At 67.3% G+C, this 113,171-nt stretch carries 99 protein-coding genes, 2 pseudogenes and 1 riboswitch (2 of these 102 only partly in view); of the genes and pseudogenes, 57 read left to right on the top strand and 44 right to left on the bottom strand.

Annotated features, from left to right (window positions below; genetic code table 11):
• From V5F68_RS21365 to V5F68_RS21340, 6 genes are all read left to right on the top strand, one after another.
• A protein-coding gene (locus V5F68_RS21365; RefSeq protein ID WP_394015534.1) for a branched-chain amino acid ABC transporter permease crosses the window boundary here: on the top strand, positions 1 to 690 show its 3' portion. Its footprint begins 198 nt before the window's first position; only the last 690 of its 888 coding nucleotides appear in the window; its start codon lies off the left edge, out of view; its stop codon occupies positions 688 to 690.
• The gene (locus tag V5F68_RS21360; protein ID WP_394015391.1) at positions 687 to 1,730 is read left to right on the top strand and encodes a branched-chain amino acid ABC transporter permease; all 1,044 of its coding nucleotides are present in this window, start codon (positions 687 to 689) and stop codon (positions 1,728 to 1,730) included. The genes V5F68_RS21365 and V5F68_RS21360 overlap by 4 nt, the downstream gene beginning before the upstream one ends.
• A gap of 20 nt (positions 1,731 to 1,750) precedes the next feature.
• On the top strand, positions 1,751 to 3,058 hold the full coding sequence (hisD, locus tag V5F68_RS21355; RefSeq protein WP_394015392.1) for a histidinol dehydrogenase: 1,308 nt from the start codon (positions 1,751 to 1,753) through the stop codon (positions 3,056 to 3,058).
• A 112-nt stretch (positions 3,059 to 3,170) separates the two neighbouring features.
• Positions 3,171 to 4,187, top strand: coding sequence for a LacI family DNA-binding transcriptional regulator (locus V5F68_RS21350; protein WP_348845719.1), 1,017 nt, complete (start codon positions 3,171 to 3,173; stop codon positions 4,185 to 4,187).
• 108 nt (positions 4,188 to 4,295) lie between these two features.
• Entirely contained in the window at positions 4,296 to 5,510 is a 1,215-nt protein-coding gene (locus V5F68_RS21345; RefSeq protein ID WP_394015393.1) for an ABC transporter substrate-binding protein, read from the top strand.
• A 125-nt stretch (positions 5,511 to 5,635) separates the two neighbouring features.
• The gene (locus V5F68_RS21340) at positions 5,636 to 6,385 is read left to right on the top strand and encodes an SDR family NAD(P)-dependent oxidoreductase (RefSeq protein WP_394015394.1); all 750 of its coding nucleotides are present in this window, start codon (positions 5,636 to 5,638) and stop codon (positions 6,383 to 6,385) included.
• A 66-nt stretch (positions 6,386 to 6,451) separates the two neighbouring features.
• Here V5F68_RS21340 and pap read toward each other — a convergent pair whose 3' ends face one another.
• Positions 6,452 to 7,954, bottom strand: a complete 1,503-nt coding sequence (gene pap, locus V5F68_RS21335) for a polyphosphate:AMP phosphotransferase (protein ID WP_394015395.1) — start codon at positions 7,952 to 7,954, stop codon at positions 6,452 to 6,454.
• Positions 7,955 to 8,274: 320 nt separating this feature from the next.
• Between pap and V5F68_RS21330 the strand changes: the two genes are divergently transcribed.
• The 15 genes and pseudogenes from V5F68_RS21330 (at position 8,275) to V5F68_RS21260 (ending at position 25,514) form a co-directional block, all read left to right on the top strand.
• A complete protein-coding gene (locus V5F68_RS21330; RefSeq protein WP_394015396.1) occupies positions 8,275 to 10,785 on the top strand; it encodes a glycoside hydrolase family 18 protein in 2,511 nt (836 codons plus the stop codon).
• Positions 10,786 to 10,968: 183 nt separating this feature from the next.
• A riboswitch (guanidine-I (ykkC/yxkD leader) is annotated at positions 10,969 to 11,079 on the top strand.
• Between the two features lie 76 nt (positions 11,080 to 11,155).
• Positions 11,156 to 12,226 (top strand): putative urea ABC transporter substrate-binding protein, encoded by a 1,071-nt coding sequence (locus V5F68_RS21325; protein WP_394015397.1) that lies wholly within the window; start codon positions 11,156 to 11,158, stop codon positions 12,224 to 12,226.
• A gap of 40 nt (positions 12,227 to 12,266) precedes the next feature.
• On the top strand, positions 12,267 to 13,079 hold the full coding sequence (locus V5F68_RS21320) for an ABC transporter permease (RefSeq protein WP_394015398.1): 813 nt from the start codon (positions 12,267 to 12,269) through the stop codon (positions 13,077 to 13,079).
• Positions 13,076 to 13,894 (top strand): ATP-binding cassette domain-containing protein, encoded by an 819-nt coding sequence (locus tag V5F68_RS21315; protein ID WP_394015399.1) that lies wholly within the window; start codon positions 13,076 to 13,078, stop codon positions 13,892 to 13,894. The genes V5F68_RS21320 and V5F68_RS21315 overlap by 4 nt, the downstream gene beginning before the upstream one ends.
• Positions 13,895 to 13,910: 16 nt before the next feature.
• Positions 13,911 to 14,714: an urea amidolyase associated protein UAAP1 gene (locus V5F68_RS21310; protein WP_394015535.1), complete on the top strand. Its 804-nt coding sequence runs from the start codon at positions 13,911 to 13,913 to the stop codon at positions 14,712 to 14,714.
• Between the two features lie 12 nt (positions 14,715 to 14,726).
• Positions 14,727 to 15,383: an urea amidolyase associated protein UAAP2 gene (locus V5F68_RS21305; protein ID WP_394015400.1), complete on the top strand. Its 657-nt coding sequence runs from the start codon at positions 14,727 to 14,729 to the stop codon at positions 15,381 to 15,383.
• A 3-nt stretch (positions 15,384 to 15,386) separates the two neighbouring features.
• Entirely contained in the window at positions 15,387 to 18,929 is a 3,543-nt protein-coding gene (uca, locus tag V5F68_RS21300) for an urea carboxylase (RefSeq protein ID WP_394015401.1), read from the top strand.
• Positions 18,890 to 19,381 (top strand): annotated as a pseudogene (locus V5F68_RS21295) (allophanate hydrolase-related protein); the annotation flags it as partial. The gene uca and the pseudogene V5F68_RS21295, both read left to right, overlap by 40 nt.
• A gap of 182 nt (positions 19,382 to 19,563) precedes the next feature.
• On the top strand, positions 19,564 to 20,760 hold the full coding sequence (locus V5F68_RS21290) for a LacI family DNA-binding transcriptional regulator (RefSeq protein WP_394015402.1): 1,197 nt from the start codon (positions 19,564 to 19,566) through the stop codon (positions 20,758 to 20,760).
• On the top strand, positions 20,757 to 21,431 hold the full coding sequence (locus tag V5F68_RS21285) for an amino acid ABC transporter permease (RefSeq protein ID WP_394015403.1): 675 nt from the start codon (positions 20,757 to 20,759) through the stop codon (positions 21,429 to 21,431). Before V5F68_RS21290 ends, V5F68_RS21285 begins: the two co-directional genes overlap by 4 nt.
• Before the next feature lie 10 nt (positions 21,432 to 21,441).
• On the top strand, positions 21,442 to 22,095 hold the full coding sequence (locus tag V5F68_RS21280; protein ID WP_394015404.1) for an amino acid ABC transporter permease: 654 nt from the start codon (positions 21,442 to 21,444) through the stop codon (positions 22,093 to 22,095).
• Positions 22,096 to 22,181: 86 nt separating this feature from the next.
• A complete protein-coding gene (locus V5F68_RS21275; protein WP_394015405.1) occupies positions 22,182 to 22,997 on the top strand; it encodes a transporter substrate-binding domain-containing protein in 816 nt (271 codons plus the stop codon).
• Positions 22,998 to 23,161: 164 nt separating this feature from the next.
• Entirely contained in the window at positions 23,162 to 23,890 is a 729-nt protein-coding gene (locus V5F68_RS21270) for an amino acid ABC transporter ATP-binding protein (protein WP_394015536.1), read from the top strand.
• Between the two features lie 56 nt (positions 23,891 to 23,946).
• Entirely contained in the window at positions 23,947 to 24,861 is a 915-nt protein-coding gene (locus V5F68_RS21265) for a 2-dehydro-3-deoxygalactonokinase (protein WP_394015406.1), read from the top strand.
• 23 nt (positions 24,862 to 24,884) lie between these two features.
• Positions 24,885 to 25,514 carry a 2-dehydro-3-deoxy-6-phosphogalactonate aldolase gene (locus tag V5F68_RS21260; protein ID WP_394015407.1) on the top strand — a complete coding sequence of 210 codons (630 nt, stop codon included), beginning with the start codon at positions 24,885 to 24,887 and terminating at the stop codon, positions 25,512 to 25,514.
• Positions 25,515 to 25,524: 10 nt separating this feature from the next.
• Here V5F68_RS21260 and V5F68_RS21255 read toward each other — a convergent pair whose 3' ends face one another.
• From V5F68_RS21255 to V5F68_RS21185, 15 genes are all read right to left on the bottom strand, one after another.
• Positions 25,525 to 27,849 (bottom strand): putative bifunctional diguanylate cyclase/phosphodiesterase, encoded by a 2,325-nt coding sequence (locus V5F68_RS21255; protein ID WP_394015408.1) that lies wholly within the window; start codon positions 27,847 to 27,849, stop codon positions 25,525 to 25,527.
• Between the two features lie 79 nt (positions 27,850 to 27,928).
• On the bottom strand, positions 27,929 to 28,678 hold the full coding sequence (locus V5F68_RS21250; RefSeq protein ID WP_394015409.1) for an SDR family oxidoreductase: 750 nt from the start codon (positions 28,676 to 28,678) through the stop codon (positions 27,929 to 27,931).
• Positions 28,679 to 28,742: 64 nt separating this feature from the next.
• A complete protein-coding gene (locus tag V5F68_RS21245) occupies positions 28,743 to 29,894 on the bottom strand; it encodes an MFS transporter (protein ID WP_394015410.1) in 1,152 nt (383 codons plus the stop codon).
• Positions 29,891 to 30,076 (bottom strand): cbb3-type cytochrome oxidase assembly protein CcoS, encoded by a 186-nt coding sequence (gene ccoS, locus V5F68_RS21240; protein WP_394015411.1) that lies wholly within the window; start codon positions 30,074 to 30,076, stop codon positions 29,891 to 29,893. The genes V5F68_RS21245 and ccoS overlap by 4 nt, the downstream gene beginning before the upstream one ends.
• A complete protein-coding gene (locus V5F68_RS21235) occupies positions 30,073 to 32,274 on the bottom strand; it encodes a heavy metal translocating P-type ATPase (RefSeq protein ID WP_394015412.1) in 2,202 nt (733 codons plus the stop codon). The genes ccoS and V5F68_RS21235 overlap by 4 nt, the downstream gene beginning before the upstream one ends.
• A gap of 58 nt (positions 32,275 to 32,332) precedes the next feature.
• Positions 32,333 to 32,836, bottom strand: a complete 504-nt coding sequence (locus V5F68_RS21230) for a FixH family protein (protein ID WP_394015413.1) — start codon at positions 32,834 to 32,836, stop codon at positions 32,333 to 32,335.
• Positions 32,837 to 32,847: 11 nt separating this feature from the next.
• The gene (gene ccoG / locus V5F68_RS21225; protein WP_394015414.1) at positions 32,848 to 34,329 is read right to left on the bottom strand and encodes a cytochrome c oxidase accessory protein CcoG; all 1,482 of its coding nucleotides are present in this window, start codon (positions 34,327 to 34,329) and stop codon (positions 32,848 to 32,850) included.
• Positions 34,330 to 34,447: 118 nt separating this feature from the next.
• Positions 34,448 to 35,329 (bottom strand): cytochrome-c oxidase, cbb3-type subunit III, encoded by an 882-nt coding sequence (ccoP, locus tag V5F68_RS21220; protein ID WP_394015415.1) that lies wholly within the window; start codon positions 35,327 to 35,329, stop codon positions 34,448 to 34,450.
• Positions 35,330 to 35,333: 4 nt separating this feature from the next.
• Positions 35,334 to 35,495, bottom strand: a complete 162-nt coding sequence (locus tag V5F68_RS21215; protein ID WP_348845743.1) for a cbb3-type cytochrome c oxidase subunit 3 — start codon at positions 35,493 to 35,495, stop codon at positions 35,334 to 35,336.
• A gap of 3 nt (positions 35,496 to 35,498) precedes the next feature.
• Complete coding sequence (gene ccoO / locus V5F68_RS21210) at positions 35,499 to 36,248, bottom strand: cytochrome-c oxidase, cbb3-type subunit II (RefSeq protein WP_394015416.1); 750 nt, start codon at positions 36,246 to 36,248, stop codon at positions 35,499 to 35,501.
• Between the two features lie 11 nt (positions 36,249 to 36,259).
• The gene (gene ccoN / locus V5F68_RS21205; RefSeq protein WP_394015417.1) at positions 36,260 to 37,918 is read right to left on the bottom strand and encodes a cytochrome-c oxidase, cbb3-type subunit I; all 1,659 of its coding nucleotides are present in this window, start codon (positions 37,916 to 37,918) and stop codon (positions 36,260 to 36,262) included.
• A gap of 149 nt (positions 37,919 to 38,067) precedes the next feature.
• Entirely contained in the window at positions 38,068 to 39,195 is a 1,128-nt protein-coding gene (locus V5F68_RS21200; protein ID WP_394015418.1) for an ABC transporter permease, read from the bottom strand.
• Positions 39,192 to 40,127, bottom strand: coding sequence for an ABC transporter ATP-binding protein (locus V5F68_RS21195; protein ID WP_394015537.1), 936 nt, complete (start codon positions 40,125 to 40,127; stop codon positions 39,192 to 39,194). Before V5F68_RS21195 ends, V5F68_RS21200 begins: the two co-directional genes overlap by 4 nt.
• 62 nt (positions 40,128 to 40,189) lie before the next feature.
• A complete protein-coding gene (locus tag V5F68_RS21190) occupies positions 40,190 to 41,155 on the bottom strand; it encodes an HlyD family secretion protein (protein ID WP_394015419.1) in 966 nt (321 codons plus the stop codon).
• Positions 41,152 to 41,817, bottom strand: a complete 666-nt coding sequence (locus V5F68_RS21185; protein ID WP_394015420.1) for a TetR/AcrR family transcriptional regulator — start codon at positions 41,815 to 41,817, stop codon at positions 41,152 to 41,154. Before V5F68_RS21185 ends, V5F68_RS21190 begins: the two co-directional genes overlap by 4 nt.
• Before the next feature lie 231 nt (positions 41,818 to 42,048).
• On the opposite strand from V5F68_RS21185, the gene V5F68_RS21180 reads away from it, so the two are divergent.
• From V5F68_RS21180 to croR, 4 genes are all read left to right on the top strand, one after another.
• Positions 42,049 to 43,371 (top strand): HD-GYP domain-containing protein, encoded by a 1,323-nt coding sequence (locus V5F68_RS21180; RefSeq protein WP_394015538.1) that lies wholly within the window; start codon positions 42,049 to 42,051, stop codon positions 43,369 to 43,371.
• Between the two features lie 161 nt (positions 43,372 to 43,532).
• Positions 43,533 to 43,952: a cysteine rich repeat-containing protein gene (locus tag V5F68_RS21175; RefSeq protein WP_394015421.1), complete on the top strand. Its 420-nt coding sequence runs from the start codon at positions 43,533 to 43,535 to the stop codon at positions 43,950 to 43,952.
• Between the two features lie 42 nt (positions 43,953 to 43,994).
• On the top strand, positions 43,995 to 44,585 hold the full coding sequence (locus V5F68_RS21170) for an OmpA family protein (protein WP_394015422.1): 591 nt from the start codon (positions 43,995 to 43,997) through the stop codon (positions 44,583 to 44,585).
• Positions 44,586 to 44,762: 177 nt separating this feature from the next.
• Positions 44,763 to 45,230 carry a 3-hydroxybutyryl-CoA dehydratase gene (croR, locus tag V5F68_RS21165; protein ID WP_394015423.1) on the top strand — a complete coding sequence of 156 codons (468 nt, stop codon included), beginning with the start codon at positions 44,763 to 44,765 and terminating at the stop codon, positions 45,228 to 45,230.
• A 25-nt stretch (positions 45,231 to 45,255) separates the two neighbouring features.
• Here croR and V5F68_RS21160 read toward each other — a convergent pair whose 3' ends face one another.
• From V5F68_RS21160 to V5F68_RS21150, 3 genes are read right to left on the bottom strand one after another with little or no spacing between them, the layout of a single operon-like run.
• Positions 45,256 to 45,840, bottom strand: a complete 585-nt coding sequence (locus V5F68_RS21160) for a cob(I)yrinic acid a,c-diamide adenosyltransferase (RefSeq protein WP_394015424.1) — start codon at positions 45,838 to 45,840, stop codon at positions 45,256 to 45,258.
• 12 nt (positions 45,841 to 45,852) lie between these two features.
• Positions 45,853 to 46,047, bottom strand: a complete 195-nt coding sequence (locus tag V5F68_RS21155) for a twin transmembrane helix small protein (RefSeq protein ID WP_348845754.1) — start codon at positions 46,045 to 46,047, stop codon at positions 45,853 to 45,855.
• A 58-nt stretch (positions 46,048 to 46,105) separates the two neighbouring features.
• Positions 46,106 to 46,609 (bottom strand): TspO/MBR family protein, encoded by a 504-nt coding sequence (locus V5F68_RS21150; RefSeq protein WP_394015425.1) that lies wholly within the window; start codon positions 46,607 to 46,609, stop codon positions 46,106 to 46,108.
• A gap of 260 nt (positions 46,610 to 46,869) precedes the next feature.
• Between V5F68_RS21150 and V5F68_RS21145 the strand changes: the two genes are divergently transcribed.
• The gene (locus V5F68_RS21145) at positions 46,870 to 48,204 is read left to right on the top strand and encodes an MFS transporter (RefSeq protein WP_394015426.1); all 1,335 of its coding nucleotides are present in this window, start codon (positions 46,870 to 46,872) and stop codon (positions 48,202 to 48,204) included.
• A gap of 75 nt (positions 48,205 to 48,279) precedes the next feature.
• On the opposite strand, the gene V5F68_RS21140 is transcribed toward V5F68_RS21145, so the two are convergent.
• A complete protein-coding gene (locus V5F68_RS21140; protein WP_394015427.1) occupies positions 48,280 to 49,968 on the bottom strand; it encodes an acyl-CoA dehydrogenase family protein in 1,689 nt (562 codons plus the stop codon).
• 131 nt (positions 49,969 to 50,099) lie between these two features.
• The gene (locus tag V5F68_RS21135) at positions 50,100 to 51,155 is read right to left on the bottom strand and encodes an FUSC family protein (RefSeq protein WP_394015428.1); all 1,056 of its coding nucleotides are present in this window, start codon (positions 51,153 to 51,155) and stop codon (positions 50,100 to 50,102) included.
• 137 nt (positions 51,156 to 51,292) lie between these two features.
• On the opposite strand from V5F68_RS21135, the gene V5F68_RS21130 reads away from it, so the two are divergent.
• Positions 51,293 to 52,177: a YihY/virulence factor BrkB family protein gene (locus V5F68_RS21130; RefSeq protein ID WP_394015429.1), complete on the top strand. Its 885-nt coding sequence runs from the start codon at positions 51,293 to 51,295 to the stop codon at positions 52,175 to 52,177.
• The gene (locus V5F68_RS21125) at positions 52,174 to 52,665 is read left to right on the top strand and encodes an MmcB family DNA repair protein (RefSeq protein WP_394015430.1); all 492 of its coding nucleotides are present in this window, start codon (positions 52,174 to 52,176) and stop codon (positions 52,663 to 52,665) included. Before V5F68_RS21130 ends, V5F68_RS21125 begins: the two co-directional genes overlap by 4 nt.
• A 19-nt stretch (positions 52,666 to 52,684) precedes the next feature.
• On the opposite strand, the gene V5F68_RS21120 is transcribed toward V5F68_RS21125, so the two are convergent.
• The 3 genes from V5F68_RS21120 to V5F68_RS21110 all read right to left on the bottom strand — a co-directional run bounded on the left by V5F68_RS21120 (position 52,685) and on the right by V5F68_RS21110 (position 55,210).
• Positions 52,685 to 53,164 (bottom strand): DUF4174 domain-containing protein, encoded by a 480-nt coding sequence (locus V5F68_RS21120; RefSeq protein WP_394015431.1) that lies wholly within the window; start codon positions 53,162 to 53,164, stop codon positions 52,685 to 52,687.
• Between the two features lie 58 nt (positions 53,165 to 53,222).
• Positions 53,223 to 53,777: an ActR/PrrA/RegA family redox response regulator transcription factor gene (locus V5F68_RS21115; RefSeq protein ID WP_348845945.1), complete on the bottom strand. Its 555-nt coding sequence runs from the start codon at positions 53,775 to 53,777 to the stop codon at positions 53,223 to 53,225.
• 74 nt (positions 53,778 to 53,851) lie between these two features.
• Positions 53,852 to 55,210: an ActS/PrrB/RegB family redox-sensitive histidine kinase gene (locus V5F68_RS21110; protein WP_394015432.1), complete on the bottom strand. Its 1,359-nt coding sequence runs from the start codon at positions 55,208 to 55,210 to the stop codon at positions 53,852 to 53,854.
• Positions 55,211 to 55,367: 157 nt separating this feature from the next.
• Between V5F68_RS21110 and V5F68_RS21105 the strand changes: the two genes are divergently transcribed.
• Both V5F68_RS21105 and V5F68_RS21100 read left to right on the top strand, forming a co-directional pair.
• Entirely contained in the window at positions 55,368 to 56,708 is a 1,341-nt protein-coding gene (locus V5F68_RS21105) for a polyhydroxyalkanoate depolymerase (protein WP_394015433.1), read from the top strand.
• 138 nt (positions 56,709 to 56,846) lie between these two features.
• A complete protein-coding gene (locus V5F68_RS21100; RefSeq protein ID WP_394015434.1) occupies positions 56,847 to 57,608 on the top strand; it encodes a M48 family metallopeptidase in 762 nt (253 codons plus the stop codon).
• Positions 57,609 to 57,627: 19 nt separating this feature from the next.
• Here V5F68_RS21100 and V5F68_RS21095 read toward each other — a convergent pair whose 3' ends face one another.
• The 3 genes from V5F68_RS21095 to V5F68_RS21085 form a co-directional block, all read right to left on the bottom strand.
• On the bottom strand, positions 57,628 to 58,035 hold the full coding sequence (locus tag V5F68_RS21095) for a DoxX family protein (RefSeq protein WP_394015435.1): 408 nt from the start codon (positions 58,033 to 58,035) through the stop codon (positions 57,628 to 57,630).
• Positions 58,036 to 58,138: 103 nt separating this feature from the next.
• Positions 58,139 to 59,203 carry an AbrB family protein gene (locus tag V5F68_RS21090; RefSeq protein ID WP_394015436.1) on the bottom strand — a complete coding sequence of 355 codons (1,065 nt, stop codon included), beginning with the start codon at positions 59,201 to 59,203 and terminating at the stop codon, positions 58,139 to 58,141.
• A 19-nt stretch (positions 59,204 to 59,222) separates the two neighbouring features.
• The gene (locus tag V5F68_RS21085) at positions 59,223 to 60,449 is read right to left on the bottom strand and encodes a pyridoxal phosphate-dependent aminotransferase (RefSeq protein WP_394015437.1); all 1,227 of its coding nucleotides are present in this window, start codon (positions 60,447 to 60,449) and stop codon (positions 59,223 to 59,225) included.
• 241 nt (positions 60,450 to 60,690) lie between these two features.
• Here V5F68_RS21085 and V5F68_RS21080 point away from each other — a divergent pair, with 241 nt between their 5' ends.
• Positions 60,691 to 61,281, top strand: coding sequence for a malonic semialdehyde reductase (locus V5F68_RS21080; protein ID WP_394015438.1), 591 nt, complete (start codon positions 60,691 to 60,693; stop codon positions 61,279 to 61,281).
• A 283-nt stretch (positions 61,282 to 61,564) separates the two neighbouring features.
• On the opposite strand, the gene V5F68_RS21075 is transcribed toward V5F68_RS21080, so the two are convergent.
• The gene (locus V5F68_RS21075; protein ID WP_394015439.1) at positions 61,565 to 62,098 is read right to left on the bottom strand and encodes a D-glycero-alpha-D-manno-heptose-1,7-bisphosphate 7-phosphatase; all 534 of its coding nucleotides are present in this window, start codon (positions 62,096 to 62,098) and stop codon (positions 61,565 to 61,567) included.
• Positions 62,099 to 62,100: 2 nt separating this feature from the next.
• The gene (locus V5F68_RS21070; RefSeq protein ID WP_348845769.1) at positions 62,101 to 62,535 is read right to left on the bottom strand and encodes a GlcG/HbpS family heme-binding protein; all 435 of its coding nucleotides are present in this window, start codon (positions 62,533 to 62,535) and stop codon (positions 62,101 to 62,103) included.
• 167 nt (positions 62,536 to 62,702) lie between these two features.
• Between V5F68_RS21070 and V5F68_RS21065 the strand changes: the two genes are divergently transcribed.
• Positions 62,703 to 63,218 carry a universal stress protein gene (locus V5F68_RS21065; protein ID WP_394015440.1) on the top strand — a complete coding sequence of 172 codons (516 nt, stop codon included), beginning with the start codon at positions 62,703 to 62,705 and terminating at the stop codon, positions 63,216 to 63,218.
• Positions 63,219 to 63,329: 111 nt separating this feature from the next.
• Positions 63,330 to 65,285 carry a SpoIIE family protein phosphatase gene (locus V5F68_RS21060; RefSeq protein ID WP_394015441.1) on the top strand — a complete coding sequence of 652 codons (1,956 nt, stop codon included), beginning with the start codon at positions 63,330 to 63,332 and terminating at the stop codon, positions 65,283 to 65,285.
• A 31-nt stretch (positions 65,286 to 65,316) separates the two neighbouring features.
• On the opposite strand, the gene V5F68_RS21055 is transcribed toward V5F68_RS21060, so the two are convergent.
• From V5F68_RS21055 to V5F68_RS21045, 3 genes are all read right to left on the bottom strand, one after another.
• A complete protein-coding gene (locus V5F68_RS21055) occupies positions 65,317 to 66,225 on the bottom strand; it encodes a Rossmann-fold NAD(P)-binding domain-containing protein (protein WP_394100492.1) in 909 nt (302 codons plus the stop codon).
• 59 nt (positions 66,226 to 66,284) lie between these two features.
• Positions 66,285 to 67,478 (bottom strand): tRNA epoxyqueuosine(34) reductase QueG, encoded by a 1,194-nt coding sequence (gene queG, locus V5F68_RS21050; RefSeq protein ID WP_394015443.1) that lies wholly within the window; start codon positions 67,476 to 67,478, stop codon positions 66,285 to 66,287.
• A gap of 67 nt (positions 67,479 to 67,545) precedes the next feature.
• Complete coding sequence (locus V5F68_RS21045) at positions 67,546 to 68,235, bottom strand: glutathione S-transferase family protein (RefSeq protein WP_394015444.1); 690 nt, start codon at positions 68,233 to 68,235, stop codon at positions 67,546 to 67,548.
• A gap of 243 nt (positions 68,236 to 68,478) precedes the next feature.
• Between V5F68_RS21045 and V5F68_RS21040 the strand changes: the two genes are divergently transcribed.
• Positions 68,479 to 69,285 (top strand): undecaprenyl-diphosphate phosphatase, encoded by an 807-nt coding sequence (locus tag V5F68_RS21040; protein WP_348845774.1) that lies wholly within the window; start codon positions 68,479 to 68,481, stop codon positions 69,283 to 69,285.
• Between the two features lie 26 nt (positions 69,286 to 69,311).
• On the opposite strand, the gene V5F68_RS21035 is transcribed toward V5F68_RS21040, so the two are convergent.
• Positions 69,312 to 69,521, bottom strand: coding sequence for a DUF1674 domain-containing protein (locus V5F68_RS21035; RefSeq protein WP_394015445.1), 210 nt, complete (start codon positions 69,519 to 69,521; stop codon positions 69,312 to 69,314).
• A 132-nt stretch (positions 69,522 to 69,653) separates the two neighbouring features.
• Between V5F68_RS21035 and secB the strand changes: the two genes are divergently transcribed.
• On the top strand, positions 69,654 to 70,136 hold the full coding sequence (secB, locus tag V5F68_RS21030) for a protein-export chaperone SecB (protein WP_348845776.1): 483 nt from the start codon (positions 69,654 to 69,656) through the stop codon (positions 70,134 to 70,136).
• A gap of 118 nt (positions 70,137 to 70,254) precedes the next feature.
• Here the strand turns inward: secB and dnaQ are convergent, their stop codons facing one another.
• The 5 genes from dnaQ to V5F68_RS21005 are packed head-to-tail and all read right to left on the bottom strand — an operon-like array spanning position 70,255 to position 73,943.
• Positions 70,255 to 70,989 (bottom strand): DNA polymerase III subunit epsilon, encoded by a 735-nt coding sequence (gene dnaQ, locus V5F68_RS21025; protein ID WP_394015446.1) that lies wholly within the window; start codon positions 70,987 to 70,989, stop codon positions 70,255 to 70,257.
• A gap of 12 nt (positions 70,990 to 71,001) precedes the next feature.
• A complete protein-coding gene (gene coaE, locus V5F68_RS21020; RefSeq protein ID WP_394015447.1) occupies positions 71,002 to 71,610 on the bottom strand; it encodes a dephospho-CoA kinase in 609 nt (202 codons plus the stop codon).
• Between the two features lie 3 nt (positions 71,611 to 71,613).
• A complete protein-coding gene (locus tag V5F68_RS21015; protein WP_394015448.1) occupies positions 71,614 to 72,462 on the bottom strand; it encodes a shikimate dehydrogenase in 849 nt (282 codons plus the stop codon).
• Positions 72,459 to 73,073 (bottom strand): Maf family protein, encoded by a 615-nt coding sequence (locus V5F68_RS21010; RefSeq protein WP_394015449.1) that lies wholly within the window; start codon positions 73,071 to 73,073, stop codon positions 72,459 to 72,461. Before V5F68_RS21010 ends, V5F68_RS21015 begins: the two co-directional genes overlap by 4 nt.
• A 15-nt stretch (positions 73,074 to 73,088) precedes the next feature.
• Positions 73,089 to 73,943, bottom strand: coding sequence for a pyruvate, water dikinase regulatory protein (locus tag V5F68_RS21005; RefSeq protein WP_394015450.1), 855 nt, complete (start codon positions 73,941 to 73,943; stop codon positions 73,089 to 73,091).
• A 340-nt stretch (positions 73,944 to 74,283) separates the two neighbouring features.
• Here V5F68_RS21005 and hemE point away from each other — a divergent pair, with 340 nt between their 5' ends.
• The 4 genes from hemE to V5F68_RS20985 all read left to right on the top strand — a co-directional run bounded on the left by hemE (position 74,284) and on the right by V5F68_RS20985 (position 78,980).
• Positions 74,284 to 75,330, top strand: a complete 1,047-nt coding sequence (gene hemE / locus V5F68_RS21000; protein WP_394015451.1) for a uroporphyrinogen decarboxylase — start codon at positions 74,284 to 74,286, stop codon at positions 75,328 to 75,330.
• Between the two features lie 45 nt (positions 75,331 to 75,375).
• The gene (hemJ, locus tag V5F68_RS20995) at positions 75,376 to 75,801 is read left to right on the top strand and encodes a protoporphyrinogen oxidase HemJ (RefSeq protein ID WP_394015452.1); all 426 of its coding nucleotides are present in this window, start codon (positions 75,376 to 75,378) and stop codon (positions 75,799 to 75,801) included.
• A 246-nt stretch (positions 75,802 to 76,047) separates the two neighbouring features.
• The gene (rho, locus tag V5F68_RS20990) at positions 76,048 to 77,313 is read left to right on the top strand and encodes a transcription termination factor Rho (RefSeq protein ID WP_348845784.1); all 1,266 of its coding nucleotides are present in this window, start codon (positions 76,048 to 76,050) and stop codon (positions 77,311 to 77,313) included.
• 179 nt (positions 77,314 to 77,492) lie between these two features.
• On the top strand, positions 77,493 to 78,980 hold the full coding sequence (locus V5F68_RS20985) for a glycosyltransferase (protein ID WP_394015453.1): 1,488 nt from the start codon (positions 77,493 to 77,495) through the stop codon (positions 78,978 to 78,980).
• A 183-nt stretch (positions 78,981 to 79,163) separates the two neighbouring features.
• On the opposite strand, the pseudogene V5F68_RS20980 reads toward V5F68_RS20985, so the two are convergent.
• Positions 79,164 to 81,212, bottom strand: a pseudogene (locus V5F68_RS20980) (thioredoxin domain-containing protein); the annotation flags it as partial.
• Between V5F68_RS20980 and mnmE the strand changes: the two are divergent.
• The 7 genes from mnmE to mutS all read left to right on the top strand — a co-directional run bounded on the left by mnmE (position 81,212) and on the right by mutS (position 92,970).
• Positions 81,212 to 82,534, top strand: a complete 1,323-nt coding sequence (mnmE, locus tag V5F68_RS20975) for a tRNA uridine-5-carboxymethylaminomethyl(34) synthesis GTPase MnmE (RefSeq protein WP_394015455.1) — start codon at positions 81,212 to 81,214, stop codon at positions 82,532 to 82,534. The pseudogene V5F68_RS20980 and the gene mnmE sit on opposite strands and share 1 nt — an antisense overlap.
• Before the next feature lie 1,070 nt (positions 82,535 to 83,604).
• A complete protein-coding gene (gene mnmG / locus V5F68_RS20970; RefSeq protein WP_394015456.1) occupies positions 83,605 to 85,542 on the top strand; it encodes a tRNA uridine-5-carboxymethylaminomethyl(34) synthesis enzyme MnmG in 1,938 nt (645 codons plus the stop codon).
• A gap of 232 nt (positions 85,543 to 85,774) precedes the next feature.
• A complete protein-coding gene (gene rsmG / locus V5F68_RS20965) occupies positions 85,775 to 86,464 on the top strand; it encodes a 16S rRNA (guanine(527)-N(7))-methyltransferase RsmG (protein WP_394015457.1) in 690 nt (229 codons plus the stop codon).
• Positions 86,457 to 87,299, top strand: a complete 843-nt coding sequence (locus tag V5F68_RS20960) for a ParA family protein (protein ID WP_394015458.1) — start codon at positions 86,457 to 86,459, stop codon at positions 87,297 to 87,299. Before rsmG ends, V5F68_RS20960 begins: the two co-directional genes overlap by 8 nt.
• Before the next feature lie 29 nt (positions 87,300 to 87,328).
• A complete protein-coding gene (locus V5F68_RS20955; RefSeq protein WP_394015539.1) occupies positions 87,329 to 88,213 on the top strand; it encodes a ParB/RepB/Spo0J family partition protein in 885 nt (294 codons plus the stop codon).
• 150 nt (positions 88,214 to 88,363) lie between these two features.
• Positions 88,364 to 90,004, top strand: a complete 1,641-nt coding sequence (locus V5F68_RS20950) for an inorganic phosphate transporter (protein ID WP_394015459.1) — start codon at positions 88,364 to 88,366, stop codon at positions 90,002 to 90,004.
• Positions 90,005 to 90,171: 167 nt separating this feature from the next.
• Positions 90,172 to 92,970 carry a DNA mismatch repair protein MutS gene (gene mutS, locus V5F68_RS20945; protein ID WP_394015460.1) on the top strand — a complete coding sequence of 933 codons (2,799 nt, stop codon included), beginning with the start codon at positions 90,172 to 90,174 and terminating at the stop codon, positions 92,968 to 92,970.
• 28 nt (positions 92,971 to 92,998) lie between these two features.
• Here mutS and V5F68_RS20940 read toward each other — a convergent pair whose 3' ends face one another.
• From V5F68_RS20940 to ppc, 3 genes are all read right to left on the bottom strand, one after another.
• Positions 92,999 to 94,408 carry a hypothetical protein gene (locus V5F68_RS20940; RefSeq protein ID WP_394015461.1) on the bottom strand — a complete coding sequence of 470 codons (1,410 nt, stop codon included), beginning with the start codon at positions 94,406 to 94,408 and terminating at the stop codon, positions 92,999 to 93,001.
• 37 nt (positions 94,409 to 94,445) lie between these two features.
• A complete protein-coding gene (locus tag V5F68_RS20935) occupies positions 94,446 to 95,738 on the bottom strand; it encodes an adenylosuccinate synthase (RefSeq protein WP_394015462.1) in 1,293 nt (430 codons plus the stop codon).
• Between the two features lie 189 nt (positions 95,739 to 95,927).
• The gene (gene ppc, locus V5F68_RS20930) at positions 95,928 to 98,720 is read right to left on the bottom strand and encodes a phosphoenolpyruvate carboxylase (protein WP_394015463.1); all 2,793 of its coding nucleotides are present in this window, start codon (positions 98,718 to 98,720) and stop codon (positions 95,928 to 95,930) included.
• A gap of 276 nt (positions 98,721 to 98,996) precedes the next feature.
• On the opposite strand from ppc, the gene V5F68_RS20925 reads away from it, so the two are divergent.
• The 6 genes from V5F68_RS20925 to V5F68_RS20900 all read left to right on the top strand — a co-directional run bounded on the left by V5F68_RS20925 (position 98,997) and on the right by V5F68_RS20900 (position 106,516).
• On the top strand, positions 98,997 to 100,766 hold the full coding sequence (locus V5F68_RS20925) for a type I secretion system permease/ATPase (RefSeq protein ID WP_394015464.1): 1,770 nt from the start codon (positions 98,997 to 98,999) through the stop codon (positions 100,764 to 100,766).
• Between the two features lie 10 nt (positions 100,767 to 100,776).
• Positions 100,777 to 102,303 carry an HlyD family type I secretion periplasmic adaptor subunit gene (locus tag V5F68_RS20920; protein ID WP_394015465.1) on the top strand — a complete coding sequence of 509 codons (1,527 nt, stop codon included), beginning with the start codon at positions 100,777 to 100,779 and terminating at the stop codon, positions 102,301 to 102,303.
• Positions 102,304 to 102,478: 175 nt separating this feature from the next.
• Entirely contained in the window at positions 102,479 to 103,228 is a 750-nt protein-coding gene (locus V5F68_RS20915) for an electron transfer flavoprotein subunit beta/FixA family protein (protein ID WP_394015466.1), read from the top strand.
• The gene (locus tag V5F68_RS20910; RefSeq protein WP_394015467.1) at positions 103,228 to 104,172 is read left to right on the top strand and encodes an electron transfer flavoprotein subunit alpha/FixB family protein; all 945 of its coding nucleotides are present in this window, start codon (positions 103,228 to 103,230) and stop codon (positions 104,170 to 104,172) included. The genes V5F68_RS20915 and V5F68_RS20910 overlap by 1 nt, the downstream gene beginning before the upstream one ends.
• Positions 104,173 to 104,285: 113 nt before the next feature.
• Positions 104,286 to 105,167: a 3-hydroxybutyryl-CoA dehydrogenase gene (locus V5F68_RS20905; RefSeq protein ID WP_394015468.1), complete on the top strand. Its 882-nt coding sequence runs from the start codon at positions 104,286 to 104,288 to the stop codon at positions 105,165 to 105,167.
• 137 nt (positions 105,168 to 105,304) lie between these two features.
• A complete protein-coding gene (locus V5F68_RS20900; protein WP_394015469.1) occupies positions 105,305 to 106,516 on the top strand; it encodes a serine hydrolase domain-containing protein in 1,212 nt (403 codons plus the stop codon).
• 47 nt (positions 106,517 to 106,563) lie between these two features.
• Here V5F68_RS20900 and tlpA read toward each other — a convergent pair whose 3' ends face one another.
• On the bottom strand, positions 106,564 to 107,337 hold the full coding sequence (gene tlpA, locus V5F68_RS20895) for a thiol:disulfide interchange protein TlpA (protein WP_394015470.1): 774 nt from the start codon (positions 107,335 to 107,337) through the stop codon (positions 106,564 to 106,566).
• 15 nt (positions 107,338 to 107,352) lie between these two features.
• Here tlpA and argH point away from each other — a divergent pair, with 15 nt between their 5' ends.
• The 5 genes from argH (at position 107,353) to V5F68_RS20870 (ending at position 111,807) form a co-directional block, all read left to right on the top strand.
• Positions 107,353 to 108,750, top strand: a complete 1,398-nt coding sequence (gene argH / locus V5F68_RS20890; protein ID WP_394015471.1) for an argininosuccinate lyase — start codon at positions 107,353 to 107,355, stop codon at positions 108,748 to 108,750.
• Positions 108,751 to 108,813: 63 nt separating this feature from the next.
• The gene (gene bluB, locus V5F68_RS20885; protein ID WP_394015472.1) at positions 108,814 to 109,485 is read left to right on the top strand and encodes a 5,6-dimethylbenzimidazole synthase; all 672 of its coding nucleotides are present in this window, start codon (positions 108,814 to 108,816) and stop codon (positions 109,483 to 109,485) included.
• 154 nt (positions 109,486 to 109,639) lie between these two features.
• The gene (gene lptM / locus V5F68_RS20880) at positions 109,640 to 110,041 is read left to right on the top strand and encodes an LPS translocon maturation chaperone LptM (RefSeq protein WP_394015473.1); all 402 of its coding nucleotides are present in this window, start codon (positions 109,640 to 109,642) and stop codon (positions 110,039 to 110,041) included.
• A gap of 16 nt (positions 110,042 to 110,057) precedes the next feature.
• Positions 110,058 to 111,326 carry a diaminopimelate decarboxylase gene (gene lysA, locus V5F68_RS20875; RefSeq protein WP_394015474.1) on the top strand — a complete coding sequence of 423 codons (1,269 nt, stop codon included), beginning with the start codon at positions 110,058 to 110,060 and terminating at the stop codon, positions 111,324 to 111,326.
• Positions 111,327 to 111,390: 64 nt separating this feature from the next.
• The gene (locus V5F68_RS20870) at positions 111,391 to 111,807 is read left to right on the top strand and encodes a hypothetical protein (protein WP_394015475.1); all 417 of its coding nucleotides are present in this window, start codon (positions 111,391 to 111,393) and stop codon (positions 111,805 to 111,807) included.
• A gap of 39 nt (positions 111,808 to 111,846) precedes the next feature.
• Here V5F68_RS20870 and V5F68_RS20865 read toward each other — a convergent pair whose 3' ends face one another.
• Positions 111,847 to 113,171, bottom strand: partial view of a bifunctional acetate--CoA ligase family protein/GNAT family N-acetyltransferase gene (locus V5F68_RS20865; protein ID WP_394015476.1) — the end only. It continues 1,345 nt past the right edge of the window; 1,325 of the gene's 2,670 nt are visible here — the last part of the coding sequence; its start codon lies off the right edge, out of view; it ends in the stop codon at positions 111,847 to 111,849.

Here is a 113,171-nt window from a genome sequence, read left to right as displayed (position 1 = left end):
ATCAATTATTGGGTCTCGCTGCTGCTGGCGCCCTTCATCGTCGGCGCGTTCGGGCTGCTGCTGGAGCGTTTCGTGCTGCGGCGGGTCTATGCGCTCGATCCCGCCTACGGCCTGCTGCTGACCTTCGGCATCGCCCTGCTGCTGGAAGGCAGCTTCCGCCAGAAGCTCGGCTCCTCTGGGCAGCCTTATGCCATCCCCACGGAGCTGCGCGGGGGATGGGACCTCGGCTTCATGTACATGCCCACCTATCGGGCCTGGGTGCTCGTCGCCTCCATCACCATCTGCTTCGCGGTCTGGTACGTGTTCGAGCGCACCCGCCTCGGCTCCTATCTGCGCGCAGCGACGGAAAAGCCCCAATTGGTGCGCGCCTTCGGCATCGACGTGTCGAAGATGATCAACCTCACCTATGGGCTTGGCGTCGCGCTCGCCGCGGTGGCGGGCGTGCTCGCGGCGCCGATCTACCAGGTGAGCCCGCTCATGGGCTCCAACATCATCATCGTGGTGTTCGCGGTGGTGGTGATCGGCGGCCTCGGCTCCATGTCGGGCGCGATCGTCTCCGGCTTCCTGGTGGGGTTCGTGGAGGGATTGACCAAGGTGTTCTATCCCGCCGCGTCCAGCACCGTCGTGTTTGTCCTCATGGCCTGCGTCCTGCTGGTGAAGCCGGCCGGCCTGTTCGGAAGGAGGGCATGACCATGCTCATGGCAAGTCCCGTCAAGACCCCCGTCGCCGCCAAGGCCGCTGACGCGCGCCGGCGCCAGATTCTCGCCTGGGGGCTCGGCATCGCGGCGCTCGCGGTGTTCCCCTTCGTGGTCTATCCGCTGTTCGCCATGAAGGTGCTGTGCTTCGCTTTGTTCGCCTGCTCCTTCAACCTGCTGTTCGGCTTCGCCGGTCTGCTCTCGTTCGGCCATGCCGCCTATTTCGGCATCGCATCGTACGTGACGGCGGAATCGGCGAAATACTGGGGCCTCACCCCGGAACTCTCGATCCTCGCCGGCACCGCCGTCGCGATCGTGCTGGGGGCGGCGTTCGGCTGGCTGGCGATCCGCAGGCAGGGGATCTATTTCTCCATGATCACCCTGGCCCTGGCGCAGATGGTGTTCTTCTTCTGCCTGCAGGCGGAATTCACCGGCGGCGAGGACGGCATCCAGAGCGTGCCGCGCGGCGATCTGTTCGGGCTGATCCCGCTCGGCAGCCACATGGCGATGTATTATTTCGTCATGGTGGTGTTCCTGATCGGCTTCCTCATCATCTACCGCACCATCAATTCCCCCTTCGGCCAAGTGCTGCGGGCGGTGCGGGACAATGACATCAAGGCCACCTCGCTCGGCATCAAGACGCGCCACGTGAAGCTGGCCGCCTTCGTCATCTCCGCCGGCGTGGCGGGGCTCGGCGGCGCCACCAAGGCGCTGGTGTTCCAGCTCGCCTCGCTCACGGACGTGAGCTGGCAGGCCTCGGGCGAAGCGGTGCTGATGACCGTGCTCGGCGGCGCGGGAACGCTGACCGGGCCCGTCATGGGCGCGCTTATCGTCACCGGCATGCAGCAATATCTCGCCCAGTTCGGCTCCTGGGTGACCATCATCCAAGGCGCGATCTTCGTGGTCTGCGTTCTGGCTTTCCGCCGAGGGATCGTGGGCGAGCTCGATCGCATCGCCCATCTTCCCGCCGTGTGGCGGCGGCGACGGGCCGAACGCCGGTTCACCCCGGCGCCGCGCCCCACCACGGATTTCTGAGCATTTTCAACGGAGTTCCCATGGCCTACAAACTCAAAACGGGCCGCGACCAGCAGCTCGTCGCGGATGACGACAAGAAGATCCGCGCCACCGTGGAAGCGATCCTCGCCGACATCGAAAGCCGGGGCGATGCCGCCGTGCGCGAATTGTCCGCCAAGTTCGACGGCTGGGAACGCGACGACTACCGCCTGAGCGACCAGGAGATCGAGGGGTGCCTCGCCCAATTGTCCAAGCGCGACATCGAGGACATCCAGTTCGCCCAGGCCCAGGTCCGCAACTTCGCCCAGCACCAGCGCGCCGCCTTGCAAGACATCGAGGTGGAAACGCTGCCAGGCGTGGTGTTGGGGCACAAGAACATCCCGGTGAATTCGGTGGGCTGCTATGTGCCCGGCGGCAAATATCCGCTGCTCGCCTCGGCCCATATGTCGGTGGTGACGGCCAAGGTGGCGGGCGTTTCCCGCATCGTCACCTGCGCCCCGCCGTTCCATGGCAAGCCGGCGCCCGCCATCGTCGCGGCCCAGCATCTGGCTGGGGCCGACGAGATCTATTGCCTGGGCGGCATCCAGGCCGTGGGCGGCATGGCGCTGGGCACGCAGACCATCGCGCCGGTGGACATGCTGGTAGGGCCGGGCAATGCATTCGTCGCCGAGGCCAAGCGGCAATTGTTCGGCCGCGTGGGCATCGACCTGTTTGCCGGCCCGACGGAAACGCTGGTGATCGCCGACGAGACGGTGGACGGCGAACTCTGCGCCACCGACCTGCTGGGCCAGGCGGAGCATGGGCCCAATTCTCCGGCGATCCTCCTCACCACCTCCGAGAAGCTCGCCCGCGAGACCATGGCGGAAGTCGAGCGCCTGCTCGGCATCCTGCCGACGGCGGCGGTGGCGCGCCAGTCCTGGGAGGATTATGGCGAGGTCATCATCTGCGAGGACGAGGCGGAGATGGTGAGGGAAGCCGACCGGATCGCCTCGGAGCACGTGCAGGTGATGACCCGCGACCCGGATTATTTCCTCGCCAACATGACCAATTACGGCGCGCTTTTCCTCGGCCCGCGCACCAACGTCTCGTTCGGCGACAAGGTAATCGGCACCAACCACACCCTGCCCACCAAGAAGGCGGCCAAATACACGGGCGGGCTGTGGGTCGGCAAATTCATCAAGACCGTTACCTATCAGCGCGTGCTGACGGACGCCGCCTCGGCGATGATCGGGGAATATTGCTCGCGCCTGTGCATGCTGGAGGGCTTCGCCGGCCATGCAGAGCAGGCCAACATCCGCGTGCGGCGGTATGGCGGACGCAACATTCCCTACGCCACGGCGGCGGAATAGGCGGGAGGCGACGGCGGCCCCCTCTGCGGCCATGTTGCCGCAGATGGAAGGGCCGCCAAAGACCGGGCTATAAGGTGGCTGCGCGCATGCGCCGGACCATGGCGGAGGATGGATGAGCAAGATTACCTCGCGCGACGTGGCGCGCGCCGCGGGCGTGTCGCAATCCACGGTCTCGCGGGCACTTGCCGGCGATGCCCGCATTTCGAGCGATACGCGCGAGCGCATCCTCTCGGCGGCGCAAAGCATCGGCTATACGCCCAACGAGCTGGCGCGCAGCCTCCTGAGCAACAAGTCGAACATCGTCGGGCTGGTGATGGGGGATCTGCTGAACCCCTTCTATCCCACGGTGCTGAACGGCTTCGTTGCGGCGCTGCAGGAGCTCGGCAAGAGGGTTCTGCTGTTCACCGTGCCGCCGGGCGGGGAAGTGGACGACGTGCTGCCGTTCCTCCTGCAATATCAGGTGGAAGGGGTGATCATCACGTCCTCGGCCTTGTCCAGCAAGATGGCCAATGCGTGCGAGCGCAACAAGACCCCGGTCGTGCTCTTCAACCGTGCCACCTACAAGGAGGCGGTCTGCTCGGTGTGCTGCGCCAATGTGCAGGCGTCCTTCGACCTCGCGGAACGCCTGATCGAGGCGGAGCACGACCGCTTCGCCATCATCGGCGGGCGGGCCGATACCTCGACCCATATCGAGCGCAAGCAGGGCCTGGAGGAGGCGCTCGCGCGCCATGGATTGTCACTGGTGGGCGACGAGATGGGCGACAACACCTATGAGGGAGGCTTTGCTGCCGCCCTGCGCCTGCTGCGCTTCCGCAGGCGGCCCAATGCCATCGTGTGCGTGAGCGACGTGATGGCCATGGGGGCGCTCGACGCGGCGCGGTTCGAACTCGGCCTGCGCGTGCCGCAGGACCTCTCCATCGTCGGCTTCGACGATATCCCCTCGGCCTCCTGGCCGAGCTACCAGCTCACCACGGTGCGCCAGCCGATCGCCGCCATGATCGAGCGCTCCCTGGCGCTGCTGTTCGACCCGGAGCGAAAGACCAAGCGCAAGGCGATCACCGAGCGGCTGCCCGGTGAATTGATCGTGCGCTCTTCCGCGCTGATCACCTCGAAATACCCGGCGGAATAACCCCGCGCGCGCCGGGAAACGACCATTGACACGCGCGTGCGCCTGTGAATGCATACGTATGCACAGGCGCTAGACCTGAAAAACAAAACGTAAGGGGAGATGCCCAAAATGAAGAAACTGTTCTCGCTTCCCGCGCTCGCGGTGGCCCTCGCGGCCGCCCTGCCGCTCGGCACGGCCCACGCCGCAGACGGCGTGAAGATCGGCGTGCTGACCGACATGTCCGGCCTGTTCTCGGACATTTCCGGCCAGGGCTCCGTGACCGCCGTGCAGATGGCCATCGATGATTTCGGCGGCAAGGTGCTCGGCCAGCCCATCGGCCTCGTCTATGCCGATACGCAGAACAAGGCCGACATCGGCGCCGGCATCGCCCGCCAATGGTACGAGACCGATAATGTCGACATGATCACCGACATTTCCAACTCCGCCGTGGCCATCGCGGTGGTGGATATCGCCGCGTCGCTCAAGAAGATCGCCATCGTTGTCGGCGCCGCCACCTCGCGCATTTCCAACGACAAGTGCACGCCCTATTCCATCCATTACGCGTTCGACACGATTTCCTGGGCCAACGTCACCGGCAAGGCGATCCTGAAGGATGGCGGCGACAGCTGGTTCTTCCTCACCACCGACTATGCCTTCGGCCTGGCGCTGGAGAAGGACACCGCGCAGATCGTCAAGGATGCGGGCGGCAAAGTGGTCGGCTCGGTGAAGACGCCGCTCAACACACCGGACTTCTCCGCCTTCCTGCTCAGCGCCAAATCCTCCGGCGCCAAGGTGATCGCGCTCGCCAATTCGGGCGGCGACACCATCAATGCGGTGAAGCAGGCCGAGGAGTTCAAGATCACCAAGGACGGCAAGCAGCGTCTTGCCGTGCTGGGCGGCTACATCACCGACATGCACTCCATCGGCCTGAAGACCGCCCAGGGCCTGCTCTACACCGAAGGCTTCTACTGGGATCTCAATGACGAGACCCGCGCCTGGTCCAAGCGCTTCTACGAGAAGATCGGCCGCATGCCCACCGTCACCCAGGCGGCGGATTATTCCTCGGTGCTGCATTATCTCAAGGCGGTCGCCGCCGTCGGGTCCAAGGACAGCGACAAGGTGATGGCGGAGATGCGCAAGACTCCGGTGAACGACATGTTCGCAAAGAACGGCATCATCCGCGCCGACGGCCGCATGGTCCACGACATGTACCTGCTCCAGGTGAAGAAGCCGGAAGAGTCCAAGTATCCGTGGGACGACATGATCGTCAAAGCCGTGGTGCCGGGCGACGAGGCGTTCCAGTCGATGGAAAAGGGCTCCTGCCCGCTGGTCAAGCGCGGCTGAGGACCGAGAAGCCGGTGCCTCGCCTGCCGCCCGCTCCGCGCCCGTTCGCAGCCTGACAGCGAACACGGGCGCGGAACGCCGGCTGCGGGCGGGGCACCGGCCCCCAACAATCAAGGGACACCATCATGTTGCTGGAAGGAAAGGTCGTGGTCGTCACCGGCGCGGCCACCCCGCGCGGGATCGGCTTCGCCACAGCGACCCGCTTCGCCCGCGAAGGCGCCCGCATCGCCATCCTCGATCTGGACGGCAAGGCGGCCGCCGATGCGGCGGCACGCCTTGGAACCGCACACGTCGGGCTCGCTTGCAACGTCACCGATCCGGCGCAGTGCGCCCACGCCATCGGCGCCGTGCTCGCCCATTTCGGCGCGCTCGACATCATCGTCAACAATGCCGGCGTCAGTCAGCCCACCCGCCTCATGGATGTGGACCGCGCCAATTACGATCTGGTGATGGACGCGAGCCTGCGCGGCACGTTCAACATGAGCCAGGCGATCGTGCCGCATTTCCGCGAACAGCATGCCGGCGTCATCGTCTGCATCGGCTCGCTCGCGGCCCTGCGCGGCGGCGGCGTGTTCGGCGGCCCCCATTATGCCGCCGCGAAAGGGGGCGTGCACAGCCTTGCCAAATCCATGGCGCGCGAGCTTGCCGCCGACGGCATCCGCGTCAATGCGATCGCGCCCGGCCTGGTCGATACGGACATTTTCCAGGGCCAGCTCACGCCGGAGCGGCGCCGGGCAGTGGAAGAGGCCGTGCCCATGGGCCGCCTCGCCCGCGCCGACGAGATCGCCGATGCCTGCCTGTTCCTCGCGAGCGATCTGTCCAGCTATGTCACGGGCGCCGTGCTGGACGTGAACGGCGGGCTGCACATGCATTGAGGCCGGCGCGCCGCCGCGTCGCACGGCCGAGGCCGCCGGGATGACACCCGGCAGGCCCCGCCGGCCTCAGCCCAGCGCCTCTTCCAGGCGGTCGGCAATGGTGCGCAGCACCTTCACGCGGGCGAAGTGCTTGTTCTCCGCCTCCACCAGCGTCCAGGGGGCGTAATAGGTGCTGGTGCGGTCCACCATGTCGGTCACGGCCTGCTCATAGAGCGGCCATTTCGCCCGATTGCGCCAGTCCTCGGGTGTCAGCTTGAAGCGCTTGTAGGCGACGCGCTCCCGCTCGGCGAAACGGCGGGCCTGCTCGTCCGGGCTGATGGCGAGCCAGAATTTCGCCAGCACATAGCCGCCATCGTACAGCTGGCGTTCGAAATCATTGATCTCGCCATAGGCCCGCGTCCAATCCTCCTGCGGGGTCAGTTTCTCCACCCGCTCCACCAGCACCCGGCCATACCAGGAGCGGTCGAACACGGCGGTGGAGCCACGCGCGGGAATGCGCCGCCAGAAACGCCAGAGATAGGGCCGCGCGCTTTCCTCATCGCTCGGCGCGGAGATGGGATGAACGCGGAAATGGCGCGGGTCCAGCGCCTCCCGCAGGCGCATGATGGTGCTGCTCTTGCCGGCCGCGTCGCTGCCCTCGAACGCGCACACAAGGCCCCGCTTGGCGAATGCGCGGGAATTGGTGAGGTGGGTGATGCGCTGCTGCTCCGCATCCAGCTGCGTGCGATAGCTCGCCTCGTCGAGCTTATGGCTGAAATCCAGAGTGGAGAGAATGCTGACCGCCGGCAGCGCCGCCGGACTTGGATGGTGGGCCGGCGCGTTCGCCGGAACGGGCGCCGCGCATGCGGCGGGCGGCAGCTCGGTCGCGTGCGTGAGAACCTCCATCAGGGCGTTCCCCACCGCGATGGCGCAATAATGAGGATCGGCGGCCGGCACGATGGTCCAGGGCGCGATGCCCGTGGAGGTCTGCCGGAATGCCTCCGCGGCGCTCGCCTCCAGCCGACGACGGGTCTTCTTGCTGGAAATGCCCGACCATTCCCGCACCACCGGCCGGTCGTAGGGGCCCTCGTCCAGCGCCTTCAGCCGCGCCTTGGCGTCCTCGGGGTCGAGATAGAGCCACAATTTCAGCAGCAGCACGCCCTCGGCGTGGAGCATCGCCTCGAAATGGTTGATCGCGTCCAATGCCTGGGTGAGATCCGCGCCGTCGGGCCCACCGAGTGCATGGGTCTTGATGGGCGCGTGATACCAGGAGCCAAGGATGATGCCGATTTCCCCGTGGGCCGGCATATCGCGCCAATATTTCCACACCGCCGGCCGCGCGCGTTCCTCGTCGGTCGGCGCTTCATAGGTGAGGGTCGTGAGCTTGCGCGCGTCCAGCCAGCCGTACAGCTGGTTGAGGATCGCCCCCTTGCCCACGCCATCCGCGCCATTGATGAGAATGAGGATGGTGCATCGCTTCTGCGCGATCAGCTCGGACTGGAGATCAAGCAACCCCTCGCGCAGGCCGGGTTCCAGGGCCTTGAAGCTCGCCTTGTCGAGGCTGCGCTCGATCTTCATGGAATCGAACATGAAATTCCTGTCTGCTGCCGAACGTCAATCTCCGGCCGCGCGGACAGAGCGTCAAGTGGGGCGCGCAGATCCTCCGGCACCGGCGAAAATACGATGCTACCTCCTTCAACTCAGCGTTTTCAGTCGGGGCGCGGCCTTCCTTTACTGTCACGTCAGAAATACTGTTTGGTTTATTTTCCCTGAATGAACCAATTGGTTGAGAAAATGGCTTGTAAAAGTCGCTCGACAATCCCCACTCGCTTCCGCCATGCTGGCGTCACCCGGATGCGTTAATGATTCAGATCACAATGCATTAGTTGGTCATCGGGCAGGAGGCGGGCATGTCGAGCGGGAACACTGGGACCGTGCTGGGCGCGCTGACTGATGACCAAGGGGACGCGGATGCGCAACGCCTACAGGGCGATCCCGGCGTCGTCTCGGCCCTGACCTGGGCGTGGGGCACGAATACGGTGCTCGACTTCGATCCCACACGCGATACGCTGGATTTCGGCTGGTTCACCGCCGACACGTTCACGGTGACGGAAGTTGCCGGCTCGGTGGTTATCTCTATCCCGTCCAGTGCCGAAACCTATACGTTGCGCGGAGTCACCCTGGCAGAGCTTTCGCTCGCCAATATCTCCGCGCTGAACGCCTCGGCGCTCGTCGCCTGGAGCCGCATCCTCGATCCCGGCGATGGCGCCTTCGGCGACTATGCGGGCCTCGGCAAGGAGGTGGACATCACTTGGGGCTGGGCGACCCACCAGTCCATCGCCTTCGACCCCTCCCACGACATGCTGGATTTCGGCTGGATCGGCGCCGCCAATTTCACCCTGTCGGAGATCGACGGCTCGACCGTCATCGCGCTTCCCGCCACCGACCAGACCTATACGCTCGCCGGCGTCGGGCTGGCCGACCTCTCCTTGTCCAACATCACGGCCGATGACGCCTCCACGCTGATGGCGTGGAACACCGCGCTCACCGCGGCCCACGGCGCCGCGCCAACGGTCCCCCTGGACGATTCCGCCACAACCAGCGCCGAGGCACCGGCGGAAACCCCGGCGGAGCCAGTCTCGTCCGCTCCGGTCGTCATCGATACACCCGTGGCCGAAACACCCGTGGCCGAAGCGCCGGTCGCCCAGCCGCCGGTGGTCGAAACGCCCGTTGTGGAAACACCGGTGGTGGAGACATCGCCCGTCGCGGAAGCGCCGGTTGAGACACCGTCGAGCACGCCCGTGGAAACGCCCGCCGCGACGAAAGGGCCGATCCTCGCCGGCTATTATGCCGACTGGACGGTCTACGACCACAATTACACGATCTCGGACGTTCCCGCCGACCAGCTCACCAATCTCATCTATGCCTCGGCCAATATCGATGCCAGCGGCCACATGGTGCTGGTGGATCCCTATAGCGACACGCAGATGCTGTTCTCCGCAGCCGACAGCGTGGACGGTATCGCGGATAAGGCCGGCCAGGGATTGGCGGGCAGCTTCAACCAGATCGTGGAACTGAAGGCCGAGCATCCCGACCTGAAGGTCTCGATGATGATCGGCGGCTGGACCCTCTCCGCCAATTTCAGCGACACCGCCGCAACCGCCGAAGGGCGGGACACGTTCGCCCAGTCGGTGGTGGATTTCCTCAAGACCTATCCCATGTTCGACGGCGTGGACCTCGATTGGGAGTTTCCCGGCGGCGAGGGTGCGGCGGGCAATTCGGTGCGCCCGGACGACGGCGCCAATTACGCACTGCTGGTCGCGGACCTGCGCCATGCCCTCGACGGACTGGAGGCCGAGACGGGGCGCGACTACACCATCTCCGTGGCCTCTCCGGTGGGCGCGACCAAGATCGCCAATTTCAATCTCGCCGGCCTCGATCCCTATGTGGATTGGTTCAATGTGATGGCCTACGACTTCCACGGCACGTGGGAAACCACCACCGGCCACCTCGCGCCGCTGGTGGATTCCGCCGACGGCACAGGCATCGAGAGCGCGGTCGCGCAATATCTCGCCATCGGCATCGACCCCGGCAAGATGGTGCTCGGCGCGCCGCTCTATACCGCCGCCTGGAGCGGAGTGGCGGACGGCGGGGATGGTGGGCTCGATGCCGCCAGCACGGGATTTCCCGTCGGCTCCTCGGTCGGCCATTACGATTATGCCGACATCCTCGGCAAGCTTGAGGATCCGAACAGCGGCTGGTCGCTCTATTGGGACGACAATGCCCAGGCGGCCTATGTCTATAACGCCCAGCTCGGCATCTTCTCCTCGGTGGAGACCCCCGCCTCGGTGGCGATGAAGGCGGAATGGGCCCAGTCCCAGGGGCTCGGCGGCATGATGTTCTACGATCTCTCGGGCGACGCGACCGGCAACTCGGAGAGCCTCGTCAAGGCGGCCTATGAAAGCTGGGTGCAGGGCAAGTCGTTCTCGGACATTGCCAATGCCTCCAGCCTGACGCCGGACCACATCATCGGCGGCAACGGCGTGCTCGACAGCGTGGTCTCCGCGGCGCCGGTCGCCCACGCGCCGGAAACCATCGACATCACCTGGAACTGGGGCAAGCAGGAGGTGATCACCGATTTCCAGCCCGCCACCGACGTGCTGAATTTCGGCTGGGTCTCAGCGGACAGCGTGGTGCTGAGCGAAGTCAACGGGTCGACGGTGATCGCCCTGCCGGAAAACCTGCGCACCTATACGCTGAAGGGCGTGGCGCTGGACCAGCTGAGCCTCGCCAATGTCACCGGCTATGATTCCAGCATCATCGACGAATGGGCCGCCGCCCTCGACACGGCTCATAAGGCGGCGGATGCGCAGGCCGCTCTTCTCGGCGTGTCCACCGATACCCACACCCTGACGGGCTGAGCGGAACGGCGCCGAAAGGCTGGAGCCGGCTGCGCTTTGCATGCATGGGGCGCCACAGAGGCGGACTTTGCCTATTTTTCACCCACAATGCTCTCCATGCGTGCATCCGGCCGTGCGGGATGCGGCGGAAACCCTTGAATCTGCGTCCGCCGCATCTGGCACGTGATTTGCTCCAGAGAGGGCAGAGTTGGCGGCTAGGGTTCCGGCATCGCGTTGCGGTGTGCTGGTCCGAGAGCTGCCACCGGTCCGGGAGACATCCGGCCGGGTGCACGGCGGGATAAAAGCCCGGGAGACCTCGGTGGCCAAGGAATTGGCGGCACTGGAGTCTCGCCAATTCCTCATCGTTTGACCTAACGAAGGGGAATAGAATATGCGCTCTCGCTTCTCGAAATTCTTGGGCCTTGCCTGTGCCGCCGCGCTGATCGCCGGCGCATCCCCGGCGCTCGCCGCGCCGAAGAAGGAATTCAAGGTCGCCTGGTCGATCTATGTGGGCTGGATGCCCTGGGGCTATGCCGCCGAGACCGGCATCGTCAAGAAATGGGCCGACAAATACGGCATCAAGATCGACGTCACCCAGTTCAACGACTATGTCGAATCCATCAACCAGTACACGGCCGGCGCCTTCGACGCCTTGACCGTGACCAACATGGACACCCTCTCCGTGCCCGCCGCCGGCGGCGTGGACACCACCGCCGTGATCGTCGGCGATTTCTCCAACGGCAATGACGCCGTGATCCTGAAGAACAAGACCGACCTTGCCGCCATCAAGGGGCAGAAGGTCAATCTGGTCGAATTCTCTGTCTCTCACTACCTGCTCGCCCGCGCGCTCGAATCCATCAAGATGAGCGAGCGCGACGTGAAGGTGACCAATACTTCCGACGCCGACATGGTCGCCGCCTACAAGACCAAGGCGGTCACCGCCGTCGTCACCTGGAACCCGCTGGTCGCCGAGATCCTGGCCGACAAGAACGCCCACAACGTGTTCGACAGCTCCAAGATCCCCGGCGAGATCATGGACCTGCTGGTCGCCAACACCGCGACGCTCAAGGACAATCCGGACTTCGGCAAGGCGCTGGTCGGCATCTGGTACGAGACCATGGCGCTCACCACCGCCAAGACGGAAGCCGGCATCGCCGCCCGCACCGCCATGGCCAAGGCCTCGGGCACCGACCTCGCCGGCTTTGAAAGCCAGCTCGCCGCCACCAAGCTGTTCGACAAGGCCTCCGACGCCGTGGCGTTCGTGAAGTCGCCGGCGGTGGGCACCACCATGGACCGGGTGCGCAAGTTCCTGTTCGAGAAGAAGCTGCTCGGCAACGACGCCAAGTCCGCCGACGCGGTGGGCATTGAGCTTGCCGACGGCAAGATCCTCGGCGATGCGAAGAACGTGAAGTTCCGCTTCACGGACACCTACATGGCGGCCGCCGCGGACGGCAAGCTCTGACGCGCCGCTGAACCGCGACGGCAGATCGGAGATCCCCTCCATGCGTCTCATCAACCGCAGACCGGACCGCACGGCGGGGCTCCTGCTCGCGATCCTGCCGTTCGCCCTCGTGCTGCTCGCCTATGTGCTCGGCTCGGCCGAGCGCCTGGCGGAAAACCCGGCGGACAAGCTGCTGCCGAGCCTTGCGACCATCGGCGACGCCATCGCCCGCGTCGCCTTCATCCCCGATGCCCGCACCGGGGATTACATCCTGTGGTCGGACACGCTGGCGAGCCTGGAGCGGCTGGCCAGCGCCCTCGCGCTCTCGACGATCATCGCGCTCGTCGCGGGCATGCTCATCGGCCTGCTGCCGGGCGTGCGGGCGCTGCTCGCCTCGTTCGTCGGCATGGTCTCCATGGTGCCGCCGCTCGCCTTGCTGCCGATCCTGTTCATCGTGCTGGGGCTTGGCGAAGCCTCGAAGATCGCCCTGATCGTCATCGGCGTGACGCCGTTCCTCATCCGCGACCTCGCCATGCGGGTGCAGGAACTGCCGCGCGAGCAGATTATCAAGGCCGAGACGCTCGGCGCCTCCACCTGGCTGATCGCGCTGCGCATCGTGCTGCCGCAGATCCTGCCGCGCCTCATCGACGGCGTGCGGCTCTCGCTCGGCCCGGCCTTCCTATTCCTGATCGCCGCCGAGGCCATCGCGGCGGATTCCGGGCTGGGCTATCGCATCTTCCTGGTGCGCCGCTATCTCTCCATGGATGTGATCCTGCCCTATGTGGCGTGGATCACGCTGCTCTCCGTGCTCATGGATTTCGCCCTCGCCAAGCTGCGCGACGCCGCCTTCCCCTGGTTCGGAGGTGCGAAATGACCGCGATTCGGGTCGAGCACCTCTGGAAGGAATATGGCGAGCAGATCGTGCTGGAGAATATCTCGCTCGATTTCGCGCCCCGCTCCTTCGTTGCCCTGGTCGGTCCCTCCGGCTGCGGCAAGACCACCTTCCTGCGCATCCTGCTCAGCGAGGAGAAGGCGACGCGCGGCCGCGTCCTGATCGACGGCAAGCCGCTCGCCGGGGAACCGGGCGCCGACCGCGGCGTGGTGTTCCAGCGCTACAGCGTGTTCCCGCACCTGACCGTGCTGGGCAATGTGCTGCTCTCCGCCGAGATTGCCGGCGCGCCCCTCACCGGCCGCCTGTTCGGCACCGCCCGGCGGCGGGCGGAGGAGGAGGCCCGCGCCCTCATCGCCGAAGTGGGGCTCGCGGGCGCGGAGGGGAAATATCCCGCCGCCTTGTCCGGCGGGATGCAGCAGCGCCTTGCGCTCGCCCAGGCCATCATGCGCAAGCCGAAGATCCTGCTGCTGGACGAGCCGTTCGGCGCGCTCGACCCCGGCATCCGCGGCGACATCCACGCGCTCATGCTCAAGCTCTGGCATAGCTGCGAGATGAGCGTGGTGATGGTGACCCACGACCTGCGCGAAGCCTTCACGCTCGCCACCCGCGTCATCGCCTTCGAGCGCAAGCGCAACCGCAGCGAAGAGCGCGAGCGGTTCGGGGCCACCATCGCCCACGACATTGAGGTCTGGCCGAAGCGCATCGCCGGCCGGCCGCCCCTTCCATCCTCCGATCGGGACGGCCCGATCTCCCCCGAGGACACCGGCCGGGACGACCCGGCGCTTCTGTCGGTCTGAGGAGAGACGCATGACGATGAACGACGAGACACGCGCCCTCATCGAGGCGAACAAGCGCCGCTATGAGGAATTGAAGGCCGCCGGCCAGGACCATGCGCCCAGCGCCCTGCCCCCGCCCACCGCGCGCTGGAGCGTCATGCTCCCGCCTGGGCCGCTGCATCGGGAAACCATTCCCGGCGGCTGGTATTGGACCGTGAAGGTGCTGGCGGGCGAAGCGCTGCGCCTCTCGCTTCCCGAAGGGCCTTCCGCCGTTTCCATGATCGCCTGGAACGCCGCCGATACCTCCGAGCGGCTGAACTATGCCGACACGGTGAAGGTCCAATGGACCGCGGCGCTGGGCAAGGGCCGGGTGATCTTCTCCGACATGGGCAAGGTCATGTTCTCCATCGTCGAGGACACGACAGGTGTCCACGATGCCTTGATGGGCGGCTCCACTCCCGCCTCAAACCGCGCCCGCCACGGGAACGCCGTGCTGCGCAACACGCGGGACAATTTCATCCTGGCCGCCGGCAAGCTCGGCCTGGACCGGCGCGACATCCCGCCCTGCATCACCTTCTTCGCGCCCGTGCGCACCAATGAGGCCGGCGGCTTCGTGTGGCTGGAGGACAAGCGCCAGCAGGGAGATTTCGTCGACCTGCGCGCGGAGATGGACCTGCTCGTCGCATTCTCCAACTGTCCCCATCCGCTCGATCCGAACCCGGCCTACGACCCCAAGCCCGTGGAAGTGGTGCGCTTCCAGGCGCCCACCCCCGCCGCCGACGATCTCTGCCGCACCGCCACCCAGGAAGCCGTGCGCGGCTTCGACAATCTCGCGCGCTGAGGGAGAGCGATCATGAACAGCACCCCATTCTTCGCCGCCCCCGTGCACGATCCCGCCAAGGCCCTGCAGGTGCACGACATCCCCGCCCAGGCGCCCTGGTCCGGCCTCGTCAAGCGCGGGCAGTCCATCCGCATCATCGATCTGGAAGGCCAGCAGGCGGTGGACACCCTGTTCTACCGCGCCGACGACTTTGCCGAGCGCTATTCCTCGCAAGACACGCTGCGGGTGCAAGGCTCGGCCTATGTCTCCACCGGCACGCGGCTGATCTCCAACGAGGGGCATCTGATGCTCACCGTCACCGCCGACACCTGCGGACGGCACGACACCTCGGCGGGCGCGTGCTCGTGCGAGGCGAATACGGTGCGGTTCGGCCATCACACGAAGTACCTGCACGCATGTCGCGAGAACTTCGTCGTAGAAGTGGCGAAACACGGCATGTCGAAGCGCGACATCGTGCCGAACATCAATTTCTTCATGAATGTTCCGGTGGAACCCTCGGGCGAGCTGGCGATCGTGGATGGCGTCTCCAAGCCGGGCGATTACGTGGAGCTGAAGGCGGAGATGGATGTCTTGTGCGTCATCTCAAATTGTCCGCAGATCAACAATCCCTGCAACGGCTTCAATCCGACGCCGATCCGCGTCCTCATCTTCGCCGCGACAGAGGGCTGAGCTTTGTTCACCAAGGTCCTCATCGCGAACCGGGGCGAAATCGCCGGCCGGATCATCAAGACATTGCGGCGGATGGGCATTTCCTCCGTCGCGATCCATTCCGACGCGGACCGATTCACGCGGCCCGTGTTGGACGCGGACGAAGCCGTCCGTGTCGGCCCCGCCCCCGCCAGCGAGAGCTATCTGGACGTGGAGGCCGTGATCGCCGCCTGCGTGGCGACGGGCGCTGAGGCGGTGCACCCGGGCTACGGCTTCCTTTCGGAAAATGTCGCATTCGCGCAGAGGCTTGCGGAAGCGGGCGTCGTGTTCATCGGCCCCCGGCCGGAGCATCTCACCGCCTTCGGCCTCAAGCACACGGCCCGCGAGCTCGCGCAGAAAAGCGGCGTGCCGCTGCTGCCCGGCACCGGACTGCTTGAGGACGTGGAAGAAGCGCTGCAGGCCGCCGAGACCATCACCTATCCCGTCATGCTCAAGAGCACGGCCGGCGGCGGCGGCATCGGCATGCAGCTGTGCCACACGCCGCAGGAGCTGAAGGAGACGTTCGAGCGCGTCCAGCGCACCGCCCGTGCCTCCTTCGGCGATGCCCGTGTTTATCTGGAGCGTTTCGTCTCCGAGGCGCGCCATGTGGAAGTGCAGATCTTCGGCGACGGCAAGGGTAAGGTGATCGCGCTCGGCGAACGCGACTGCTCGCTCCAGCGCCGCAACCAGAAGGTCGTCGAGGAAACGCCGGCCCCTTTGCTTTCCGAGCAAACCCGCGCACGCCTGCACGACGCGGCGGTGAAGCTTGGAAAAAGCGTATCTTATGCTTCAGCAGGAACGGTGGAATTCATCTACGACCCGGCACGGGAGGATTTCTACTTCCTTGAGGTGAACACCCGCCTGCAGGTGGAACATCCCGTCACCGAGGCGGTGTTCGGCATCGACTTGGTAGAATGGATGATCCGCCAGGCGGCCGGCGAAGACATCATTCCCGCCGCCCCCCTCGTGCCCAAGGGCGTGGCCATGGAGGTGCGGGTCTATGCGGAAATCCCCCATGCCAATTTCCAGCCCAGCGCCGGCCTGCTGACGCAGGTGAAATTCGACCCCCGGGCGCGGGTCGATACCTGGGTGGAGACCGGCACCGAGGTGACGCCCTTTTACGATCCCATGCTGGCCAAGGTGATCGTCTCCGGCGCCGACCGCCCGGCCGCGCTCGCCGCCCTGCGGGCGGCTCTGGAAGAGACCGCCATCAGCGGCATCGAGACCAATCTTGCCTACCTGCGCGCGATTGCGGCCTCCGATCTGCTGGCCTCCGGCAAGGTGGCGACCACCGCGCTGAGGGATTTCGCCTTCCGCCCGGAAAGCATCGAGGTGCTCAGCCCCGGCGCGCAATCGAGCCTCCAGGAACTGCCGGGCCGCCTGCATCTGTGGCACGTGGGTGTGCCTCCGAGCGGGCCCATGGACGCGCGCTCGTTCGCCCGCGCCAATGCGCTGGTGGGGAATAAGGAAACCGCAGTCGCGCTGGAAATGACGGTGAACGGCCCGACCCTGCGCTTCCACACCGACGCCGACGTCGCCATCTCCGGCGCCCACATGCCGGCGACGCTGGTCGGCGTGGTGATGCCCCACGATACGGCCTTCGCCGTGAAGGCAGGCCAGTTGCTGGCGATCGGCGCCATTTCCGGCCCCGGCCAGCGCGCCTATCTCGCCGTGCGCGGGGCGTTCGCGGCGCCGGAGGTGCTGGGTTCGCGCGCCACCTTCGCCCTCGGCCTATTCGGCGGCCATGCCACCGGCACGCTCAAAGGCGGGGACGTGCTTCACCTCAATCCGCCGGCGACCCGACCGGCGCTGCCGAAAACGGTGTCGGCGGAGCCTGCGCCGCTGACGCGCGCGTGGGAAATCGGCGTCGTCTACGGCCCCCACGGCGCGCCGGATTTCTTCCAGGATGTGGATATCGCCGACCTGTTCGCCGCCACCTACGAGGTGCATTTCAACAGCGCCCGCACCGGCGTGCGGCTGATGGGCCCGACGCCCCGCTGGGCCCGCACGGACGGCGGGGAGGCGGGCCTCCACCCCTCCAATCTGCACGACAATGCCTATGCGGTGGGCGCCATCGATTTCACCGGCGACATGCCCATCATCCTCGGTCCGGACGGTCCTTCTCTCGGCGGCTTTGTCTGCCCGGCGGTGATCGCACGGGACGAGCAATGGAAGATGGGCCAGCTGAAGCCCGGCGACAAAGTGCGCTTCCACCCCCTGGCCCGGCCGCACGACCCGGTCGCGGGACCGGCGGTGAAGAGCGTGCCCGAGGCCGCATCCCCCATCCTTAAGCGGCGCGACGACGGGCCGGTGCGGGTGGTCTATCGCCGGCAGGGCGACGATAACCTGCTGGTCGAATTCGGCGACATGACGCTGGACATTGCCCTGCGCCTGCGGGCCCATCTGCTGGCGGCGGCGGTGGAAGAGGCCAAGATCCCCGGCCTTATCGACCTCACCCCCGGCATCCGCTCGCTCCAGCTTCATTATGACGGCACGCAGGTCTCGCGCGGAAAGCTGCTCGGCTTGCTGGATGAGATCGAGCGGTCCCTGCCTGCGGCCGAGGACGTGGTGGTGCCGAGCCGCATCGTCCATCTGCCGCTGTCGTGGAACGACGAGGATGCGCAGCTCGCCATGCGCAAATACCAGGAGCTGGTGCGCCCCAACGCGCCCTGGTGCCCTTCGAACATCGAGTTCATCCGCCGCATCAACGGGCTGAAGGACGAGCAGGCGGTGCGCGACGTGGTGTTCGATGCGCGCTATCTCGTGCTCGGGCTCGGCGACGTCTATCTCGGTGCGCCGGTGGCCACCCCCATGGACCCGCGCCATCGCCTGGTGACCACCAAATACAATCCGGCCCGCACGTGGACGCCGGAAAACGCAGTGGGCATCGGCGGCGCCTATATGTGCATCTACGGTATGGAAGGGCCGGGCGGCTACCAGCTCTTCGGCCGCACCATCCAGGTGTGGAACACTTGGCGCACCACGCCCGTGTTCAAGCCCGGCACGCCCTGGCTGCTGCGCTTCTTCGATCAGATCCGCTTCTTCCCGGTGAGCCACGCCGAGTTGATGGAGGCGCGCGCCGCCTTTCCCCACGGCGCCTATCCACTGCGCATCGAGGAGACCCAATTCTCCTATGCGGACTATGCGGCGGACCTCGCCCGCAATGCCGGCGAGATCAATGCCTTCAAGGCGCGCCAGCAGGCGGCCTTCGATGCCGAGCGCGCCCATTGGAAGGCGCAAGGGCTCGACAGCTTCGTCGCCGACGAGGGCATCGCGGGCGGCGAGGAGGAAGCCATTCCCGAAGGCTGCTTCGGCGTCAGCGCCAATGTTCCGGGCAATGTCTGGAAGGTGCTGGTGGAAGAGAATGTCGAGGTGGCGGCGGGCGAAACCATCGCCATCATCGAATCCATGAAGATGGAAATCTCCATCACCGCCCATGCGGCTGGGCGCGTGCGCGCCGTGCGCATGGTGCCCGGCCGCACGGTGCGCACCGGAGACGTGGTGGCAGTTCTGGAGGCGATATCGTGACCAGCAAATCTCGCGAGATCCCGCTCAGCGGACTCGATGCTTCTTCGCCCGCCCGCGGGCAGGTGCCGATCGCGGTGGTCGGGGCCCACCTCTCGGGCATGCCGCTCAACGGCGAACTGACGGGCGCGGGCGGCGCGCTGGTGAAGCGCTGCCGTACCGCCCCGGACTATCGTCTGTTCGTGCTGCCGGACACCACGCCCGCCAAGCCCGGCGTGGTGCGCGAGCCGGGCTTTTCCGGGCCGGGGCTGGATGTGGAAGTGTGGGCGCTGGATGCGGCGGCGTTCGGCCATTTCGTCGCCCGCATCCCGGCGCCGCTGGGGATCGGCAAGCTGACCCTGGACGACGGCTCGCAGGTGCCCGGCTTCCTGTGCGAAGCCCATGCGGTGGAGGGCGCCCAGGAGATCACCGCGCTCGGCGGATGGCGCGCCTATATCGCATCGCGGCAGAGCTGAACCCTTGCACCGGAGGCGCAGCGGCGCGCGCCCTGCGCCTCCAATCCCTTGGCCCATGCTGCGCCGCAACCGCAACGAAAGAAGGATTTAGATCGATCTAATTTTTCGTTGACCGGCGGTTTTGCCTCCCCTAGAGAACCCTGGCCGAACGCCGCAAAGACGTCGGCGGGGGAGAACGCCGCATGGATGTGAGGAAAGGCAAAGGCGCGTCCGCGCCCGGTCGCGCCCCGACCGAAACCGCCCCCGGCGGCACTGCCCTTCCGCTTGCCCATCGCGTCACGTTGAACGACATCGCCGCCCATGCCGGCGTCTCGCGCGCCACGGTTTCCCTGGTGCTGCGCAAGAGCCCGCTGGTAAAGGAAGACACCCGCCAGCGTGTCGACCGGGCGATGACCGACCTCGGCTATGTCTACAATCGCCGCGCCGCCAACCTCCGCTCGGGCGCGTCCCGCACCATCGGCCTCGTGCTGTGCGAGATCATCACGCCCAACTATTCCCAGTTCACCGCCGGCATCGACGATGTATTGGACGCGGAAAGCTATGTGGGCTTCATCACCAATACGGCGGAGGACGCCACCCGCCAGAAGCGCGTGCTGGTGCGCATGCAGGAGCACGGCGTCGACGGTATCGTGCTTGTGCCCGCCGAGGAAACCCGCGCCGACGCGCTGGAGGAGGCACATTGCGCCGGCCTGCCCTGCGTGCTCGCCCAGCGCCGGGTGGAAGGCTTCGCCGCCGATTATGTGGGGCCGGACTATGCCGCCGGCATGGAACTCGTCACCGAGCATCTGATCGGCCTCGGTCACCGGCACATCGGCTTCATCGGCGGCGTGCGACGCATCGCGCCGCTCAGCGAGCGCCTCGCCGGCTTCCGCCGGGCTCTGCGCCGGCACAAGCTGAAGATCGGTCCCATTGTGCCCTGCCCGGTGCTCGACAGATCGTCCGGTTATGCCGCCGCGCGCGACCTGTTCGCGGAGGAAAATCCGCCCACCGCCCTGGTCTGCTACAACGACATCGTCGCCTTCGGCGTGATGCTGGCACTCACCGAGCGCGGGCTCGAGCCGGGCCGGGACGTCGCGGTGGTGGGCTGCGACGATGTCGCCGAGGCGGGCCTTCACCGCCCCGGGCTGACCACCTTCACCACCGATCCGCGCGTGGTCGGACGGGAAGCCGCGCGGCTGCTGCTGCGGCGGATCGAGAATCCGAGCCGGCCGCCAGAGCAGATCATCGTGCCGCCGCGCCTCATCATCCGCCAATCCTGCGGCAGCGCGGGACCGGGGCGCACGCTCGCCCACAAGGGCGGGCACGCACCCATCGCAGCCGAGGCGCCGAAGGCCCGCCGCTCCTCACCTCAAGCCCTCAAGGGAAGCGCAGGGACATGAACTACGTCTTCCAGTTCGGAGAAGTCTTCAACGCCTGGCAGGACCTGCTCTATGGTGCTTGGCTGACAATCCAGCTCTCGGCCATGGCCATGGTGCTCGGCCTGATCGTGGCGGTGGCCGGCGCGCTCGGCAAGACCGCCGGGCCGCGTCCGGTCCGCTGGCTGGTGGACACCTATGTGGAGATCATCCGCAACACGCCGTTCCTGGTGCAGATCTTCCTGATCTTCTTCGGCCTGCCACGTGCCGGCGTGCGACTCGACGCCAATGAAGCGGCGCTCCTTGCCATGGTGGTGAACGTGGGCGCCTATGCCACGGAAATCGTGCGCGCGGGCATCGAGACCATCCACAAGGGCCAGATCGAGGCGGGCAAGGCGCTCGGCCTCAAGCCCATGCAGGTGTTCTCCTATATCGTCATCTTTCCCGCGCTGAAGGCGATCTACCCGGCGCTCACCAGCCAGTTCATTCTGCTGATGCTCACCTCCAGCGTGGTCTCGGCCATTTCGGCGGAAGAACTGACCGCGATCGCGAACAATCTGCAATCCCAGACCTTCCGCTCGTTCGAGATCTACTTGGTGGTCACCGCCATGTATCTCGCCATGTCGCTGATGTTCTCAGGCGTTTTCGCGCTCATCTATAAGGTGGTCTTCGCGCCCACCGATGTGGCCCGCTGAGGAGGATGCCATGATCCGTCAATTTACCTCCGCGGAGCTGCTCTTCCTCATCTCGTCCGTGCGCTGGACGCTGCTGCTCTCGCTGATCGCCTTCATCGGCGGGGCGACCGGCGGGCTTCTGGTGGCGTTCGCGCGCACCTCCACTTGGCCCTGGCTGCGGGCGACCGCTGCCGGCTATATCCAGATCTTCCAGGGCACGCCGCTGCTAATGCAGCTGTTCCTGGTGTTCTTCGGCGCCACCTTCCTGGGGCTCAATATCGATCCCCTGGCCGCCGCCGCCATCGGCCTCACGCTGAACGGCGCGGCGTTCCTGGGCGAGATCTGGCGCGGCTGCATCCAGGCTATTCCCAAGGGCCAGTGGGAAGCATCCACGGCGCTCGGCCTGCATTATTTCACCCGCATGAAGGAAATCATCCTGCCCCAGGCGGCGAAGATCGCGGTGGCGCCCACGGTCGGTTTCCTGGTGCTGCTGGTGAAGAGCACGTCGCTGGCCTCCATCATCGGCTTCGTCGAGCTCACGCGCGCCGGGCAGATCGTGAACAACGCCACCTTCCGCCCGTTCCTGGTGTTCGGCGTGGTGGCGGTCATCTATTTCATCCTGTGCTGGCCGCTCTCGCTCTATTCGCGCCATCTGGAGAAGAAGTTCGGAACCGTCTCGCGCTGAGGAGCGGGACGCATATGGATCGATCCAATCCGCGCCGCCCCTCATCGGCGCGCCTGCCCCGCCAGGGGCCAATCGGAGGAAAGCACATGTCCCTGATGTCCGTTCTGACCACCACGCGACGCGCCTTCGCCGCCATCGGCCTTACGGCGCTTGCCGCGACCGCTTTGCCCCATGGCGCCTCGGCCCAGAGCATTGACGATATCCTCTCCAAGAAGAAGCTCCAGGTCGGCATGCTGGTGGACCTGCCGCCGTTCGGCCTGCTCAACACCGAAGGCAAGCCTGAGGGCTACGATGCCGACGTCGCCAAGCTCATGGGCAAGTATCTCGGCGTCGAGGTCGAGATCGTGCCCGTCACCGGGCCGAACCGCATTCCCTATCTGCTGACCAGCAAGGTCGACGTGCTGGTGGCGACCTTCGGCATCACGCCCGAGCGTGCCAAGCAGGTCCAGTTCTCGATCCCCTATTCGGCGATCGAGATCCAGCTGATCGGGCCGAAGAAGCTGGACATCAAGAGTCTCGACCAGACCGTGGGCAAGAAGATCGCGGTGGCCCGCGCCTCCACCCAGGATACCGCGCTGACGGCGGCAGTTCCCAAGGGTGCCACCATCATGCGCTTCGACGACGACGCCACCGCCGCCCAGGCCTTCGTTTCCGGCCAGACCGATCTGCTCGGCGCCAACAACCTCATCGGCACCCAGCTCGCCGAAGCGAACCCGGACATGGGCATCGAGCGCAAGATCACGCTGCGCAGCCAGTACAACGGCATCACGGTGCGCCGCGGCTCGGCTGACTTCCTCCAGTGGATCAATACGTTCCTGTATTTCGTGAAGAACAATGGCGAGCTCGACGCCATCAACCAGAAGTGGTTCAAGACCCCCCTTCCGGTGATGCCGACCTTCTGATCGCCGCAACGCGGGCCGCGGGCGCAGGCGTCCGTGGCCCATCGCCAGACCCGACCGCATCCTTCGGAGACTTCGTCATGAACACCGCCCATGAAGGCCAAAGCCAAGGCCAGAGCCCAGACCTCGGCGCCGTGGCCGCGCCCTCCAAGCAGAGCGGGCCGGTGATGATCCGCATGGAAGCCGTCGAGAAGCATTACGGCACCTATCACGCGCTGAAGAACGTGAACCTCACCGTCACCCACGGCGAGCGGATCGTCATCTGCGGCCCGTCCGGCTCGGGCAAATCCACCCTCATCCGCTGCATTAACGCGCTGGAGCACCACCAGAGCGGGCGCATCGAAGTGGATGGGGTGGAAGTCGGCACCTCCTCCCGCAACCTCGATAAGGTCCGCGCCGAGGTGGGCATGGTGTTCCAGTCGTTCAATCTGTTCCCGCACCTCACCGTGCTACAGAACTGCACGCTCGCGCCACGCAAGGTGCGCGGCCTCGCGCCCAAGGAGGCCGAGGCGATCGCCATGAAATATCTGGAGCGCGTGCGCATTCCCGAGCAGGCGAACAAATATCCCGGCCAGCTCTCCGGCGGCCAGCAGCAGCGCGTGGCCATCGCCCGCGCGCTGTGCATGAGCCCCAAGATCATGCTGTTCGACGAGCCCACCTCCGCGCTCGATCCGGAAATGGTCAAGGAAGTGCTCGACACCATGACCTCGCTCGCGCAGGACGGCATGACCATGATCTGCGTGACCCATGAAATGGGCTTCGCCCGGCAGGTCGCTGATCGGGTGATCTTCATGGACAAGGGTGAGATCGTGGAGGAAGGCCCGCCCGAGGAATTCTTCGCCCATCCCAAGAGCGAGCGCACCCGCACCTTCCTCGGCCAGATCCTGCATCACTGATCCGGGCGCCTTTTCACCCGAGCCCGCGCCACCCCAAGCAGAAGCGAGATCCGCCCGTGAGCCGCGCGTCCCTCATCGCCCTGGACTGGGGCACGTCTTCATTGCGCGCCTATCTCCTGGATGCGCAGGGTGCCATCCTGGCGCGCTGCGAAACCGCAGAAGGGCTGATGGCGGTGCAGGATCGCGCCTTCGCACCCGTGCTCTCGCGCGTCGCCGGCCCCTGGGCGGCCGCGCACGGCCCGCTGCCGATCCTATTGTCCGGCATGATCGGCAGCCGCCAGGGCTGGGCCGAAGTGCCTTACGTGACGTGTCCCGCCGGGCTTGGCGACCTCGCCGCCGGCCTGATGGCGCTGCCCGTGGAGGATCGCGCCCTCGGCCCGGTCCATATCGTGCCCGGCTTGCTGGTGGACGATCCCAAGACGCCGGACGTGATCCGCGGCGAGGAGACCGAGGTGTTCGGCGCCCTCGCCTTGCTGGGCCGCACCGAGGGGCTGTTCGTCCTGCCGGGAACCCATTCCAAATGGGTGCTGGTGGAAGGCGGCCGCGTCACCGGCTTTGCCACCTTCATGACCGGCGAAATCTTCGCGGCCCTGAAAGGCCATACCATTCTCGGCCGCATGATGGGGCAGGGCGCGCCTTCGCCCGCCGGCTTCCGCGCCGGGGTCGCCGCCTCGCGCGATCTGCACGGCCCCGGCGCGCTGCTATCGCGCCTGTTCACGATCCGCGCCCTCGGCCTCACCGGGCGCCTCGCCGATGGCGACAGCGCGGACTTTCTCTCCGGCCTGCTGATCAGCGCGGAACTGACCAGCGTCACCGACGGCCGCGAGCCGTTCACGCTCATCGCCAATGCCGCCCTGACGCAGCATTATTCCACCGCCGCCGAGCTGCTCGCCCTGCCGCACGACCGCGCTCCGCCCGACTGCGCAGCCGCCGGGCTATCCGCGATCGCCCGCACCGCCGGCCTCCTCTGACCGCCGATACCGGAACACGTTTCATGACACTCACCTTCACCCAAGCCATGGCGCGCTGTCCGCTCGTCGCCATCCTGCGCGGCCTCAAGCCGGAGGAGGCGCTGGACGTGGGCGCCGCGCTGGTTGACGCCGGCATCGCCATCATTGAAGTGCCGCTGAATTCTCCTGATCCGCTGCGCTCGATCGCGCTGCTGGCGGAGCGCTTCGGCACCGATACGCTGATCGGCGCGGGCACCGTCATGTCGCCAGCGGACGTCGCGGATGTGGCGCAGGCCGGCGGCCGGCTGATCGTCATGCCGCATTCGGATGGCGAGGTGATCCGCGCCGCGAAGGCCGCCGGCCTCATCTGCACGCCCGGCGTCGCCACGCCGACGGAAGCCTTCGCCGCCCTGCGCGCCGGCGCCGACGCGCTCAAGCTGTTCCCGGCCGAGGGCCTCCCGCCCCAGGTGCTGAAAGCCTGGCGCGCGGTGATGGTGGGCGCGACGCTGCTTCCGGTCGGCGGCATCGATGCCGGCAACATGGCCGCCTACCGCGCCGCCGGGGCCGACGGCTTCGGGCTCGGCTCGGCGCTCTATAAGCCCGGCAAGCCGCTCGAGGATATTGCAAGCGACGCCGCCGCGCTCGTGGCGTGCGCCCGCGGCTTGTTCCACTGAGCGCCCGCGCTCACCGTCCCCACAAATCGCACACGCGGGTGGCGGCGGTGTCGCGGGTCTCGCCGGCGAGGAATTCGGCCGTCGCGCCGGCGGGCATCGGCCGGGCATAGAGAAAGCCCTGGGCCACCTCGCACCCGCGCTCGCGCAGGAAGCGCGCCTGGCCCACAGTCTCCACGCCCTCGGCCACCACGCACATGCCGAGGTTCTTCCCCAGCTCGATCACCGTGCAGACGATGGCGGCATCGAAGGAATCGCTCTCCGTATCCTGGACGAAGCTGCGATCGATCTTGATGGTGTCGATGGGCAATTGCTTGAGATGGGTCAGCGCCGCATAGCCGGTGCCGAAATCGTCCAGTGCCAGGTTCATGCCCGCGTCGTGCAGCTGGCCGAGGATCGGCGCGACGAAATCCGAATTGCGGCCGAGAAAAACGGTTTCGGTGATCTCGACGTCGAAATGGCTCGGCGTCACGCCCTCCTGCTGGAGCAGATCCAGGATCTGATTGGCCAGGTCGCGATGGGTGAACTGGGCCGGCGACAGATTCACCGCCACCCGCCCCACGGGATAGCCCTGGTCCAGCCACCCACGCACGTCGCGCGCCACCTGCCGCAGCATGGTTTCCCCCATGAGAAGCGCGAGCTCGGGGTCCTCGAAGGCGGTGAGGAAGCTGTGGGGCTGCAGGACCTGGGTGGTGGAGCGCTTCCAGCGCATCAGCGCCTCGAAGCCCATCAGCTGGCCGGTGATGAGCGAGACCTTGGGCTGGTAATAGGGCGTGATCTCATTGCCCGCGACCGCATTGACCAGGGAGCGGTTGAGCGAGATGCGCTCGTTCATGGCCCGCCGCATGGCCGGGGCGTAGAGCACGGCGCGGTTGCGGCCTTCCTGCTTGGCGGCATAGAGCGCGAGGTCCGCGTCCTTCATCAGCTCGCCGGGGGCGTAATCGGCGTTCGGACAGGCGGCAAGGCCGATGCTCGCCTTCGTGGAGAGCGAACGGTCCTGATAGACCAGGGGATGGCGGAAATCGGCGATGATCGCCTGGGACAGGGCCTGTGCCTCCTCCAGCGAGATGGCGCCGCGCAGAAGGATGACGAATTCGTCGCCGCCGAGCCGCGCCACGAGGGCGCGATCCCCCGCGAGCCGCTCCAGGCGCCGGGCCGTCTCCACCAGCAGGGCATCGCCCGCCGCATGGCCGAGCGTATCGTTCACGTCCTTCAGCCCATCGAGATCGACAAGCAGCAGGAAGATCGCGCCGGGCCGGGTGCGCGCCTCGCGGATCGTGGCATCGAGCTGGGCCTGGAAGGCGGCGCGGTTGGTCAATCCCGTAAGGGCGTCGTGGCTGGCGGCATAGCGGATCTTCTGCTCGGCGGCGAGACGGTCGGTGATGTCGATGACGCCGGAGACGAGGCAGGCCTCGCCGTCGATCTCGATGAAGGTCGCCGCCACCAGGACGCTGCGCAGCTCGCCATGGCCGAGGCGGATCTTGGTCTCGAAATTGGTGACCGAGCCGTCGCGGATCAGACGCTCCAGGAACACCCGGCGCGCACCGAGGTCGGCATAGATCTGCCACACCGACTGGACGCCGAACTCATGCGGCTCGCCGCCGAAATAGCTCACCCCGGCGGCGTTGTAGCGAACGATGCGCCCGCTCTCCAATTCCGTGATGAGCAACGGGATGGGCACCGCCATGAAGGTGCGCTCCAGCAGGCGCTCGCTTTGCGAAAGCACCTCGCGGGCGGCCTTCTGGTCCTGCGTCGCGACCCATTCGAGCCGGCTCTGACGGTTGTTGCGCACCAGAACGAGGATCAGCGCGGCGTTCAGCATCACCACCGCCAGGGCGAGCCCGAGCGCCGTGTCCGATTGCGGCGGCAGGCCGAGATAGCCCACCAGCATCAGCACGCTGCAGAGCACGCCGCTCGCAACCGACCAGCGGAACGACACCGGCACCACGAGATAATAGATCGCGGGCAGCAGCAGCACGACGAACAGGGCGATGTCGCTGCGCGAGTTCACCAGCACCGCCACGCCAACGGCCGTGATCCATTGCCAGATGACGATGATCCGCTGCACGGCGCGGAAACTCAGGGCGCGGTTGACGATGGCCGCGCAGACCAGGGACACGAGGATCACCCCGCACCTGGCGTAGACCGCCTCGAAGAAATGCGACTGGCCTTCAAATCGCCAATCGCTGAACAGGAACAGCGCATTGAGGACGGACGAGAGGAGAAAAAGCACGCGGCTATGCCGCACCAGCTCACCGAAACGCTGGCTCCGGAAGACCTGTTCGCGGATCGGCTCGACGAATTCCCCCGTCAAGGAGTTGAGTCGTCCGTCATCCATCGTCGATCCTGCCGCCTCCCCTTTTCGCTGAATTTATCTCTCAAACGCGACGTAGGGATAGTGCACCCGAAGCGGGCGCCTAGAAATGCGCGAGGTATCCGCCGTCCACAACTAGGACATGCCCTGTGACATAACTTGCGGCCGGCGATGCAAGGAATACCGCCGCGCCGGCGATTTCTTGCGGTTGCCCCCATCGTCCCAGGGATGTGCGGCGCGAAAGCCAGTCGCCGACGGCGGGGTCTGACGCCATGGCGGCGTTCGCGTCGGTGGCGAAATAGCCGGGCGCGATGGCATTGACCGTGACGCCGTTTGACCCGAACTCCGCCGCCAGCGCGCGCGTCAGCGCCTCCAGCCCGCCCTTGGCGGCGGTATAGGCGGCATCGCCCGAGCGCGCGATCGGCCCGGCAATGGACGTGATGTTGATGATGCGGCCCTCGCCCCGGGCCGCCATGCCGCCCGCCACCGCCCGCATGAGGCGCGCGGGGGCGATCAGGTCCACGTCCAGCAGGTGATGGAAGGCTGCGTCGTCCAGCTCGAAGAAGGGGCGGCGGTCGCGCGCTCCGGCATTGTTCACGAGGATGTCGACCGGGGGCGCGTCCTCCAGCGCGTGGGCGACTGTGGCGGCATCGGAAATATCGAACGGCAGCAGGCTCACCTTGCCGAAATCGGCGAGGTGGGCGGCGGCGGCGACCAGGCGGGTCCGATCCCGCCCGTTCAGCAGCACATGCGCGCCGGCCTGGGCCATGCCCTTGGCGATTTCAAACCCCAGGCCCGCCGCGCTTCCCGTCACGAGAGCCGTGCGCCCGGCAAGCGAAAAAAGCTGAGACATGCCGCGCTCCCGACGCACCGTGACAGGAGCCTTGGCAGATCCCTCCCGCGATCACAAGACGGCGCTAGAGCAATCGGCCCGCGAGCAGGGCGCCAAGAATGGCGGAGAGGAACAGGGCACCGTCGTGCAGGGCGAGGCCGAGGCGGGAGGGCACGCCCTTCTGGTAGATCCAGCCGGTGCAGCCGATGGTGGCGAGCGACCAGCCGGCACCGACCAGGATCAAAGCCAAGGTCCAGCCCCAGGTTTCCGCCGATTTCAGCGCCGGCAGCAACGGGCCCGCGGCGGGCAGGGCGAGCGCCAGCGCGACGAGCCCCAGGCCGGCAAGGGCCAGCGGGCGCGGGGCGATACGCGTGCCGAAATAGGCCAAAGGCGCGGCCGGCGCATACATGGCCGCCACGTGCAGGGCGATGAAGCCGAACACCGCCCCTTCGCCGATGCCGCAGCCGAGCAGCGCCAGGGGCGCCTGCGCCATCAGCAGGCTCATGCCGAGCCAGGCCAGCGCGCCGCACAGCGTGGGCACGGCGATGGCCGCCAGCGGCAGGGTCAGCTTTTCGCGGAACCGCGGCGCGGCATCCGGCGCCATCAGCACCGCGACGGCGAGCGACAGCGTGTGGGCGAGCGCGGCCAGCACCGCCGAGCCGACCAGGAAGAAGGGCGAGAACAGCCATTCCGCGCCCATCGCCAGCATCGGGCCGGCGAAGGCCGCGAGCAGTCCTCCGGTGAGCACGCCGGCGGCGGCGGCAACCGGCCGCCCGGCGGTCGCCGCCGCCTCGTGCCGGTAAAAGAAAGAAAAGCCCTGGGCCATGCCGAGCCAGAGCGCCCCAAGGCAGACCCAGGCGAACTGCATCTGCAGCAGGCCGACCGCCAGCAGTGCCCCGCCGCCGACGCCGAGCGAGGCGCCGAGGGCAAAACCGGTGCGCCGCCCGAAGGCATCGCCTAGGAACGAGGCGGGGAAGGAAGCCAGCGCCGCGCCCACCAGCATGGCGGCGAACGGCACGGTTGCATAATGAGGATCGCGCGCCAGCGCCGCGCCCGCCAGGGGCAGGATGCCGCTCGCGAGCGTCTGCGCGAGCACGGCGAAGGCGAACCCCAGTGCCAGCGCGAACGGCGGCGCCCGCCGCGCGGCGTTGTCATTGGCCGGCGGGTCGAACTGCGGGTCGCAAATGCACACCAGCATGCCGGCGCGCGGTCCCGGCAGGGGCGTCGCGGGCTTCATGGGCGCGAGTCCCGCTTGGCCGGAGCGTGGGGTGCGGTCGGCAGGTCGTCGTCGCTCAGCACGCGGAAGGCGGCGCCGTCCAGATCCTCATACTGGCCGCTCTTGAGGCTCCACAGGAAGGCGAACAGGCCGATCAGCCCCAGCCCGAGCGCGATCGGCACCAGATAGAGCAGGACCGTCATGCGCGCACCTCCTCCCCCATCGCCACCGGCTCCTGCCCGGCCGCCGGCTTGGCGGCGCGCAGGGCGTTGAGCGTGACCAGGATGGACGACCCGGACATGGCCAGGGCCGCGACCAGGGGCGTCACATATCCGGCCACCGCCAGTGGCACCGCGATGAAATTATAGCAGATCGCGAGACCGAGATTCTCCCGCATCAGCCGGCCGGCGGTGCGCGCGCCGTCGAGGGCCGCGAGCACCGGGGAAAGGCGCTGGCCGATGAAGACGGCATCGGCCTGGGCCTGCGTCACCGCCGCCCCGCTGGCGGGGGAGAGGGAGACGTCCGCGGCAGCCAGGGCGGGCGCATCGTTCAGCCCGTCGCCCACCATGCACACGCGATGCCTCTCGGCCTTCAGCTGACCGAGGACAGCGATCTTGTCGGCCGGGCGCAGGCCGCCGGCATAATCGGCGATGCCGAGCTGGGCCGCCACCGGCGCGACCGCTTCCGCCCGGTCGCCCGAGAGGATGCGCACGGCGATCCCGCGCGCCTTGAGCGCGTCCACCACGGCGCGGGCATCGGGCCGCACTTGCTGGGCGATGCCGATGACGAGCCGCGCGTCGCCGAGCCGGAACGCGATCAGCGAGCAGTCCGCCGGCAGGTCCGCCGGCATTTGCGCCTCGCAGAACTCCAGGCTGCCAAGCCGGGCTTCGCCCTCCGGCAAACGAGTCATGACCCCCGCGCCGGCCACTTCCTCCACCTCGGCAAAGGCCGGGCCCTGCGCCGAGCGGGCGAGCGCGGTGGCGAGCGGATGGCGGCTCGACAGGGCGAGGCGCGCGGCAAGGGCGAGCAGGCGCGGATCTGCGCCTTGCGGCAGGCGCAGCACGGCCTCGGGCAGGGTCAAGGTGCCGGTCTTGTCGAACACAACCGTGTCCACGGGGGCGAGGCGCTCCAGCATGTCGCCGGCATTCACCAGCAGCCCGGCGCGGAACAGGCGCCCGGTCGCCACCACCTGCACCACCGGCACCGCCAGCGCCAGCGCGCAGGGGCAGGTGATGATGAGCACGGCAACCGCGATCATCACCGCATCATGCACGCTCGCGCCCAGCACCAGCCAGCCGATGGCCGAGGCCAGCGCGGTCAGATGCACCATCGGCGCATAGAGGCGCGCCACTCGGTCGGCGAGCCGCACATAGGCGCCGCGCGCGCTCAAGGCGCCATCCAGCAGGCGCTGCACGTCGTCGATCAGCGTGCCCTCGCCGCCAGCGGTGACGCGCACGGTGAGCGCACCCGAACCGTTGAGGCTGCCGGCGTAGAGGGTGGCGCCGGGGCCCACCAGGCGGGGCAGCGTCTCGCCGGTAATCAGCGCCTCGTCCACCGCCGAGGCACCGGAGACCACTTCGCCGTCCGCGCCCACGCGCTCGCCCGACGCCACCAGGATCAGGTCGCCCGCGGCCAGCGCCTGCACCGGAACCAGCACTGGAACTCCGTCGGCCCCCAGGCGATGCGCCATCTCCCCGCGCAAAGCCGCGATGTTGCCGGCAACCGCACGGGTGCGCCGGCGGGCCTCATGGTCGAGATAACGGCCCGCCAGAAGGAAGAACAGCAGCATCACCGCGCTGTCGAAATAGGCATGTTCCTTGTGCAGCGCAGTTTCCACCACGGACATGCCGAGCGCCAGGATCACGCCAAGCGAGATCGGCACATCCATGTTCAGCTTGCGGGTGCGCACCGCGCGCAGCGCGCTCTGAAAGAAGGGTTGGCCGGCATAGGCGGCCGCGGGCAGGGCGATCAAGGCGGAGAGCCAGTGGAAGAAATCGCGCGTCTCGGGCGTGATGTCGGTGACGTTGCCGGACCAGACCGAAACCGACAGCAGCATCACGTTCATGGCGGCAAAGCCGGCGACGCCCATGCAGCGCAGCAGCCAGCGGGCGCGGCGCGCCTCTTCCTCTTCCACCCGGCCCGCGAACGGGTGGGCGCGATAGCCGAGCGATTCCAGGCGCTGCACCACCTCAGCGGGCGCGCCCTCGCCGCTCCAGGCGACGGTCAGGCGGTGGGTGGTATAGTTGAGCCGGGCATGCACCACGCCGGGCAGGGATTTGACGCCGTTCTCGATGTCGCTGATGCAGGCGGCGCAATCCACGCCGTCCACGGCGAGGCTCACTTCGGCGCGGCCCTCCGCGTCACGGGCGAGAAAGATGGAATAATCGACGGCCTCGGCCATGTGCGCAGCACCCGGAAATCACGCGACCCCCGCACCGGCGCCCCTAAGCCGGGCACGGCTAGTGCAGTTGAACCCGGTTCTTGGACCGAAACAGGCGCTGCCCGCCTTGCGCAAGATCAAGCATCAGGTCCCATTGGCCGGAATGGGCCGTGGCGGCACCCTTGTAGCGGCCGTTGCCGAGGTCCGCGAGCGCGAGGATCACATCGCCGCGCGCGTCGGTAGGATGGAACAGGCGCGCCGTCACCTCGAGCCCGCTCAAGGGCTTGCCCGCCGCGTCGCGCACGATCAGCACGATGTGGCGTTCCGCGCCCTGGCTCTCGACATCCGCTTCCACATTCCAGCCGCGTGTTGCCTGCTGGGCCGCCGCCTCTTCCTCGCTGCGGAAGGCGAGCCCGGCCTTGTAGGAGCTTTCGGTTTCCACGCCGCCGAAAGTGGTGACGGCGAACCGGGCCATGACCACATTCACGCTCACCACCACGCCGAAGAAGGCGAGGGTGATGAGCAGCACCATGCGGCCGGTGAGTTCCCGCGGCGGCTTCTGAGCAAGGCCGAGCTGTGCCATCGTTTAGTCCCCTACGGCGCGATGAAATGATCGCTGGCACGGGCGGCGACGCCGGTCGCCGTGTCGCGGATCTCGAAGGTCACCGGCAGGGATGCGCCGGCGGCGAGCTTGTCCTTGGTGGTCACCAGCACGCGCACCTCGCGGGTCGTATCGGGGCCGACGAGGAGATCGTCATGTTCCGATCCGGCATCGGTGCCGACCACAGTCAGGCTGGCGCCCGGCACGCCCGACACCGAGAGCGCGAACGTGCGGTCATACAGCTTCTTGTTGATCAGCCGCAGGGTATAGGCGTTGCGCAGCGCGCCGTCGGACAGGCGCACGAACACCGGGTTGCGATCATGGATGGCGGCAAGCCCCTCGCTGGAGCGGTTGACCAGCGTCGCCAGCATCAGCCCGCCGATGCCGCAGATGAGCGCGGCATAAAGGATGGTGCGCATGCGCACGATGCGGCGCACCGGCGCCTCGCCGCGCGCCCGCGCCTCCAGATTGGCTTCGGATTCATAGGTGATCAGCCCGCGCGGGCGGTGGATCTTGTCCATCACGGTATCGCAGGCATCGATGCACAGGCCGCACTGGATGCAGTCCAGCTGCAATCCCTTGCGGATGTCCACGCCGGTGGGACAGACGTTGACGCACTGGTTGCAGTCGATGCAATCGCCCGCCGGCTTCCCCTCGGCCCGCAGCTGCGCGACCTTCTTCAGCGAGCCGCGCGGCTCGCCCCGGTCGTAGAGATAGGTAACGTTGAGCGCGTATTCGTCGGTCAGCGCCGCCTGGATGCGGGGCCAGGGGCACATATAGGTGCACACCTGCTCGCGCATGTGCCCGGCCAGCACATAGGTCGTGAAGGTGAGCACCGCGATGGAGGTATAGGCGGTCGCCGAGGCCTGGAAGGTCGCCAGCTCGCGCACCAGGGTCGGCGCATCGTCGAAATAGAGCACCCAGGCGCCGCCGGTCCACCAGGCGATGAGCAGCCACAGCGAATGCTTGAGGGTCTTGTGGGCGATCTTGTCGATGGTCCAGGGCGCGTTGTCGGCGGCGATGCGCTCGCGCCGGTCGCCCTCGATCATCCGCTCCACGGCCATGAACAGGTCGGTCCACACGGTCTGGGGGCACAGATAGCCGCACCAGACGCGTCCGGCGACCGCATTCATCAGGAACAGGATGAGCGCCGCGAGGATCAGCAGGCCGGCGACATAATAGAATTCCTGCGGCCAGATCTCGATGAAGAAGAAATAGAAGCGCCGGGCGGGGAAGTCGATCAGCACCGCCTGATTAGGCGCGTCTGGCCCGCGATCCCAGCGCACGAACGGCAGGAAGTAATAGATGCCGAGCGTGACGATGAGCACGATCCACTTGATGCGCCGGAAGGTGCCATGAACGCTCTGGGGATAGATGGCGCGACGTGCCGCATACAAAGGCGCGTCGTCGGCGCTGAGGTCAGGCGCCGGGGCAGCCTTGCGGACGGCATTGGTCTTCGCGGCGGGAACGGTCATCACATCACTGATCTTTTGCCCGCCCCCGTGGGGAAAGGCGTGGAAAAGGAGGGCGGCACGCCCTCGCAGGCGAGGCCCTCCGCCGGCGCGTCGCCGCGCGGCGGAGGGGTCGGCTTTCCTATTGGCCGCCGCCCAGCGTGTGCACGTAGACGGTGAGGGCCTTGATGGTGGTGGGCGACAGGCGCGCCCCCCAGGCCGGCATCACGCCGCCCCGGCCGTAGGTAATGGTCTGGACGATGGTCGCCTTGTCGCTGCCGTAGAGCCAGATGCCGTCGGTCAGGTTCTTGGAGCCAAGCTCCTGGTTGCCCTTGGCATTTTCACCATGGCAGACGGCGCAGTTGGCCTTGAACACCGCCGCGCCCTTCTGCACGCTCGGCGTATCCGCCGGCACCAGGCCGGTCAGCGAGCGCACGAAATCCGCCACGTCGGAGATTTCGGCCTTGGAGAGCACGGCGCCAAACGGCGTCATGTTGCCCTGGTGGCCGGCATCGTCGCCGGAGCGGATGCCGTGGGTGATGGTGGCCTCGATCTGCTCCAGCGTGCCGCCCCACAGCCAATCGTCGTCATTGAGGTTCGGGAAGCCCTTGGCCCCGCCGCCGCCCGCCCCGTGGCAGGGCGCGCAATTGTCGGCGAAGGCGACCCGGCCCTCGGCGCGCGCCAGCGAGAGCAGCTCTGGGCTCTTCTCGATCTCCTGGAGCGAGGCGGTGGCGAGGCGCTCGGATGTCGCCGCCCGCAAAGCCCGCAGGTCCGCGAGCTGGCCCTGCACCGCGGCGCGGGAATTCCAGCCGAGCACGCCCGTCGTATAGCCGGAAACCAGCGGCCAGGCAGGGAAGGCGATCCAATAGCAGACCGCCCAGAAGATGCAGGCGTAGAAGGTCCACAGCCACCAGCGCGGCAGCGGATTGTTGAGTTCGCGGATGCCGTCCCATTCGTGGCCGGTGGTGGCGGTCCCGCTCGCGGCGTCCACGTGTGCGTCATGGCTCTCGTGTGCGGTGCTCACGGGATCAATCCTCCTTCAGCGGAATTTGGGCGGCCTCGTCGAAGTTCTTCTGCATCTTCTTCGAAGGCCAGAAGGCGTAGACAATCACACCGACGAAACCGAGGAAGAACAGCATCAGTCCCCAGGTCTGCGCGAATGACGCCAAGAACATGTAGATGTCACGCATGGGTCACCTCACATTCGCCTTGTCGTCGTAGAGCTTGAAGTCCACGAGCGTGCCGAGCATCTGGAGGTAGGCGATCAGGGCGTCCGCTTCCGTCAGCTCGCCCGGATTGCTGTCGAAATCACGCACCTGCGCCTTGGGATAGCGCTTCTGGAGCGCGTCCATGTCGTCGGCATCGGTGGTGGACTGGGTCTTCAGGTCGGCCTGCGCATTGGCGATCATCTCGTCGGTGTAGGGCACGCCCTCCACACGCAGGACCTTCATGTCGTCGGCGATATGCTTGGCGTCGAGCTTGTTGTGCGCGAGCCAGGGATAGCTCGGCATGATCGAGGCCGGCACCACCGAGCGCGGGTTGTTCAGGTGCTCAAGCTGCCAAAGGTCCGAATACTTGCCGCCGACGCGGGCGATATCCGGCCCCGTACGCTTGGACCCCCATTGGAACGGGTGGTCGTACATGCTTTCCGCCGCCAGCGAATAATGGCCGTAGCGCTCCACTTCGTCGCGCAGCGGACGGATCATCTGGCTGTGGCAGTTGTAGCAACCCTCGCGCAGGTAGATGTTGCGCCCCGCCAGTTCCAGCGGCGTGTAGGGGCGAATGCCATCCACCTTCTCGATGGTGCTCTTGAGGTAGAACAGAGGCACGATTTCCACGAGGCCGCCGATGGAGATCACCACCAGCACCCCAAGGAGCAGGATCAGCGAGTGCTTCTCGAAGATCGCGTGCTTGCTCCAGATCGAAGCGGTCTTGGTCGACATTTATGTCTCCGTCATTCGGCGGGAGCGAGCGCGGCGTCGGCGGTCTCGGCCACCGTCTCCGGCGAGCGGATGGTCATGATCACGTTCCAGGCCATGATCAGCGCGCCGATCAGGAACAGGATTCCGCCCAGCGCCCGGATCACATAGAGCGGGTGCATCGCCTCGACGGTTTCAATGAAGGAGTATTCAAGGAAGCCGAGCGACGTATAGGCGCGCCACATGAGGCCCTGGAGGATGCCCGCGACCCACATCGAGGAGATGTAGAGCACGATGCCGAGCGTCGAGATCCAGAAGTGCCAGTTGATGGCCTTCACCGAATACATGTCCTTCTTGTTCCACAGCCAGGGAACCAGGCAGTAGATGGCGCCGAAGGAAATGTAGGCGACCCAGCCGAGCGCGCCGGAATGCACGTGGCCGATGCCCCATTCCGTATAGTGGCTGAGCGAGTTGACCGCCTTCACCGACATCATCGGGCCTTCGAAGGTGGCCATGCCGTAGAAGGCGACGGACACCACCATCATGCGGATGACCGGGTCGGTGCGCAGCTTGTCCCACGCGCCGGAGAGGGTCATCAGGCCGTTGATCATGCCGCCCCAGGAGGGCATCCACAGCATGATCGAGAAGGTCATGCCCAGCGTCTGCGCCCAGTCCGGCAGCGCCGTATAGTGCAGGTGATGCGGGCCGGCCCAGATGTAGAGGAAGATCAGGGCCCAGAAGTGCACGATCGACAGGCGATAGGAGTAGACTGGCCGGTTCGCGCGCTTGGGGATGAAGTAATACATCAGCGCCAGGAAGCCCGCGGTCAGGAAGAAGCCCACCGCGTTGTGGCCGTACCACCATTGCACCATGGCATCCTGCACGCCCGACCACAGAATGTAGGACTTGGGCGAGAACACCGAGACCGGGATCGCGGCATTGTTGCCGAGATGCAGGACCGCGATGGTGAGGATGAAGGCAAAGTAGAACCAGTTCGCCACATAGATATGCGGCTCCTTGCGCTTCAGCACCGTGACCAGGAACACGAGGAAATACGTGACCCACACGACGGTGAGGAACAGGTCGCTATACCATTCCGGCTCGGCGTATTCCTTGCCCTGGGTGATGCCCAGCAGATAGCCCGTGCCCGCGATGACGATGAAGAGATTATAGCCCCAGATCACGAACCAGGGGGCAAGATAACCGGCCAGGCGCGCCTGGGAGGTGCGCTGCACCACGTAGAACGAGGTGGCGATCAGCACGTTGCCGCCGAAGGCGAAGATCACCGCCGAGGTGTGCAGCGGCCGCAGCCGGCCGAACGAGGTCCACGGCAGGTCGAAGTTCAGGAGCGGGAACGCCAGCTGAAGGGCGATGATGACGCCCACGAGGAAGCCCGCGATGCCCCAGAACACGGCCAGCAGCGTGCCGACCTTCACCGGGCCCATGTTGTAATTGGGCTTCCCGTCGATGGTCTGCGGCGGCAGCACCGCGTCGCGATCCATGTAGCGATTGCCGATGGCGAACACCGCGGCAACGCTTGCCGCAGCGAACACGAAGGCATGGAAGGCATAAGCCGAGGTGTGGGCCTTGGCGGCCACCACAACGGAGAAGAAAGCGAAAAACGAAAACACGACCAGGAGACCAACTTCCCCAAATGTCATGCTCTTCGTGGTCGGTGTCTGGACAGTGGACATTGGGCACCCCTTGCGCGGGGGCGGCGAAACCGCCCTGCAAGCCTTGGGGGCAAAATGGGCCGCGAGCGCTCTTTCTCCTTGATACAGGTCAAAGCTACGGGATCACCCGGAGGCCCCATTGCCGCACCTGGGCCGCAAAATGGCCACGATCAGTCGAGCGTCTGCCGGAACCGCGCCACGGCGATGCCCATGGCGACCAGCATGAGAAGCGCCAATATGGCGATGTCGAGCTGAAGGTCGGCGAAGGTGGAGGCCTTCAGCAGGATGCCGCGCACCATGCGCAGGTAATGAGTCAGCGGCAGGCATTCGGAGATCCACTGCGCCCACACCGGCATGCCGGCGAAGGGAAACATGAATCCGGAGAGCAGGATGTTCGGCAGGAAGAACATGAACGACATCTGCACAGCCTGGAGCTGGTTTTGCGCCAGGGTGGAGAACGTATAGCCCACCGCCAGGTTGGCGGTGATGAACAGCAGCGTGACGATGCAGAGCAGAAGCAGCGAGCCTTCCACCGGAACACCGAACAGCACCACCCCCGCGCCGAGGATCAGCACCGCCTGGAGCACGCCCACCAGCACATAGGGGATGATCTTGCCGAGCATGATCTCCACCGGGTGGATGGGCATGGAGAGCAGGCTCTCCAGCGTGCCGCGCTCCACCTCGCGCGTCACCGACAGAGCGGTGAAGATCAGCATGGTCATGGTGAGGATGGTGCCGAGCAGGCCCGGCACGATGTTGAGCTGGGAGGTGCCGGCGGGATTGTAGCGCCGGTGCTGGACGATCTCGAACGGCATTGCCCCGGCCGCATCCACGTACCGGATCTGCTTGAGCGCCGTGCCGACGATGCCGGCGAGCGCGCCCAGCGCGTTGCCCGCCGCCACGGGATCGGTCGCATCCGCCGCCACCAGCAGCTGAGGGTCCTCGCCGCGCCGCAGCGCACGTTCGAAGCCGGCGGGAATCTCCACCAGGAACAGCACCTCCCCGCCACGCACCAAATGCTCGGCCTCCGCCTCGCTGCGGGCCTCGCGGGTGAATGCGAAGAAGGCGGTGTTGCGCAGCGCGGCAAGGATCGCCCGTGTCACCTCGTTGTTCTCGTGGCTGAACACCGCCGTCGGCAGATGGCGCGGCGTGGTGTTGATGGCATAGCCGAACAGCACCAATTGCAGCAGCGGGATCATGATCATGGTCGCGAACGTCACCCGGTCGCGCCGCAGCTGGATGAATTCCTTGCGCACCATCGCCGAAACGCGGCGGGCAAAGCCGGGAATGCCGATCATCGCAGCGTATCCTTCGACCGGCTCATGAGGTCGATAAACACATCCTCCAGCGTCGGCGAATCCTGCTGGAAGGAGAGGTCCGGCCGTGTGCGATAGGGCGCCAGCGCGGCATCGAGGGCCTTAAGGTCGCGCCCGGAGATGTGCAGGCGGTTGCCGAACGGCGCCACCATGTCCACCCCGGCCGTGGATTCCAGCTCGCGCGCCAGCACCGCCATGGTGCGGCCCGGATCGGCGCCAGCCACCGCTTCAACGGTATAGGTGGAGAGGCCGGAGGCGGCGATCACGTCCGGCACGCGCCCTTCCGCCAGCAGATGGCCATAGGCGATGTATGCGATCTCGTGGCAGCGCTCGGCTTCGTCCATGTAATGGGTTGAGACCAGCACGGTCAGCCCTTCCGCCGCGAGCGCGTGGATCTGCGACCAGAATTCGCGCCGCGCCTGGGGGTCGACGCCGGCGGTGGGCTCGTCCAGCAGCAGCAGTTCGGGCGAGGGCAGGATGCAGGCCCCGAGCGCCAGGCGCTGCTTCCAGCCGCCGGACAATTCCCCCGCGAGCTGCTTGCCCCGGCCCTCCAGGCCCAGGCGCTCCAGCGCCTGCTGGGCGGCGCGCTCGGGCTTCGGCACGCCGTAGAGGCGGGCGACGAATTCCAGGTTCTCGCGCACCGAGAGGTCGGCATAGAGCGAGAATTTCTGCGTCATGTAGCCGACATGGCTGCGGATTTCGCGCGCCTGGGTAAGGATGTCGAGCCCAAGGCAGGTGCCGCGCCCGGCATCCGGCGTCAACAGGCCGCACAGCATGCGAATGGTGGTGGTCTTGCCGGAGCCGTTGGGCCCGAGGAAGCCGTAGATCTGCCCCTTGCGCACGCGCATGGAGAGATTGTCCACCACCACCCGGCTGCCGAAGGATTTGCGCAGCCCCTCCACCTCGATGACGATATCGCGGCCGCTCCCTGCGTCCGGAAGCGGCGCGGGCGCCGGGGCCGTGGGGCCGCCCGCACTCACCGCGCAGGTCCCGCCAGGGTGACGGTGACCGGCTGCCCCGGCCGGGCGGCGGAGGGATCGCGTGGGCGCGCCTCCACCAGATAGACCAGCTTGGCGCGCTCCTCGCGGCTGTAGATCACCGGCGGGGTATATTCGGCGGCATCGGAGATGAAGGACACGTCGGCCGTGAGTGGCGGGCAGCTGTCGCACGACACCGCGACCGGGGCGCCGAGCACGATCTTGGCCAAGGCCGCCTGGGGCACGAAGAAGCGCACCTTCACGAGCCCCGGCGGCAGGAGGGAGGCCACCGGCCGCCCCTCCGGCACCAGTTCGCCCACGCGATAATAGAGCGTCTGCACCGTGGCATCGGACGGCGTCTTCAGGGCCCGGCGGTCGAGCCGGATCTGGGCGGCGTCGCGATTGGCCTGCGCCTGCTTCACTGCCTGCTGGGCGGCGGCGATGTCCTCGTCGCGCGAGGCGATGCGGGCATTGTCGATCTGGCGCTGCACCTCGTCGAGGCTGGCCTGGTTCTGGTCGTATTGGTGCTGGGCGGTGTCGAGGTTCGCCTGCGAGGAGGCGCCCTTCGGCACCAGGGCCTTCTGGCGTTGCAGCTCGATGCGCGAGAGATCGAGCGCCGCGCTCGCCCGGCGCTGGGAGGCATCGAGAATGGCGATTTCCTCCGGACGCTGCTGGGCGGCCTTCGCCTTGTCGAGCCGCGCCTGCGCCTCGCCCAATGCGGCGACCGCTGCCGCGAGGTCCGCCTTCTGGACATCGTCCTCCACGGTCGCGATCACGGAACCGGCTTTCACCGCGCTGCCCTCGGCCACCGGCAAGGTGACCACGCGCCCGGCCTCCTGCGGGCCAATGAACAGCAGGTCGCCTTCCACATAGCCGGTGAACTGATTGTCCGGTGGCGCCGAGCAGGCGGCGAGCGCGAGCAGCGCCAGCGCTGCGACGGAGAGGCGCGCGCGGGCGGGGATCATGCGTCGGTGCTCCCGAGGCCGCGCAGAAGCACGTCCCTATAGGTTTGGATGAAGGCGCGCACGTCCAGCGGCTCGATATGCGCGAACAGGCTGTTCCAGACCAGCGACGTCATGGCGGGGGCGATCACGATTTGCGGGAAGCGGACGGCGGCGTCGGAGGTGATCTCCCCGCGGGCAAGCCCGCGCTCGGCGATGGCGCGGATCAGCGCCACGCCGCGCGAGACGACCTCGCGATGATGGAACGCAGCAAGCTCCGGAAAGCGGGGGCCTTCCGCGATCATCAGCAAGAGGATACCCCGCGCCGGCCCCTCGACGATGCGCGAAATCAATATCTCCGAAATTGTGTGCAGCAGCTCGCGCGTGGTGCCCTGATAGGCGGGCAGCAGGGCCGCGGCATCGCTCAGCACAGGCGCCACCGTGGCTTTCACCACCGCCTCGAACAGCGCCTGCTTGTCGGGGAAATAGAGATACAGCGTGCCTTTGGCGATGCCGGCGGCGCGGGCCACATCGTCCAGCCGGGTCGCCGCATAGCCGTGCTCGGTGAATTTCGACAAGGCGGCGGAAAGGATCGCCGCTTGCCGTGCCTCCCGGCTGTGCGGGTCGTTGGCTGCCGTGGCGCGGGCGCGCTTCGGGGATTTCGACGGCGGGCGGGGATCGGTCATGGCTCCCACGATAGCACGCAGTGACTGACCCGTCAGTCATGTTGCGCAAAAAAAGCGATGCAAGCCCCGCTTCGGCGTGGGCGGGTATGGAACCGAACCGCTACAGCCACGTTTCCTGAAGTTGACCTAGAGTAAAAGGCAAAGCCCATGGACGGGCTCTCACACACCTTGGGCGCGTCTGCAGTCGCCACCGCGCCTCAAACCGAGTGCCCCCGCGCCCCGCTGTCCGAAATGCTCAGCGCGCTGAGCTTTGCCCTGGATCTCACGGAAGGCCAGCCCGAGGGCCATTGCATGCGGGCCTGCTGGATCGCTTTGGCTATCGGCCGAAAGATCGGCCTGCCCCGCACGGCCATTTGGGAGCTGTATTATACGACCCTGCTCAAGGACCTCGGCTGCAGCAGCAATGCGTCCCGCCTGAGCCATCTCTACATGACCGACGATATCGCCTTTAAGCGCGATTATAAGAAAGTCGTCGGCTTTCCCGGCATCGTCTCCTTCATCCTGAGCCACACCGGCGACCGGGCACCGCTGAGGCAGCGTGTGGGCCAGTTCGCCCGCGTGGTGCGCGGGGGCAGAGCGGCGGCGCGCGAACTCATCGAGACGCGCTGCATGCGGGGCGGCGCCATCGCCCGGCGCATGCGCTTTTCCGATGCGGTGGCCAAGGGCATCGAGTCCCTCGACGAGCATTGGAACGGCAAGGGCCTGCCCCAAGGGCTGAGCGGCCCCGCGATCCCCCTCTATGCCCGCGTGGCCCTGCTGGCCCAGGTGGTCGACATCTTCCACATCAGCGCGGGCCGGGACGCGGCGCTTGCGGAGGTGCGGCGGCGCGCGGGAAGCTGGTTCGACCCGGATCTCGCGCGCGCCCTGGAGGCGGCGGCGGGTGAGCCCGACTTCTGGACCGCGCTCGATGCGCCGGATCTGGAACAGCGCTTGCTGAACCAGGCCCCCGCGCAGCATTGCACCGTGATGGACGATGCGTTTCTGGACGACATCGCCGTCGGCTTCGCGAGCGTCATCGATGCCAAGAGCCCGTTCACGGCCGGGCACAGCGAGCGGGTCGCGCTGCTCTGCGACGCCATCGCCCGGCAATTGGGCTGCGACCCCAACCAACGGCGCTGGCTGCGCCGCATGGCCCTTCTGCACGACATCGGCAAGCTCGGGGTCAGCAATATCATTCTGGAGAAGCCGGGCCCGCTCGATGCCGTCGAACGGGCCACGATGGAACGGCACGCGGTCCACACCGGCGAGATCCTGAGCCGTATTTCGGCCTTCGCGACGCTTGCGCCCATGGCGGCGGCGCATCACGAGCGGCTGGACGGCAAGGGGTATCCGCTCGGCCTGAAGGGCGACGAGATCGCGTTCGAGACCCGCATTCTCACCGTCGCCGACATTTTCGATGCACTGTCCGCCGACCGCCCTTACCGCCCGGCGATGCCCCTGGACCAGGCGCTGGACATCTTGCGCGACGGCATCGGCACGAGCGTCGATGGCCGCTGCGTGAGGGCGCTGGAGCAGGTTCTCCTTGCGGAAGGCGCGTTCACGGCGCCGCTTTGAGGTGCCAAGGCACCCTTTCGCGTAAACCATACCGGCCGAGTGTGCGCCGCAACCTTATGAAAAAACTCGATCTGCGGCCGAAATCGGCCCCATCGCTCTTTTGAGCGTAGAGCGCTTCTGATAAGCCGAGTCTTCCCCTTGGGGTACTGGGAGGATGAAGGATGACGCGCTTTCGAGTGATGCTGGCGGCTGCGCTGCTGGCAGGTTCCGTTGGCGGCGCTAGCGCGCAGACCATGAGCTACGCGGACGCCGCCGGCATGCTGGCGAAGAGCTGCGGCAAGGACATTCAGAAGTTCTGTCCCACCGTCAATCTGGGCGGCGGCGCCCTGGTGGACTGCATGGACAAGAACATCACCAAGGTGAACGCGCAGTGCAAGGCGGACTATGCGGCCGCCGAAGCCTCGATCGCGAAGCGCCAGGCCGCGCAGATGAACATCATCAAGGTCTGCAACGCGGATGTGGCGCGGCTGTGCCCCGGCATGGTGCCCCAGGACGGCAATCTGCTGTCATGCCTGCTTGAAGCCACCAAGGTGGTCTCGGCCGCCTGCAACCAGACCATCACCGACGCCGGCTACCGGTGATCGTCCGCCAATCCCGCACTCGCTAAGACAAGGACGACCCCCATGACGTCGCCTCTGATCCGTTTCGCGCTGGCGGCAGCGCTCACCTTCGGCGCGGCTCCCGCCTTCGCCCAGACCGCGCTGAACGATGGCCAGATCCTCCAGGGCCTCCAGGGCCTCACCGACACCGCACCCGTGATCACCGCGCAGCAGATGCGCGACCAGGTCAAGCAGCACATGGTGCAGTATCCCGGCGAAGCCCTCACCCGGCCCTCGCTGGCCCTGCATCTCGACAAGCTTCCGCAGATCAACGTGCAGATCCAGTTCCGCCTCAACTCGGCGATCATCGAGCCCTCGTCCTACCGGACGCTCGGCTCCATCGCCGATGCGATGCACAACCCGATCCTGCACGGATATAAGTTCATCGTCACCGGCAACACAGACGTGACCGGCCCGCGCGAGCTCAACCTCAAGCTCAGCCAGGCGCGTGCGGATGCGGTGGTGAACGCGCTCGAGACCACGTTCAACGTCAGCCCCAATCGCCTCGAAGCGGTGGGCCTCGGCGAAGAAGTGCTGCTCGACCCCAAGAATCCCACCTCGGCCATCAACCGCCGGGTGCAGATCTTTACCGTCGGGCGCGTCGGCGTCAAATGAGCCAACAAGGTCGGCGCGGGAGCCGCAAGCGTCCCGCGCCGACCTTCCCTTTCTACTCATCTGGCTGTGCGGGCGCGCCCCGCTCTCCCCCGATGGTCGCGCTTGAAACCCGCGCGCTTTGCGACCCTTATGCCTGCCCGCCCCGGAAGAAGGGCAAGCCCAGCCAAGGAGTCGTTCATGCTGCCCGAGTTGCGCGTGCTGTATTTCGAAGACCTCACCGTCGGCATGTCGGAGGAGCTGCGCAAGACCATCGTCTCCACGGACGTGGTGGGGTTCGCCGAGGTGACCGGCGACCGCAATCCGATCCATCTGTCCGAGCATTTCGCCGCCAAGACGCCGTTCGGCACCCGCATCGCCCACGGCCTCTATACCGCCAGCCTGATTTCGGCGGTGCTGGGCACGCGCCTGCCCGGCCCGGGCGCGGTCTATATTTCCCAGACGCTGAATTTCCGCGCGCCGGTGAAGATCGGTGACGTGGTGGTGGTGCGGGTGGAAGTGGCCGAGCTGATCCCCGAACGCCGCCGCGCGCGTCTCGCCTGCACCTGCAAGGTGGGCGACGAACTGGTGCTCGACGGCGAAGCCTGGGTGAAGGTGCCCGCCAAGGCCGAAAGCGCGCCGAGCCCGCTGCGCCCCGCCGGCGGCTGATGGCGTCTGCGCCGGGCCTCAGGCCTCAGCGGCTGGCGCCCGGCACCCAGAGCACATCACCCGCGCCGTGTGCGTTCACATAGCGGCTGGCCACGAACAGCAGGTCGGACAGGCGGTTCATATATTGGATCGCCGCCGGCCCCACCTTCTCTCCCGGGATCTGGGCGAGCGCCACCATCTGCCGTTCGCCGCGGCGCGCGACGGTGCGGGCGAGATGCAGATAGGCCGCGGCCGGCGTGCCACCCGGCAGCACGAAGGAGCGCAGCGGCGCCAGATCGCCGTTCAGCCGGTCGATATCGGCTTCCAGCTTCTCTACCTGTGACGGCACGATGCGCAGGGCCTCGTAGGCCGGCGGCGGCGCGCCCGGCCGCTCGGGCGTGCACAGATCGGCGCCGAGGTCGAACAGATCGTTCTGGATGCGCGCGAACATGGCGTCGAGCGCGGCGTCGTCCGAAAGATGCAGCCGCACGAGGCCGATCACGGCATTGGTCTCGTCCACGGTGCCATAGGCTTCCACGCGGGCATCGTATTTGGCCACGCGCTCGCCGGTGCCGAGGCCGGTCGTGCCGTCGTCACCCGTGCGGGTGTAGATCTTGTTCAGCTTGACCAATCCGCGCTCCCGTCACCGGCCCATGGCGAAGATGGTGATCATGATGAGCACGATGGCCAGGAACTGGAACAGCACGCGCAATTGCATCAGCTTCTGCGAACGCTGCGGCGACCCGCCGGCCGCCAGATTGACCAGCCCGAGCACGAGCACGCCGGCGACACTGGCCAGCGCCAGCGGAATGATCAGATAGATGGTCCAATGCAGCATGTCGGGTACTCTATGGCATGTTCACGCGGGTTGGAAACCGCTTCCGCGCCCGCTGCGGCTAGTTCAGCACGGCAATCGCGCCGTTGAGGCTCGCGGCATAGCAGCCCCATATCAGATAGGGCACCAGCAGCCAGCCCGCGAGGGCATCCACCTTGAAGCAGGCCCGCAGCGTCGCCGCGAGCACGACCAGCAGCGCCAGCAGGATCAGCAGGCCGGGCCAGATGGCGTGAAGGCCGAAGAAGACCGGCGACCACGCCGCATTCAGCGCCAGCTGCAGCAGGAACAGCACGATCGCCCGCTGCCGCGCCGGCGAGGGCGGCACCCTGTCCCACAGCCGCCACAGGCACACCGCCATCAGGGCGTAGAGCAGGGTCCAGGCGATGGGGAAAGTGGCGTTGGGCGGGGTCCAGCCGGGCTTTACCAGCGTCGCGTACCAGGTGGGGATCTGCGGATAGGTGGTAACTCCGCCGACGAAGCTCACCACGGCCACCAGCGCGAGGCAGGCGAGAAGCCGCAGGACCGATCTCAGGACAGGGGAAGCTGCGGCCGGGGCGGCGGACATGGGCACTCCGTCTTCAGGGCCGCGCAGGGCCGGAAAGGCGCAGAGCCTCGCGGCCGGAACGCCGGCCGTCAAGGGCGCTGAAAGCGGGAGCGGAGGCGCACGCCACCAGCCAAGCTTTGCGAACATTGCCGAAAACGCGGGTCCGCCATGCGGCAAATAACCAGAACGCCGCGCTTTCCTGCTTGAATATTGCTGTATCGCAGCGCAAAGGGCTGTCAACTCATCGTCATGCCGGCGCCCGGCGCCCAAAAGAGTTCGCCATGTCCAAGCCTTCGGCCCCGCCCTCCGCCGTCGCAACAGGCCATCGCCGCCTGAATGCCTCGGATTATCGCACCCTGCTGCTGTCCGCCCTCGGCGGCGCGCTGGAATTCTACGATTTCATCATCTTCGTGTTCTTCGTCACGGTGCTGGGCCATCTGTTCTTCCCGCCCGGCATTCCCGACTGGCTGGTGCAATTGCAGGCGTTCGGCATCTTCGCCGCCGGCTATCTGGCGCGCCCGCTGGGCGGCATCGTGCTCGCCCATTTCGGCGATACGCTCGGCCGCAAGCGCATGTTCACGCTCTCCATCTTCCTGATGGCGCTCTCCACCTTGGGCATCGCCTTCCTGCCGAGCTACCAGACCATCGGCATCGCGGCCCCGGTGCTGCTGCTCGCCATGCGGGTGCTCCAGGGCGCCGCCATCGGCGGGGAAGTGCCGGGCGCCTGGGTGTTCGTGTCCGAGCATGTGCCCGCCGGCCGGGTTGGCCTCGCCTGCGGCATCCTCACCTGCGGGCTGACCTCGGGCATTCTGCTGGGCTCGCTGGTGGCCACCGCCATCAACCGCAGCTTCACCCCGGCGGAGATCCACGACTGGGCCTGGCGCGTGCCCTTCCTGCTGGGCGGTATCTTCGGCTTCTGCGCGGTCTATCTGCGCTCCTGGCTGGAAGAGACCCCCATCTTCAAGGAGATGAAGGCCCGCAAGGCGCTCGCCGCCGAGCTGCCGGTGAAGCTGGTGATGCGCCGCTATGCGCCGCAGGTGCTGCTCTCCATGGCGCTCACCTGGATGCTCTCCGCCGCCATCGTGGTGGTGATCCTGATGACGCCGACCCTGCTGCAGACCCGCTACGGCATCAGCGCCGCCACCGCGCTCACCGCCAACAGCCTCGCCACGCTGACGCTCTCCGCCGGCTGCGTGCTCACAGGCCTTGCGTGCGACCGGCTGGGCGCGGGACGGGTGCTGACCTTCGGCAGCGTGGCGCTGGGCGCCTCGGTCTATGCGCTCTACGCCCTGGTGGGCGCGCATCCGGATCTGCTGCTGCCGCTCTATGCGCTGGCCGGCTTCTTCGTCGGTATCATTTCCACCACGCCGTTCGTGATGGTGCGCATCTTCCCGCCGGTGGTGGCGTTCTCCGGCGTCTCGTTCTCCTACAACGTCGCCTACGCCATCTTCGGCGGTCTCACCCCGCTGCTGGTGACGCTGGCGCTGCAGATCGACCCCATGGCCCACGCCCATTATCTCGTCGCCATCTGCGTGATGGGCGCCCTGATCGGGATCAATCTGTGGGCGCGCGAGGCGGCCGGCGCCAAGGTGACGGAGCCGCTGCCGAGCGCGTGAGGGCCAAACGGCGCCTCTGAAACGAAAAAAGGCGGTCCGGGCCGAAGCCGGGACCGCCTTTTTCATGAGGAAAGCTCAGTTCCCGCCTTCCAGCAGGCGGCGGGCGATGACCTGAGCCTGGATCTCGGCCGCGCCCTCGAAGATGTTGAGGATGCGCGCGTCGCACAGCAGGCGCGAGACCGGATATTCCAGCGCGAAGCCGTTGCCGCCGTGGATCTGCAAGGCGTTGTCCGCCGCCGCCCAGGCGACGCGGGCGCCCAGCAGCTTGGACATGCCGGCTTCCAGATCCGTGCGGCGCCCCTCGTCTTTCGCGCGGGCGGCGAAATAGGTGATCTGGCGGGCGATCATGGTTTCCACCGCCATCATCACGATCTTGTCGGCGACGCGGGGGAAGGCGATCAGCGGCTTGCCGAACTGGATGCGCTCCTCGGCATAGCGCAGCGCGGTTTCCATGGCCGCCTGGGCGACGCCCACGGCGCGCGCGGCGGTCTGGATGCGCGCGGCCTCGAAGGTGTTCATGAGCTGCTTGAAGCCCTGCCCCTCCTCGCCGCCGAGCAATTGGCCCGCCGGCACCTCGAAGCCGTCGAAGCCGATCTCGTATTCCTTCATACCGCGATAGCCGAGCACCTCGATCTCGCCGCCGGTCATGCCCTTGGCGGGGAACGGCTCTTCGTCCGTGCCGCGCGGCTTTTCCGCGAGCAGCATGGAGAGGCCGCGATAGCCCGGCTCGGCCGGATTGGTGCGCACCAGAAGCGTCATCAAATCGGCGCGGACGGGATGGGTGATCCAGGTCTTGTTGCCGTTGACCTTGTAGACGTCGCCCTCCTTCACCGCGCGGGTGCGCAGGGAGGCGAGATCCGAGCCGGTATTGGGCTCGGTGAATACCGCCGTGGGCAGGATCTCACCCGAGGCGAGCTTGGGCAGGTAATGGGCCTTCTGCTCCTCGGTGCCGCCGCCGAGGATGAGCTCGGCCGCGATTTCCGAACGGGTGCCGAGCGAGCCGACGCCGATATACCCGCGCGACAGCTCCTCGGTGACGACGCACATGGCCTCTTTCGAAAGGCCGAGGCCGCCGTATTCCTCCGGGATGGTGAGGCCGAACACGCCGAGGTCCGCGAGCCCCTGGATGATTTCCATGGGGATATAGGCGTTCTTCAAATGCCATTCGTGGGCGTGCGGGGCGACCTCCGCCTCGACGAAGCGGCGGATTTCCGTGCGCATCGCCGCCATGGTCTCGTCGAGGCCAGTTTCGCCCACCGTGCCGCTGTGGCTCTCGCGGATGATGGCGGCCAGCGCGGCGCGGCTCTCGGCGGTGTTGCCGGCGCGGGCGAGTTCCGCGATCGCCGGCTCGGCGCGCAATGCGGCGATGGTCTCAGCGCCGAGGAACAGGTCCTCCAGCCGCACGATCTCGCCCTGGCTCATGGGAATGCCGCCGAGGATCTGCGCCACATATTCGCCGAGGCCGATCTGAACCAGCAGCCGTTCGGTCTCGCCGAAGGTGCCGGCGGCGGTCAGGCTGTCGGCATAATGCACCAGCTCGCGCACGCCGAAGACGTAGGTGGCGAGCCAGGCGAGGCCGTGGGAGGCGCGCTGCTCGGCGTCCAGGAGCTTTGACGACAGCTTGCCGCCCTCGCTGACCCGCGCGCGCACCTGGGAGGTGGCTTCCGCGAGCACGCTCTGCAGGACATTGGTCGCCGTCCGGCCGAGGGCCACGGCGTCGATGGGGGCGGCATCGAGCGCTTGAAGCGCGGCACTGCTGGACATGGCGGGATTCCTCTGGTTGTGCGGTGCGGAATTTTCTTGTCAGATTATCCCGCGACCGCCGCGACGCAACGGGAGATTTGGCTAAGACGGCCCGGCACCGCTCACGCTGCGCTCCGGGGCAGCCCGCCGGGTCAGGCGGCGTCCTTGCGCGCTTCAGCGAGCCGGGCGGCCAGTTCGTTGAGATTGTCGTGGATATAGGCGCAGCCGGCCGCCGCCGCATAAAGCTGCATCAGGCTCGGCCCCTCGCCGGCGAGCGCGCCGGAACTGCCGAGCCGCTCCAGCTCGGCCTGGAGCGCGGCCACGGCGGCATCGGTGGCGGCAAGCTCCGGCGCCGGGCCGCCCCGCAGCGCGGACGCAATGCCGCGCACGCCCTGTCCCAGCGCCTGCGCCGCCGCCGAAAGCGCGGGCCGCACCTGCTCCGCCACCGCCGGCGGCAAGGGCCGGTCGGCTCCGCGCAGCAGGATGATCACCGAATGCCACAGCCGCCGACCGCCGCGCACGATGGGGCCGGGATCGGGCGCGGCGCTGAACGGGCCGAGCCGCTCGCGCCGGGCCTCCCCGGCCCGCACGTCCGCCGCGCGCAGGGTCACGCGCACCTTATGGTTCAGGGCGTCCATGCGCGCCGGATCGAGGCCGCCGTCGAGCAGCGCGGCGACACCGGCCTCCAGCAGGTCCGCGCTCGCTTCCAGCGCATCGGCCACATGGGGAAACAGATAGCCGAGCGCCTTGTCCGGCAGCACCAGCAGGGCGCAGGCAAGGCCCACCGCGCCGCCAAGCGCGATCTCGAACACGCGCTCCAGGCCGGAGATCCAGGGCTCCACATGGGTCGGGTCGGCCAGCATCACGATCACAACCGTCACCGGCGCGAGCTTGAAGCTGGGATTGCGGGCCGCGAGAAAGGCGGACAGGAAGGTACCGAGCAGGAGCAGCGCGAAGGTGAGGTTCCAGGAGGGGCCGGCGATCATGGCCAGGGCCACGCCGATCCCGCCGCCGGCCAGGGTGCCGAGGCAGCGGTCCACCGCCACCGCGAGGCTCGCGCCGATGGAGGATTGCACCACCAGGATGGCGGTGAGCACGGCCCAATAGCCTTTGGAGAGATCGAGCGCCCACGCCAGCAGAAAAGCGACCGCCGCCGCGACGGTGGCGCGGGCAGCCAGGCGAAGATGGGCCGGGTCGATGTGCGGCAAGGGGAGTTACCTCTGGAGTTACCTCTGGACAGATGGCCCCGCGACGGGCTTCTCCTTATCATGGGTGCGCCGCAGAGGAACGCGCCAATGCGGGCAACCCGTCGTGCGGGCCGCGGCGAAAGGAGACGACCCCCGGGATGGTGAAGCGCGCCTACCGAATCGTGATGGATGCGGTGTGGACCTTCGTCGCCGACGACGGGTGGGCCATCGCGAGCCATATCGCGCTGTCGATCCTGATGTCGCTGTTCCCGTTCCTGATCTTCGTCACGGCGCTGGCCGGATTTTTGGACCTGCGGCCGCTCGCCAACGAGACCATCCAGCTCATCCTCGATACCTGGCCGCAGCAGGTGGCGGCGCCCATCGCCCAGGAAATCCGCAGCGTGGTGAGTCACGTGCGCACCGATGTCATCACCTTCGGCGTGGTGCTGGCGCTGTATTTCTCTTCCAACGGCATCGAGAGCCTGCGCATCGGCCTCAACCGCGCCTATCAGGTGAAGGAGGCGCGCTCCTGGTATCGGCTGCGGCTGGAATCCATCGTGTTCGTGGTGATCGGCGCCGCCGGCATGCTGGCGCTCTCGTTCCTGGTGGTGCTGGGGCCGCTGATCTGGCGCACGGTGCTCTATAACGTGCCGGCGCTCCAGCCGCTGAGCGGCATCGTCACCGCCGCCCGCTTCGGCGCCACCACCATCATCCTCATCATCGGCCTGCTGGTGGCCCATCTGTGGCTGCCGGCCGGGCACCGCTCGCTGCGGGAGGTGACGCCGGGCATCGTCATGACGCTGACGCTCTGGCTGGTGGCGGCCACCGTGTTCGGCATCTATCTCGCCGAATTCCCGGCCAATTACGTCACCACCTATGCCGGGCTCGCCTCGGTGATGATCGCTCTGGTTTTCCTCTACCTCACGGCCACCATCTTCGTGTTCGGCGGCGAGTTCAACGCCGCCATCGCCCGCGCGCGGGCAGCGCGCCATCTCGCACGCCAGAACGCCGCCTCCCGCGAACAGATGGTGATGGACCTGTGAGGCCGGCGGACGCGCTCGCCCCTCCGGTTCCCCCGGCGGACGGGCGTCAGTCCCCCACCGCGCTGGCGCTGCAACGCGGCGTGCTGCGCCATTTCGCGGCGATGGGGCTCATCGGCATTCCCGAATTCTGCCTCGCCTCCGGCCGGCGGGCGGACATCGCCGCCCTCGACCTGAAGGGCGAGGTGAGCATCGTCGAGATCAAGTCAAGCGTCGCCGACTTCCGCGCCGACGCCAAATGGCCGGACTATCGGCTGCATTGCGACCGGCTCTATTTCGCCGTGACGGTGGATTTTCCCCTGGAGCTGCTGCCACAGGACGTCGGCATCCTGGTGGGCGACGCCTTCGGCGCGGCGGTGATCCGCCCGGCGCCGGTCCATCCCCTGCCGGCGGCGACCCGCAAGGCGCTGCTGATCCGCCTCGCCCGCGCCGGCGCCGGCCGCCTCGCCGCCCTCTACGATCCCGAGCTGCGGGGCATGAGCGACCTGTAGCGCCCGGTACGGCGCCGCGCTATTTGCCCGCCGCGTCGATCAGCGCGAACAGCGTCTGCGGCGCCACCGGCGCGTCCCAGCGCTGGATCACCTGCCCATCGATGCCGACGAGAATCACCTGGAACGCGCCCGCCGGCACACCGAAGCGCTGGCGCTGGGCATCCGTGAGATCTTCCAGCTCGATCACCACGAGATCGCGCGCGAGCACGCCGCCGACGGCTTCGTTCAGGCTTTTCATCTGCGCGGCCATGGGCGCGGAATCGACGCCCGGCGCGACGATGAAGACCACCGGTGCGCGGCCGCGATAGGTATCGAGATTCTGCGCCCGAACGGCACACGGCACCTGGAGCGTCGCCATGACCGCGAGCGCGAGGACCAGGCGAACGAAGGAGGTTCCTGCCATGCCGCCGGATGTCCGCTCGTCGATGAGAATGCGCCGCCCCATGGACACGGGCCGGACCGTCGCGGTGCCCCGCGCCTGAAGTCGAAACGCCGACACCCGGCGCCTGGTTCCCGCTTATTGCAACCCTCGAATCAGATTGCAACCGCAGGCGGCATCAGCGCGGCGCGCGCTTGGCGAGGATACGCTGCAGAGTGCGACGGTGCATTGACAGCCGGCGGGCGGTTTCCGAGACGTTGCGGCCGCACAATTCGTAGACCCGCTGGATATGCTCCCAGCGCACCCGGTCCGCGGACATGGGATTTTCCGGCGGCGAAGGCTTGTGGTCGGCATTGGCCATCAGCGCGGCTACGATATCGTCCGCATCCGCGGGCTTGGCGAGATAATCCACCGCGCCGAGCTTCACCGCCGTCACCGCCGTGGCGATATTGCCGTAGCCGGTGAGCACGATCGCGCGCGCGCCGGGGCTCTTCTTCTTTAGCGCCGAGATCACATCGAGCCCGGTGCCGTCGCCGAGCCGCATGTCCACCACGGCATAAGCCGGCGCGCCGCTTTCCACCTGGGCGAGGCCCTCGGCCACCGTTTCGGCGGTGGACACCTCGAAGCCCCGCGCTTCCAGCGCGCGGGCGAGGCGCTGGAGAAACGAGCGATCGTCGTCGACGATCAGGACGGAGCGCGGGCCCTCGATCTCGGGCAAAGTGGGTTCAGACATCATCTTGTTTACCTCTTGGGCGCCTATTCTTCCAGCGGCGCCGGTTCGGGCCAGGGTCACCTTTCGGCCGTCCTTCAGCCCGGCTTTGCTTCAGCATAGGGGGCGGGAAGTGGGTTTGTCGCGCCGTCGTCGGCGTCCATCTCGATGGTGTTCCGCAGCCAGGAGATCTTCACCTCGGCACCGCGGCCCGGCATCGCCCGGTTTTCCACCACCAGCGCCGCGCCGGTGCGCTCCAGCAGCGTCTTGGCGATGAAGAAGCCGAGGCCGAGCCCGCTCTCCTCCTCGCTGTTCTGGCGGTCGCGCGCGCGGCTCGTCACGTAGGGCTGGCCGATCCGGTCGCTGACCTCGGGCGAGAAGCCCGGGCCGTCGTCGCGCACCAGGATTTCCATCCGGGTGGTGGTCCAGCGCGCCTCGATCTCCACCCGCGCGGTCGCGAAATCCACCGCATTCTCCACCAAGTTTCCCAACCCATAGATGAGGCCGGGATTGCGCGCCAGTACCGGTTCCTCGCTGCGATCCTCGGGCAGGGTGACGGAAATGAAAATGCCGAAGTCGCGGTGCGGGCCCACCACTTCCTCCAGCAGCAGCGACAGCGGCATGCGGTCGAACGGTGCGTCGCCGGAGCCGAGCGAGGTCAGGGTCTGGAGGATGTCGCGGCAGCGCTGCACCTGGTCGCGCAGGAGGGCGATGTCCTCCGCCATGGGATGGTCGGGCGCGGTGCCGCGCGCCATCTCCTTCACCACCAAGGCGATGGTGGCGAGCGGCGTGCCCAGCTCGTGGGCGGCGGCGGCGGCGAGGCCGTCCAGCTGCGAGAGATGCTGCTCGCGCGCCAGCACCAGCTCGGTGGCCGCGAGCGCGTCGGCCAGTTCGCGCGCCTCCTCGGTCACGCGCCAGGAATGCAGGCCGATGAAGCCGATGGACACCGCGATGGAGACCCAGGTGCCCGCCAGATACAGGTCCGGCAAGGCCGGAGCGTCCGGGCCGGACCAGGGCAGCGGCTGGTGCCAGAGGCCCACGGCACCGGCGCAACCCATGGCCAGCACCCCCAGCGCCACCGTGGTGCTCCAGGACAAAGCGGTGGCGGAAATGGTCACCGGCGCCAGATAGAGCAGGGCGAAGGGATTGTTCAGCCCGCCGGTCAGATAGAGCAGCCCGGTGAGCTGAAGCACGTCATAGGCCAGCAGCGGGCCGGCAGCGGCATCCTCCAGCCGGCGGGCGATCGGGAACCGAACCCGCAGCAGAAGGTTGACCATTGCGGAAAGCGACACCACCAAGAGGCAGGAAATGAGCGGAACCGGAAATCCAAGCAGGCCATGGACCACCAGCAAGGCCAGGACCTGCCCGGCGACCGCCAGCCAGCGCAGACGAATCAGCGTGTCGAGCCGAAGTCCGAATGATCTTCCATAAGGGAAGGTCGCTGATCCGTATTGCATGCCTGGGTTCTCTGTGTGGCGTCAGGATATCGTTAGGCTGGCGCAAGCATAATGGTGGATGACATGGGTCAACCGTCTAATGGACCTTTTGTCGAGATTGACCGCTCGAAAACCCGGCCACACTCTCCTGCGATAAGAAAGAACGTGAGGGACGACCATGGCTATAGGTGAATATGGTGGCGCCGCGCGCCAGCCATCGGCAAACGGGAGCAGCCTGTCCGCGCCCTTGTACTGGCTGTACGAGATGACACACGCGGCACTCAACCCTTCGCGCGCGCTCGCCGACGCCAGCCGCATGTTCTTTGCCAATCCCATGAATCCCGCGTCCCACACCACCGCCGGCAAGTCGATGGCGGCGGGCTTCGAACTGTTCGAACGCACCACCCGCCGTTACGGCAAGCCGGAATGGGGCATCACCCATACCACGGTCAGCGGCATGAAGGTGCCGGTCCATATCAACCCGGTGTGGAGCCGACCCTTCTGCCGGCTGCTGCATTTCTCGCGCGCGTTCGAATATCCGCCGCGCCGCCCCCAGCCCAAGCTGGTGATCGTGGCGCCCATGTCCGGCCATTACGCGACGCTGCTGCGCGGAACCGTGGAAGCCTTTCTGCCCACCCACGACGTCTACATCACCGACTGGACCGACGCCAAAATGGTACCACTGGCGGAGGGCCGCTTCGGGCTCGACGATTACGTGGATTATCTGATCTCCATCTTCCGCAGCTTCGGCGGAGACTTCCACGTGCTCGCCGTGTGCCAGCCGGCGGTGCCGGTGCTGATGGCGGTCTCGCGCATGGAAGCGGAGCAGGATCCCAACGCGCCGCGCTCCATGATCCTCATGGGCGGCCCCATCGATACCCGCGAGGCGCCCACCGCCGTGAACCGGCTGGCCATGGACAAGGGCATCGAATTCTTCCGCCGCAACGTCATCACCACGGTGCCGTGGGCCCATCCCGGCGCCATGCGGCAGGTCTATCCGGGGTTCCTGCAGCTCACCGGCTTCATGAGCATGAACCTCGACCGCCATGTGCAGGCCCATTACAACCTGTTCCAGAACCTCGTGAAGGGCGACGGCGAGCCGGCCGACAAGCATCGCGAGTTCTACGACGAATATCTCGCCGTCATGGACCTCTCGGCCGACTTCTATCTTGAAACGGTTGAAAAGGGCTTCATCACCCACGCCCTGCCCAAGGGTGAGATGACCCATCACGGCCATCTGGTGCGGCCGGAAGCGGTGCGCAATGTCGCCCTCATGACCGTGGAAGGCGAGAAGGACGACATCTCCGGCGTCGGCCAGACCTTCGCCGCCCATCGCCTGTGCGCCAACATCCCGCAGGAAAAGCGCGCCCATTACCTCCAGCCGGGCGTCGGCCATTACGGCGTGTTCAACGGCTCGCGCTTCCGCTCGGAGATCGCGCCGCGCATTTCCGACTTCATCATGAACCAGGAGCGTCCGCGCGCCGGTGCCGACAATGTGACGCAGCTGTTCCCGCACTAGCGGCGTCACTCTTTGGCCATTTGGGCTTTTCCCCCGCGCTGATGGCGCAAAGGGGTAGCCTTTCGGCAAAGAATCTTTTCACATTCGGCGGTAAGCTTGTTCCTGGCCGCTTCTGGCCCACCCTATCGTCGGAATGCCATGCTTTTTCGCAGGCAGGATATATCGCCGACCGCGCGGCGCGGCGCCGAATGGATCGACTTGCTGGTGGATGGGGAAACCGTGCGGGTCTGCGTACGGCGGCATCCCACGGCACGCCGGCTGACCCTGCGCGTGCGCACGGTCTCGCGCGATGTCACGCTGACCGCGCCGCCCCATGTGCCGCTCGCGGCCGCCAATGCGTTCGTCCAGCGCCATCTGGACTGGGTGCGCACGCGCCTCGTGCGGCTGCCGCAATGCGTCCCGTTCGCGCCGGGCGAGACCATCCCCGTGCGCGGCGTGCCCCACCGCATCGTCCATCGCGAGAGCCTGCGCGGCGTCGTTTCGGTGGAAATCGACCCGCAGGACGGCATGCACCTGCTGTGCGTGTCCGGCGACCTGCCGCACATCGCGCGCCGCATCACCGATTATCTCAAGCGCCTCGCGCGGGCGGACCTCACCGCCGCCGTGCGCCGCCATGCCGCCGCGCTCCAGGTGGAGGTCGGCGCCATTACGCTGCGCGACACGGCGAGCCGCTGGGGCTCGTGCGCCGCCTCGGGCGACCTGTCGTTTTCCTGGCGGCTGATCTTCGCCCCGCCCCATGTGCTGGATTATCTCGCCGCCCACGAGGTGGCGCACCGGCTCGAAATGAACCACGGCCCGCGCTATTGGCGCGCCGTGGAACGCATCTTTCCCGAGCGGAAGATCGCCGAAGCCTGGCTGCGCGCCAATGGCGCCGGCCTGCACAGCTACGGCGCCGAATAAAGCGCGGGCCGTCCGGGCCTCAGCGCTTGCGGCCTGCGAGCGAGAAGGCGCCCGCGCCGGAGACGAAATAGAACATCGTGCCGCCGACGATGGCGGCGTTCTTGAGGAAATGGATCTGCTGGCCCACGGCGGCCGCGGGGTCCGCCACATCCCAGAAGCGATGCGCGATCAGCCCCGTCAGCAACACGAAGCCGCCGGAGAGGAAGGCGGTGAGGCGCGGCACCACGCCCAGCACCAGCAGGATCGGCAGGCCGATTTCGGTGGCCGCCGCCGCGATCGCCATCAGATCGGGCGCGGGCAGGCCGAGCCCGGCGAAATATTGCGCGGTCCCGCCAAGATTGGAGGCCTTGCGAACGCCCGAGGGCAGAAACAGCGCGGCCATCAGCAGGCGGCCCACCAGCAATGCGAGATCGTCGAGACGGTTCATGAGTGCCCCTCCGGCAAGTTCAGAGATGACTTGTCATTGGGCCGGGCGCCGATGGCAGGCAACACGGCAGCGCTCACGATGCGGTGACAACCCTGCCGTAACGCTAGTCCAGCGTGCGCTGTCGACGAATCGTGAACAGCAGATGGGCCGCGAGGGGCAGGAAAACCGAAATTCCGGCGAACCGGAACAGATGATGCGCGCTCATGAACGCCGGGTCGTATCCCATGGCGAAGCCGAGCACGGTCATGGTCTCCAGCGCGCCGGGCGAGAATGCGGTGATGAGCTTGCCGGGATCGTCATGCGTCAGCTGCGCCGCCACCAGCGCGCAGGCGACCGAGATCACCAGCGCCACCGCGAACGCCCCGAGCGAGGCGAGCAGGCAGGAGCGCAAGGTCGCCCGGTCGGTGCCGCGAAACCGCACGCCCACCCCCGCGCCGAGCACCACATAGCTCGGAATCAGCAGAACGGGCGGCACGTAGGCGTGGGAAAAGCCGAAGCCGTGCAGCAGGGCGCTGCCGGTCATGGCCCCCACGAGCATGCCGCCCGGCACCCGCAGCCGGTTGAACGCCACTCCGGTCGCCAGGCTCACCGCCAGCAGGATCGCCACATCGGGCAGGGATGAAAGCGGCACCGCGGCCGGTGCGCCGGCGGGATGGCCGACGCGGCCCATCACATGGGGCAGGGCGGCCACCAGCAGGAACAGCCGCATGGCCTGGGAGAAGGCCACCTTGCGCATGTCGGCCGGGGTGGTCGCCGCCATGGCGACCACCGTGCTGAGCGCGCCGGGCGCGGAGGCATAGAAGGCCGATTGCGCGTCCCAGCGCGCCACCCGCACCAGGAACGCCATGCTGCCCGCCATCACGCCCACCACGCTGACCGCGAGCAGCGCCATAGAGATCGGCCAGGTGGCGGCGTGGGTCAGCATGTCCGGCGACATGGCGGTGCCCATGGAGGCGCCGAGCACCAGGAAGCCCATGAACCGCACTGGCGTCGGCACCTCCAGCCGCGCGCCGCACAAGGCGAGCACGGTGGTGACCATCAGCGCCCCCGACATCCAGGCCGCCGGCATGCCGAGGCGGAAGAACACGAAGCCGCCCAGCGCACCGCTCGCGAGGGTGACGAGGCTCGCCACCAGAAAAGCCCGGCGCGACGGGATATTCACGCTCATGAAAAAACGCCTGAATGTTTCATTGCCCGGTGGGGCGGGCCTCCAGCCAGCGCACCAGCCGGTCGGCGGCGGTACGCAGCTGCGCTTCGCCGCGGGCATAGCACAGCCGCATGAAGCCTTCACCACCGGCGCCGAAGGCGGTGCCGGGCGCGAGGCCCACATTCGCCTCGTCCACCAGCCGCAGGCCGAGCTTGCGCACGTCGTGCTCCCCCGCGATGCCGAAGAACAGATAGAAGGCGCCGTCCGGCTTCACGAGATCCACTTTCCCGGTGGCCAGCAGCGCGTCCGCCACCAGGTCGCGGCCGCGATGGGCGCGGGCGATCTGCGCGGCCACGAAGGGTTCGCCCTGCGTCAGCGCCGCCACCGCGCCGCGCTGCATGAAGGCGGCGACGCCGGAGGTGGAATATTGGATCAGATTCTCGATCACCTGCCCGAGCGCGGCGGGCGCCTCGATCCAGCCGACGCGCCAGCCGGTCATGGCCCAGTTCTTCGAGAAGGTCTGCACGAACAGGATGTGATCGTCCGCATCCATCACGTCGTGGAACGAGGGCGAGCGCGCCCCCGCGCCATAATGGAAACGGCCGTAGATCTCGTCGGCGACGATCCAGAGGCCGTGCTTGCGGGCCAGCGCCAGCACAGCTTTGAGATCCTCCAGCGAGGCCACGAAGCCGGTGGGGTTGGCGGGCGAATTGAGGAAGATGGCGCGGGTGCGCGGCGTCACCGCCGCCTCCAGGCGCGCATGGTCCAGCGCAAAGCCCTCCGGGCCATAGGAGAACGGCACATAGACCGGGTGCGCGCCGGCTTTCTGCGCCGCCGCCGCCGCATTGGGCCAGGTGGGCGAGGGGATGATCACCTCGTCGCCTGCGCCGAGCGCCAGCGCGAAGGCGATCTGGATCGCCTGCATGCCCGAGCCGGTGACGAAGAAGCGCTCGGGATCCGAGGGCACGCCATAGAGGCCGGCGATATAATCGGCGATCGCCACGCGCAGCTCCGGCAGGCCGCGCTGCCAGGTGTAGAAGGTCTCGCCGGCATGCAGCGCCTGCGCGGCCGCCTCGCAGATGAAGGCTGGGGTCTGAATATCCCCCTCACCGGCCCAGAGCGGGACGATGCCCTCGCGGTTTCGGCCGTAATTCATCACTTCCACGATGCCGCTCTCGGGCAGCGCACGCACATGGGCGCGCACCGCATCCAGCAAAGGATCGGCGGCGGGAAGGGGGGAACGGGCGGCGGGGGCGGATGCGGTCATAGCGGACAGCCTGGGCAGAAGCCTTTGGGCGCACGGGCGCGGGAAGGAAGCGCGGCGACCATACTCATGTTCGCGCGCTTGCGCCCATCAATTGGCGTGACCCATCAATCAGCATTGCTGATGTGTGGTTTGCATTCCTGCAAATGACCCTTGCAAGGCAACCCCCTATACCGACCCGCGCCGCAAGCTTAAGTCGAGGGCCATACCGGGCTGCCGCCCGGCCCCTCCACACGGTGACGCCATGAGCTACACGATCGATCAGGCCGCTTTGGACACTCTGTTCCTGAAGGCGCGCTCGCAGAACGGCTGGACCGACCAGCCGGTCAGCGAAGCCGAGCTGCGCGCGCTCTACGACCTCGCCATCTATGGCCCCACCTCGGCCAACACCCAGCCCGCGCGCATCCTGTTCCTGGCGTCCGACGAAGCCAAGGCGCGGCTGAAGCCGGCCCTCTCCGAAGGCAATCTCAAGGCGCTCGCCGCGCCGGTCATCGCGATCATCGCCTACGATCTGGAATTCTACGAGAAGATCCCCCAGCTCTTCCCCCATGCGCCGGGCTTCAAAGATCTGTTCGTGAAAAATCCCGGCATGGTCGAGCCGCACGCCTTCCGCAACTCCTCGCTGCAGGGCGCCTATTTCATCCTCGCCGCCCGCGCGGTGGGGCTGGACGTCGGCCCCATGTCCGGCTTCGACGCCGCCAAGCTGGATGCGGAATTCTTCCCGGACGGCAAGGTGAAGACCAATTTCATCGCCGCCCTCGGCCACGGCGACCCGGCTAAGGTCATGCCCCGCCTGCCGCGCCTGCCCTTCGAGGAAGGTGCGAAGATCCTCTGAGGACCGGAGCGGCCGATCGGGCCGATCTTCGACGCTCTCGCGGAGGCGCCTCTCCCGAGGCGCCTCTCGCCGGCGAACGAGCGCGTTTGCCGAAGTTCGGCGCGCATGTTCGCCGAATTGCCGGTTTCGTCGCCCGAACAGGCGGCGTGATCGCCCACAAATCCGCCGTTCGTCCGCAGCATCCGAATGTTTCACGTGAAACATTCTGCCGAAAACAAAGGGTTTGCGGGCCACCGTCGGGGCTTATGCCGCGCCCGCCAAACCTTGCGGCGCGATTTTTCGGTCAGGCCCCAATAATTTCGCGCACCAGATCGTCCAGATTTCCGCCCGCATAGAGATGTCCCGGCAGCGCGGCGCGGCGGGCCGCTTCCAGGTCCGTGTCCTTGTCGCCGATGAGGAAGGAGCGGGTCCTGTCCACCGGCCATTCTTCGAGCGCGCGCAGGATCATGCCGGGATTGGGCTTGCGGTCGAAATGGTCGAGCGCATATTCCACAACGCTGCCCTCCGGGTGAAACGGCGCGAGATAGAAGCAGTCCACATGGCCGCCGTGGCGGGACAGCGCCTCCGCCAGCGCCGCATTGAAGGCCTGCGCCTGTTCCAGCGTATAGAGCCCGCGCGCGATGCCCGACTGGTTGGTGACCACGAACACCAGGTAGCCGGCCGCATTCAGCCGCGCCACCGCTTCCCCCGCGCCCGGCATCAGGCGCAGGTCCGCCGGGCGGAAGGCATAGCCGATATCGACGTTCAGCACGCCGTCCCGGTCGAGGAACGCGGCGGGACGCAGGGCTTGCGCCCCCGCCCCGCTTCCTTCGCCCACGCTCAATCCTGGCCGGGATCGGCGCGGAAGCTCGCCGCCTCGATGCCGGCGACGGCGCAGGCCTCGTCATTGTCCGAGGTGTCGCCGGAGATGCCGACCGCGCCGCAGATGGCGCCCGCGGCATCGCGAATCAGCACGCCGCCCGGCACCGGGATGAGATCCCCCACCACTTCGCCGGCGGCGGCGATGAAGAAGGGCTGCTCCTTCGCGCGGCGGAACAGCGAGCGCGAGCCCATGCCCAGCGCCAGGGCGCCGCGCGCCTTGCCGATGGCGATCTCGCCGCGCTTCAGGCTGGTGCCGTCCTGCGCGCCGAATGCCTTGAGCGCGCCGCGCCCGTCCAGCACCACGATGGCGAGCGGGCTGAGCTTCTGGGCCACTGCCTGGCGCAGCGCCGTGGACAGGATGGTCTGGGCCTGGTCGAGGGTCAAAACCGACATGCGCGTCTCCCGTGCCGCCCCGTGCGACGGCAGGAGGAGTATTACAAGCCCGCGTTGAGGGAAAGACACCGGGGAAAGACACGGAGGCGGTTGCGCCGGCGCGATTTTTTGTCGATGGCAGGGACCGCGCGTGGCAGCATCGCGGCGAGGCGGGAGAGGGCCGGATCATGCATCCCATCACCAACACCAATCCCAAGCGGCAGATCAACGAGCCGGGACACCGCCGCAAGTTCCTGGTGGTGATCGACGAGACCCCGGAATGCGATCGCGCGGTCTATTACGCCAGCCGCCGCGCCGCCCGCACCGCCGCCGGGGTGGTGATGCTGGGCATTCTCGAGCTGGAAGGCGCGCGCCAGCAATGGCTCGGCATCGCCGATTTGATGCGCGCGGAGGCCACCGAGGCCATGCAGGCCCATCTCGACGATTATGCCGCCCGCGCCCGCCAGCTCGCGGGCATCGAGGCGGAAACCGTGATCCGCGAAGGCGGCAAGAGCGCCGCTTTGCTGGACCTGATCAGCGAGGATCGCGACATCGCCATCCTCGTGCTCGCCGCCGGAACCGGATCGGACGGGCCGGGGCCGCTCGTGGCTGCCGCCGCCGGCCCGCACGCGGCACGCTTTCCCATTCCCGTCACCATCGTGCCGGGCGCGCTCTCGGACGAGGAACTGGACGCCCTCGCCTGAGCCGGCCCGGAGTTGGCGGATCGAGGCCGCATGCGGCTTCCCCTGACGGAGGCCGCACTGGCCTGCCGCGGCCCTTGCTGCCACCATGACTGAACGGAAGAGGGACCGACGGTGAAATTGTTCGAGGCGCGCAAGCCCGCCACGCTGGAAAGCATCTCCTGGGTGCGCAAGGCCTTGCGGCGCCAGCTGTCGCAATTGCGCATCGGCGCGGACATCAGCGACGAGGTGGTGCTGGCCCTGGTGGAGTTGGCCACCAACACCGTCCAGCACGCTCGCCCGCCGGCGCGGGAATTTTCCGTCAGCGTGCGTCTGGAAGGCATCGTGCTCACCGCGGAGCTGGAGGATGACGGTGGCCCGTTCCTGGGCTTCGCGGCGGCGTGGGAGGCGGCGAGCCTTACCCGCGTCTCGCCCGATGCCGTCTCGGGGCGCGGCCTGCCGCTCGCCCGGCATTTCCTCGACCAGGCAAGCTACAGCGCCGGCCCGCCGAACCGGTTTCTCCTGCGCCGCCAATTGGCGCGCCGCCGGCCCCAATTGCTGGTGGTGGAGGACGAGGAAGTGCTCCTGGAGACCTATCTCGGCCTTCTGGAGCCGCATTATCGCGTGATGGCGGCGCGCGACCTGCGCAGCGCGCTGCTGCTGGCGCGCGAGACCAAGGTGGACCTCATCCTCACGGATTTTCACCTCGGCTCCGAGCCGGGCACGGCGCTGGTGACGGCGCTGGAGGAAGACCGCGACCGCCCGCCCATCCCCATCGTCATGATCACGGCGGATTCCAGCGTGCGCACCCGCGCCCTGGAGCTTGGCATCGACACCTTCCTCACCAAGCCGGTGACGCCGGACGCGCTGCTGGAAACCATCCAGCTCGCGCTCACCCGCGCGCTGCGCCAGCGGGCGCGGCTGTTCCGCTATTTCGGCACGACGCTCAGCCAATTGGTGCAGCCCAATTTGCCGGATATGCTCGGCCCGTTCGCCCTGGCACTGCTGCACGAAACCGCCGACATCGGCGGCGGCGACCTGGTGGTGCATCTGCCGCGCCCGGGGCGCGAGCGCATCGTGATGGTGGACGTCATGGGCCACGGCATCGACGCCAAGGCCGGCGCCATCGCCCATGCCGCCATGGTGCGCGCGCTGGATCTCGATCCCAGCTTGTCGCCCGGGCAATTCCTGGCCCGCTGGTCGGACCTGATCTTTGGCGAACCGGCCTTCGACGCCGCCATCGCCACCGCCCTGGTGGTGGATCTGCTGGCGGACGGGCGGGTCGAGATCGCCTCCGCCGGCCATCCCCATCCCATGATTCTCACCGCCGATTCCGCGCGCGCGGTGGTCTGCGAAGGGCCGCTCCTCGGCTTCGCCGACCAGCCGTTCTATGAAGCCGTCTGCCTGACGCTCGCGCCAGGAGAACGGCTTCTGCTCGCCACCGACGGGCTGGACCCGGTGGAACTGGCGAGCGGCGGCAATTGTCCCGACTGGCTGATCGGCGAGGTGCAGAGCCGCGCCGCCCTGCCCCTGCCGGCGGCGATCGGCCGGGCCGCTGCCCGTATCGCCGCCCGCCTCGGCCCCGACCCGCAGGACGATTGGATGCTGATCCTACTGGAGCGCGTCGATACCGACGCCGCGCAGGCTCCGCCGCCGGATGTGGAGCTGGCGGAGGCCCATCCCGCTCCCGATGCGCCGCATGGGGCGCCGAGGGACATCCCGCCCGGCCATGCCGCGCCCGGCGCGAACGCTTCCAACGGGCTGGAGCTGTCAGGGGTGGCGGCGCTAAGGCAGGCCGTGGGCCCGGCGGCGTTTCAATCCCTCGCCGGGCGGTTCGTGGAGAATGCCGCGCGCCGGTTTGAAGCGTGGGACGCGCTCGTCGATGCCGGCGACAGCGCCGCCCTTCGGCGGGAAGCCCATGCGCTGGCAGGGCTGCTGGGTCAGTTCGGCCTGGCGGGCGCTGCCGAACTTGCGCGGCAGGTGGAACATAGCCCGGATGACGCGGCGCAGCTCCGCCTTGCGCGCGCCCTTTCCGTGCAGGGGCCCCAGCAGTTGGAACTGCTGAAATCCTGGCTGAAACAGGAACCGTAGTGGGCGGCCGCAGGTCAGCGGCCGGTGGTGTTCAGCTTCGCCCTTCTCCGGCGGCATAGAGGGCGGCGATGCCCTGCCGATAGGTGGGATAGCCGAGCGTCACGCCCAGTTCGTCCTTCAGCCGGCCGTTGGCAACCCGCTTGTTGGCCGCCCAGAAGGAGAGCGCCATGGGCGTCATCTCCTGTGCCGCCTCGTCGAAGGGAATGGCAGGCGGCGGCTCCACGCCCAGCAGCGTCGCGGCGGCGAGAATCGGCTCGCCGGGCGCGGTGGGCAGATCGTCGGTCACGTTCACCACGCCGTTGAACCGACGCCTCACCGCGGCACGGATGCTGGCGCTGATATCGTCCACATGGATGCGGTTGAACACCTGGTCCGGCTTGTCGATGCGACGCGCTTCCCCCCGCGCCACCTGCACCAAAGCGTTGCGGCCGGGTCCGTAAATGCCGGCAAGCCGCAGGATCGCGACCGGCACATCGCGCGCGCCGCCGAAGCGCAGCCATTCCGCCTCGGCCGCAAGACGCCGCTCCAGGCGCGCAGAGCCGGGCTTCGGCTTGGTGCGCTCGTCCACCCAGGCGCCCTTGTGGTCACCATAAACCCCGAGGGTCGTGAGATAGACCACGGAGCGCAGATGCGCATTCGCCATCAGCGCCTTCCGACCCACGGCCAGAACCGGGTCGCCCGCCTCTCCCGGCGGGGCCGAGAGCAGCAGCACATTCGCCGTGCGCAGCGCCTGTTCGAGCGTAGCGGAGAGATGGACACCGTCGAACGGCAGGCCCGTGACCGGCAGCCCCGGCCGCGCCAGCGCGGCGAGTGCCTGCGCCCCTTCGCGCGTGCGGCTGGTGCCGATGACGCGGGAAAACAGCGCAGGCTCGCGCGCCAGAAGGGCGCGCCCGCAATATCCCAATCCCACCGCCAGCAGCGTGCTCATGCCATCGGTCATGACGCAGCCAGGCGCTTCGGGCAAGAGCCAAACGGGGCCCGCCGCCAGGCGCCCACGGTTCAGGAGAGGGTCGCCTCCCATTCCGCCCGCACCGTGGGGTCCGTGTCCGGCGCGCGCCGCGCCGCAAGCTGCGCAAACTCCGCCGCCGGCATCAGGCGGGAGAGCGCCCACACCGCCGCACCGCGCACCACCGGCGCCTCATCTTCAAGCCGGAGAAGAATGTGCGGGATGAAAGCGGGGTGCTGCGAATTTCCCATGGCGATCAGCACATTGCGCACCATGCGGGTCCGCCCGGTACGCTTGATGGGGCTTTTGGCGAATCGCACACGGAACGCCGCATCGTCCAGCGCGACCAGTTCCGCGAGGGCGGGCGCGCGATTCTCATCCCGCGCGGCCAGCTTCATCTCGCGTCCGGCCTGGGCGAACTTGTTCCAGGGGCAAGCGGCGAGGCAATCGTCGCAGCCATAGATGCGATTGCCCATAAGCGAGCGCAGATCGCGCGGGATCGGACCGGCATGCTCGATGGTGAGGTAGGAAATGCAGCGCCGCGCATCGATGCGATAGGGCGCGGGGAAAGCGGCTGTGGGGCAGGCATCGAGGCAGGCGCGGCAATGGCCGCAATGGTCGCTTTCGGGCGTATCCACCGGCAGATCGAGCGTGGTGGCGATGGCGCCGAGGAACAGCCAGGAGCCGCGCGCCCGCGACACCAGATTGGTGTGCTTGCCCTGCCAGCCGAGGCCCGCCGCCTGGGCGAGGGGCTTTTCCATCAGCGGCGCGGTATCCACGAACACCTTCACATCGCCGCAGCCGGCTTTTGCGAGCAGCGCGCGGGCGATGCGCTTGAGCTTCGCCTTGATCAGCTCGTGATAATCCTCGCCCCGCGCATAGACCGAAATGACGCCGCCCGTACGCTGCGCCAGCGCGGCGCGCGGGTCCTCGTCCGGCCCATAATTGAGGCCGAGCATTACCACGGTGCGCACCGCGCCCCATAGGGTGCGGGCGTGCGCCCGACGGTCCAGGGTCTCGGCCATCCATCCCATGTCGCCATGGCTTCCCTCCGCCACCCATTGGCGCAGGCGAGGGCCCGCAGCCGAGGCGGCGTCGGGATCGGCGATGCCGAAGGCGTCGAACCCCTCGGCGAGGGCGAGGGCGTGCAGATGCGCTTTGAGAGCCGCCCAATCCGGGGGCGTCTCCACCGTCGAAGCCTTCTCGCCGATGTGGGGAAGGGCTGGGAGGGGGATGGTGCCGGTCATAGGAAGCGGCATGGGACGGGGGGAAGAGGATTTCCCGCTCCGGCGAGCGGGGGCTTATCCTGTCCGGTCAGAAATCCAGGTCTGCATAGGTGCTAGAGGCCGGCATGCCGGGAATGGAATCGTTCAGCAGGCCGCGAAAGGTCGGGCGCGATTTCAGCCGCGCGTACCAGGCCTTTGCGTCCTCGTCCTCGTCCCACGGCACATCGCCCAGATAATCGGCCACCGAAAGATGCGCGGCAGCGGCAAGGTCGGCATGGCTCATGCGCTCTCCGGCCAGCCAATTGCGGCCTTTCGCTAGCCAGCCGATGTATTTGAGATGGTAGCGCAGATTGGTGCGCGCCGCACGCAGCGCCTGGGCGTCGGGCGGTCCGCCGCCTTGATCGGACTTCATATAGCGCTTGTAGATCCGCTCGCGCACCAGATGCTCGGTGCTTTCCAGAAACAGCTTGTCGTTGAACCAAGCCACAAGGCGCCGCACTTCCACGCGCCCCGCCGGGTCTTCCGGCAACAGGCGGCGGTCAGCGAGGGCAAGGCCGCGCGTCTCGTCGAGATATTCGGCGATGATGCTGGCGCCGGGAACGGAAGGCGCCTGCTGCTCCACCATCACCGGCGTTTCGCCGGCGGGGTTCAGCGCCAGAAACTCCGGCCGGCGCTCCCACACGCGCACTTCCGCGAGCTCCGGCTCGATGCCGTATTCGGCAAGCAGGAGGCGCACGAAACGCGAATGGGGACAGAAAGGATGATGGTACAGATGCATGTCTGGGGGATTTCGCCGCTGCGGCTGATCCCCGGTCTAGATCGGTTCTCGCAGTGCCGCAAGACCGAATGGCGGCCCGCCCTGTGGCAATAGGGCCACATGGTGAACCAAACCAAACTCCTGACCTTAGGTCCACCCAAGCGCCGACGGGCGCTTTTGCATTGCACCGGTTAAGCGAAAATTTCAGGATGCCGCCGCTTCATGGCCCCTGGCCATTTCCCTTCACGCCCGGACTCCCGCGCCATGACCCTCGGCACCATGCTCGAAGCCCTGTTCCTCGGCCTCCTGGAAGGATTCACCGAGTTCATCCCGGTATCCTCCACCGCGCACCTGCTGTTGGCCGGGCATTTTCTGGGCTTCGAGAGCACGGGCAAGACGTTCGAGGTGCTGATCCAGCTCGGTGCCGTGCTGGCCATCCTCACGGTCTATTTCCAGCGGTTCCTAAAGGTGGCGGTGGCGCTGCCCACCAGCCCCGGCGCGCGGCGCTTCGTGCTCGGCGTGCTGATCGCCTTCCTGCCGGCGGCGGTGATCGGGGCCGCGCTGCACGGCTTCATCAAGGCGGTGCTGTTCGAAAGCCCGATGCTGATCTGCTTCACGCTGATCTTCGGCGGCATCGTGCTGCTGTTCGTGGATCGCATCGTGCCGGAGCCGCGCTACAACAACGCCATGGGCTTCCCGCCCCTGCTGGCACTGAAGATCGGCTTCTTCCAGTGCCTCGCCATGATTCCCGGCATGTCGCGCTCGGGCTCCACCATCGTCGGCGCCATGCTGATGGGCGTGGACAAGCGGGCGGCGGCGGAATTCTCCTTCTTCCTCGCCCTGCCGACCATGTTCGGCGCGTTCGTCTACGATCTCTACAAGAGCCGCAACATGCTCTCGCTGGACGATGGGCTGCTGATCGTCATCGGCTTCGTCGCGGCCTTCTGCGCCGCGGTGCTGGTGGTGCGCTCGCTGCTCGATTTCGTCTCCCGCCACGGCTATGCGGTGTTCGGCTGGTGGCGGATCATCGTGGGCGTGGCGGGCCTTATCGGTCTCGCCATCGTCCATTGAAGGGTTAGCGCGCCCCTCTTTCGGCCTCAGAAGTCGGAGGCGATGCCACCGACTTCCCAATCCCCATAGCGCACGGGCTCGGTGCCGCCGCGCCCGTTCACCTCCTTCGGCATGGATTTGGCGACCGCGTCGATCGCCGCGCGCCGTTCCGCAGCCTCGGCCAAGGCGCGCTGCGCTGCGGGGGTGAGGGGCTTTCCAGGTGCGCTGCCTGGCGCCTTGGTCTCAGCTTCGGTCATGCGCGTCTTCCTCACGTCATAAGCAGGGCGCCTATGGTGCATCCCCGCTGGCGTCCTTGCCCCTCGTCCTGAGGCATGCTAGCGACCCGCCACCTCGCATGGGGACGAGGACCAGCCTCAAGGGAGACGAGCATGGCGACTCAAAATGGCAGCCCGGCGGACAATGTGGCGCCTTCGCTCAATGTCCTCGCGCAATATATCAAGGATCTCTCGTTCGAGAATCCCAACGCCCCGAATTCGCTGGCGAGCCCCGCCGGCCAGCCGGACGTGAGCGTGCAGATCAACGTCAACGCACGCCCGCTCGCGAACAACGAGTTCGAAGTCGAGCTGAAGGTGGACGGCAAGGCCTCGGTGCAGGGCAACACCATGTTCGCCTTCGACCTGACCTATGGCGGCATCTTCCGCATTCAGGGCATTCCCGAGCAGAGCCTCCAGCCGGTGGTGCTCATCGAGTGCCCGCGCCTTCTGTTCCCCTTCGCCCGCCAGATCGTGGCGGACGCGGTGCGCAACGGCGGCTTCCCGCCCCTGATGATCGATCCCGTGGACTTCGCCAGCCTCTATCAGCAGCGCATGATGGCCGAAGCCCAGCGCCTGCAGCCGGTCGGCCAGGCCTGAGGATTTCCAAGCGGGGTGAGGGCTTTCGCTGATCGCGGCGGAGCCCTCACCCCAATCCTCTCCCCGTGGGGGAGAGGGAGATTTCTGAGAGGGTTCGCGGCGCCGGACGCCCGGAGCTTCAGCCTCGCATGGCCTCTTCGGCCCGCACTTCGTCCACGAGATATTGCGCCCAAAGCGCCTTGTCGCCCATCTGTTCGATGAAAGCGCGATGGACCGCGTGTTCCTCCTGCGTAAGGCGAGGGGCGAGGGGAACCGGCCGCATGCGCGCGGCGATCACGGTTTCCGCCATCAGGCGCGGCGCGGCGCCGCCGGTCTCTTCCACGAGCCCGACCAGCATCGCCTGCCGGCCGCCCAGCAATTCGCTATAAACTTCCGCCAGCAGCTCGGCATCCAGCAAGGCGCCATGCTTCACGCGGCGCGAGCTGTCGATGCCGTACCGGTTCATCAGCACGTCGAGGCTGTTCTGCGCGCCGGGATGCTTGCGCCGCGCCAAGGCGAGCGTATCCACCACGCGGTCGCGCGCGATGACGGGGCGGCCGGCGCGGGTGAGTTCCGCATTCAGAAAGCCGATGTCAAACGCCGCGTTGTGGATCACCAAAGTGTCGTCGGCGATGAAATCGAGAAAGGCGTCCGCCACCTCGGCGAATTTCGGCTTGTCGGAAAGAAACTCGGCGGACAGGCCGTGGACGTTGAACGCCTCCACCGGCATGTCCCGTTCCGGGTTGATATAAACGTGATAGACCGTGCCAGTGAGGATGCGGTTGACCATTTCCACGCAGCCGATTTCAACCAGCCGGTCGTCCTTATTGGCGTCGAGGCCGGTGGTTTCGGTGTCGAGGACGATTTCCCGCATGGTCTTTTCCGCTCACTTCCCCGCCTGAGGCCGCCGGCCCGGCCCGCTCAGCGCGCGCACGATGCCGCGCACCTGATGGCCGGCGCTCTCGAACCCACGCCCCGTATCGATCAGGAAATGGGCCCGGGCGCGCTTCTGCGAATCAGGCATCTGCTTGGCCAGGATGGTGGCAAAACGCTCCGGCGTCATGCCGGGGCGTTCCAGCACCCGCGCTTCCTGCACATCTTCCGGTGCGCTCACCACCGCCACCGCATCGACGCGCTTTTCGCCGCCGGTCTCGAACAGCAAGGGGATATCGAGCACCACGAGCCGCGCACCCGCCGCCCGCGCCCGGTCGAGGAAGGCAATCTCCTGCCCTCGCACGAGGGGATGAACGATGGATTCCAGCCGCTTCATCGCCTCTGCGTCGCCGAGCACGCGGGCGGAGAGGGAGGGACGGTCGATGGCGCCGTCCTTCGTCACGCCGGGAAAGGTGGCCTCCACCGGCGCGACGGCGTCCCCGCGATAGAGCGCATGCACGGCCGCGTCGGCGTCATACACCGGCACGCCTTCCGCCCGGAACAAGCCGGCGGTGGCGGATTTTCCCATGCCGATGGAGCCGGTGAGGCCGAGAATCCACATGGATCAGGCCTCCAGCTGGCCCTTGGCGCGCAAGTCGGCGACGATCAGCTCGCGCAGCGGCGCATCAACCTCCGGCCGCACGCCGAACCAGCGCTCAAAGCCCGGCACGCCCTGGTGCAGCAGCATACCGAGCCCGTCCACGATGCGATGTCCGCGCGCCCGTGCGGCCTTCAGCAAGGGCGTCTCCAGCGGCACATAGACCGCGTCCGTCACCACCGCATCGGCTTTCAGGGGCGAAAAATCGAGGTCGAGCGGCGGGTGTCCCTTCATGCCGAGCGAGGTGGTGTTCACCAGCAAAGCCGCATCCGCCAGTGGCGCGGCGATCTCGCCGAGGCCGATCGGCACCACGCGCGACCCGAACTGCTCCGCCAGCGCCTGCGCGCGCTCCAACGTGCGGTTGGCAAGCCAGAGCTTCTCCACGCCGCGCGACAAAAGCCCATGGACGATGGCCCGCGAGGCACCGCCCGCACCGAGCACCAGCACCGGCCCGCCGGCCGCGTCCCAGCCCGGCGCGCCGGCATCGAGATTGGCCAAGAACCCGTAAACGTCAGTATTGCCGCCGTGGAGACGCCTGTCCTCGAACCACAGCGTGTTCACCGCCCCGAGCGCGCGGGCGGTCTCATCCGCCTCGGCCACGGCACGAAACGCGATTTCCTTGTTCGGCGCGGTCACATTGCCGCCGGCATAACCGCGCGCGGCGAAGTTCGCGTAGAAGGCCGCGGCTTCCTCCGGTGGGACATCCTCGCGGCCATAGGTGCCGGAGAGTCCGTGCTTTTCCAGCCAATAGCCATGCAGCATGGGCGAGCGGGAATAGGCCACGGGATGGCCGCTGATGCACAATTTCACGCTCACAACAGCACGCCCTCATCCCGCAGAAATCCCAGCAGCGGCAACAGCGGCAGGCCGAGAATGGTGAAATGATCGCCCTCGATGGCCGCGAACAGGTTCACGCCCAGCCCTTCCAGCTGATAGCCGCCAACGCTGGTGAGCACGGACGGCCCGGCGGCATCCAGATAGGCGTCGAGCGCGGTATCTGAGAGGGGCCGCATGGTCAGCCGCGCCGTTTGAACCGTCTCGAAAACAACCTCCTCGTCCTGCACCACCGCTACGGCCGAATGCAGCGCATGGGTGCGGCCGGCGAGGCGGGACAGCTGCGCGCGAGCGCTCTCCCGATCCTTCGGCTTGTGGAACACCACACCGCCCAGCGCCAGGGTCTGATCGGCGCCGACCACCAGGCGATCGGCATCAAGCTTGCGGGCGCCAGCGAAGGCTTTGGCGCGGGCGAGCATGCGAGCGACGTCGTCCGGCCCGGCCTCACAGGCCGGCGCGGCAGTCTCGATCGCGCGCTCGTCCACCTCGCCGTCCACCAGATCCACCGGCAGGCCTGCGGCTTCCAGCAAGGCGCGCCGGGTTGTGCTGCGCGAGGCCAGCGCGAGAGGATGGAGGCCGCGCCAGAGAGTCATGGCCGGATCGTCCGCTCAGGTTTCGACGATGGCGCGGCGGCGCCGTTCGGAGAGATGGCCGATAATCGCCGCCGCCGTCTCCTCGATGGAGCGGCGGGATACGTCGATCAGCGGCCAGCCATGCCGCGCGCACAGGCGCCGCGACAGCGCGAGCTCCTCGGAGACCGCCTCGCGGTCCACATAAGCCGTGTTGGGGCTCGCGGCATTCAGCCCCAGGAGACGGTTCTGGCGGATCTCGACGATTCGCTCCGCGCTCGCGACAAGGCCGACGATGAGCGGCTTCTTCAGCCGTTCCAGGCCCGGCGGCAGCGGAACATTGGGCACCAGCGGGATATTGGCGGTCTTGATGCCGCGATTGGCGAGATAGATGGAGGTGGGGGTCTTCGAGGTGCGCGATACGCCGAGCAGCACCACGTCCGCCTGCTCCAGATCGTCGGTCATGTGACCGTCGTCATGCATGACGGTAAAATTGAGCGCGTCGATGCGCTTGAAATAGGTGGCATCCAACGCGTGCTGGCCGCCGACGCGGGGCTGGGGCTCGCCGCCGAGATAGGATTGGAACATCTGCACCACTGGCGCCAGCACCGAGAGGAACGGCACGCCGAGTTCGCGGCAGCGCTCCTTCAGCCGCTCGCGGACTTCCTTGTCCACCAGCGTGTAGAGCACGATGCCGGGATTGTTCTCGATGTCGATCAATACCCGCTCCAGCTGCTTCATGGAGCGCACGAGCGGGTACACATGCTCGATCGGCAGCACGTTGGCATATTGGGCGCAAGCGGCGCGGCCCACGTTGATCAGCGTCTCGCCGGTGGCATCCGACACGAGGTGCAGATGGAAATAGCTTTCATTGGGAACGCGCGGTGCCGTCACGTCATATCCTGCCACTTATCCACCGGCCTGTGGACGGTCGGTGCAGAAACGCACGCCCGAACGGGTCATGCAAGGCCGGCGAAAGAGTCATGGGCATCATCGTCCACAATTGAACCCGTGGGGACGCATTCAAAGGCACCCTCTGTGGGCTTGTGGGGAAATCTCCCGGCGCGGGGCGATTTACCTTTTGTTAACGATTGTTGGCCGGCTCAGCGCGATGGGTGCGCCGACGTGTCAGCCTGTGGACCGGTTGTCGACGGCGCTGCGAATAGTTAATCAACCGTTAAGACATAAAAGACTCTCTCTTAAATAAGATTCCTTTTTAGATAGTTGGAGCGGGATGACGAACAGCGCGGCGCAGCCTTCCCCCTTTCTCGCCGTGCTCGATGGCGTGCCCCAGGCCATTCCTCCGCTCTGGATGATGCGGCAAGCCGGGCGCTATCTGCCCGAGTACCGTGCCGTTCGTGCGACAGCCGGCGATTTCCTCACCCTGTGCTACACGCCCAAGCTCGCCGCCGAGGTGACGCTTCAGCCGATCCGGCGCTTCGCCTTCGACGCGGCGATCATTTTTTCCGACATTCTGGTCATTCCCCACGCACTTGGGGTGGATGTGCGCTTCGAGGCCGGCGAGGGTCCGCGGCTGGAGCCGGTGACGAGCGGCGCGGCGATCGCGGGGCTGCGCGGCGCGCTCGACCCTGATCGCGTCCAGCCGGTCTATGAGGCGCTTTCGCTGGTGAAAGCGGCCCTGCCCCGTGAAACCGCGCTGATCGGCTTCTGCGGGGCGCCCTGGACGGTTGCGACCTATATGGTGGCCGGGCAAGGCACCGACGACCAGGGGCCGGCGCGTTTGCTCGCCCTGCGCGACCCCGAGCTGTTCCAGTCGCTGATCGACGTGCTGGTGGAGATGTCCATCGCCCATCTCAACGGGCAGATTTCCGCCGGCGCGGACGCGGTGCAGATTTTCGACACCTGGTCCGGCGTGCTCGATCCGGCCTCGTTCGAGCGCTGGTGCGCCAAGCCCCTGGCGCGCATCGTCGCGGGGGTGCGGGCGGTGCATCCCGAAGCGCGGATCATCTCCTTCCCCAAGGGGGCGACCATGGAGGCGCTGGAAAAGCTCGCTGCCCTGGGCCTCAACGGCATCGGCCTCGACTGGAGCGCGGATCGGCACGTTGCACGGCAACGGCTTGGGGATAAAGTTGCCCTCCAAGGCAATCTTGACCCCTTGCGCCTGATTGCCGGCGGACCTCAGCTCGATGAGGAAATCTTCAATATTCGCAGGGATTTTGCAGGCGCACGGCACATCTTCAACCTGGGACACGGAATCAAGCCGGAGACCCCGATCGCGCATGTGGAAAACCTTGTGGAAAAGGTGCGGATAAGCCTGTGATCATCCGGTGCGCAAGCGGACGGGCGGCCGAGGGCGGAAGCTGACATGCTCTATCTCTGGATCAAGGCGCTGCACGTGATGGCGGTCATCTCCTGGATGGCCTCGCTGTTCTATCTGCCGCGCCTGTTCGTCTATCATTGCGACGCGCCGAAGGGCTCGGCCCAATCCGAGACGTTCAAGGTGATGGAGCGCCGCCTGCTGAAGGCGATCTCCAATCCGGCCATGATCGTGACCTGGCTGGCGGGCGGATTCCTGATCTATGAAGGCGGCTGGATTTCCTCGCCCTGGCTGCATGCCAAGTTGGTTCTGGTGCTTGCCCTGTCCGCTTTCCACGGGGAATGCGCGAAATGGACGAGGGCGTTCGCTGAGGACCGCAACACGCGGAGCGCCAGATTTTACCGTATCGCCAACGAGGTGCCGACGGTTCTGATGATCGGCATCGTGATCCTTGTGATCGTTAAGCCTTTTTGATGAGCCGGCGGGCGTCAACGGGGCTTGCATAAAGGGCGGCGATTCCGGTATTGTTCTTTTGCTTTCCTAAACGCAGGCAACGCGCGTTTCGTTTTTACGGCCACGTCATGGGGCCGATACGGAACGTCAGGTGAGATCCCGGTATCCCGGTGTTTCCTGAAGATCTGCGATTCCCCGCCCCTTCCATCTGCCCGGCTTTGGTTCACGAAGCCGCCGGCCCAATTCAAGATTTCGAGGCTTTCCCATATGCGGGAAGTGAAACTCCAGGATCTCAAGTCCAAAACGCCCGTCGAACTTCTCGCCTTCGCTGAAGAAAACGAGGTCGAAAACGCGAGCACCCTGCGCAAGCAGGAATTGATGTTCGCGATTTTGAAGCAACTCGCCGCCAGCGAAACTGAGATTATCGGCGAAGGCGTCGTCGAAGTGCTGCAGGATGGCTTCGGCTTTCTGCGTTCGCCCGATGCCAATTATCTCCCTGGCCCTGACGACATCTATGTCTCGCCCTCCCAGATCCGCCGCTTCGGCCTGCGGACCGGCGACACGGTCAACGGCCAGATCCGCAGCCCCAAAGAGGGCGAGCGGTATTTCGCGCTTCTCAAGGTCAACACGATTAATTTCGAAGACCCCGAGAAGACCAGGCACAAGATCAATTTCGACAATCTCACGCCGCTGTATCCCGATGAGCGCCTGAAGCTGGAATTCGAGGATTCCTCCAAGAAGGACTATTCGGCGCGCATCATCGACATCGTCTCGCCCATCGGCAAAGGCCAGCGCGGGCTGATCGTCGCCCCGCCGCGCACCGGCAAGACGGTGCTGTTGCAGAACATCGCCAAGTCGATCACCGCCAACCATCCGGAATGCTTTCTCATCGTGCTGCTCATCGACGAGCGTCCCGAGGAAGTCACCGACATGCAGCGCTCGGTGAAGGGCGAGGTGATCTCCTCCACCTTCGACGAACCGGCTTCGCGCCACGTCCAGGTCGCCGAAATGGTGATCGAGAAGGCCAAGCGCCTCGTGGAACATGGCCGCGACGTGGTGATCCTGCTGGATTCCATCACCCGCCTCGGCCGCGCCTACAACACGGTGGTCCCCTCCTCCGGCAAGGTTCTGACCGGCGGCGTGGACGCCAACGCCCTCCAGCGGCCCAAGCGCTTCTTCGGCGCGGCCCGCAATATCGAGGAAGGCGGATCGCTCACCATCATCGCGACGGCGCTCATCGACACCGGATCGCGCATGGACGAAGTGATCTTCGAAGAGTTCAAGGGCACCGGCAATTCGGAAGTCATCCTGGACCGCAAGGTGTCCGACAAGCGGGTCTTCCCCGCCATCGACATCACGCGTTCCGGCACCCGCAAGGAAGAACTTCTGGTTCCGGCCGATGTTCTCAAGAAGATGTATGTGCTGCGGCGTATCCTCAATCCCATGGGTACGGTGGATGCTATCGAATTCCTTATGGATAAGCTGCGCCAGACCAAGACCAATCAGGATTTCTTCGATTCGATGAACACCTGATCGGAACGTTCAGGACGTTGGAAATCCGATAGGCCAAGAATCAGCCGCACAGCCTGCGGCTGATTTTTTTTGAGTTCGGCCGCTCAAGCTTGACCATTGATTTACCCTGATCTCTGCCGATGATATCGCTATAACTTGGCGATCCAAATGGCCCGTGGGTTTTGGGAAGTGGCGGTTCGATGCTTGATCCGGTGATCCAGCGGGAAGAGGTGCGCCGCCGTGCCCGGGTACGGCGCGTGTTGCTGGATTCCTCGTTCGTGGTGGCGGATCCGGCACCGCTCGGAATTCACCGCGTGATGGCGCAATACGCCGTCCATGGCGAATGCATCGCCGCCGCAGCGGGGGTCGACTTCCAATTGGTGGAGTGCACGCAGGAGGGCGGTTTCGCCCGGCGGATCACGCCGCTCGTCGGTGTCCCGGAACAACCGACAGCGCCATCGTCTTCGCTTGCGGCGCGCGTCGCCACCCGCGTCAGCCTGGAAGTTCTGCGCTACGTCAGCCATGTGCTGTCGACCGGAAGCCGGTTCCTTGCCAGCTTGGTGCCGGCGGCGCCGCTGAAGCGGGGCAGCGCATGGCTGGCGCGGATCATGGACGGGCTTGTGCCTGCGGTGCGCGCGTCGCTCGTGCCGGCTCCGGCGCGCGGCGAGGCGATCGCCTTTGCGCCGGGGGATGTGCTGTTCTGCGCGGGCTTCTGGCACGAAATGGATTTCAGCCTCTATCGGCGAGCCGCTGCCGCCGGCGCGGAAATCGTGTTTCTGGTCCACGACATTCTGCCGGCGCTCATGCCGACCTATTATCAATATCCTTGGCGGCAGAAGTTTCAGAACGCCCTCGTCCAGGCGCTCGAACTTGGCGGGCACTTTTATGCGGTTTCCGCCCAGAGCCTGAACGACCTGCGCGATTTCGCCCTCTGGCGCGACATGCCCATCAGCGGTTCCGTGGCCTATAACGGCTTTGATCCGCGGGACGAGCGCGTGGCGGCCGCCGCCGATGTCATGAGCGAAGCGCAACGCGCCCTCCTGGAGCAGCAGCCCTGGCTCATGGTCGGCACAGTGGAGCCGAAGAAGGGCCATCGCGATGCGGTGGCGGCATTCGAGCGGCTGTGGCGGGACGGCTACGACCGGCCCCTGGTCATCATCGGCCGCCGTGGCTGGATGAGCGAGGACATGCTCGAGATCATCTGCGGTTCACCCTGGTACGGCCAGAAGCTGTTCTGGTACCGGGACCTCGGAGACGCCGCCGTCGCCGCGCATTATGCCGGCGCGCATGCGCTGCTGTTTCCCTCGCTCGCGGAGGGCTTCGGGCTGCCGCCCCTGGAAGCTGCCACGCGCGGGCTGCCGGTGCTCTCGCGCGACATACCCGTTGTCCGCGAAGTGCTGGGGAGTGCGGGCTGCTATTTCTCCGGCATGCCAGAGATGCTGGATGCGATCCTCTCGCTCGAAGACCCGGCCGCCCATGCTGCAGCGCGGTATCGCCTCTCGCGCCTCACCTGGTATTCCTGGCGGACGATGGTCGAACGGGTGATGGAAGATCTGCTGCTGTCCGCATCGGCGCGGCAACAGGGGCTCGACCTGCTGGCGGGGTTGCCGCGCGTTCCCGTGATGGGCGGGCAGGACGATCTCCGGGTGGCGAACCAGCCGGACGTGCGGTTCGCCGACGCCGGCTGAGATACCCGTATCAGCTGCATTTACAACCAGAACTCGCCTTAAGGTTGATCGATTCAGAGCCTTTCTGGCGGCAAAATCGGGGTTCGGACGAACCTTTCCTCATCCGAACAAAAAGTGGCGCCCAGCGCCTCAGGAATCGATTCTAGAGGCATCGTCTTTTTTACACGGCCGAAAATTCCGGTTTCAGGCGCGCGCCGCCTGCAAAGCGGGGGCGATCGCCTCCGGCTCGGTGATCGGTAGGGTGCAGCGTCCCTCGACGCAGATGAACGCCGCGCCAGAGGCCGGCGCGCTCTCCATCCGGGCGCGAGCGAGGCTGCCGGCGGGCAAGTCGGAGGCCTGCGCGGCGCGGATCACCACCCGCGCCAGGAAGGATAGCCGCAAACCGGCCTGCGCCAGGGCCTCGCCCGCCGCGCCGGTGGTGACGATTTCCGCCAGCCGCAGGCGGGTGTCGATGGCATTGAGCAGCGCGCCGTGGGCGAGCGCATTTGCGGCGGCCGCGGCTGAGAGACCCCGCAGGATCCGGTCAGCCCGGGTGCGCAGGTCATCGTCGCCCACCAAAGCGGAGAGCCGCACCAGGGCATCGGCCGCCACCGCATTATAATTGGGCTGGGCCTCATCCATGGTGGTGAGCGGCCGCATCACGAGCGCGTCCGCATCGTCGGCGGTGAGGAAATAGGCGCCGCTCGCGCTGTCCAGATGGTGGCGTTCCAGCACGGTCAGGAAGGCGATCGCCCGGTTCAGCGGCTCCCCGGCGCCGGTCGCCTCATGCAGGGCGATGCCGGCGCGCGCCATGGCCGCGAGATCGCTGGCAAGGCCGGGATAAAGGGTGCGGCCCGCGCGATAGGAATGGCCGAGCCGGTCGCCCTCACTCATCAGGTCGACCACGGCGGCGAAGGCCCGTTCGGCCAGCGCGATCCAGGCAGGTTCTTTCAGCAGCCCACCGGCGCGGGCGAGGGCGGCGATCATCAGGCCGTTCCAATCCGCCAGAACCTTGTCGTCGAGCCCCGGCCGCACGCATTTCGCCCGTGCGGCAAGAAGCTTTTCGCGCAAGGGCGTAAGGCGCGCCTCGTCTTCGAGCGCCACGTCGCCCGCCTTGGTGCGGTTGAGAATGACGGCCCCTTCCCAGTTTCCACCGGGCGTCACATCGTAGAATCGGGCGAAAGTGGCCGCGTCTTCCGCGCCCAGAACCTCCTCGATCTGGGAGGCGGTCCACACATAGAACTTGCCTTCGTGGCCCTCGCTGTCGGCATCGAGGCTGGCGCAGAAGGCGCCGCCTTCGGTCAGCATTTCCCGCTCCAGCCAGCCGACGGTTTCGCGCGCGCGGGCCAGAAACAGCGGGTCGCCGGTCTCCTGATAGGCGAGGGCGAGCAGCTCCAGCAGCAGGGCATTGTCGTAGAGCATCTTCTCGAAATGCGGGACCAGCCAATGCTCATCCACGCTGTAGCGGGAAAAGCCGCCGCCGAGATGATCGTAGATGCCGCCCTCGCACATGCGGTTGAGGGTGAAAGCGCAAATGGCTTTCAGTTTCTCATCGCCCGTGCGTTCCCCCGCGCGCCAGATCATCTCCATCAGCCCGGTCTGGGGAAATTTCGGCGCGCCGCGCAGGCCGCCATTGGCCTTGTCGAACAGGCCCGCGATCTGCTGGGCCGCCCGGTCCAGCTCGGCAAGGCCGATGACCACCTCGCCCTGCGGCCGCGCCGCCTTCTCCAGCCGTTCCAGGATGGCGTCCCGGTTCTGGGCGATCTTCTCCGGCGCATCGCGATAGACCTGGGAGACCTGCTGCAGCACGTCCGTGAAGCCGGGGCGGCCATAGCTCGCGGTGCGGGGAAAATAGGTGCCGCCCCAGAAGGGCTTTCCGTCCCCGTCGAGGAACATGGTCAGCGGCCAGCCGCCCTGTTCGCCCAATTGGTGGAGCGCGGCCATGTAGATCTGGTCCACGTCGGGCCGTTCCTCGCGATCCACCTTGATGTTCACGAACAGGTCGTTCATGACCCCAGCCACCAGGGGATTTTCGAAGCTTTCATGGGCCATGACATGGCACCAATGGCAGGCCGCATAGCCCACGGAGAGCAGAACCGGCTTTCCCGTGCGCCGGGCTTCCGCGAAGGCTTCGGTGCCCCACGGCCACCAATGGACGGGATTGTCCTGATGCTGAAGCAGATAGGGACTGGTCTCGGACCCGAGGCGGTTTTCGGTCATCGTCCCAACTCCAGTTTCAAGGCCGGTGCGTGATGCGGTCATCGGACACCATCTTTGCTTTGTCCAGCGGGCGCTTGCCCTCGGGGGTCGCGGTGGTGCGCATCTCGGGACCCCATGCCCGGCGCGCCGCTCTCATTCTCGCCGGCGCGGTGCCGGAGCCGCGTCTCGCGCGCTATGCCGTTTTCCGCGCCCCCGGCTCGGGGGAAGCCCTGGACCGCGGCCTGCTGCTGTTTTTCGAGGGGCCGCGCAGCGTCACCGGGGAAGATCTCGTGGAGCTTCATCTCCATGGGGGGAGGGCGGTGGTGGCCGCCATCCTCTCAACCCTCTCGGCGTTCGATGGGTTCCGGCCCGCGCTGCCCGGCGAATTCACCCGCCGCGCCCATGCCAACGGCAAGATGGATCTCGCCGAGGTGGAGGGCCTCGGCGATCTCATCGCGGCAGAGAGCGAAGCGCAGCGCCGGCAGGCCCTCGCCCAGGCATCCGGCGCGCTCTCGCGGCGCGTCGCCGGCTGGCGCGAGCGGCTGATCCGCGCTTTGGCGCTGGTGGAAGCGACCATCGATTTCGTGGATGAGGACGACGTTCCGGAGGATCTCACCGGCCCCGCGCTGCTGGAAACCGGCCTCCTGCGGGAGGAGCTGGCGGCGGCAGTGGCCGACGGCGCGCGCGGCGAACGGGTGCGCGAGGGCATCTCCATCGCCATCGCCGGCCCGCCGAACGCGGGCAAATCCACCTTGCTGAACCGCTTGGCGGGCCGCGAGGCCGCCATCGTCTCGCACCGTCCCGGCACCACGCGGGACGTGCTGGAGGTGCATCTCGAACTCGCCGGGCAGGCCGTGACGCTGATCGACACCGCCGGCCTGCGGGAGACCGACGATGAGGTGGAAGCCGAGGGCATCCGCCGCGCCCGCGCTCGGGCCGGGGCAGCCGATCTGGTGCTGTGGTTGAGCGAAGAGGGGGATGCGCCGCCGCCGGAGCTGGCGCACGCCCTCGCGGTGCGCACCAAGGCGGACAAGGCCGAAACCGGCGATGCCGCGCGGGAAAACACGGGTTCAGTGCTCGCCATCTCGGCCGCGACGGGGCAGGGGATGGAAGCGCTCCTCGCCCGCATCGAGGCGCGCGCGGCGGAGCTGGGGGGCGGGGAGCCGGCGCTGATCACCCGCGAGCGACAGAGGCTCGCGCTTCAGGACGCGCTGGCCCATCTCGATCGCGCGCTGACGCGAACCGGAGGCGGGGGCGAGGATCTGCTGGCGGAAGACCTGCGGCTTGCGGCTCGCGGCCTCGACGCTCTGGTGGGACGCGTGGATATCGAGGATGTTCTGGACGCCCTGTTCCGCACCTTCTGCATCGGCAAATGACGTGCCGGACGGAATGTTTCACGTGAAACATTTTTGCGGTGTGGTGGGCGGAGGTAGCCCGGCTGCCGGGTGATCTCCATTGGCCGAGCGAGCGCGATGGTGGGCGACGAACGGCTTGGCATTTTGATGCCACGCGGCCTCCCAAATGTTTCACGTGAAACATTCTGAGTCTGGATACGTGGGGCCGGCGCGAACAACGCGCGGGCGCGGGGCAAGTTGGATTTTGCGAGCAAGCCCCGGCATGTCGCAGCCGTGCCCGATCCAACGTGACGTTACTAAGGCGGTTCCGTCCGCTCGCGGGCGTTTCGCCCACGCCAGTGGGCAGGGCGCAACTCCGCTCGCGCCTTGGGCCCCAGAATGTTTCACGTGAAACATTCTGGGGGAGCCACGGTCATCATGGTCACGAGTGACGGCCCCCCAGGCAGTCTGTGCAACCGCCCGAATGTTTCACGTGAAACATTTTCGGGAGGCTTTGCGTGCCGTCCTGGCCAAGGCGGCGCATCGCGTCTCCGGAGCGCCGTCCTGGCTATGCTGAGGCCGCTGAAGGCGTGCACTGCGATCAACTGCGGGTGAGGTTCGGTGCCATTATAGACCGCGTCACTTCCTCACCCGGGCATTAAAGCGGCGCGTGCTCCGTGCCCGCCCGGCCGCGCGAATGTTTCACGTGAAACATTTCGGAGAAGCTCTACGCGCCGCGGCCCGGAGCAGCGTCAAGACGCGGCCAATATCGGCTGCGGGGTGTTGGATCATCCGCCGCCTTACCGGGAGCAGACCTTCATCAGCGCGGATCTTCGCTCCGGGCGGTCCGCCGCCCACGGACCATGCCGCGCATAAAAATGTTTCACGTGAAACATTCCGATCCGGGCTCCGCGACCTCCCCATCCCATTCCGCTGCCCCCAAAAGCGGACCCCCAAAATGTTTCACGTGAAACATTTTCGCCCTGGCTGCGCCTCAGGCCTCTCTCCTTGATGCCGCCCGCCTTGACCCCGCCGTGAAAGTGCCGTTCCTGTCGGTCCAATCCTGAAAATCCGGCGGTTCTCCGCCGATGGCCGTGCGCCGCGAGAGCCGAATGACCCAGCTGGAAACCGTGTTCGATGTGATGGTGGTGGGCGGGGGCCATGCCGGCTGCGAGGCGGCCGCGGCCGCGGCGCGCCTTGGCGCGCGCACGGCGCTCGTCACCCACAGCGCCGGCACCATCGGCGCCATGTCGTGCAATCCCGCCATCGGCGGGCTCGGCAAGGGCCATCTGGTGCGCGAGATCGATGCGCTGGACGGGCTCATGGGCCGGGTGGCGGACCAGGGCGGCATCCAGTTCCGCGTGCTCAATCGGCGCAAGGGCCCGGCGGTGCGCGGCCCGCGCGCCCAGGCGGACCGCAAGCTCTACGCCCGCGCCATGCAACAGGCGCTCGCCGCCCAGGAAAACCTCACCATTCTTGAAGGAGAGGCGGACGATCTGATCCTTGAGAACGGGCGCGTCGCCGGCCTGCTGCTGAGCGATGGCTGCGCCTTCTCCTGTGGCGCCGTGGTGCTCACCACCGGCACGTTTCTCAACGGCCTGATCCATATGGGCGAGGTGCAGATCCCCGCCGGCCGCATGGGCGAGAAGCCGGCGCTCGGGCTTTCCGGCACGCTGAAGCGCCTCGGCCTCGCCCTCGGCCGGCTGAAGACCGGCACGCCGCCGCGCCTGGATGGCCGTACCATCGATTGGGCCGGGCTTGAGATGCAGGACGGCGACACGCCGCCGGAGGCTTTCTCCAGCCTCACCACGCGTTTGCCCAATCCGCAGGTTCAGTGCGGCATCACCCGCACCACGCAAGAGACGCACGATGTGATCCGCGCGAACCTCTCGCGCTCCGCCATGTATTCCGGCCGCATCGAAAGCACCGGCCCGCGCTATTGCCCCTCCATCGAGGACAAGGTGGTGCGTTTCGGCGATCGTGACGGCCACCAGATCTTTCTCGAGCCCGAGGGGTTGGACGACCCGACCATCTATCCCAATGGCATGTCCACCTCGCTTCCCGAGGAGGTGCAGCACCTCTTCCTGCGCACCATTCCGGGCCTGGAGCGGGTCGAGGTGCTGCGGCCCGGCTATGCCATTGAATATGACCATGTGGACCCGCGCGAGCTTGCCCCGACCCTGGAGGCGAAACGCGCGCCCGGTCTGTTCCTCGCCGGCCAGATCAACGGCACCACGGGCTATGAGGAGGCGGCCGCCCAGGGCCTGCTCGCCGGGCTGAATGCCGCGCGCCGCGCCGGGCGGGCGGGCAGCGGGGCAGGGGAGGCGGGCGATGGCATCGTCATCGACCGGGCGGAAGGCTATCTTGGCGTGATGGTGGACGATCTGGTGACACGCGGCGTCACCGAGCCTTATCGCATGTTCACCTCGCGCGCCGAATATCGCCTCACCCTGCGCGCCGACAATGCCGACCAACGCCTCACCGCGCGCGGCATGGCGCTCGGCCTCGTGGGGGCGGAGCGGGCGGCGCATTTCTCCGCCAAGATGGCGGCGCTCGGCGGCGCGCGCGATCGCGCCCGCGCGCTGAACGTGACGCCCAACGAGGCCGCGGCGTTCGGGCTGAACGTGAACAAGGACGGTCAGCGCCGCAGTGCCTTCGATCTTTTGGCCTATCCGGACGTCGGGCTGGAGCAGGTGGCGCGCATCTGGCCAGAATTTGCCGCGCTGACCCCGGCCATCGCCGAGCAATTGGAGATCGACGCGAAATATGCGGTCTATCTCGACCGCCAGGCGGCGGATATCGCCACCTTGCGGCGCGATGAGGATCTGCTTTTGCCGGAAGCCATGGACTATGCCCCGCTGCCCGGGCTTTCCAACGAGCTGAAGCAGAAGCTCGCGCGCGTGCGCCCGCGCACCATCGGCCAGGCCGGGCGCATGGAAGGCATGACGCCGGCCGCGCTCGCGCTGCTGGTGACCTATGCGCGGCGGCAGAGCGTGGGGCAGGGCACCGGCGCGGCGCGCGCCGTGCTCGCGGAGCAGGCGGCGAGCTGAAGCTTGCTAGCGCGCGAAGGCGCAGGCGAGTCGTCCCTTGCCCCGTGCGGGAGGGTTCTGGCCGGGAAACGAGGTCGGCTCGCCACCCGATCGGAAATCGCCGGTGTGAATCCTGGGGAACGTAACCCGTAACCTGGCCGAAAACCGGAGCGCGCACATTTCGGCAAAAAACGTTCTGCCGAATCTGCGGTTTCACGTGCGATAAAGCCGCGGAAATGGGCACGAAAAGCGCATGAGAACCTCTTCGGATTCGGCCAAGGCGGCGATCGCGCAAAATGTTTCACGTGAAACATTTTCGCGGCTGGAAACCATCGCCGCCCTGCTAACCAAATGGCAGAAAACGATAAATCTCGTTTCGCCCGGAACCATCCCAGAGCTGTGGACGCGCCATATCGCCGATTCGCTGCAACTTATCACCCATGTGAGCAAGGATGTTCGCGCTTGGGTAGACCTTGGGTCCGGCGGCGGATTTCCGGGTCTGGTGGTGGCGGCAGTGCTGGCGGAGCGGGAGGGGGGCCATGTGGACTTGGTGGAGAGCGACAGCCGCAAGTCGGCCTTCCTGCGGGAAGCGGCGCGGCTCGCCGATCTGCCGGTGAGCGTGCATCCCCAGCGCATCGAGCAGGTGGCGGGCGCTCTGGCGCCTGGAAAACAGGTGGTTTCCGCCCGCGCGCTGGCGCCGCTTCCCAAATTGCTGGGGCTCGCCGCGCCGTTTTTTGACGCCGGCGCCATCGGGATATTTCCCAAGGGCAAGGATTGGCAGCGCGAATTGACCGAAGCCCGCAAAGACTGGACACTCGACCTCGAACTGCGCGACAGCCTCAGCGATCCCCACGGGAAGATCCTGGTTGTGACGCGCGCCCTCAAAGCGGTCCCGTCCCCGGCCGTCCCCGGCGGACACATACGCGGAAGCGCACATGACTGATCATTCCGTCACCGCCCCCATCGTCGGCGGCGTCACGCCGCGCATTCTGGCGCTGGCGAACCAGAAGGGCGGGGTGGGCAAGACCACCACGGCCATCAATCTCGGCACTGCGCTCGCCGCCATCGGCGAAAACGTCCTGGTGGTGGACCTCGACCCCCAGGGCAATGCCTCCACCGGCCTCGGCATCGATCGCGGCCGGCGCAAGCTGTCCACCTATGATGTGCTGAGCGGGGAAGCCAGCATGGCGCAGGCGATCGTCGATACCGGCGTGCCCTCGCTTTATGTGGCCCCCTCCACGCTGGATCTCTCGGGCCTGGAGCTGGAGATCGCCAGCGAGCGCGACCGCGCTTTCCGCCTGCGCAACGCTCTGCGCGACATGGCGAACGACCCGGAGGCGCCGAAATTCACCTATGTGCTGATCGATTGCCCGCCCTCGCTCTCGCTCATCACGGTGAATGCGATGGCGGCGGCGCATGCCATATTGGTGCCGCTGCAATGCGAATTCTTCGCGCTGGAGGGGCTCTCGCAATTGCTGAAGACCGTGGAGCAGGCGCGCACCGCCCTCAATCCCGATCTCACCATCCACGGCATCGTGCTGACCATGTACGATGCGCGCAACAATCTCTCCGACCAGGTGGTGGCGGACGTGCGCCAGTTCATGGGCGACAAGGTCTACGAGACCGTGATCCCGCGCAATGTGCGGGTGTCGGAAGCGCCGTCCTATGGCAAGCCTGTGCTGCTCTACGATCTGAAATGCGCAGGCTCCCAGGCCTATCTGCGGCTGGCCTCCGAAGTCATCCAGCGCGAGCGGGCGGCCCGCGCGGTCGCGGCCTGAGGCGGCACGTTCCAATGGGGAAGAAGGACATGGCGGAAGAAGGCCGTTCGCGGCTCGGCCGGGGGCTCGCGGCGTTGATCGGCGACATGGGGCAGGACGATACCCGTCCCGCGCCCAGCCAGAAGAGCGCCGGCACCCGCAAGGTGCCGATCGAATTCGTGCGCGCCAATCCGCGCAATCCGCGCCGCACCTTCCTGGAGGAGGGGCTGGACGATCTCGCCAGCTCGATCCGCGAGAAGGGCATCATCCAGCCCATCGTGGTGCGTCCGGTGTCGGACCATCCCGGCAGCTTCGAGATCGTCGCCGGCGAGCGTCGCTGGCGCGCAGCGCAGCGGGCCGGCCTGCACGAGGTGCCCGTGGTGGTGCTGGAGCTGACCGACCGCGAGGCGCTGGAGATCGCCATCATCGAGAATGTGCAGCGCGCCGATTTGAACCCGGTCGAGGAAGGCCTCGGCTACGAGGCCCTGATGGCGCAGTTCGACTATACCCAGCTCGACCTCTCCAAGGTCATTGGCAAGAGCCGCTCGCACATCACCAACACCTTGCGGCTGCTGAAGCTGCCGGAAAGCGTGAAGGCCTATCTCGCCGACGGCCGCCTTTCCGCAGGCCATGCGCGGGCCCTGCTCGCCCATGAGGATCCGGCGTCCATCGCCCGCGATGTGGTGGAGAAGGGCCTGAGCGTGCGGGACGTGGAGGCCATGGGCAAGGTGAGGGAGGCGCTGTCGGCGGCGCCGGCCGCCAAGCCCGCACCTTCCCCCAAGGATGCGGACACCCGCGCGTTGGAAAAGCGCCTCACCGACGCCCTCGGGCTCGCCGTTAGCCTCCAGGCGAAGGGCGAGGCGGGCGAGCTGCGCATCCGCTATGGCGACCTCGATCAATTGGACCTCATCTGCCGTCGCCTCGGCGTCGCGTGACGCGGCTCCGCTGATCCGGCAAAGGGCTTTCCCGCGGTTCCCCTTCTCGCGGGCCTGGATGCGCAAACCTTTATGTTGCAACGCGTCATGTGCGTGTCACGGCCTGATGCGAGGTAACGGGAGGTTTCCGGCTCGATTGAGGGGGGTTCGATGACGGCGCACACTGCGGCCAAACCGGCGCACGCCCATGGGGTGGCGCACGGGCACGGGCACAGCGAAAAGCCGGTGAGGCTCGATCGCAAGAACGGCGCACCGGAAGTTTTCATCTTCTTCGCATTGCTCGTCGGCGGGCTCGGCTACACGATCTGGTCCATCTGGACTGACGTGCAGGCGGCGTCTCCGGGCGTGCTCACCTTCGCACCCTTCATGCTCCTGGTGCTGGCGCTGCTGATCGCGCTCGGCTTCGAGTTCGTGAACGGCTTCCATGACACGGCAAATGCGGTGGCGACGGTGATCTACACCAATTCGCTGCCCGCCCATTTCGCCGTGGTGTGGTCCGGGGGCTGGAACTTCCTCGGCGTGCTGCTCTCCAGCGGCGCCGTGGCGTTCGGCATCATCTCGCTCCTGCCGGTGGAGCTGATCCTGCATGTGGGCACCGGGGCCGGCATGGCCATGGTGTTCGCTTTGCTGATCGCCGCCATCATCTGGAACCTCGGCACCTGGTATCTCGGCCTCCCGGCCTCTTCATCCCACACGCTGATCGGCTCGATCATCGGCGTCGGCATCGCCAACCAGCTCATCCAGGGCAAGAGCGGCATCGCCGGCGTGGACTGGAGCCAGGCCGCCAATGTGGGCTATGCGCTGCTGCTCTCCCCGGTGGTCGGCTTCTTTGCCGCCGGCCTGTTGCTGCTAACCATGAAGGTGCTGGTCAAGAACCCGGCGCTCTATGCCGAGCCCAAGCCCCACCACCCGCCGCCGTGGTGGATCCGTGGCCTGCTGGTGCTCACCTGCACGGGCGTCTCCTTCGCCCACGGCTCGAACGACGGTCAGAAGGGCATGGGCCTCATCATGCTGATCCTGATCGGCATCGTGCCCACCGCCTATGCGCTGAACCGCGCCATCGATTCCACCGACGTGGCGCAGTTCCGCGCGCTCGCCTCGGTGACCCAGGCCTCGCTGGTGAAGGCCTCGAACGGTGCCGCCGCGCCCGCGGATTCGCGCCAGGCCCTGACCGACTATGTGCGGGACCGCAAACTGACCCCCGAAACGCTGCCCGCTCTCGCCGCCGTCGCCGGCGAGATCTCCACCCTCGTGGGCAATCACGAGACGCTGGCCCAGGTGCCCGCCGCCGCCGTGCCCAACATGCGCAACGACATGTATCTGGCCTCCGAGACGATCCGCCTGATGGGTCGCCAGAAGGAGCCGGTCTTCAACACCGAGACGAGCGACAATCTGAGCGCGTTCAAGCGCGCCCTGGACAATGCCACCAAATTCATTCCGCTGTGGGTGAAGGTGGCGGTGGCGATCGCGCTGGGCCTCGGCACCATGGTGGGCTGGAAGCGCATCGTCGTGACCGTGGGTGAGAAGATCGGCAAGACCCATCTTACCTACGCCCAGGGCGGTTCGGCGGAACTGGTCGCCATGGGCACCATCTTCGCTGCCGACATGTACGGCCTGCCGGTTTCCACCACCCACGTTCTGTCTTCGGGCGTGGCGGGCACCATGGCGGCCAACAAGTCCGGCCTCCAGCTCTCCACCGTGCGCAACCTCGCCATGGCCTGGGTGCTGACGCTGCCGGTGGCGATCATTCTCTCCGGCGGGCTCTACATCCTCCTGCGCCAGCTGATGTGATCCCTTCTGTTCCGATGAAGGGGCGCGGCATCGAAAGGTGCCGCGCCCTTTTCTTTGCCCGATGCCGACTGCCTCGCGCGGGGAAGCGGCCGGCGGCGACGCCGATGACAGGGGAAAGGGCGGCCGGCGTGATTCCCTTGCCCGCCCGCGTGCTCTAGCCTGCGGCCATGACCAGCGAAGGCCTCAACCCCCACGCCGACCCCTCGGATATGGTGCCCGCGCAGGCCGATCCGGAAGCCGGGCGCGCCGGTACACGCGCGGCTGCGCGCGAGGATGCACCACGTGCGGGCGAGGGGCACGTGACTCCGGTCATGGCCCAGTTTGTGGAGATCAAGGCGGCCAATCCGGACTGCCTCCTGTTCTACCGGATGGGCGATTTCTACGAATTGTTCTTTGAGGATGCCGAGCAGGCCTCCCAGGCGCTGGGCATCGTGCTGACCAAGCGCGGCAAGCATCTGGGTGAGGACATCCCCATGTGCGGCGTGCCGGTGTCGCGCGCCGAGGAATATCTCCACAAGCTGATCGCGCTCGGTTTCCGCGTCGCCGTGTGCGAGCAGCTGGAAGACCCTGCCGAGGCGCGCAAACGCGGCGGCAAGAGCGTGGTGCGGCGGGACGTGACCCGCCTCGTAACCCCCGGCACCCTCACCGAGGATGCGTTGCTGGATGCGCGGCGCGACAATGTGCTACTCGCGGTGGCGCGCACCCGCGCCGGCGGAGAGGGCGACGCCTATGCCTATGCGCTGGCCTATGCGGACGTCTCCACTGGCGGCTTCCGCGTCGCCTCCACCAGCCGGGCCGACCTTGCCGCCGACCTTGCGCGTATCGAGCCGGCCGAAGTGCTGATCTCGGACGCGCTCTACGAGGACGGCGACCTGCGCGAGATCTGGGATCACCTTCCCGCCGTCACGCCTTTGCCGCGCCAGGGTTTTGAGGGGGCGGGCGCGGAAGGCCGGCTGGCGGGCTTTTTCGGCGTCGCGACGCTGGAGGCGTTCGGCGCCTTCTCCCGTGCCGAGCTGATCGCCGCCGCTGCCATCGTCGCCTATGTGGAGCGCACGCAGCTCGGCGCGCGGCCCGCGCTGGCGCCGCCAGTGCGCGAGGCCGATGGCGCCTTGATGCTCATCGATGCCGGCACGCGCGCCAATCTGGAGCTGGTGCGCACGCTGTCCGGCGAGCGGCGCGGTTCCCTGCTGGCGGCGGTGGACCGCACCGTGACAGCCGCCGGCGCGCGCCTGCTGGCGCGGCGCGTCTCAGAGCCGCTCACGAGCCTTCCCGCCATCCGCGACCGGCACGATGCGGTGGCGTTTCTGGCGGACAATGCCGAGATCCTCGCAATTCTGCGGCGTGGCCTTGCCGGGGCGCCGGATCTGGCGCGTGCGCTCTCCCGGCTCTCCCTCGGCCGCGCGAGCCCGCGCGACCTCGCCGCCGTGGGCCGGGGCCTGGAGGAAGGGTTCGCGCTCGCGGCCGCCTTTGTCGACGAGCCGCCGCGCGACCTTGCCCGTGCCATCTTGGCTCTTGCCGGCATGGACCGGGAATTGGCGCGTGACCTTGCCGCCGCGCTGGAGGACGAGCCGCCGCTCACCCGCCGCGACGGCGGCTTCATCCGCGCCGGCTACGATGCCGATCTCGACGCCACCCGCGCCCTGCGCGACGAGAGCCGGCGCGTGGTGGCTGCGCTGGAGCGCCGCTATGTGGACGAGACCGGCATCCGCTCCCTGAAGATCCGGCACAATGCGGTGCTGGGGTATTTCGTCGAGGTCACCGCCCAGCACGGCGACCGGCTACGCGAGGCGCCGTTCTCCGCCACGTTCGTGCATCGCCAGACCTTGGCCGGGGCGGTGCGCTTCACCAGTATGGAGCTGGGCGATCTGGAAAGCCGCATTGCCAGCGCCGGCGAGCGGTCGCTGGCGCTGGAGCAGCATATCTTCGATCGCCTCGCCGCCGCCGTGGTGGCGCAAGCGGGCGAGATCCGCGCCGCCGCCGAGGCTCTTGCGGAGCTCGACGTGTTCGCCGGCCTCGCGCGCCTCGCCGTGGACGAGCGCTATGTGCGTCCCGAGATGACCGCCGGCGTGGATTTCGAGGTCCAGGGCGGGCGCCATCCGGTGGTGGAGCAGGCCCTGGCGAAGGGCGGGGGGCCGTTCGTTGCCAATGATTGCGATCTGTCCGCCCCGCCTGGCAAGGAGGCCGGCCGGATCTGGCTGGTCACGGGCCCGAACATGGCCGGCAAATCCACGTTCCTGCGGCAGAATGCGCTGATTTCCGTGCTGGCGCAGGCAGGCTCCTTCGTGCCGGCGCGCGCGGCGCGGCTCGGCGTGGTGGATCGCCTGTTCTCGCGCGTCGGCGCGGCGGACGATCTCGCGCGCGGCCGCTCCACCTTCATGGTGGAGATGGTGGAAACCGCGGCGATCCTGAACCAGGCGACGCCGCGCTCGCTGGTGATCCTGGACGAGATCGGACGGGGCACCTCCACCTTCGACGGCATGTCGATCGCCTGGGCCAGCCTGGAGCATCTGCACGAGATCAATCGCAGCCGGGCGCTGTTCGCCACCCATTTCCACGAGCTCACCGCGCTCACCCAGCGCTGCGACCGGCTGATGAACGCGACCGTGAAAGTGGCGGAATGGCAGGGCGACGTGGTGTTCCTGCACGAGGTGATCGCGGGGGCGGCGGATCGTTCCTACGGCATTCAGGTGGCGAAGCTCGCGGGCCTGCCGCCCGCCGTGATCGCCCGCGCCAAATCCGTGCTGGCGGAACTGGAGGCGGCGGAACGGGCCGCCCCTGCGCAGAAGCTGCTGGATGAGCTGCCTTTGTTCGCGGCCGCCCGCCGCCCGGAGCAGCAAAGCCCCGCGCGCGAGCCTGCCCCCGCCTTGACGGCGCTGGACGCGCTCGACCCCGACAGCCTCACGCCGCGCGAGGCGCTGGAGGCGCTTTATAAGCTCAAGGCGCTGCGGGCGCAGAAGGCCGGCTGAAGGACCATGCCGGCTGTCGAATTGCCGATCAGCCCCCGCCCGGCGCGGGCGCGGTCATGGGCGCGGTGCCGGCATCAAGCGGCGGCGGCGGCGGGGCGGCCTGCGGCTGCCATTCTCCCCAGGCGGTGAAGGCATCCTGGAACGCCTGTTCCCCCGGCGCGCCCTTTTCAAACGCGATGATCGCCCGCTTGTTGTTGGTGTAGACCACCGGGATGTCGATCCACGGGCGGGTCTGGAGCAGCTGGATATTGCGCTGGCGATCCGCCGGCACCGCCGAGAGGCCCACCAGGAAATAGGTCGGGTTGACCCGCACCGAGAGCCCGACCAAAGGCGCGCCCTGTGCGCCCTCGGCCTGCTTCATGCGGATGCCGGGCACGTTGGTGATGCCGCCATAGGGGAAGTCCGCCGGCAGCGTAAAGCCGATCTCGATGGTGTGCGAGGCGGGCAAGGTCTGGTCGGTGTTGCGCCGAAGCACGAACGAAAGCGCCATACGCCGTTCGGGAATCTGCAACTCGGCGCGGATGCCGGTGTCGGGCGGCAGGCCGGGACCGGCATTGAAGGTCTCGGTCTTCCAGGTCACCGTGCCTTCATAGCTTTGCAGACCCTGCGGGCCGGAGGCGCTTTCCTCGAACAGAACGGCGCGCTGCGTGCCGCTGGTCGGGCGCTGCGGCATGGGCGGCGGGCGGCGGGCGGCGTCTCCCGTGGCCTGGGCCACGCGATCGGCGCTCTTGGCCGGCTCGCTCGTGCCCTTCGCGGCATCGGCGGCCTGGGTGGCAGGAGCAGACGCAGGCGTGGCCGAGCGCGAGAAGACGATCTGCTCCAGCGCTTCATGATTGACCACCGCGAGCGCGATGCCGCCGACCGCCAATATGGCGAGGGCGAAATAGATGATGGTGCGCCGTCCGCGGCCGGTGGCCTTGGTGTCGTCCGAGGCCGGCATGCGCGGGCGCGGCGTGCGGCTGGCGACCTTCGGCTTGCCGAGGGTGGGGCGCTGGTCGGTGGCGGACTCATCGCTGCCCGCGTCCGGGGCCGCGCTTTCCGGCGGCGGCGGAAAGGTGGGGCGCGCCGCAGCTTCGCCGAGACGGCGGCGGGGCGGTTCATTCGCGCTGGGGGAAGGCGGCGGCGCTGCGTCGCCGGGCGCTGCAGCCGGTTCCGGCGTGGGCGCGGCGGGTTTTTCGGGTGGTGGGGGCGGCTCCGGCGCAGGCGGCGGCTCCGCGACCGGGGCGAGGGCCTTCTGCTCCGCCTCGATCCGGCGGATGGCTTCTTCCAGCGACTGGCGCTCGCGAGTGATCTCCCCTTCCGGCAAGGGCGGCTCGACGCCGCGCAATTGCTTCAGGAGGGTGTTCCGCGCGCGGTCGAACATCATCTTCCGCGTCTCGGCCGTGTTGGACGGGAGACCGGCGATCGCGCGAACCAGGAGCGGGTAATAATCAGCCATCAGCGCTTAAATCTGGAGGAAAGCAGCAAAGCTTTGGTTAAGCTTGAAACGGATTTTGCACCAAAATTGTGTCATCCCGTTCCGGGCTTGTCGAAAGCACAGCCACCGGGCAGCCGATCAGTTCCTCGACCCAGCGCACATATTTCACCGCCTCGGCCGGAAGATCGGCCCAGGAGCGCGCACCGGCGGTGGATTCCTTCCATCCGGGAATGGTCTCATAAATCGGCACAGCCCGGGCCTGCTGGCCGCTTTCGGCCGGGAGATAATCGATCTCCTTGCCGTCGAGCATGTAGCCGACGCAGACCTTCAGCTCCTCGAATCCGTCCAGCACGTCGAGCTTGGTCAGCGCGATGCCGTGGATGCCGCAGGTCTTCACGGTCTGGCGGACCAGCACCGCATCGAACCAGCCGCAGCGGCGCGGGCGGCCGGTGACGACGCCGAACTCGCGGCCCTTCGTTCCCAGCGCTTTGCCCACTTCATCGGTCAGCTCGGACGGGAAAGGGCCTTCGCCGACGCGCGTGGTGTAGGCCTTGGTGATGCCGAGCACATAGTCCAGCGCGCCCGGCCCAACCCCCGATCCGCTCGCCGCGCCGGAGGCGACGGTGTTGGACGAGGTGACATAAGGATAGGTGCCGTGGTCGATATCCAGCAAAGCGCCCTGGGCGCCTTCGAACAGGATCTTCTTGCCGTCACGGCGGGCCTTGTCGAGCAGCTCCCACACCCGGTCCATGAACGGCAGGACCTTGGGGGCGATGGCTTCCAGCTCGGCGATCAGCGCCGCCGCATCCACCTCGTCCAGGCCGAGGCCGCGCCGCAGCGGATTGTGATGGCTGAGCAGGCGCTCGACCTTGGCCGGCAGGCTCGAGAGGTCGGACAGGTCCACGAGGCGGATCGCGCGACGGCCGACCTTGTCCTCATAAGCCGGGCCGATGCCGCGCTTGGTGGTGCCGATGCGGGTGCCGGGATTGGCGCCTTCGCGCAGGGCGTCCAGCTCGCGGTGCAGCGGCAGGATCAGCGGGGTGGTCTCGGCGATGCGCAGCCGGTCGGGGCCGACGACGACGCCCTGGGCCGCGAGGCGCGCGAGTTCGTCCACCAGCGCCTGGGGATCGAGCACCACGCCGTTGCCGATGACCGAGAGCTTGCCCGGCCGCACGACGCCCGAGGGCAGCAGCGAGAGCTTATAGGTGACGCCGTTCACCACCAGGGTATGGCCGGCATTGTGGCCTCCCTGGAAGCGAACCACCACGTCGGCCTGCTCGGAGAGCCAGTCGACGATCTTGCCTTTTCCTTCGTCGCCCCATTGCGAGCCGACAACGACCACGTTGGCCAAGGTGAGCGGTCCTCCGCCGGGGCGCGGCCGAATGCGGCGCGCGCGAACAAAGCAAAGCCCCGGTTTGTCCGGGGCCTGATGGGTGCGTCTTACGGGATCGAGGCTTGCGAGGCAAGGCGTTACCCACCCACGGCCTTCCCTAGCGCCATGCGGCTGGCGCAAGGGAAGGCGCCGGGAGGAGCGGCGTTTTCACCCCGAATTGCGCAATCCCGCCGAGATGCCGTTGATGGTGAGTTGGATGCCGTGCAGCACCTTGTCCCCCACATCTTCGCCCGCCAGCGCACGGCGATGCAGCTTCAGCATGTGCACCTGAACGTGATTGAGCGGGTCGAGATAGGGGAAGCGGTTGCGGATCGAGCGGTCGAGCAGGGGGTTGCCCTCCAGCAGGCGCTTCTGGCCCATGATGGCGAGCAGCAGCTCGATGGAGGTCTCGTATTCGGCCCGGATGCGCTCGAAGATGCGGGCGCGGAGCAGTTCGTCCGGCACCAGTTCCGCATAGCGCGAGGCCACCGCCAGCGAGCTTTTCGAGAGCACCATGTCCATGTTGGACAGGAGCGTGCGGAAAAACGGCCATTCCTTGTACATGGCGCGCAATTGGGCGAGCCCGTCCTGCGGGTGGGCGGCAAGGAAGCCCTTCACCGCCGTGCCGAAGCCGTACCAGGCCGGCAGCATGAGGCGGCACTGGGCCCAGGAGAACACCCAGGGAATGGCCCGCAGCGCCTCGATGGAGCGCGTCTTGTTCCGCGAGGCCGGGCGTGAGCCGATGTTCAGCGTCGCGATCTCGCTGATGACGGTCGAGGACCAGAAATAATCCTCGAAACCGGGGGTCTCATAGACGAGGCCGCGATAGGCCGTGAAGGCACGGGCCGACAATTCCTCCATGAAGGCGGAGAATTCCGGCCGCGGATCGGCCTGTTCCGGCTGGAGCAGGGTGGCGTCGAGCGTGGCGGAGACCAGGATCTCCAGATTGCGCCGGCCGACGTCGGGATTGGAATATTTGGAGGCGATGATCTCGCCCTGTTCGGTCACGCGGATCTGCCCGTCCACGGCGCCGGCGGGCTGGGCGAGGATGGCGTCATAGCTCGGGCCGCCGCCGCGCCCCACGGAACCGCCGCGCCCGTGGAACAGGCGCAGCCGCACATTGTGGCGCTGGAACACTTCGATCAGCGAGGTCTCGGCCTTGTACAATTCCCAGCCCGAGGTGACGAAGCCGCCATCCTTGTTGCTGTCGGAATAGCCGAGCATCACTTCCTGCTCGCCGCCGCGGCTGTCCACCAGGCTGCGGTATTGCGGGATCGCCAGCATGCGGTCCATCACCTTGGCGCAGGCCTGCAGATCGCCGATCGTCTCGAACAGCGGAATGATGTTGAGCGCGCTCGTGCCGCTCGCCTGCACCAGCCCCACTTCCTTCAGCAGCAGAGCCACTTCCAGCAGGTCCGAGACGCCTTCCGCCTTGGAGATGATGCAATTAGGAATGACCGCCCCGCCGAGCATGCGGTGCGCGTGTGCGGCCTCCCGCAGGATCGCGAGTTCCGACTGGGTCTCTTCCGAATAGGTCAGGAAGGGCGAGGCGAGGGGGCGGGCATTGGTGAGCTCGCCCGTGAGCAGAGCGATGCGCGCCTCTTCGTCGAGGCCGGCATAATTGGTGCCCGGGGAGACCGCCTCCAGCAATTCGCCGACGGTCCTCGCATGGACGTCGGAATTCTGTCGCAGGTCGAGGCTGGCGAGGTGGAAGCCGAAGCAGTCTGCCGCGCGGCGCAGGTTGCGCAGGCGGCCCCGCGCCAGCACGCGCGACCCGTTTTCGCACAGCGAATGGTGGATGATGTCGAGATCGGCCCGGAAGGCGGCCGCGCTTTCATAGGGCGGATAAGCCGGATCGGCCGGCTCGGACGCGCCCTTCAGCGCCGCCTCGCTCGCCGCGAGACGCGCCGCGACGGTGGCGAGGGCCCGGCGATAGGGCTCGTCCTGGTGGCGGGCGGAGGTGTCCGGCGAGCGGCCGGCAAGTTCGGTCAGGTCGGCGGAAACCGGCACCAGGCGGCTTGCCAGGGAGAGTTCGGCCGCGAGCGCCTCCACTTCCTCGCGGTGAAACTGCATGGCGCGGTCGCGGTGCAGTTCCACGGTCGTGCGCAGCACGTCAGCGGTGACGAAGGGGTTACCGTCCCGATCGCCGCCGATCCAACTGCCCACCCGCAGGAAGGAGGGCACATCCACCGGACCGGCCTCGGGGTCGAGCTGTTCGAGATGGTCCTCGATGGCGCAGAACAGGCGCGGCACCTCGTGCAGGAAGGTGTAGTCGTAATAGGAGAGGCCGTTCACCACCTCGTCGAGCACGGTCAGCTTGATGCGCCGCAGGATGGCGGTCTGCCACAAGGTGAGCACGGCGCGGCGCAGGGTCTCGATGTCGCGCGCCGCCTCCTCGGGCGTCGCTTCCACCCGCTGGCGCTGGTCCAGCAGGGCGGCGATTTCCATCTCCCGATTAAGCGTGCTCTTGCGGCGCACCTCGGTGGGATGGGCGGTGAGCACCGGGCTCACCAAAGCGGTGTCGAAGAACGCCTTCAGCGCGTCCGGGCTCTTGCCCCCGGCGGCGGCGCGGGCGAAGGCGTTGGCGAGCGTGCCGACACGCGGCGTGGACCCGGCTATGGCGTGGGCGCGGTTGCGGCGGGTGTGGTGCACATCCTCGGCGATGTTGGCGAGGTGCGAGAAATAGCTGAAGGCGCGAATGATCCGCACGGCGGTGTCGGACTTCAGGCTCTCCAGCAGGCCTTCCAGCTCCTGGCGCGCGCCCTCTTCGGAATCGCGGTGGAAGCGCAGGGAGGTCTGGCGGATGCGCTCCACCAAAGCGAAAATGTCGTCGCCCTCCTGCTCGCGCACCGTGTCGCCGAGGATGCGGCCCAGCAGGCGGATGTCCTCCCGCAGCGGGCGATCCTTATCGCTGGTTTCATCCGTCGGCTCGTTCAACCCCGCCCAGACCGCACTCGACATGTGCCCGCCCCCGTCGCCGCTTCGCTTATTCCTCTTTAGTCTAACGAGCTTTTTTGCATGAGCGAAGCAAATGCTGCGATCCTGACGATGCGACGCCCCACAAAAGACCGCAGTGCGAAAGCGCTCGCCGCTTCGCCGCTCCACTACTAGAGTGAAGCCGGCACAACACTTTCGCCTCTTGCCAAGGGGGCGTTGGATGGCGACAAGAGAAAACCGGTCCGCGGGCCGGTCAAAGCGTGCGTCCCCGTGTGGGGCGTCGGGGGGTCCGGGGGGTCCATGGTCCAGTCGCTCGCAGCCGCGCGTCCATCGCTTCCATCAGCGCCGACCGCGCTCGACCATGCGCTGCACGCCGCCCGCCCAGCCCTGTGGACCGTCGTGGTTTTCAGCTTCTTCATCAATATTCTCGGGCTCACCGGCTCGCTTTACATGATGCAGGTCTATGACCGCGTGCTGGCGAGCCGCAATCTGCAAACCCTGGTTTTGCTCACCGTCATCGTCGCCATCCTCTACATGGTCGCCGCCGCGCTTGAGGCGCTGCGCACGCAATTGCTGGTGCGCGCCGGGGCGAAGTTCGACGAGAGCATCAAGGAAGAGGCGTTCGACGCTGTGCAGCGCGCCTCCCTGCGGCGGCCCTCGCCCAGCCATGTGCAGGCGCTGCGGGACGTGGACACGGTGCGCGAATTCTTCGCCGGGCCGGGCCTGATTTCCTGCTGCGATGTGCCCTGGGTGCCGATCTACATCATCTTCGCCACCCTGCTGCATCCCTGGTACGGCGTTCTGGCGGTGCTCAGCTGCGTGATCTCCGGCGTGCTCGCCTTCGCCAACGACAAGGTGACGCGGCCGATCCTCGACCGGGCGACCAAGGCCAACATCAGCGCCAATAATGAGGCTACCACCACCTTCCGCAATGCCGAGGTGCTCCAGGCCATGGGCATGGTGCGGCAATTGCGCGAGCGCTGGATCACCCATCGCGGCGCCGCGCTCGGCTGGCAGGCGCTGGCTTCCGACCGGGCGGCGTTCCTGATGGCGGCCACCAAGTTCAACCGCATGTTCATGCAGAGCCTGATCCTCGGGCTCGGCGCCTATCTCGCCATCAACCGGGAAATCTCGCCGGGCATGATGATCGCCGCCTCGATCATCGTCGGGCGCTGCATCCAGCCCATCGAGATGGCGATCGGCAATTGGAAGGGCATCGTCGCCACCCGCTCGGCGTTCCGCCGGGTGCAGGAGCTGCTGCGCATGTCGCCGACCCCCGCCACCCGCATGCGCCTGCCCGATCCCACCGGCGCCCTGCAGGTGGAAAACCTGGTCGCCCATGCGCCGGGCCGCGACGTGCCGGTGCTGCGCGGGGTGTCGTTCGCGGTGCCAGCGGGCGCCGTGCTCGGCATCATCGGCCCGAGCGCCGCGGGAAAATCGAGCCTCGCCCGCGTGCTGGTGGGCGTGTGGCCGGCCAGCGCCGGCGCGGTGCGGCTCGACGGGTCCGACCTCAGCCATTGGGACCCGGAGCAGCTCGGCCGCTGCCTCGGCTATCTGCCCCAGGATGTGGAGCTGTTTGCCGGCTCCATCGCCGACAATATCGCCCGCTTCACCACCCGCGACGAGGCGCAGATCGTCCAGGCGGCGCAGATGGCCGGCGTGCACGAGATGATCCAGCGCCTGCCGCGCGGCTATAATACCGAGATCGGCGAAAGCGGCGCCTCGCTCTCCGGCGGCCAGCGCCAGCGCATCGCGCTCGCCCGCGCCATCTACGGAAATCCCGCGGTGGTGGTGCTGGACGAGCCCAACGCGAGCCTGGACGCCGCCGGCGAGCAGGCGCTGATGGTTGCGGTGCAGGCGCTGCGCAAGGCTGGGCGCACCGTGGTGCTGGTCACGCACAAGACCAACAGCCTCGGCCTCTGCGACTATATCCTGCTGCTGAACGAGGGCGTGGTGCACGGGTTCGGCCCGCGCGACGAAGTGCTTGCGAAGGTGCTCGGTCCGCGCCTCGTGCAGCCGGCGGATGCCCCCGCGGCGGCGCATATCGGCGGCCAGGCCGCCGGGGCTTGAGGGGAAGCAGATGTCCATTCGTCCCGAAAGCCCCATCGAGACCCTGAAAGACGTCGCCGGAACCGCCCGCGCGCGCTCCGGCGCCGCCCTGCGGCGGCTTGGCGACAGCCCGCTCGGCCAGACCGCGCTGGCGCGCCTCGCCGTGCTCCGGGCGGGCGGCGTGCGCTTCGTGCGCGAGGTGATCCTGCCGCCACCGCCGCCCGAAATCGCCGATGCCGACAACGGCATGAAGGCGCCGGTCGCCTCCAGCGATTTCCGCCGCGTGGCGACCATCGGCTATGGCGTGATCTTCCTCACCTTCGGGGTGTTCGGCGGCTGGGCGGCGCTGGCCAATATCGACAGCGCCGTGATCGCCTCCGGCGTGGTCTCGGTGGAGAGCAAGCGCCAGGTGGTGCAGCATCTGGAAGGCGGCATCGTCGCGGAGATTCATGTCAAGGACGGACAGAGCGTGGAGCGCGGCGCGCTGCTGTTCCGCCTAGACCCCACCAATCCGCAGTCCAGCTACGATTCCCTGCGCACCCAGCTCGACACGCTGCTGGCCAACGACGCCCGCCTCACCGCCGAGCGCGAGCACGCAAGCGCCATCACCTTCCCGCCGGAACTGCTCGCCCGCGCCGAGGAACCGGCGGTTAAATCCATCCTGGCCGACCAGGTGGCCCAGTTCCGCGACCGCAAGGCCTCGCTGGAGGGGCAGACGGCCATCCTCAACAGCCGGATCGTCCAGGGCCAGACGGAGATCGACGGGCTCGCCCGCGAGCGCGCCTCCGCCGACCAGCAATTGTTCTATATCGACGACGAGCTGGCCGGGGTGCAGCAGCTCAACGACAAGGGTCTGGTCTCCAAGCCGCGCGTCGCCCAGCTTCAGCGCGAGAAGGCGCGGCTTCAAGGCACGGTGGGCCGCAACATCGCCGATGCGGCGAAAGCGGCCAACACCATCAGCGAAATGAAGATGCAGATCCAGCAGCTGGATCAAAAGCAGCAGGAAGAGGTGGCCGGGCAGATCGTGGAGACGCGGCAGAAAATCGCGGACGTGCGCGAGAAGCTCAACGTGTCCAAGAACGTGCTGAGCCGCATCGATATCCGCGCCCCGCGCTCGGGCATCGTGCAGAACATCAACCAGAAGATCTATACCGTCGGCGCCGTGGTGCGGCCGGGCGACACCATGCTCGAGATCGTGCCGCAGAACGACGATCTGATCGTCGACGCCCAGGTGCCGACCACCGACATCGACCGCCTGCACGGCGGCGTCACCGGCGTGGAGGTGCGCTTCCCCGCGTTCCATTCGCGCACCACGCCGCTCATCCTCGGCGAGCTGCGCACGGTCTCGCCCGACCGGCTGATCGACGAGACCACCCACCAGCCCTATTTCCAGGCGGTGGTGGCTGTGGCGAGCACGGACATTCCCGAGGAGATGAAGGCGCGGCTGCGCCCCGGCATGCCGGCGGAGGTGGTTTTCAACACCGGGGAACGCAGCGTCATGAGCTATTTGACGCGCCCCCTCACCGATGCGCTGACCCGGTCCTTCCGGGAGAAATGAGCGCCGCGCGCGGAGCGGTGCAAACCCGCGCCAGCTTCCGCGTTGACACGGTTTCGGGCCACTCCTAGGTTGCCGGCCCCAAGGTTTGCTGCGCTGCGTGGTTTGCGGCGCATGGCTCCGGCGCGGGAGGTTTTCCGCAGCCGCACTTAAAGTGGGTCGGGAGGAGCGCTCAACAATGAAGATCCTGGTGCCGGTCAAGCGGGTGGTGGACTACAACGTGAAGGTCCGTGTGAAGGCGGACGGGTCCGGTGTGGAACTGGCCAACGTCAAGATGTCCATGAATCCGTTTGACGAGATCGCGGTGGAAGAAGCCCTGCGTCTCAAGGAAGCGGGCAAGGCGACCGAGGTGGTGGTGGTTTCCATCGGCCCGGCGCAGGCGACCGAGACCCTGCGCACCGCGCTCGCCATGGGGGCCGACCGCGGCATCCTGGTGAAGGTGGACGGCGTGGTGGAGCCGCTCGCCGTCGCCAAGATCCTCAAAGGCGTCGTGGGCGAGGAAGCCCCGCAGCTCGTGATCCTCGGCAAGCAGGCGATCGACGACGATTCGAACCAGACCGGCCAGATGCTGGCGGCGCTGCTCGGCTGGGGCCAGGGCACGTTCGCTTCCAAGGTGGTGCTGGAAGAGGGCGCGGCCCTGGTGACGCGCGAGATCGACGGCGGCCTGCAGACCGTGAAGCTGGCACTGCCGGCCATCGTGACCACCGACCTGCGGTTGAACGAGCCGCGCTATGCCTCGCTGCCCAACATCATGAAGGCGAAGAAGAAGCCCATCGATGAGAAGACGCCCGACGCCTATGGCGTGGACGTGGCGCCGCGCCTGAAGGTGCTGAACACCGCCGAGCCGGCCGGCCGCAAGGCCGGGGTGAAGGTGGGTTCGGTGGCCGAACTGGTGACGAAGCTCAAGGATGAGGCGGGGGTGATCTGATGACGACTTTGCTGCTCGCCGAACACGACAATTCGGTTCTCAACGGCGCCACCGCTAAGGCCCTGACCGCCGCCGCCGCTTTGGGCGGCCCGGTGCACATCCTGGTCGCCGGCCAGAACGCCGCCGCGGTGGCGGAAGCCGCCGCCAAGCTTTCGGGTGTCGAGAAGGTGCTGCTCGCCGATGGCGATAGCTATGCGCACCGCCTCGCCGAGCCGCTGGCGGCGCTGATCGTCTCGCTCGCCCCGGCCTATGACGCGATTGTCGGCCCCTCCACCTCGGTGGCCAAGAACGTGCTGCCGCGCGTCGCCGCGCTGCTGGACGTGATGCAGGTATCGGACATCGTGAAGGTGGTTTCGCCCGACACGTTCGAGCGGCCGATCTATGCCGGCAACGCCATCCAGACCGTGCAGGCGGCCGACGCCAAGAAGGTCATCACCGTGCGCACCGCCTCGTTCGGCGCCACGCCCGAGGGTGGCTCGGCCAGCGTCGAGAGCATCGGCGCGGCGGAAAATCCGGGCGTATCTTCGTTCGTGGACGAGGCCATCGCCGCTTCCGACCGACCCGAGCTGACGGCGGCGAAGATCATCGTCTCCGGCGGCCGCGCGGTGGGCTCCAAGGAGAAGTTCGCCGAGGTCATCGAGCCGCTCGCCGACGTGCTGGGCGCGGCGGTCGGCGCTTCGCGCGCCGCGGTGGACGCGGGCTATGCCCCGAACGACTGGCAGGTCGGCCAGACCGGCAAGGTGGTCGCGCCCGAACTTTATGTGGCGGTGGGCATCTCGGGTGCGATTCAGCACTTGGCGGGCATGAAGGATTCCAAGATCATCGTGGCCATCAACAAGGACGAGGAAGCGCCTATTTTCCAGGTTGCGGACTACGGCCTTGTGGGCGATCTGTTCTCCATCGTGCCCGAGCTGCAGGCGGCGATCGCCAAGGCGAAGGGCTGAGGGCCCGCCCGGCGCCCATCGAAGCCGGGCACATCCCCATGCGGCGTCGGTCCACCCGGCTCGGCGCCGGCCGGGGCCATCTCGGCCCCCAATATCGGAAAGACGAGAGCATCATGCCGCTCGAGATCAAGAAGGTCGGGATCATCGGCGCCGGCCAGATGGGCAACGGCATCGCCCATGTCTGCGCGCTCGCAGGCTATGACGTGGCGCTGAGCGATGCCGACCCGGACCGCATCCGTTCCGGGCTTGCCACGATCAACGGCAACATGGCCAAGCAGGTCTCCAAGGGCACCGTGACCGAGCAGGCGCGCCAGGATGCGCTCCAGCGCATCGTCGGCGCCCCGACCATGGATGGCCTGGCCGAATGCGACCTCGTGATCGAATCCGCCACTGAGCGCGAGGACGTGAAGCGCAAGATCCTCGCCGATCTCTGCCCGGTGCTGCGGCCGGATGCGCTCATCTCGTCCAACACCTCGTCCATCTCCATCACCCGCCTCGCCGCCTCGACCGACCGGCCCGAGCGCTTCATCGGCATTCATTTCATGAATCCGGTGCCGCTGATGGAGCTGGTGGAACTGGTGCGCGGCATCGCCACCGACGACGACACCTTCGAGAGCGCGAAGCAGTTCGTCACCCGGCTGCACAAGACCTATGCGGTGGCGGAGGATTTCCCCGCCTTCATCGTCAACCGCATCCTGTTGCCCATGATCAACGAAGCTATCTACACCCTCTATGAGGGCGTCGGCTCCGTGGATGCCATCGACCGGGCCATGAAGCTCGGCGCCAACCATCCCATGGGCCCGCTGCAGCTGGCGGATTTCATCGGCCTCGACACCTGCCTCGCCATCATGCAGGTGCTGCACGAGGGGCTTGCCGACAGCAAGTATCGCCCGTGCCCGCTGCTGGTGAAATATGTCGAAGCCGGCTGGCTCGGCCGCAAGACGCAGCGTGGCTTCTACGATTATCGCGGCGAGAAGCCGGTTCCCACCCGCTGAGGCGGGCGCCGCTTCCCTCGCGTATGGTGCGCCGTCGCGCTGCGCCCTTCGTTCCCGTTTGCGTGTTCACGCGCCGCCGTCCCTGATCTCGCCGCAAACCGGGCCTTGCCTGGGCGCGAAGGTCGGGGGAGCGGCGGATGCTGACACGGCGCGCGATTGTCCTGGGCGGGCTTGCGATGGGCGGGCTGACGTCGGCCCTCGGGGCGCGCGGGGCATCAGCCCAGCCCCTCGGGGGCGCGGCCGCCCCCACCGCAAACCTCCCGCCCGCTAGCGCGGACCCATTCCAGGCCCTGATCGATACCGAATGCGCGCGCGCCCGGATGCTGCGGGCGGCGCGGCTGGCGCTGGTGCTCGGCGTGGTGGATCCACAAGGGCAGGGGCGCTTGCTCTTCGCCGGGGGCGCGGACCTCACCAATCCGCTGGGCCAGCCGCTCGCCCTCGACGCGAAGACGCCGTTCGAGATCGGCTCGATTTCGAAGGTCTTCACCTCCAGCCTGCACTTCAAGCGCCATGGCCCGTTTGAGGGCACGCTCGGCACCTGGCTCGGCGGTAGCGCGCGCCTGTCCCCGGCGGTGGAGGGGCTGCGCCTCGCCAATCTCGCCACCTATCGCCCGGGCCTGCCGCAGGACAACCAGGGCGGCGCCTATCCGCCGCGCACCATGGCTGGCTTCCAGACCCTGTTCGACTTCCTCTCCACCTACAACCCGCCCATGGAGCAGGGCGCCTGCTATGCCTATTCGAACCTCGGCTGGGCGCTGCTCGCCATGGCCGGAACGGGGATCGCGGGTGCCGATGCGGACGGCTTCGCCGAGCGCTATGACCGCCGCCTCGGGGACTATTGCGCGAGCTTCGGCGCCGGTGACACGGGCTGGTTCCGGCCCGGTATGAAGGCCCGCTTGCCGCTCGGCTATACCAAGCAATGGCAGGCCCTGCCGCGCGACGCGTCCTATCGGCCGACCCATGCACTGGCGGTGGGCGCCGGGGGCATCGTCAGCACGGGGGCGGACATGCTGGCCTATCTGCGGCTGAACATGGGCCTCGCGAAGGGCGGGCTCTCAGATCCCGCGCTCGCCTATCAGCAAGGGGCGGATTTCTCCGCCTCCGCTTGCGCCGGGGGACGCGCCTCGCGCACCGCCTATGGCTGGTTCCGCGCCGATGCGACGGCGCCGCGCGGGCGCGTCACGGTGCTCACCAAGGACGGCGGGGTGGCCGGCTTCACCGCCTGGATGGGCTTTTCCGCCTGGCAGGGCAGCGGCAAGCCCTCGGGCGAAGGGGTGTTTGTGCTCTGCAACGGCCCGTCCGCAACCCCCATTGGCGTGCGGGCCATGAAGCTGCTGCTGGGGGTTTGAAGCGCCAGCTGCCGAGGGCGCAACCTGCGAGGGTGGGCGCCGAAACCTCAGCCCTGGCCGCCCCCGAGCGCGCTCTTGAGCAGGTGCTGGGCATCCTCGCTCGCCCATTCGGCCGGGCCGGCGAGATAGCCGAGTTCGCAGCCCTGGGCATCCACCAGCAAGGTGGTGGGCAGGCCGAAGCCGCGCCCCACGGCGCGCAGGGCCTGGAAGGTCTTGGTGCCGGAATCGGCATAGAAGGCTAGGTTGGAGATGCCGATCTCCTTCAGGAACGCCTTCGGCTTCTCGGCGTCGCGGGTGTCGAGATTGATCGCCACCACCTGGAAATTGGCCCCGCCCAGGCTCTGCTCCAGCCGGTCGAGGGCGGGCATTTCCTTGCGGCATGGCACGCACCAGGTGGCCCACAGATTGACCAGGAGCGTCTTGCCCTTGAAATCCGCCAGGGTCTTCGGCGTGCCGGTGCCGTCGGCGAAGGAGAGCGGCGGCAGGCGGCGCGGCTCGGTGGCCAGCGTAAAGGCGGCGATCTCACCCTTGGCCAAAGGGGAAAGACGCTTCGCCGCTTCCACCGCCGGGGCGCAGGCGGGATCGCGGGCCGAACTGGCGCTCTCGGCGGCCGGGGCAGCCTGTGAATTCGTCGGCGATGAAGCGGCCGTGACCGCGGGTGCATTGCCGGGAAGGGCATTCATCCCGTATAGGGCGAGCGCGCCGGCCACGGCGCCCGCAAGTGCCGCTCCTGCCACCACAGCCAGCATGCGCCCTTTGCCGCCACGGGCGGGGCCGGCGCGGTGTTCGGCGGGGGAGGGCGGCAAGGTCGGCTCGGTCATCAGCGGAGATCCGTCATGAGCAACAAGATGTGGGGCGGGCGCTTCTCCACGGGCCCCGATGCGATCATGGAGGAGATCAACGCCTCCATCGGCTTCGACCAGCGTCTTTTCGCCCAGGATATCGCCGGTTCCAAGGCCCATGCCACCATGCTGGCGACGCAGGGCATCGTCGCGGGCGAGGATGTCGAGAAGATCCAGGACGGTCTAGACACGATCCTGTCAGAGATCGAGGCGGGCAAATTCACCTTCCGGCGCGACCTTGAAGACATCCATATGAATGTGGAGCAGCGCCTCGCCGACATGATCGGCCCGAGCGCGGGGCGCCTGCATACCGCGCGCTCGCGCAACGACCAGGTCGCCACCGACTTCCGCCTCTACGTGCGCGACACGGTGGACGCGCTCGACGCGCAGATGGCGGACCTGCAGCTGGCGCTGTCGGAAAAGGCGCTGGCCCATGCGGCGACCGTCATGCCCGGCTTCACCCATCTGCAGACCGCCCAGCCGGTGACCTACGGCCATCATCTGATGGCCTATGTGGAGATGCTGTCGCGCGATCGCGGCCGGCTGCGCGATGCCCGCGCGCGGCTGAACGAATGCCCGCTCGGCTCGGCGGCGCTGGCCGGCACGTCCTTTCCCATCGACCGGGACATGACGGCCAAGGCGCTCGGCTTCGACCGGCCGACGGCGAATTCGTTGGACGCGGTGTCGGACCGCGATTTCGTGCTGGAGACGCTCTCCGCCGCCGCCATCTGCGCCGTGCATCTCTCGCGGTTCGCCGAGGAGGTGGTGATCTGGACCTCGCCGGCGTTCGCGCTGATCCGGCTGTCGGATAAATTCACCACCGGCTCCTCGATCATGCCGCAGAAGCGCAATCCGGATGCGGCCGAGCTGGTGCGCGCCAAGGCGGGCCGCATCATCGGCGCGCTCACCGGGCTGCTGGTGGTGATGAAGGGCCTGCCGCTCGCTTATGCCAAGGACATGCAGGAAGACAAGGAAGGCGCGTTCGACACCTTCTCGGCGCTCTCCCTGGTGGTCGCCGCGACCGCCGGCATGGTGCGCGACATCGAGCCCGACGTGGCGCGCATGAAGAGCGCCGCCGGGCAGGGCTATTCCACCGCCACGGATCTTGCGGACTGGCTGGTGCGTGCGGCCGGCCTGCCATTCCGCGAGGCGCACCATGTGACCGGGCGCATCGTCGCGCTCGCGTCCGATCGCGGGATCGGCCTGCACCGGCTGTCGCTGGAGGACATGCAAAGCGTGGATGGCCGCATCACGCAGGATGTGTTCAGCGTATTGTCCGTCACCCGCTCGGTGCAGAGCCGCGTATCCTACGGCGGCACCGCGCCGAGCCGGGTGCGCGCGCAGGCCAAGCGCTGGCTGAAGCGCCTGCAGGCGGAGGCGGCCAAGGCCTGAGGCGGCCGAACAGGATCGCACCGCCGAAAACGGCGGGCGAAGGCGGCAGGGAGGGAGGCACCCATGGTCGCGCACGAAGGGACCAACGGCGGCGCGGACCCCGCGCCCTGTTTCGATGCCGCGTTCCGCGCGCGGCTGCATGATCTGCTGGCCTGGCGGCGGGATGTGCGGCACTTCCGCACTGATCCGCTGCCCGACGGCACCCTGGCGCGGCTGCTGCAGATGGCCTGCCTTTCGCCCTCCGTGGGCCTGAGCGAGCCCTGGCGCTTCGTGCTGGTGGACGATCCGGCGCGCCGGGCGGCGGTGCGCGCCTGTTTCGAAAGCTGCAACGCCCAAGCGCTCGCCAGCCAGTCGGCGGACAAAAGCGCCGCCTATGCGCGGCTCAAGCTGGCGGGGCTCGACGACGCGCCGGTGCATTTCGCTTTGTTCGCCGATCGCGAGACCGCCCAGGGCCACGGGCTCGGCCGGCTCACCATGCCGGAGACGCTGGATTATTCGGCGGTGATGGCGGTGCAGACGCTGTGGCTCGCGGCGCGGGCGGAGGGCATCGGTCTCGGCTGGGTCTCGATCCTGCCACCCGAGCGCATGGGCGAACTCATGGACGTTCCACCCCACTGGCGCTTCATCGGCTATTTCTGCCTCGGCTATCCGCGCGTCGAGAGCGCGGTGCCGGAGCTGGAGACCCGCCATTGGGAGCACCGCCACCCGCCGGAAGGCTTCGTCCTTCAGCGCTGAGCGGCCGAGCCCGGCGGGATGTGTGTCGCCCGCGCCGCACTCCCGCGCGACAGCGGCGTTGCGGTGCGGTAGAGAGAGGGGCCGCCGCGCGCGGGGCTCGCCTTTGGCGCATCCCTCGCTATAGTGGCGTCGAATTTTCTTGGATGGCCTCGCCGTGTCGCATCGCTTGCCTGTCTCCCTGGCTTTCCTGTTTGCCTTGGCGCTCGCCGGCTGCGGCGTGAAGGGTCCGCTGGAGCCGCCCGGCACCAAGCCGCCGACCCCGCCGGGCCAGAAGGCTGCGGCCGCCGGCAGCACGACGCCCAATACGGCACCCAGCACGACCGCCAATGGCCCTGCCTCGACCGCGCCCCAGGGCTCGGCCGATAATACCGCCGGCTTGGTGACGACCGACGACATCATGTCCACCAACACCGCCCAGCCGGGCAGTGCCGATGCGCGCGCGGCCTCGGGCAATGCCTATGTCGCCCCCAACACCCCCGGCGATTCGGTGTCCCGTCCGGTGACGCAGACTCCCAATATCGCCAAACGTCCCTTCATCCTGGACGGGCTGCTCTGACGCGCCCGGAGCCGCCATGCATCATTTCGACTATCGCGACGGCCGCCTCCAGGCGGAGGACGTCGATCTTACCGCGCTCGCCCACGGCGTCGGCACACCCTTCTATTGCTATTCCACCGCGACGCTGGAGCGGCACTATCGCGTGTTCACGCAGGCCTTTTCGGGCCGCGACATGCTGCTGTGCTATGCGCTGAAGGCCAATTCCAACCAGGCGGTGATTTCCACGCTCGCCCGGCTCGGCGCGGGGGCGGACATCGTCTCCGGCGGGGAATTGAAGCGCGCGCTCGCGGCCGGCGTGCCGGCAGAGCGCATCGTGTTTTCCGGCGTCGGCAAGACCCGCCAGGAAATGGCCGATGGGCTTGATGCCGGCATCAAGTGCTTCAACGTGGAAAGCGAGCCGGAGCTGGAGCAGCTTTCGCAGGTGGCGACCGCGCGCGGCGTCATCGCCCCGGTGTCGCTGCGGGTCAATCCGGACGTGGATGCCAAGACCCACGCCAAGATCTCCACCGGCAAGTCGGAGAACAAGTTCGGCATTCCCATTTCCACCGCCCGCGCGGTGTATGAGGAGGCCGCGCGCCTGCCGGGCATCCGCATCGCCGGCGTGGACATGCACATCGGCAGCCAGATCACCGACATGGCGCCGTTCGAGAATGCCATCCTGCTGCTGGCGGAGCTGGCGCGCGACCTGATCGGCGCCGGACACACACTGCGCCATCTCGATCTCGGCGGCGGGCTCGGTGTGCCCTATGCGGCGAGCGACCCCGTGCCCCCGGCTCCCGATGCCTATGCGGCAGCGGTGAACCGCGCGCTGGGCGACCTCAAGCTGCCGCTGATCTTCGAGATGGGCCGCATGATCGTGGCCAATGCCGGCATCCTCGTCACCCGCGTGCTCTATGTGAAGCAGGGCGAGGGCAAGACCTTCGTGATCGTGGACGCGGCCATGAACGATCTCATCCGCCCCACGCTCTACGACGCCCATCATGACATCCTGCCGGTGGTGCAGCCCGCCGCCGGCGCGCCGACCCTGGTGGCGGACGTGGTGGGGCCGGTGTGCGAGACCGGCGATTATCTCGCCCTCAACCGCGCGCTGCCGGAATTGAAGGCCGGCGACCTGCTGGCGGTGATGACCGCCGGCGCCTATGGCGCGGTGCAGGCGGGCACCTACAACACCCGTCCGCTGATCCCCGAGATCCTGGTGCGGGGCGGCGAATATGCCGTGGTGCGGCCGCGCGTTTCGGCCGAGGCTCTGATTGCGCTGGATCGTCAGCCGCAATGGTTCGTCTGAGTCTGTAGGGAAAAGCGGAACAGGCTGGTGTGCACGGGGTTGCTCCTGACGAAAGGAGACGCTCATGCACCCGCCCAGATTTCACGATGATCCACGCCCGAGCCGTAGCGAACGCCCGCGCGACAGCCGCAGCGAGGCGGACGCCGGCGCGTCGCGGCCGGCCGCCGTGCGGAGCGGTTTCGCCCTGACGCCGAGCGAGGAGCGGGCGCTGCGGTCCTTCACCACCGATCCCTCGTTCGGTCCCGCGGCTGCGCCGCTCGGAACAGATGACGAGGCGGCGGGCGTTACCCCGACCACCATCCGTCCCCATCCGCCCGTGTTTACGCCGACTTCACCCGAAGCGGGCGATCCGCTGACGCCGTTTCTCAGCGGCGAAGACCCGCGTGCCGGCACGCGGCTGCATCCCACCTGGGCCATGTGGAGCCTGATCGTGCTGGCCATGGCGGCAGGCGCAGCGGTGCTCACCGCCCTGGCGATCTGAAGCGGGGCGAGGGGGCGGGCGAAAGCAAAGACCGCCGCCTCACGCCTTCAGGTCCAGCTCCACGCGCATCACGGTATAGTCCTCGCCGGTCTTCGCGACGAAGCCGAGGTCCTGCGCCATGTGCATCATGGGCAGATTCTCCCGCAGCACGTCGCCATAGATCCTCTTGAGGCCGCGCTGGCGGCCATAGGCGATGATCTCGTTCATCAGCCGATAGCCCAGTCCTTTGCCCTTCATGTCCGAGCGCACCATGATGGCGTATTCCGCGGTCTCGTTGTCCGGGTCGGAAATGATGCGCACCACGCCGCGAAAGCCGCCGTCCTTGTCCACCGCCACCAGGGCCATTTCCCGGTCGTAGTCGATCTGCGAGAGGCGCGCCGCCAGCAGGTGGGGAAAGTCCTTCAGCGAGCCGAGAAACCGCATGCGCACGTCGCGCGGATCGGAACGGCGCACGATGTCGACGATGCCCGGCTCGTCCTCGGGCCGGATCGGCCGCAGATCCAGTACCAACCCGTCGGGAAGCTCGATTTCGCGCACCAGGCCGGTGGGGAAGGGCTTGATGGCGAAGCGCTCGGTGCCCACCCCCTCGGTGGGATGCACGACGATGCGCGCGTCGAGCGCGATCACCCCGTGCTCGTCCGCCAGCAGCGGGTTGATATCCAGCTCGGCGATCTGTGGCAGGTCGCCCAGCAGATCGGAAATCTTCACCAGGGTGGCGGCTACCGCCTCGAGATCCACGGGCGGATGATCGCGGTAACCGGCGAGCAGCTTGGAGACCCGCGTGCGGCCGATCATTTCCAGCGCCAGCACGCCGTTGAGCGGCGGCAGGGCGACGGCCCGGTCGGCGATCACCTCCACCGCGAGCCCGCCCTGGCCGAACAGCACCACGGGGCCGAAGGTGGGATCGTTCGCGATGCCGGCGATCAGCTCCTGCGCATTGGGCCGGCGGATCATGGGCTGGACGGTGAAGCCCTCCACGCGCGCGCCGGGCATGCGGGTCTCCAGCGTCGCCAGCATATCGCGCGCCGCTTCCTCCACCGCCTTCGGCCCGTGCAGGTCGAGCCGCACGCCGCCCACGTCGGATTTATGCAGCACGTCGTGGGACAGGATCTTCAGCACCAGCACGCCGCCCATTTCGGCGGCGATGCGCCCGGCCTCGGCGGGGTCGCGGGCGATGCGGGTTTCCACGATGGGAATGTCGTAGGCGGCGAGCACCGCCTTCGCCTCGAACTCGCTCAGCGTCGAGCGGCCCTCGGCGATCGCCTGCTGGATCACGTCCTGCGCCTTGGTGCGATCCGGCTCGTCGAACGAGCGGGCCGGCGGGGTTTCCATCAGCAGGGTCTGGTTGCGCTGGTAGGAGACCA

Origin of the sequence: Roseixanthobacter pseudopolyaromaticivorans (genome assembly GCF_043195145.2) — a bacterium.
Taxonomy (GTDB): Bacteria; Pseudomonadota; Alphaproteobacteria; order Rhizobiales; family Xanthobacteraceae; genus NCEH01.
This window is presented reverse-complemented; position numbering and strand designations above follow the sequence as displayed.

What these genes read in the sequence shown, in the direction of transcription:
- V5F68_RS20910 (WP_394015467.1), top strand. Translation starts at nt 103,228, where the DNA reads ATGACGACTTTGCTGCTCGCCGAACACGACAATTCGGTTCTCAACGGC.
- V5F68_RS21280 (WP_394015404.1), top strand. Translation starts at nt 21,442, where the DNA reads ATGATCCGTCAATTTACCTCCGCGGAGCTGCTCTTCCTCATCTCGTCC.
- V5F68_RS21040 (WP_348845774.1), top strand. Translation starts at nt 68,479, where the DNA reads ATGACCCTCGGCACCATGCTCGAAGCCCTGTTCCTCGGCCTCCTGGAA.
- rho (WP_348845784.1), top strand. Translation starts at nt 76,048, where the DNA reads ATGCGGGAAGTGAAACTCCAGGATCTCAAGTCCAAAACGCCCGTCGAA.
- coaE (WP_394015447.1), bottom strand. Translation starts at nt 71,610, where the DNA reads ATGTGGATTCTCGGCCTCACCGGCTCCATCGGCATGGGAAAATCCGCC.
- V5F68_RS21150 (WP_394015425.1), bottom strand. Translation starts at nt 46,609, where the DNA reads ATGTCCGCCGCCCCGGCCGCAGCTTCCCCTGTCCTGAGATCGGTCCTG.
- V5F68_RS21290 (WP_394015402.1), top strand. Translation starts at nt 19,564, where the DNA reads ATGGATGTGAGGAAAGGCAAAGGCGCGTCCGCGCCCGGTCGCGCCCCG.
- V5F68_RS21360 (WP_394015391.1), top strand. Translation starts at nt 687, where the DNA reads ATGACCATGCTCATGGCAAGTCCCGTCAAGACCCCCGTCGCCGCCAAG.
- V5F68_RS21180 (WP_394015538.1), top strand. Translation starts at nt 42,049, where the DNA reads ATGCTCAGCGCGCTGAGCTTTGCCCTGGATCTCACGGAAGGCCAGCCC.
- croR (WP_394015423.1), top strand. Translation starts at nt 44,763, where the DNA reads ATGCTGCCCGAGTTGCGCGTGCTGTATTTCGAAGACCTCACCGTCGGC.
- V5F68_RS21305 (WP_394015400.1), top strand. Translation starts at nt 14,727, where the DNA reads ATGAACAGCACCCCATTCTTCGCCGCCCCCGTGCACGATCCCGCCAAG.
- queG (WP_394015443.1), bottom strand. Translation starts at nt 67,478, where the DNA reads ATGACCGGCACCATCCCCCTCCCAGCCCTTCCCCACATCGGCGAGAAG.
- V5F68_RS21045 (WP_394015444.1), bottom strand. Translation starts at nt 68,235, where the DNA reads ATGCATCTGTACCATCATCCTTTCTGTCCCCATTCGCGTTTCGTGCGC.
- ccoN (WP_394015417.1), bottom strand. Translation starts at nt 37,918, where the DNA reads ATGTCCACTGTCCAGACACCGACCACGAAGAGCATGACATTTGGGGAA.
- V5F68_RS21110 (WP_394015432.1), bottom strand. Translation starts at nt 55,210, where the DNA reads ATGCAATACGGATCAGCGACCTTCCCTTATGGAAGATCATTCGGACTT.
- V5F68_RS20900 (WP_394015469.1), top strand. Translation starts at nt 105,305, where the DNA reads ATGCTGACACGGCGCGCGATTGTCCTGGGCGGGCTTGCGATGGGCGGG.
- V5F68_RS20940 (WP_394015461.1), bottom strand. Translation starts at nt 94,408, where the DNA reads ATGGCTGATTATTACCCGCTCCTGGTTCGCGCGATCGCCGGTCTCCCG.
- ccoS (WP_394015411.1), bottom strand. Translation starts at nt 30,076, where the DNA reads ATGACGGTCCTGCTCTATCTGGTGCCGATCGCGCTCGGGCTGGGGCTG.
- V5F68_RS21090 (WP_394015436.1), bottom strand. Translation starts at nt 59,203, where the DNA reads ATGAGCGTGAATATCCCGTCGCGCCGGGCTTTTCTGGTGGCGAGCCTC.
- pap (WP_394015395.1), bottom strand. Translation starts at nt 7,954, where the DNA reads ATGTTCGATTCCATGAAGATCGAGCGCAGCCTCGACAAGGCGAGCTTC.
- bluB (WP_394015472.1), top strand. Translation starts at nt 108,814, where the DNA reads ATGGTCGCGCACGAAGGGACCAACGGCGGCGCGGACCCCGCGCCCTGT.
- V5F68_RS21230 (WP_394015413.1), bottom strand. Translation starts at nt 32,836, where the DNA reads ATGGCACAGCTCGGCCTTGCTCAGAAGCCGCCGCGGGAACTCACCGGC.
- V5F68_RS21100 (WP_394015434.1), top strand. Translation starts at nt 56,847, where the DNA reads ATGCTTTTTCGCAGGCAGGATATATCGCCGACCGCGCGGCGCGGCGCC.
- V5F68_RS21200 (WP_394015418.1), bottom strand. Translation starts at nt 39,195, where the DNA reads ATGATCGGCATTCCCGGCTTTGCCCGCCGCGTTTCGGCGATGGTGCGC.
- V5F68_RS21175 (WP_394015421.1), top strand. Translation starts at nt 43,533, where the DNA reads ATGACGCGCTTTCGAGTGATGCTGGCGGCTGCGCTGCTGGCAGGTTCC.
- V5F68_RS21320 (WP_394015398.1), top strand. Translation starts at nt 12,267, where the DNA reads ATGCGTCTCATCAACCGCAGACCGGACCGCACGGCGGGGCTCCTGCTC.
- V5F68_RS21130 (WP_394015429.1), top strand. Translation starts at nt 51,293, where the DNA reads ATGGTGAAGCGCGCCTACCGAATCGTGATGGATGCGGTGTGGACCTTC.
- V5F68_RS21155 (WP_348845754.1), bottom strand. Translation starts at nt 46,047, where the DNA reads ATGCTGCATTGGACCATCTATCTGATCATTCCGCTGGCGCTGGCCAGT.
- secB (WP_348845776.1), top strand. Translation starts at nt 69,654, where the DNA reads ATGGCGACTCAAAATGGCAGCCCGGCGGACAATGTGGCGCCTTCGCTC.
- lysA (WP_394015474.1), top strand. Translation starts at nt 110,058, where the DNA reads ATGCATCATTTCGACTATCGCGACGGCCGCCTCCAGGCGGAGGACGTC.
- V5F68_RS21270 (WP_394015536.1), top strand. Translation starts at nt 23,162, where the DNA reads ATGATCCGCATGGAAGCCGTCGAGAAGCATTACGGCACCTATCACGCG.
- V5F68_RS21080 (WP_394015438.1), top strand. Translation starts at nt 60,691, where the DNA reads ATGAGCTACACGATCGATCAGGCCGCTTTGGACACTCTGTTCCTGAAG.
- hemE (WP_394015451.1), top strand. Translation starts at nt 74,284, where the DNA reads ATGACGAACAGCGCGGCGCAGCCTTCCCCCTTTCTCGCCGTGCTCGAT.
- V5F68_RS21350 (WP_348845719.1), top strand. Translation starts at nt 3,171, where the DNA reads ATGAGCAAGATTACCTCGCGCGACGTGGCGCGCGCCGCGGGCGTGTCG.
- V5F68_RS21170 (WP_394015422.1), top strand. Translation starts at nt 43,995, where the DNA reads ATGACGTCGCCTCTGATCCGTTTCGCGCTGGCGGCAGCGCTCACCTTC.
- V5F68_RS21190 (WP_394015419.1), bottom strand. Translation starts at nt 41,155, where the DNA reads ATGATCCCCGCCCGCGCGCGCCTCTCCGTCGCAGCGCTGGCGCTGCTC.
- V5F68_RS21255 (WP_394015408.1), bottom strand. Translation starts at nt 27,849, where the DNA reads ATGGATGACGGACGACTCAACTCCTTGACGGGGGAATTCGTCGAGCCG.
- V5F68_RS21340 (WP_394015394.1), top strand. Translation starts at nt 5,636, where the DNA reads ATGTTGCTGGAAGGAAAGGTCGTGGTCGTCACCGGCGCGGCCACCCCG.
- V5F68_RS21245 (WP_394015410.1), bottom strand. Translation starts at nt 29,894, where the DNA reads ATGAAGCCCGCGACGCCCCTGCCGGGACCGCGCGCCGGCATGCTGGTG.
- V5F68_RS21185 (WP_394015420.1), bottom strand. Translation starts at nt 41,817, where the DNA reads ATGACCGATCCCCGCCCGCCGTCGAAATCCCCGAAGCGCGCCCGCGCC.
- V5F68_RS20870 (WP_394015475.1), top strand. Translation starts at nt 111,391, where the DNA reads ATGCACCCGCCCAGATTTCACGATGATCCACGCCCGAGCCGTAGCGAA.
- V5F68_RS21235 (WP_394015412.1), bottom strand. Translation starts at nt 32,274, where the DNA reads ATGGCCGAGGCCGTCGATTATTCCATCTTTCTCGCCCGTGACGCGGAG.
- ccoO (WP_394015416.1), bottom strand. Translation starts at nt 36,248, where the DNA reads ATGTCGACCAAGACCGCTTCGATCTGGAGCAAGCACGCGATCTTCGAG.
- V5F68_RS21215 (WP_348845743.1), bottom strand. Translation starts at nt 35,495, where the DNA reads ATGCGTGACATCTACATGTTCTTGGCGTCATTCGCGCAGACCTGGGGA.
- V5F68_RS21055 (WP_394100492.1), bottom strand. Translation starts at nt 66,225, where the DNA reads ATGACCGATGGCATGAGCACGCTGCTGGCGGTGGGATTGGGATATTGC.
- V5F68_RS21315 (WP_394015399.1), top strand. Translation starts at nt 13,076, where the DNA reads ATGACCGCGATTCGGGTCGAGCACCTCTGGAAGGAATATGGCGAGCAG.
- V5F68_RS21345 (WP_394015393.1), top strand. Translation starts at nt 4,296, where the DNA reads ATGAAGAAACTGTTCTCGCTTCCCGCGCTCGCGGTGGCCCTCGCGGCC.
- tlpA (WP_394015470.1), bottom strand. Translation starts at nt 107,337, where the DNA reads ATGACCGAGCCGACCTTGCCGCCCTCCCCCGCCGAACACCGCGCCGGC.
- V5F68_RS21250 (WP_394015409.1), bottom strand. Translation starts at nt 28,678, where the DNA reads ATGTCTCAGCTTTTTTCGCTTGCCGGGCGCACGGCTCTCGTGACGGGA.
- V5F68_RS20925 (WP_394015464.1), top strand. Translation starts at nt 98,997, where the DNA reads ATGGTCCAGTCGCTCGCAGCCGCGCGTCCATCGCTTCCATCAGCGCCG.
- V5F68_RS21085 (WP_394015437.1), bottom strand. Translation starts at nt 60,449, where the DNA reads ATGACCGCATCCGCCCCCGCCGCCCGTTCCCCCCTTCCCGCCGCCGAT.
- V5F68_RS21260 (WP_394015407.1), top strand. Translation starts at nt 24,885, where the DNA reads ATGACACTCACCTTCACCCAAGCCATGGCGCGCTGTCCGCTCGTCGCC.
- ppc (WP_394015463.1), bottom strand. Translation starts at nt 98,720, where the DNA reads ATGTCGAGTGCGGTCTGGGCGGGGTTGAACGAGCCGACGGATGAAACC.
- ccoG (WP_394015414.1), bottom strand. Translation starts at nt 34,329, where the DNA reads ATGACCGTTCCCGCCGCGAAGACCAATGCCGTCCGCAAGGCTGCCCCG.
- V5F68_RS21010 (WP_394015449.1), bottom strand. Translation starts at nt 73,073, where the DNA reads ATGACTCTCTGGCGCGGCCTCCATCCTCTCGCGCTGGCCTCGCGCAGC.
- V5F68_RS21275 (WP_394015405.1), top strand. Translation starts at nt 22,182, where the DNA reads ATGTCCCTGATGTCCGTTCTGACCACCACGCGACGCGCCTTCGCCGCC.
- V5F68_RS20915 (WP_394015466.1), top strand. Translation starts at nt 102,479, where the DNA reads ATGAAGATCCTGGTGCCGGTCAAGCGGGTGGTGGACTACAACGTGAAG.
- V5F68_RS21115 (WP_348845945.1), bottom strand. Translation starts at nt 53,777, where the DNA reads ATGTCTGAACCCACTTTGCCCGAGATCGAGGGCCCGCGCTCCGTCCTG.
- V5F68_RS21140 (WP_394015427.1), bottom strand. Translation starts at nt 49,968, where the DNA reads ATGTCCAGCAGTGCCGCGCTTCAAGCGCTCGATGCCGCCCCCATCGAC.
- dnaQ (WP_394015446.1), bottom strand. Translation starts at nt 70,989, where the DNA reads ATGCGGGAAATCGTCCTCGACACCGAAACCACCGGCCTCGACGCCAAT.
- V5F68_RS21070 (WP_348845769.1), bottom strand. Translation starts at nt 62,535, where the DNA reads ATGTCGGTTTTGACCCTCGACCAGGCCCAGACCATCCTGTCCACGGCG.
- V5F68_RS20955 (WP_394015539.1), top strand. Translation starts at nt 87,329, where the DNA reads ATGGCGGAAGAAGGCCGTTCGCGGCTCGGCCGGGGGCTCGCGGCGTTG.
- V5F68_RS21145 (WP_394015426.1), top strand. Translation starts at nt 46,870, where the DNA reads ATGTCCAAGCCTTCGGCCCCGCCCTCCGCCGTCGCAACAGGCCATCGC.
- V5F68_RS21330 (WP_394015396.1), top strand. Translation starts at nt 8,275, where the DNA reads ATGTCGAGCGGGAACACTGGGACCGTGCTGGGCGCGCTGACTGATGAC.
- mnmG (WP_394015456.1), top strand. Translation starts at nt 83,605, where the DNA reads ATGACCCAGCTGGAAACCGTGTTCGATGTGATGGTGGTGGGCGGGGGC.
- rsmG (WP_394015457.1), top strand. Translation starts at nt 85,775, where the DNA reads ATGAGAACCTCTTCGGATTCGGCCAAGGCGGCGATCGCGCAAAATGTT.
- V5F68_RS21325 (WP_394015397.1), top strand. Translation starts at nt 11,156, where the DNA reads ATGCGCTCTCGCTTCTCGAAATTCTTGGGCCTTGCCTGTGCCGCCGCG.
- V5F68_RS21035 (WP_394015445.1), bottom strand. Translation starts at nt 69,521, where the DNA reads ATGACCGAAGCTGAGACCAAGGCGCCAGGCAGCGCACCTGGAAAGCCC.
- V5F68_RS20985 (WP_394015453.1), top strand. Translation starts at nt 77,493, where the DNA reads ATGCTTGATCCGGTGATCCAGCGGGAAGAGGTGCGCCGCCGTGCCCGG.
- mutS (WP_394015460.1), top strand. Translation starts at nt 90,172, where the DNA reads ATGACCAGCGAAGGCCTCAACCCCCACGCCGACCCCTCGGATATGGTG.
- mnmE (WP_394015455.1), top strand. Translation starts at nt 81,212, where the DNA reads ATGCGGTCATCGGACACCATCTTTGCTTTGTCCAGCGGGCGCTTGCCC.
- V5F68_RS20960 (WP_394015458.1), top strand. Translation starts at nt 86,457, where the DNA reads ATGACTGATCATTCCGTCACCGCCCCCATCGTCGGCGGCGTCACGCCG.
- V5F68_RS21065 (WP_394015440.1), top strand. Translation starts at nt 62,703, where the DNA reads ATGCATCCCATCACCAACACCAATCCCAAGCGGCAGATCAACGAGCCG.
- V5F68_RS20920 (WP_394015465.1), top strand. Translation starts at nt 100,777, where the DNA reads ATGTCCATTCGTCCCGAAAGCCCCATCGAGACCCTGAAAGACGTCGCC.
- V5F68_RS21095 (WP_394015435.1), bottom strand. Translation starts at nt 58,035, where the DNA reads ATGAACCGTCTCGACGATCTCGCATTGCTGGTGGGCCGCCTGCTGATG.
- hisD (WP_394015392.1), top strand. Translation starts at nt 1,751, where the DNA reads ATGGCCTACAAACTCAAAACGGGCCGCGACCAGCAGCTCGTCGCGGAT.
- V5F68_RS20950 (WP_394015459.1), top strand. Translation starts at nt 88,364, where the DNA reads ATGACGGCGCACACTGCGGCCAAACCGGCGCACGCCCATGGGGTGGCG.
- hemJ (WP_394015452.1), top strand. Translation starts at nt 75,376, where the DNA reads ATGCTCTATCTCTGGATCAAGGCGCTGCACGTGATGGCGGTCATCTCC.
- argH (WP_394015471.1), top strand. Translation starts at nt 107,353, where the DNA reads ATGAGCAACAAGATGTGGGGCGGGCGCTTCTCCACGGGCCCCGATGCG.
- V5F68_RS21310 (WP_394015535.1), top strand. Translation starts at nt 13,911, where the DNA reads ATGAACGACGAGACACGCGCCCTCATCGAGGCGAACAAGCGCCGCTAT.
- V5F68_RS21105 (WP_394015433.1), top strand. Translation starts at nt 55,368, where the DNA reads ATGGCTATAGGTGAATATGGTGGCGCCGCGCGCCAGCCATCGGCAAAC.
- V5F68_RS21285 (WP_394015403.1), top strand. Translation starts at nt 20,757, where the DNA reads ATGAACTACGTCTTCCAGTTCGGAGAAGTCTTCAACGCCTGGCAGGAC.
- V5F68_RS20905 (WP_394015468.1), top strand. Translation starts at nt 104,286, where the DNA reads ATGCCGCTCGAGATCAAGAAGGTCGGGATCATCGGCGCCGGCCAGATG.